General features: G+C 46.6%; 88 protein-coding genes and 3 tRNA genes (2 of these 91 only partly in view). 55 read left to right on the top strand and 36 right to left on the bottom strand.

All coding sequences use genetic code 11. The features are described from left to right. A protein-coding gene (gene ggt, locus JT717_RS12285) for a gamma-glutamyltransferase (RefSeq protein WP_205510765.1) crosses the window boundary here: on the bottom strand, positions 1-197 show its 5' portion. The gene continues 1,516 nt to the left of window position 1, outside the view; 197 of the gene's 1,713 nt are visible here — the first part of the coding sequence; the start codon lies at positions 195-197; its stop codon lies off the left edge, out of view. A gap of 454 nt (positions 198-651) precedes the next feature. Here ggt and JT717_RS12280 point away from each other — a divergent pair, with 454 nt between their 5' ends. From JT717_RS12280 to JT717_RS12265, 5 genes are all read left to right on the top strand, one after another. After that, positions 652-3,198: a M14 metallopeptidase family protein gene (locus tag JT717_RS12280; protein ID WP_205510764.1), complete on the top strand. Its 2,547-nt coding sequence runs from the start codon at positions 652-654 to the stop codon at positions 3,196-3,198. 179 nt (positions 3,199-3,377) lie between these two features. Next, a complete protein-coding gene (locus JT717_RS12275) occupies positions 3,378-5,894 on the top strand; it encodes a PIG-L family deacetylase (protein WP_205510763.1) in 2,517 nt (838 codons plus the stop codon). After that, complete coding sequence (locus tag JT717_RS12270) at positions 5,895-6,050, top strand: hypothetical protein (RefSeq protein ID WP_205510762.1); 156 nt, start codon at positions 5,895-5,897, stop codon at positions 6,048-6,050. A 15-nt stretch (positions 6,051-6,065) separates the two neighbouring features. Continuing rightward, positions 6,066-6,191: a hypothetical protein gene (locus tag JT717_RS28625; protein ID WP_255552952.1), complete on the top strand. Its 126-nt coding sequence runs from the start codon at positions 6,066-6,068 to the stop codon at positions 6,189-6,191. Then, positions 6,188-7,933, top strand: coding sequence for a sodium:solute symporter family protein (locus JT717_RS12265; protein ID WP_205510761.1), 1,746 nt, complete (start codon positions 6,188-6,190; stop codon positions 7,931-7,933). The genes JT717_RS28625 and JT717_RS12265 overlap by 4 nt, the downstream gene beginning before the upstream one ends. Before the next feature lie 95 nt (positions 7,934-8,028). Here JT717_RS12265 and JT717_RS12260 read toward each other — a convergent pair whose 3' ends face one another. The 4 genes from JT717_RS12260 to JT717_RS12245 form a co-directional block, all read right to left on the bottom strand. After that, entirely contained in the window at positions 8,029-8,979 is a 951-nt protein-coding gene (locus JT717_RS12260; protein ID WP_205510760.1) for a bifunctional helix-turn-helix transcriptional regulator/GNAT family N-acetyltransferase, read from the bottom strand. A 180-nt stretch (positions 8,980-9,159) separates the two neighbouring features. After that, positions 9,160-9,999 carry a DUF2911 domain-containing protein gene (locus JT717_RS12255; protein WP_205510759.1) on the bottom strand — a complete coding sequence of 280 codons (840 nt, stop codon included), beginning with the start codon at positions 9,997-9,999 and terminating at the stop codon, positions 9,160-9,162. Positions 10,000-10,068: 69 nt separating this feature from the next. After that, the gene (locus tag JT717_RS12250) at positions 10,069-11,499 is read right to left on the bottom strand and encodes an energy transducer TonB (RefSeq protein WP_205510758.1); all 1,431 of its coding nucleotides are present in this window, start codon (positions 11,497-11,499) and stop codon (positions 10,069-10,071) included. Beyond that, positions 11,486-12,079 carry an RNA polymerase sigma factor gene (locus tag JT717_RS12245; protein ID WP_205510757.1) on the bottom strand — a complete coding sequence of 198 codons (594 nt, stop codon included), beginning with the start codon at positions 12,077-12,079 and terminating at the stop codon, positions 11,486-11,488. The genes JT717_RS12250 and JT717_RS12245 overlap by 14 nt, the downstream gene beginning before the upstream one ends. A 252-nt stretch (positions 12,080-12,331) precedes the next feature. Here JT717_RS12245 and JT717_RS12240 point away from each other — a divergent pair, with 252 nt between their 5' ends. Then, positions 12,332-12,697 carry a T9SS type A sorting domain-containing protein gene (locus tag JT717_RS12240; protein WP_205510756.1) on the top strand — a complete coding sequence of 122 codons (366 nt, stop codon included), beginning with the start codon at positions 12,332-12,334 and terminating at the stop codon, positions 12,695-12,697. Between the two features lie 98 nt (positions 12,698-12,795). Here JT717_RS12240 and xerD read toward each other — a convergent pair whose 3' ends face one another. After that, the gene (gene xerD, locus JT717_RS12235; RefSeq protein ID WP_205510755.1) at positions 12,796-13,698 is read right to left on the bottom strand and encodes a site-specific tyrosine recombinase XerD; all 903 of its coding nucleotides are present in this window, start codon (positions 13,696-13,698) and stop codon (positions 12,796-12,798) included. 121 nt (positions 13,699-13,819) lie between these two features. Here xerD and JT717_RS12230 point away from each other — a divergent pair, with 121 nt between their 5' ends. Continuing rightward, positions 13,820-14,377, top strand: coding sequence for a YkgJ family cysteine cluster protein (locus tag JT717_RS12230; RefSeq protein ID WP_205510754.1), 558 nt, complete (start codon positions 13,820-13,822; stop codon positions 14,375-14,377). Here the strand turns inward: JT717_RS12230 and JT717_RS12225 are convergent. Then, on the bottom strand, positions 14,368-14,727 hold the full coding sequence (locus JT717_RS12225) for a YraN family protein (protein WP_205510753.1): 360 nt from the start codon (positions 14,725-14,727) through the stop codon (positions 14,368-14,370). The genes JT717_RS12230 and JT717_RS12225 overlap by 10 nt on opposite strands. Positions 14,728-14,762: 35 nt before the next feature. Between JT717_RS12225 and manA the strand changes: the two genes are divergently transcribed. Next, the gene (gene manA, locus JT717_RS12220) at positions 14,763-15,983 is read left to right on the top strand and encodes a mannose-6-phosphate isomerase, class I (RefSeq protein ID WP_205510752.1); all 1,221 of its coding nucleotides are present in this window, start codon (positions 14,763-14,765) and stop codon (positions 15,981-15,983) included. Between the two features lie 95 nt (positions 15,984-16,078). Here manA and JT717_RS12215 read toward each other — a convergent pair whose 3' ends face one another. The 5 genes from JT717_RS12215 to JT717_RS12195 are packed head-to-tail and all read right to left on the bottom strand — an operon-like array spanning position 16,079 to position 22,476. Then, entirely contained in the window at positions 16,079-18,979 is a 2,901-nt protein-coding gene (locus tag JT717_RS12215) for a DEAD/DEAH box helicase (RefSeq protein WP_205510751.1), read from the bottom strand. Between the two features lie 12 nt (positions 18,980-18,991). After that, the gene (gene rnhA / locus JT717_RS12210; RefSeq protein WP_205510750.1) at positions 18,992-19,465 is read right to left on the bottom strand and encodes a ribonuclease HI; all 474 of its coding nucleotides are present in this window, start codon (positions 19,463-19,465) and stop codon (positions 18,992-18,994) included. A gap of 36 nt (positions 19,466-19,501) precedes the next feature. Then, positions 19,502-21,130 carry an acyl-CoA carboxylase subunit beta gene (locus JT717_RS12205; protein WP_205510749.1) on the bottom strand — a complete coding sequence of 543 codons (1,629 nt, stop codon included), beginning with the start codon at positions 21,128-21,130 and terminating at the stop codon, positions 19,502-19,504. Positions 21,131-21,182: 52 nt separating this feature from the next. After that, positions 21,183-21,848 (bottom strand): catechol O-methyltransferase, encoded by a 666-nt coding sequence (locus JT717_RS12200; protein ID WP_205510748.1) that lies wholly within the window; start codon positions 21,846-21,848, stop codon positions 21,183-21,185. Then, the gene (locus tag JT717_RS12195; protein WP_205510747.1) at positions 21,841-22,476 is read right to left on the bottom strand and encodes a hypothetical protein; all 636 of its coding nucleotides are present in this window, start codon (positions 22,474-22,476) and stop codon (positions 21,841-21,843) included. The genes JT717_RS12200 and JT717_RS12195 overlap by 8 nt, the downstream gene beginning before the upstream one ends. A gap of 103 nt (positions 22,477-22,579) precedes the next feature. Here JT717_RS12195 and JT717_RS12190 point away from each other — a divergent pair, with 103 nt between their 5' ends. Further along, positions 22,580-23,659, top strand: coding sequence for a DUF3810 domain-containing protein (locus JT717_RS12190; protein ID WP_205510746.1), 1,080 nt, complete (start codon positions 22,580-22,582; stop codon positions 23,657-23,659). A gap of 118 nt (positions 23,660-23,777) precedes the next feature. Here JT717_RS12190 and dcd read toward each other — a convergent pair whose 3' ends face one another. Next, positions 23,778-24,314, bottom strand: coding sequence for a dCTP deaminase (gene dcd, locus JT717_RS12185; RefSeq protein WP_205510745.1), 537 nt, complete (start codon positions 24,312-24,314; stop codon positions 23,778-23,780). A gap of 88 nt (positions 24,315-24,402) precedes the next feature. Between dcd and JT717_RS12180 the strand changes: the two genes are divergently transcribed. Next, positions 24,403-25,047 carry a 4'-phosphopantetheinyl transferase family protein gene (locus JT717_RS12180; protein WP_205510744.1) on the top strand — a complete coding sequence of 215 codons (645 nt, stop codon included), beginning with the start codon at positions 24,403-24,405 and terminating at the stop codon, positions 25,045-25,047. Positions 25,048-25,053: 6 nt separating this feature from the next. On the opposite strand, the gene JT717_RS12175 is transcribed toward JT717_RS12180, so the two are convergent. Then, positions 25,054-26,307, bottom strand: a complete 1,254-nt coding sequence (locus JT717_RS12175; RefSeq protein WP_205510743.1) for a DUF2130 domain-containing protein — start codon at positions 26,305-26,307, stop codon at positions 25,054-25,056. 639 nt (positions 26,308-26,946) lie between these two features. Here JT717_RS12175 and JT717_RS12170 point away from each other — a divergent pair. From JT717_RS12170 to JT717_RS12160, 3 genes are all read left to right on the top strand, one after another. Further along, positions 26,947-28,236 (top strand): FecR family protein, encoded by a 1,290-nt coding sequence (locus JT717_RS12170; protein ID WP_205510742.1) that lies wholly within the window; start codon positions 26,947-26,949, stop codon positions 28,234-28,236. A gap of 237 nt (positions 28,237-28,473) precedes the next feature. Beyond that, complete coding sequence (locus tag JT717_RS12165) at positions 28,474-31,638, top strand: SusC/RagA family TonB-linked outer membrane protein (protein ID WP_205510741.1); 3,165 nt, start codon at positions 28,474-28,476, stop codon at positions 31,636-31,638. A 10-nt stretch (positions 31,639-31,648) separates the two neighbouring features. Continuing rightward, entirely contained in the window at positions 31,649-33,034 is a 1,386-nt protein-coding gene (locus JT717_RS12160; RefSeq protein WP_205510740.1) for a RagB/SusD family nutrient uptake outer membrane protein, read from the top strand. Between the two features lie 80 nt (positions 33,035-33,114). On the opposite strand, the gene JT717_RS12155 is transcribed toward JT717_RS12160, so the two are convergent. Further along, positions 33,115-33,435, bottom strand: a complete 321-nt coding sequence (locus JT717_RS12155) for a hypothetical protein (protein ID WP_205510739.1) — start codon at positions 33,433-33,435, stop codon at positions 33,115-33,117. Between the two features lie 1,067 nt (positions 33,436-34,502). On the opposite strand from JT717_RS12155, the gene JT717_RS12150 reads away from it, so the two are divergent. Then, positions 34,503-35,072, top strand: a complete 570-nt coding sequence (locus JT717_RS12150) for an RNA polymerase sigma factor (RefSeq protein ID WP_205510738.1) — start codon at positions 34,503-34,505, stop codon at positions 35,070-35,072. A gap of 2 nt (positions 35,073-35,074) precedes the next feature. Here the strand turns inward: JT717_RS12150 and JT717_RS12145 are convergent, their stop codons facing one another. From JT717_RS12145 to allB, 6 genes are read right to left on the bottom strand one after another with little or no spacing between them, the layout of a single operon-like run. After that, positions 35,075-36,505, bottom strand: a complete 1,431-nt coding sequence (locus tag JT717_RS12145; protein ID WP_205510737.1) for a DUF6986 family protein — start codon at positions 36,503-36,505, stop codon at positions 35,075-35,077. Between the two features lie 40 nt (positions 36,506-36,545). After that, entirely contained in the window at positions 36,546-36,884 is a 339-nt protein-coding gene (gene uraH / locus JT717_RS12140) for a hydroxyisourate hydrolase (protein WP_205510736.1), read from the bottom strand. A gap of 11 nt (positions 36,885-36,895) precedes the next feature. Continuing rightward, positions 36,896-37,411, bottom strand: a complete 516-nt coding sequence (uraD, locus tag JT717_RS12135; RefSeq protein ID WP_205510735.1) for a 2-oxo-4-hydroxy-4-carboxy-5-ureidoimidazoline decarboxylase — start codon at positions 37,409-37,411, stop codon at positions 36,896-36,898. A gap of 16 nt (positions 37,412-37,427) precedes the next feature. Then, positions 37,428-38,174: a (S)-ureidoglycine aminohydrolase gene (gene allE, locus JT717_RS12130; protein ID WP_205510734.1), complete on the bottom strand. Its 747-nt coding sequence runs from the start codon at positions 38,172-38,174 to the stop codon at positions 37,428-37,430. Between the two features lies 1 nt (position 38,175). Continuing rightward, a complete protein-coding gene (locus tag JT717_RS12125) occupies positions 38,176-39,429 on the bottom strand; it encodes an allantoate amidohydrolase (RefSeq protein ID WP_205510733.1) in 1,254 nt (417 codons plus the stop codon). Further along, positions 39,426-40,763, bottom strand: a complete 1,338-nt coding sequence (gene allB, locus JT717_RS12120; protein WP_205510732.1) for an allantoinase AllB — start codon at positions 40,761-40,763, stop codon at positions 39,426-39,428. Before allB ends, JT717_RS12125 begins: the two co-directional genes overlap by 4 nt. An 80-nt stretch (positions 40,764-40,843) precedes the next feature. Here allB and pucL point away from each other — a divergent pair, with 80 nt between their 5' ends. Then, a complete protein-coding gene (pucL, locus tag JT717_RS12115; RefSeq protein WP_205510731.1) occupies positions 40,844-41,722 on the top strand; it encodes a factor-independent urate hydroxylase in 879 nt (292 codons plus the stop codon). Here pucL and JT717_RS12110 read toward each other — a convergent pair. The 4 genes from JT717_RS12110 to JT717_RS12095 all read right to left on the bottom strand — a co-directional run bounded on the left by JT717_RS12110 (position 41,700) and on the right by JT717_RS12095 (position 46,949). Beyond that, positions 41,700-42,704, bottom strand: coding sequence for an XdhC family protein (locus JT717_RS12110; RefSeq protein WP_205510730.1), 1,005 nt, complete (start codon positions 42,702-42,704; stop codon positions 41,700-41,702). The two genes, pucL and JT717_RS12110, sit on opposite strands and share 23 nt — an antisense overlap. Further along, entirely contained in the window at positions 42,667-44,976 is a 2,310-nt protein-coding gene (locus tag JT717_RS12105; RefSeq protein ID WP_205510729.1) for a xanthine dehydrogenase molybdopterin binding subunit, read from the bottom strand. The genes JT717_RS12110 and JT717_RS12105 overlap by 38 nt, the downstream gene beginning before the upstream one ends. A gap of 32 nt (positions 44,977-45,008) precedes the next feature. Further along, entirely contained in the window at positions 45,009-46,403 is a 1,395-nt protein-coding gene (locus JT717_RS12100) for an FAD binding domain-containing protein (RefSeq protein ID WP_205510728.1), read from the bottom strand. 75 nt (positions 46,404-46,478) lie between these two features. Further along, a complete protein-coding gene (locus tag JT717_RS12095; protein WP_205510727.1) occupies positions 46,479-46,949 on the bottom strand; it encodes an Lrp/AsnC family transcriptional regulator in 471 nt (156 codons plus the stop codon). A 116-nt stretch (positions 46,950-47,065) separates the two neighbouring features. Here JT717_RS12095 and JT717_RS12090 point away from each other — a divergent pair, with 116 nt between their 5' ends. The 10 genes from JT717_RS12090 to JT717_RS12045 all read left to right on the top strand — a co-directional run bounded on the left by JT717_RS12090 (position 47,066) and on the right by JT717_RS12045 (position 61,386). Then, the gene (locus JT717_RS12090; RefSeq protein ID WP_205510726.1) at positions 47,066-48,523 is read left to right on the top strand and encodes a CoA-acylating methylmalonate-semialdehyde dehydrogenase; all 1,458 of its coding nucleotides are present in this window, start codon (positions 47,066-47,068) and stop codon (positions 48,521-48,523) included. A gap of 136 nt (positions 48,524-48,659) precedes the next feature. Beyond that, the gene (locus JT717_RS12085) at positions 48,660-50,012 is read left to right on the top strand and encodes an aminotransferase class III-fold pyridoxal phosphate-dependent enzyme (RefSeq protein ID WP_205510725.1); all 1,353 of its coding nucleotides are present in this window, start codon (positions 48,660-48,662) and stop codon (positions 50,010-50,012) included. Between the two features lie 79 nt (positions 50,013-50,091). Continuing rightward, on the top strand, positions 50,092-51,576 hold the full coding sequence (locus JT717_RS12080; RefSeq protein ID WP_205510724.1) for an NCS1 family nucleobase:cation symporter-1: 1,485 nt from the start codon (positions 50,092-50,094) through the stop codon (positions 51,574-51,576). Then, positions 51,560-52,942 carry a dihydropyrimidinase gene (gene hydA / locus JT717_RS12075; RefSeq protein WP_205510723.1) on the top strand — a complete coding sequence of 461 codons (1,383 nt, stop codon included), beginning with the start codon at positions 51,560-51,562 and terminating at the stop codon, positions 52,940-52,942. Before JT717_RS12080 ends, hydA begins: the two co-directional genes overlap by 17 nt. A gap of 85 nt (positions 52,943-53,027) precedes the next feature. Beyond that, positions 53,028-53,894, top strand: coding sequence for a nitrilase-related carbon-nitrogen hydrolase (locus JT717_RS12070; protein ID WP_205510722.1), 867 nt, complete (start codon positions 53,028-53,030; stop codon positions 53,892-53,894). Between the two features lie 165 nt (positions 53,895-54,059). Next, positions 54,060-55,400, top strand: a complete 1,341-nt coding sequence (locus JT717_RS12065; protein ID WP_205510721.1) for an NAD(P)-dependent oxidoreductase — start codon at positions 54,060-54,062, stop codon at positions 55,398-55,400. A 222-nt stretch (positions 55,401-55,622) separates the two neighbouring features. Continuing rightward, complete coding sequence (gene preA / locus JT717_RS12060) at positions 55,623-56,891, top strand: NAD-dependent dihydropyrimidine dehydrogenase subunit PreA (protein ID WP_205510720.1); 1,269 nt, start codon at positions 55,623-55,625, stop codon at positions 56,889-56,891. A 378-nt stretch (positions 56,892-57,269) separates the two neighbouring features. Then, positions 57,270-58,661, top strand: coding sequence for a T9SS type A sorting domain-containing protein (locus JT717_RS12055; RefSeq protein WP_205510719.1), 1,392 nt, complete (start codon positions 57,270-57,272; stop codon positions 58,659-58,661). A gap of 183 nt (positions 58,662-58,844) precedes the next feature. Beyond that, positions 58,845-60,230 carry a T9SS type A sorting domain-containing protein gene (locus JT717_RS12050; RefSeq protein ID WP_205510718.1) on the top strand — a complete coding sequence of 462 codons (1,386 nt, stop codon included), beginning with the start codon at positions 58,845-58,847 and terminating at the stop codon, positions 60,228-60,230. A gap of 82 nt (positions 60,231-60,312) precedes the next feature. Next, the gene (locus tag JT717_RS12045; protein ID WP_205510717.1) at positions 60,313-61,386 is read left to right on the top strand and encodes a hypothetical protein; all 1,074 of its coding nucleotides are present in this window, start codon (positions 60,313-60,315) and stop codon (positions 61,384-61,386) included. A 77-nt stretch (positions 61,387-61,463) separates the two neighbouring features. Here JT717_RS12045 and JT717_RS12040 read toward each other — a convergent pair whose 3' ends face one another. Next, positions 61,464-62,153: a pyridoxamine 5'-phosphate oxidase family protein gene (locus JT717_RS12040; protein ID WP_205510716.1), complete on the bottom strand. Its 690-nt coding sequence runs from the start codon at positions 62,151-62,153 to the stop codon at positions 61,464-61,466. A gap of 84 nt (positions 62,154-62,237) precedes the next feature. Between JT717_RS12040 and JT717_RS12035 the strand changes: the two genes are divergently transcribed. Continuing rightward, positions 62,238-63,713 (top strand): aminotransferase-like domain-containing protein, encoded by a 1,476-nt coding sequence (locus JT717_RS12035; protein WP_205510715.1) that lies wholly within the window; start codon positions 62,238-62,240, stop codon positions 63,711-63,713. 543 nt (positions 63,714-64,256) lie between these two features. Continuing rightward, a complete protein-coding gene (locus JT717_RS12030; RefSeq protein ID WP_369411701.1) occupies positions 64,257-64,622 on the top strand; it encodes a response regulator in 366 nt (121 codons plus the stop codon). Positions 64,623-64,627: 5 nt separating this feature from the next. Here the strand turns inward: JT717_RS12030 and JT717_RS12025 are convergent, their stop codons facing one another. Then, positions 64,628-65,380 carry a sulfite exporter TauE/SafE family protein gene (locus JT717_RS12025; protein ID WP_205510713.1) on the bottom strand — a complete coding sequence of 251 codons (753 nt, stop codon included), beginning with the start codon at positions 65,378-65,380 and terminating at the stop codon, positions 64,628-64,630. A 121-nt stretch (positions 65,381-65,501) separates the two neighbouring features. On the opposite strand from JT717_RS12025, the gene JT717_RS12020 reads away from it, so the two are divergent. Next, positions 65,502-66,266, top strand: a complete 765-nt coding sequence (locus JT717_RS12020; RefSeq protein WP_205510712.1) for a GH12 family glycosyl hydrolase domain-containing protein — start codon at positions 65,502-65,504, stop codon at positions 66,264-66,266. A gap of 17 nt (positions 66,267-66,283) precedes the next feature. Then, positions 66,284-66,760: a CAP domain-containing protein gene (locus JT717_RS12015; RefSeq protein ID WP_205510711.1), complete on the top strand. Its 477-nt coding sequence runs from the start codon at positions 66,284-66,286 to the stop codon at positions 66,758-66,760. 141 nt (positions 66,761-66,901) lie between these two features. On the opposite strand, the gene JT717_RS12010 is transcribed toward JT717_RS12015, so the two are convergent. Beyond that, a complete protein-coding gene (locus JT717_RS12010) occupies positions 66,902-69,238 on the bottom strand; it encodes a YCF48-related protein (protein ID WP_205510710.1) in 2,337 nt (778 codons plus the stop codon). 823 nt (positions 69,239-70,061) lie between these two features. Here JT717_RS12010 and JT717_RS12005 point away from each other — a divergent pair. Together JT717_RS12005 and JT717_RS12000 are read left to right on the top strand one after the other, a co-directional pair. Then, a complete protein-coding gene (locus JT717_RS12005; RefSeq protein WP_205510709.1) occupies positions 70,062-70,352 on the top strand; it encodes a hypothetical protein in 291 nt (96 codons plus the stop codon). A 349-nt stretch (positions 70,353-70,701) separates the two neighbouring features. After that, positions 70,702-71,415, top strand: coding sequence for a Crp/Fnr family transcriptional regulator (locus JT717_RS12000; RefSeq protein ID WP_205510708.1), 714 nt, complete (start codon positions 70,702-70,704; stop codon positions 71,413-71,415). Between the two features lie 129 nt (positions 71,416-71,544). Here the strand turns inward: JT717_RS12000 and JT717_RS11995 are convergent, their stop codons facing one another. Beyond that, positions 71,545-72,063: a hypothetical protein gene (locus JT717_RS11995; RefSeq protein WP_205510707.1), complete on the bottom strand. Its 519-nt coding sequence runs from the start codon at positions 72,061-72,063 to the stop codon at positions 71,545-71,547. 191 nt (positions 72,064-72,254) lie between these two features. Here JT717_RS11995 and JT717_RS11990 point away from each other — a divergent pair, with 191 nt between their 5' ends. The 3 genes from JT717_RS11990 to JT717_RS11980 all read left to right on the top strand — a co-directional run bounded on the left by JT717_RS11990 (position 72,255) and on the right by JT717_RS11980 (position 75,576). Then, positions 72,255-73,070 carry a helix-turn-helix domain-containing protein gene (locus JT717_RS11990; protein WP_205510706.1) on the top strand — a complete coding sequence of 272 codons (816 nt, stop codon included), beginning with the start codon at positions 72,255-72,257 and terminating at the stop codon, positions 73,068-73,070. A 62-nt stretch (positions 73,071-73,132) separates the two neighbouring features. Continuing rightward, positions 73,133-73,825, top strand: coding sequence for a hypothetical protein (locus JT717_RS11985; RefSeq protein WP_205510705.1), 693 nt, complete (start codon positions 73,133-73,135; stop codon positions 73,823-73,825). A 143-nt stretch (positions 73,826-73,968) separates the two neighbouring features. Next, the gene (locus tag JT717_RS11980) at positions 73,969-75,576 is read left to right on the top strand and encodes a purple acid phosphatase family protein (RefSeq protein WP_369411700.1); all 1,608 of its coding nucleotides are present in this window, start codon (positions 73,969-73,971) and stop codon (positions 75,574-75,576) included. 107 nt (positions 75,577-75,683) lie between these two features. Here the strand turns inward: JT717_RS11980 and JT717_RS11975 are convergent, their stop codons facing one another. Continuing rightward, on the bottom strand, positions 75,684-76,613 hold the full coding sequence (locus tag JT717_RS11975; RefSeq protein WP_205510703.1) for a YihY/virulence factor BrkB family protein: 930 nt from the start codon (positions 76,611-76,613) through the stop codon (positions 75,684-75,686). Between the two features lie 740 nt (positions 76,614-77,353). On the opposite strand from JT717_RS11975, the gene JT717_RS11970 reads away from it, so the two are divergent. Next, positions 77,354-78,733, top strand: a complete 1,380-nt coding sequence (locus JT717_RS11970) for a T9SS type A sorting domain-containing protein (protein WP_205510702.1) — start codon at positions 77,354-77,356, stop codon at positions 78,731-78,733. A 60-nt stretch (positions 78,734-78,793) separates the two neighbouring features. Here the strand turns inward: JT717_RS11970 and JT717_RS11965 are convergent, their stop codons facing one another. The 3 genes from JT717_RS11965 to JT717_RS11955 form a co-directional block, all read right to left on the bottom strand. Next, a complete protein-coding gene (locus tag JT717_RS11965; protein WP_205510701.1) occupies positions 78,794-78,937 on the bottom strand; it encodes a hypothetical protein in 144 nt (47 codons plus the stop codon). Positions 78,938-79,032: 95 nt separating this feature from the next. After that, positions 79,033-79,116: transfer RNA gene (locus JT717_RS11960), tRNA-Leu, on the bottom strand. Between the two features lie 244 nt (positions 79,117-79,360). Beyond that, entirely contained in the window at positions 79,361-80,509 is a 1,149-nt protein-coding gene (locus tag JT717_RS11955; RefSeq protein ID WP_205510700.1) for a sensor histidine kinase, read from the bottom strand. A 64-nt stretch (positions 80,510-80,573) separates the two neighbouring features. Here JT717_RS11955 and JT717_RS11950 point away from each other — a divergent pair, with 64 nt between their 5' ends. The 9 genes from JT717_RS11950 to JT717_RS11910 all read left to right on the top strand — a co-directional run bounded on the left by JT717_RS11950 (position 80,574) and on the right by JT717_RS11910 (position 86,902). Continuing rightward, positions 80,574-81,602 carry a glycosyltransferase family 2 protein gene (locus JT717_RS11950; RefSeq protein WP_205510699.1) on the top strand — a complete coding sequence of 343 codons (1,029 nt, stop codon included), beginning with the start codon at positions 80,574-80,576 and terminating at the stop codon, positions 81,600-81,602. A gap of 45 nt (positions 81,603-81,647) precedes the next feature. Beyond that, complete coding sequence (locus JT717_RS11945; RefSeq protein WP_205510698.1) at positions 81,648-81,851, top strand: hypothetical protein; 204 nt, start codon at positions 81,648-81,650, stop codon at positions 81,849-81,851. A 148-nt stretch (positions 81,852-81,999) separates the two neighbouring features. After that, positions 82,000-82,072: transfer RNA gene (locus tag JT717_RS11940), tRNA-Gly, on the top strand. Between the two features lie 96 nt (positions 82,073-82,168). Beyond that, a tRNA-Leu gene (locus JT717_RS11935) sits at positions 82,169-82,254 on the top strand. A gap of 304 nt (positions 82,255-82,558) precedes the next feature. Continuing rightward, entirely contained in the window at positions 82,559-82,807 is a 249-nt protein-coding gene (locus JT717_RS11930) for a hypothetical protein (protein ID WP_205510697.1), read from the top strand. Positions 82,808-83,021: 214 nt separating this feature from the next. Next, positions 83,022-83,336, top strand: coding sequence for an RNA-binding regulator (gene rbp / locus JT717_RS11925; RefSeq protein ID WP_205510696.1), 315 nt, complete (start codon positions 83,022-83,024; stop codon positions 83,334-83,336). Between the two features lie 210 nt (positions 83,337-83,546). Further along, on the top strand, positions 83,547-84,797 hold the full coding sequence (locus JT717_RS11920; protein ID WP_205510695.1) for an SIR2 family NAD-dependent protein deacylase: 1,251 nt from the start codon (positions 83,547-83,549) through the stop codon (positions 84,795-84,797). Further along, a complete protein-coding gene (locus tag JT717_RS11915; RefSeq protein WP_205510694.1) occupies positions 84,778-86,688 on the top strand; it encodes an ATP-binding protein in 1,911 nt (636 codons plus the stop codon). Before JT717_RS11920 ends, JT717_RS11915 begins: the two co-directional genes overlap by 20 nt. A 1-nt stretch (position 86,689) precedes the next feature. Further along, a complete protein-coding gene (locus tag JT717_RS11910; protein WP_205510693.1) occupies positions 86,690-86,902 on the top strand; it encodes a KTSC domain-containing protein in 213 nt (70 codons plus the stop codon). A gap of 264 nt (positions 86,903-87,166) precedes the next feature. On the opposite strand, the gene JT717_RS11905 is transcribed toward JT717_RS11910, so the two are convergent. Continuing rightward, positions 87,167-87,658 carry a PepSY-like domain-containing protein gene (locus tag JT717_RS11905; protein ID WP_205510692.1) on the bottom strand — a complete coding sequence of 164 codons (492 nt, stop codon included), beginning with the start codon at positions 87,656-87,658 and terminating at the stop codon, positions 87,167-87,169. Positions 87,659-88,350: 692 nt separating this feature from the next. On the opposite strand from JT717_RS11905, the gene JT717_RS11900 reads away from it, so the two are divergent. Beyond that, the gene (locus tag JT717_RS11900) at positions 88,351-94,710 is read left to right on the top strand and encodes an MBG domain-containing protein (RefSeq protein ID WP_205510691.1); all 6,360 of its coding nucleotides are present in this window, start codon (positions 88,351-88,353) and stop codon (positions 94,708-94,710) included. A 45-nt stretch (positions 94,711-94,755) separates the two neighbouring features. Here the strand turns inward: JT717_RS11900 and JT717_RS11895 are convergent, their stop codons facing one another. After that, positions 94,756-95,427, bottom strand: coding sequence for an endonuclease III domain-containing protein (locus JT717_RS11895; protein WP_205510690.1), 672 nt, complete (start codon positions 95,425-95,427; stop codon positions 94,756-94,758). 193 nt (positions 95,428-95,620) lie between these two features. Here JT717_RS11895 and JT717_RS11890 point away from each other — a divergent pair, with 193 nt between their 5' ends. Then, positions 95,621-97,189: a sulfatase family protein gene (locus JT717_RS11890; protein ID WP_205510689.1), complete on the top strand. Its 1,569-nt coding sequence runs from the start codon at positions 95,621-95,623 to the stop codon at positions 97,187-97,189. Between the two features lie 140 nt (positions 97,190-97,329). Here the strand turns inward: JT717_RS11890 and JT717_RS11885 are convergent, their stop codons facing one another. Continuing rightward, positions 97,330-98,061 carry a GntR family transcriptional regulator gene (locus JT717_RS11885; RefSeq protein WP_205510688.1) on the bottom strand — a complete coding sequence of 244 codons (732 nt, stop codon included), beginning with the start codon at positions 98,059-98,061 and terminating at the stop codon, positions 97,330-97,332. Positions 98,062-98,648: 587 nt separating this feature from the next. Between JT717_RS11885 and JT717_RS11880 the strand changes: the two genes are divergently transcribed. The 9 genes from JT717_RS11880 to JT717_RS11840 form a co-directional block, all read left to right on the top strand. After that, a complete protein-coding gene (locus tag JT717_RS11880) occupies positions 98,649-101,705 on the top strand; it encodes a SusC/RagA family TonB-linked outer membrane protein (protein ID WP_205510687.1) in 3,057 nt (1,018 codons plus the stop codon). Positions 101,706-101,713: 8 nt separating this feature from the next. After that, entirely contained in the window at positions 101,714-103,636 is a 1,923-nt protein-coding gene (locus tag JT717_RS11875; RefSeq protein ID WP_205510686.1) for a RagB/SusD family nutrient uptake outer membrane protein, read from the top strand. 11 nt (positions 103,637-103,647) lie between these two features. After that, on the top strand, positions 103,648-104,421 hold the full coding sequence (locus JT717_RS11870; RefSeq protein WP_205510685.1) for a DUF3823 domain-containing protein: 774 nt from the start codon (positions 103,648-103,650) through the stop codon (positions 104,419-104,421). A 134-nt stretch (positions 104,422-104,555) separates the two neighbouring features. After that, entirely contained in the window at positions 104,556-107,387 is a 2,832-nt protein-coding gene (locus JT717_RS11865) for a glycoside hydrolase family 38 N-terminal domain-containing protein (protein ID WP_205510684.1), read from the top strand. Positions 107,388-107,439: 52 nt separating this feature from the next. After that, positions 107,440-109,275, top strand: coding sequence for a class I mannose-6-phosphate isomerase (locus JT717_RS11860; RefSeq protein WP_205510683.1), 1,836 nt, complete (start codon positions 107,440-107,442; stop codon positions 109,273-109,275). A gap of 14 nt (positions 109,276-109,289) precedes the next feature. Further along, positions 109,290-111,623, top strand: a complete 2,334-nt coding sequence (locus JT717_RS11855; RefSeq protein WP_205510682.1) for a GH92 family glycosyl hydrolase — start codon at positions 109,290-109,292, stop codon at positions 111,621-111,623. Between the two features lie 24 nt (positions 111,624-111,647). After that, positions 111,648-113,072 carry a sugar porter family MFS transporter gene (locus JT717_RS11850; protein WP_205510681.1) on the top strand — a complete coding sequence of 475 codons (1,425 nt, stop codon included), beginning with the start codon at positions 111,648-111,650 and terminating at the stop codon, positions 113,070-113,072. Between the two features lie 35 nt (positions 113,073-113,107). Then, on the top strand, positions 113,108-113,998 hold the full coding sequence (locus tag JT717_RS11845) for an ROK family protein (RefSeq protein WP_205510680.1): 891 nt from the start codon (positions 113,108-113,110) through the stop codon (positions 113,996-113,998). Between the two features lie 5 nt (positions 113,999-114,003). After that, positions 114,004-115,343 carry the 5' portion of a GH92 family glycosyl hydrolase gene (locus JT717_RS11840; RefSeq protein WP_205510679.1) on the top strand. Its footprint extends 1,000 nt past the window's final position, so 1,340 of the gene's 2,340 nt are visible here — the first part of the coding sequence; the start codon lies at positions 114,004-114,006; the stop codon falls past the right edge of the window.

Raw genomic sequence — 115,343 nt, 5'->3', positions numbered from 1 at the left:
CCGCCCTGTTTCAAAATGGCAATACCGGTTTCGCTGGCCAGCGGATGCGCGGAGACCACGGCACCATTTGAACCTGTTACCTTTTTTTGAATGGAATAACTATATGGGTTAACCGGTGTATGCGCAGGTGTACGCAGCCCGGAACATGCGGTGAAAAGCAGTACTAACGGGAACGTATATAAAAGGACAGCTTTCATATTAAAGAAAAGGTTGAGTAGCTAAAATTAACAAACCAAAATTAGCTGGCGGTTTTTTTTATAATTACGTTAAATGTTTTAATTTTAGAGCACTAACAAAAACTGTTTACGGGGATCAAACCACATGAGCTTATGAGAAAGAGCCATTGTACACGGCATTTTGCAATCTTCCTTTCATATAAGTTACTGGTTTCTCTGCGGGTTTTTGCTTTCTCTTTATTGTTCATACGGTTAAGATTTCTTGTCAACCCATATATTAACGCAGGCATTGTCATAAACAGCAGTCGGGTCAAATAGCGGCCGCTGCTACGGTTTATATAGATCACTGACGCAAGATCAATTGCGTTCTAATAAAAACTTAGTGGTCACATGAGAAAATAAAAGCATTTCACTTTGGTGAGGTGCTTTTTTCATTTTCAGCGTTTTAATTACTTTCACGGTACATTTTTTAATTATGAAGAAAGTCCCCGCCGGCGTAGTATTGTTATTATTCATTTCCAGTTTCGCACTGGCCCAGGTAAAATCGCCCGATCAGTTCCTGGGATACAAATTAGGCGCCCGGTACACCCCTCATTTTAATATTGTCAATTATTGCAAACAGGTAGCGGAAGCGGCGCCCGATATGGTAAAGCTGGAGCAATATGGCACTACCAATGAAGGCAGACCCTTATTGTTATTGTACGTGAGCTCGCCCGATAACCTGGCCCGCCTGGAAGCCATCCGGCAAAATAACCTGCGACTCGCCGGCATGGCGGCCGATAAAATGGCCCCTGATGAAAAAGCGCCTGCCATAATCTGGCTAAGTTACAATGTGCATGGCAACGAAACTTCTTCTTCCGAAGCTGCCATGCTTACGCTGTTCGAGCTGGTGAATCCGGCCAATACCAAAACAAAAGAATGGTTGAAGCATACCGTGATCATTATCGATCCCTGTATCAACCCCGATGGCCGCGACCGGTATGTGAACTGGTTCAATTCGGTAGTAGGCGTGCAACCCAATCCGCAGCCTTTTACCCGCGAGCATTCGGAACCCTGGCCCGGTGGCAGGCCCAATCACTATTATTTTGACCTTAACCGCGACTGGGCATGGCAAACACAGGTTGAAACCCAGCAGCGCATTGTAAAATATAATCAGTGGCTGCCGCAAATTCATGTAGACTACCACGAACAATACTATAATAATCCCTATTATTTTGCCCCGGCGGCCGAACCATACCACGAAGTGATCACGCCCTGGCAGCGCGATTTTCAAACGATCATTGGCCGCAACAATGCCAAATATTTCGATCAGCAGGGGTGGTTGTTCTTTACCAAAGAACGTTTCGATCTTTTTTATCCCAGCTACGGCGATACCTATCCTTTATATAAAGGGGCCATCGGAATGACTTACGAGCAGGGCGGGCATAGCCGGGGTGGTGCTGCCGTGATCAACCGGGATGGCGATACCCTCACTTTATGGGACCGCCTCTACCATCATTTCACTACCGGCATGAGCACTATTGAAACCACTGCGCAAAATGCGCCAAAGGTGGTGCAGGAATTCAGGAAGTATTATGACAAAGCACGTACCTCACCACCGGGAGAATTTAAATCCTATGTTGTTAAAGCGGATGAAGGCGATAAAATTACCCGGTTAAAGCAGCTGCTCACCCGCAATAATATTGAATGGAATCATACCGGCAACGGCAGCTATAACGGCCTTAATTATTACACCGGTAAAATGGTGTCGTTAAAAACAGACAGCCATGATATTGTGATCAATGCCAACCAGCCTAATGCCAACCTGGTGAAAGTGCTTTTTGAAAGGAATTCCCGCCTCAGCGATACAGTGACCTATGATATCACCGCCTGGTCGATCCCCTTTGTATATGGACTTACCACATATGGATTGAGCAGTTATATAAGCGGTTTGCCAAAGTCGGCAGTAACTGATAAAACGAAAATAAGAACCATCAATGGCCAGCATCCTGTTGCCTGGCTGGTACGCTGGAATGGCCTGAACAGTGTACAATTCCTGAGCACCGTATTGCAGCAGAAAGTAAAAGTGCGGTATGCAGAGCAGCCGTTCAAAGCCGGCAATGAAGATTTTGATAAAGGAACGCTTATAATCACCCGCACCAGCAACCAGTCGCTAGGTACTTCATTAAGCAGTATCATCAATAAAGCAGCCGAAAAAGCAGGCATCGGGTATACGGCCGTTTCTTCCTCTTTTGTTGAAAAAGGATTTGATTTTGGTTCTGAAAAAGTGCACACCATGCAGGCGCCAAAGATCGGGCTGCTGGCTGGAGAAGGTATTTCTTCCCTAAGCATGGGCGAAGTATGGCATTTCTTCGATGTTCAGATCGGCTATCCCGTAAATGTCATCTGGGCTAGCGATCTTACAAAAAATATGTTACGCGACCTGGATGTGCTGATCCTGCCCGACGGTAATTACAAGTTCTTAGCTGACCGCTCGATGAATGAAGCCCTGAAAGACTGGGTTACCACCGGGGGCCGCGTGATTGCATTGGAAAGCGCCGTGGCGCAGCTGGCAGCTGCAGACTGGGGCATCCGCATCAAAAAGGGAGACGATGATAAAGGAGATAAGGACGATATAACCGATAAAAAAGAAGATTACAGTATGTTGCGCCGCTATGAAAACCGGGAGCGCGATTTTATCCCGGGTTATAATCCCGGATCCATTTATAAAGTAGAACTGGATAATTCGCATCCCCTGGCTTTTGGTTACGATGAAACTTATTTTACCCTGAAGCAGGACAATACCATCTATGAATTCTTTAAGGATCTTGGCTGGAATGTGGGCGTCATTAAAAAAGATAACCAGGTAGCCGGTTTCGTAGGTTCAAAGCTGAAAGATAAATTAAAAGACGGCTTGCTCTTTGGCGTACAGGATATGGGGCAGGGCGCTGTAATTTACCTGGCCGATGATCCGCTGTTCAGAAGCTTTTGGGAGAATGGCAAACTGCTGTTCAGTAATGCCGTGTTTATGGTGGGGCAGTAAAGTCAACAGGCAATTGACAATGGGCAACCCCGGATCGATAAATTTCCGTTTGGTTTTGCCTATTGCTTATTGGCATTGCCTATTGATTGACCATCCACCATGTTAAAATTTACCAGCGGATTGGAACACTGCTCTGCATTGTGTTATTTTGCCCCCGGATTAAGATCAAATTTATCAGAATGAATGAATTTTACCCCGGGCGATTACTATTGCTGATTGCTCTGCTGTACGTACTGCCGGTGTCGGCACAAACACCCCCTGCCTATACATCGGCCGATATCTTCCTGCAGCTCAAAAAATTGAAAGTATTAGGTTCCGTATTATATATAGCTGCCCATCCCGATGACGAGAACACCCGTTTACTGGCATGGCTGGCGCGCGAACGATTGTACCGTACCGGTTATTTATCATTGACCCGGGGCGATGGGGGCCAAAACCTTATCGGCGACGAACAGGGCATTGACCTGGGCCTGATCCGCACGCAGGAATTACTGGCAGCCCGCCGCACCGATGGCGCCGAACAGTTCTTTAGCCGCGCATTTGATTTTGGCTTCAGTAAAAGCACTGATGAAGCACTGGAAAAATGGGGTAAGGAAAAAGTGCTCAGCGATGCTGTCTGGATCATCCGCAAATTTCAGCCTGATATTATCATTACCCGTTTTCCGGAAGACAGCCGGGCGGGGCATGGACATCACTCCGCTTCTGCTGTCGTAGCCCACGAAGCATTTAAAGCCGCTGCGGATCCCAATCGCTTTCCTGAGCAATTGGGAGCAGGCGTACAAACCTGGAAAGTAAAACGCATATTCTGGAATACCTTCAACTTCGGAACGACCAATACTACCAGCAGCGATCAACTGAAAATAGATGTAGGCGGTTACAATGCCCTGGTAGGGAAAAGTTACGGAGAAATAGCTGCTGAGAGCCGCAGCCAGCATAAAAGCCAGGGTTTTGGTGTGCCTGGCAGCAGAGGTACGCAATTGGAATATTTTTCCTTCACCGATGGTGAACCTGCACAAAACGACCTCATGGATGGCATTAATACCAGTTGGGCAAAAGTAGAAGGCGGTGCTGCCATAGATGCACAAATTGATGAGATCCTGAAAAATTATTCCATTGCCAACCCCGAAAACACCGTTCCAGCGCTGGTAAATTTATATAAGGGAATACAGGCATTAAAAGACGGCTACTGGAAAAAGCAAAAGCTGGAAGAAGTACAGCGCCTCATAGAGCAATGCAGCGGCTTATTTATGGAAGCCACGACCGGTAATGAACAGGCTGTAGAAGGTGATTCGGTAAAGATAAATCTGGTCATCAATAACCGCTTGGGCGCACCCGTTCAACTGAATAAGATCAATCTCGATGTACTGGACACCACCCTGTCGCTAAACCTGGAAAAGAACCGGAATATCAGCCTTCAGAAAACATTTTATGTATTCACCACCAAGCCGATCTCACAGCCATACTGGCTGGAAAAAAAGATGAGCGATGGTTCTTTTACCGTCGATGATCAGTCGCTGATCGGGAAGCCTCAGAACGAACCAGCATACCAGGTCCGCTTCGACCTGCTTATTGCCGGTCAACCATTCAGCTTTTATAAACCGGTGCAATACAAACATACCGACCCCGTGAAAGGAGAATTATACCAGCCCCTGGTGGTGGTACCTTCTTCAACCGTTACTACCGAACCCAGCATTGTTATTTTCCGTAAAGGAGAAAAGCAGCGTGCTGAAGTAGCCATTACCGTAACCGCTAATAAACGGTTTACCGGTTACAAGGCCCGCATTTCAAAAAGGCTTACCTACGACAACTCTACAAAAACAGATAGCAATTTTACCGTACAGCCAGGCAGTCAACGCCAGTATATTTTTACTATCGACAATGCCATGCTGAAAGACAAGGAGCAGGATTTTGTGCAGGCATTTGTTGAATTGAAAAATGGAACCGAAGAGCAACCAGCCTACCTGAACCTGACTAATATCCGGTACGATCATATACCCCACATTCATTACTTCTACCAGGATGCCATCAAGGTATTGAACATAGATATCAAAACGGTAGGGAAGAAGATCGGTTATATCGAGGGCGCTGGTGATAAAGTGACCATTGCCTTACAACAAATGGGCTATGAGGTAACGGTGCTGAAAGAAAAGGATATTACACCCTTTACCCTGAAACAGTTCGATGCTATTATAACCGGTGTGCGCGCATACAACGTGCATGATTACCTGGAAGGTAAACATGCTGTGCTTATGGATTACGTAAAGGACGGTGGTAACCTGATCGTTCAATACAATACCAGTAATTTTATAAGCTCGGTAACAGACAAAATAGGCCCTTATCCATTTGCGATCTCCCGCAACCGGGTTACCGATGAAAAGGCAACCGTGAATTTTCTGTTACCCAATCATCCCGTATTAAACTATCCTAATAAGATCACCGCAAAAGATTTTGACAACTGGGTGCAGGAAAGAGGTATCTATTTTGCCGACCAGGTAGACAGCGCCTATGAAACTCCCTTGTCGATGGCTGATCCGAATGAAAAAGAACAAAAAGGCAGCCTCATCATTGGCAGTTATGGCAAAGGCAAATTTGTATATACCGGGCTGGTATTCTTTCGGGAGTTACCAGCCGGCGTTCCGGGGGCCTACCGGTTACTGGCCAATATTATTGCATTAAATAAAAAGAAAGGTTTTTAGATGGGCCCATTATCAAAGCGCGAGTGGTTTTTCATAATTGCCATTATTGTCGGACTGATCTTAGGTAAGCTGTTAAAAAAATTGACCATTGGCCTGGTGTTAGGTGTATTGCTGGCATTTATGGCCGTCATGATCTTTTCGAATAAAAAGAAATAACATAAACTCATAGATATGCCACCAGTAGAGAAGGAACGTATACCTGTATTTAAAAAGTGGCGGTACTGGTACTGGCTGGTGATCGGATTTTTGTTATTCCTGATCGTTTTATTTTATCTCTTCACTAAACACTTTGCATGAATTTTTCCCGGTTAGACTGGACGGTATTAGTGTTCACCCTCTTACTCATTATTGTGTATGGGGTGTACCGCAGCCGGACATCCAAAAACCTGGAAGGATACCTGTTAAGCGACCGGCAATTGCCCTGGTGGCTGGTATTGCTGAGCATTATGGGCACGCAGGCCAGCGCCATAACTTTTTTAACGGTGCCGGGGCAGGCGTATAGCGAAGGCATGCGATTTGTGCAATACTATTTCGGTCTGCCATTGGCGATGGTGGTGATCTGTATCATTTTCGTGCCGGTGTTTCACCGGTTAAAAGTGTTCACGGCTTACGAATACCTCGAGCAGCGTTTTGACGTAAAGACCCGACTGCTCACTTCATTCCTGTTCCTGCTTTCGCGAGGTTTATCAACCGGCATAAGCATTATTGCGCCTTCGCTCGTATTGCACAGTATGCTGGGCTGGGATATGACATTTACGACTTTGTTCATGGGTGGATTGCTGATCATTTATACCGTTAGCGGTGGCGCCAAAGCAGTTGCCTACACACAGCAGTTACAGATCATAATTATATATGCAGCCATGTTCATTGCTGCCTGGTGGGCCATAAAGATGTTACCGGCGGGCATCGGCATTACCGAAGCTTTACACGTTGGGGGCAAATCGGGTAAACTGAATGTGATCACTTCGGGTGTTACAGAACATGGATTCGATTGGAAGGACCGGTATAATATCTGGAGTGGCGTCATTGGCGGTTTCTTTTTAGCGCTGAGTTATTTTGGAACCGACCAAAGCCAGGTTGGCCGTTACCTCACCGCCCGTAGCGAACAGGAAAGCAAGCTTGGTTTGTTAATGAACGGATTGGCAAAAGTGCCATTACAGTTTGGCATTCTGCTTATCGGGGTTCTGATCTTTGCATTTTACCAGTTTACAAAAGAGCCGGCTTACTTTAACCTGGCGCAAGAGAGAACGCTGCGGCAGAGTGTCAATGCCGGTGAGTTTGCTGCTGCTGAAAAAAAGTACCTGCAGGTGCAGGATGAAAAAAGAAAGACGGCAATGGCTTTGGGAAATGCATTGAAACAGGATGACGCCACAAAGGTGAATCAGCTGCGCACCCAATTGCAACAGGAGCAGCAGCAGGCTACGCAGGTTCGGGATTCTATAAAAAATATTGTAAAGAAAACGATCCCCGGCAGCGACGGCAACGACACCAATTATATCTTTCTTCGCTTTGTAGGTGATTTTTTACCCAATGGATTGGTAGGATTGATCATTGCCATTATTTTCCTCGCTTCCTGGAGCAGTATAGCGGCTGCTTTACATGCGCTGGCTTCCTGTACCATGATCGATTTTCATAAACGGTTGTCAAAGACCCCAACAACCCCTTTACGCGAGTACCGGTGGTCGCAGGCATATGCCTTGATCTGGGGTATATTTTGCGTGGTGGTAGCACAATTCAGTTATAACCTGGGCAATAGCCTGGTTGAAGCCGTGAACATCCTGGGTTCCTGGTTTTATGGAACGATCCTGGGCGTTTTCCTGGTAGCCATTTTTATGAAAAGGGTAGGCGGCAATGCCGTTTTCTTTGGCGCTATCCTTGCCGAAGCGGTTGTTATCAGCGTGTACTCGCTCGACCTGCTTTCTTTCCTATGGTTGAACCTGGTGGGCGCTGCTGCCGTTCTGTTGTTTTCGGGTTTATTACAAGTGACATTCTTCAGCAAAAGCAGTAAGGTTGAACCAAGGGTTGCTATTAAGAAGTAAGCGTCAATGGTGAATGGTGAATGGTCAATGGTGATAATCGGCTCCATGTGCATCTTTTGGTATTTACTTTGCGAACTTATTTGACCGAATGTTAACTATAGTACCAATTCCATCTGGATATTGCATCGTTCGTACGGCGTAGCATGCCCGACCACCTTCCTGAATCCCAGTTTATGATAGAGATTGATAGCAGGTTGCAGAATGGTATTACTTTCCAGGTATAATTTTTTAGCGCCCAGCGACCTGGCTTTTTCGATGGCCGCTTTTCCCAGGAGCCAGCCGATGCTTTTGCCCTGGGCAGCGGGTGATACGGCCATTTTCGCCAGTTCATATTCATATACCGGATCATCCATTTTGAGCAGTGCACAAACGCCAACCGGTTCATTGTTGTACAGGGCCACAAGAATATGCCCACCTTTGGCAATGATATTCTTCTGCGGATTATCAAGCGCTTTATGGTCGGCGGCTTCCATCTTAAAATATTTCGAGATCCATTCCTCATTCAAGCGCTTGAAAGCTGCGAGGTAGGCTGGTTTGTAATCAACGATCTGCACTTCCCGGCTTTCGCGTAACTTTTTTTGCTCCTGTACACGCCGCAATAATGATTTCTGTTGTAACAGAAACTCCCATTCCTCGATGGCCTTCCACAGATCGTAGCGGGTTTGTGACAAAGCTTCTTCAATGGCATTGGTCACATCGATGTATTGGGGAGCGATGTGCTGTTTGATCTCCTTACCTTTTTTCGAAAGGCCCACTACATTCTTGCGGCCATCCAGTTTATCTTTTTTTTCTGTAACAATGCCCTGTTTTACCATTTCCCTGATAATCGTGCTTACTGATGGATGCGAGTGGCCGATCTCTTCAGCAATGGCTGTAATGGTTTTGTCCTGGCCCTGTGATAAGGCATGAAACACCGGGAACCATTTTGGCTGCAGGCTTACATTGTACATTTTGTACACCTGGCTGGCGTCTTCTGTTATTTGCTCACTTAAGCGGCGGAGGCGGCTGCCCAGCGCCACTTTTCCGGCATTGTTATAAAAGTCCATATCCAATGAATTATGTAATTAGTTACGTAATTTACAACTTTATTCAATCCGGGCATATTTCGGCCATAAAAAGGTAAGAATGGAAATGGTAATAATTCGAGCGGGTCGGCGGAGTACAGATACACAAAAAAGATGGGTCGCGCTCCCTGGCGCGACCCATTCTTACAAATGAATTGTTAGTTATTTCAGCGTAGCCAGCAGCTTTTGATTGAGGGCTACATAGTCATCATTCTTAGCTTCTTTGGCCAGTTCCATCGATTTGTTGGCTGATTCGATGGCTTCCTGCTTTTTGCCCAGTTTGGCCAGGCAATTCGCTTTCTGGTGCATTACCCAGAAAGCTTTGGGATTTGCCTCTGCGGCTTTATTGAACCAATCCAATGCTTTATTCAGGTCTTTGCCAGTCTCCATATAGTACATGGCGGCGCCAAAATAGGGATGGTTCTTGGGATCTTCCTTTTTCATCAGCTCATCGATCTGGGCCATTACTTTGGCATCGATCTCAGTCGTGATAGGAAGCACCACATTCGTTTGATCCCACATCATATGCAATTCAATGCTGGTAGGTTTTACATTGGCAAATTGCATGGTAAAGGTCTCTACTTTGTTCTTAATGCTTTCAGGTTTTGCCTGTATACGCACCACATCATTCTCCTGTTTGTAAGCCGCAGGGGAGGTTACATCCAGTTGTTTAGTGATAATGATGGTCCAGGAACCTTTGTCAGGGATCGTCAGCAAACCATATTTACCGGCCGGTATTTTTTTGCCACCAATAGTTACCTCATCGGCAAAAGTGAGCGTTGTAGCCTGGTTGGCACCGGTACGCCAAACCTTTCCGAAAGGCACCAGGTCGCCAAACACCTTACGGCCTTTAATATTCGGACGGGAATATGCTAATTCAATGGAACCCAATCCAAAATCCTGTTTAATGGTTTGTGTGCTGGAAGGCGCGGGCGTTTTCAGCTGCGCTTCTGTAATAAATGCAAATGCAATCAAGCATCCAATCAAAATGGTCTTTCTCATGACGAACGAATTTGCGCGAAAGTAAGATATAAACGAATTCTATGATAGAAATCCTGGATGAACGGAGCATTAAAATCTGACCATAACTGTTATGCGGGCTTTGCGTCCCCGAAGCAATTTCCAACTGGGGCCATGCATGATCAGCCTTATGGCCTCATCGTCGTAGGGTTTGGCCAGTGATTGTACAATCCGGAAGCCCGATAAGCTGCCTTTTTTATTGACTTCAAAGGAAACCACCACTTTGCCGCTTGCCGGATTAGGGCCGGCAGGTATTTTCTTATTCTTTTCGAGGTATTGTTCAAAGGCTAACCAGCCGAAAGCCGGCTCCGCATCAAACACAACTGTATTCGGTAGTTGGCTGTTATTGTTTGGTATATGTATTTTGTTGCTGGCAGGAGGTGTAACAATTACATCATCTGGCGTTGCATTAGCAGGCTGTAACTGCAACTGGTTTGTAACCGCATTGTTTTGTAAGGTAAAGTTCTGGGTGCCATACCCGCTCACATTCACCTTTACATCCAGTACGGAATCTGTTACCGGGATCTGGAAGAAACCGGATTTATCGGTGATAAAGTTATTGTTGTTCTTGTTTGTCTGCACATAGGCATTGGCAATAGGGTTACTATTAAAGTCGGTCACCTGGCCCTTAATAACACCTGAGAGATTGTTTTTATAAGCCCCGTAAGTCTTTTTGGGATAGTTATCAGATTTTTTGATCGTTATCAGCTCGGTTTCCCGGTCCCTGTCCTGGTTGTAAATATTACTAAGCGGTTTTGAATCTTTAGCTATACCCGCTTCAGCAGCCGGGGGAGGGGCGGCCGCGGATGCCACTTCCTGCCTTGCCCTGCTTTCCTCTTTGATTACGCTTTTAGCGGAGGCTAACTCATCGCGCCGGTATCTTAATGAATCAGTGACTGCTTGCTGACTGGAGAATGCCAGCGGCTCAGTTGCAGTTGCTGTTTTGGCTGCCACATCTTCCGCATCTTTGTTTTCGATGGATGGAGCTGAACGTTTGGTAACGGTCTTTGCCCCCGGTTTTTCGTTTGTGATCACCGGTGTTGCAATCGTGTCAGCCGATTCCTGCGCCGCCGCCGGAGCTTGTTGCTGCGGTTGTATTTCTTCTGTTTTGGCAACGACTGAATTATTGCTGTGTGTTGCTTTGTCTGAAACAAGGCTGTAGATCCATACGCCGGTAATGATGATCACCACAGCGGCTGCTGCTGCCTGCCAGTACCGGAAGGGTTTAAACGCCACCACTTTGCCGGGAGCAGCGGTGCGGGTTTGCAACTGTTGTTGTAACTGTTGCAATTGACCGGTAACAAGGCTTTCGGAATGTGTCGCAAATGCTTCCTGCATGCCTTCAATGGCATCGGCAAGAAATGGATCATCCAGCGCCGCTCTTTCCATCGCGTGCATTTCCCGGGCAGAGAGTTTGCCCTGCACATATCGCTGGATATCTGCTGCGGTATATTGACTGATATGTTCCTTATGATCGCTCATGAATCGGCAGGGGAGACCCCTTTTCCATACATATTTTTAGATTGCGCCGGCCATTCTGAATAAAGCTGCGTACTTTATTCCATTCTATGCCGGTCAGCTCTGCAATTTCTTTATAACATTTGTTTTGCAAATAGAACAGTTCAACGGCTTTCTTTTGCTCCACCGACAAAGTTTCCAAACAACGTTCCAGCTTTTGCAGATTCTCTTCCTTCAGCTGTATGCCATTCAGATGCATTTCTTCTTCCAATTGCATACTGTCTGCATTAAATTCCGTTGTCTTAAGGTTTTTGGGTGTGCGCAACTGCATGAGGCAGTAGTTTTTAGCCAGGGTATAGAGCCAGCTTTTAAAATTTTCCACCTCATGTTTAGGCAATTTAGCCACCAGCTCTTCAAAGATCTGCATCACCGCATCCTTGGCCGTTTCCGGCTGTTTCAGGTATTTCAGGCAAACGCCGTAGAGCAGGTCCATATACCGTTGAAAAAGAATGGCCAGCACCTCCATATTCGCGGACGTGCGATACAGGTCGACCAGATCTTTATCGGGCAACGCATCAGCTGGTATGTTCTTTAAAAATGCCACCGGCGGCTAAAATTAACAAAAGATCTAAAAACGAGCGGATGTATTTACTACAACACGGTTGTACCCCTGGTATATCGTATTTACCTAATAAGACGGATTCCCGGCGGATAGGTTGCAATAGCGGCTTTCTGCATAAATGACGGTTTTGACCGGTTGCATTTTTTTACCGGCTGCTTATGTAATTTTTCGGGTAGCTACATCTTCAAACAAACACAACCCTATGCCAGCATCTATACAATTGAATAGGTAATTGTGAGCAGTGGAGATCTCTCCCGTATATACGTTATGGGAGCTTTCAGCGGTATTCGGGTAACAAGATGGATCAGCAGTAACTCAACACCCACCATCCTGAAAAAGGACTTCACCATTTATCCAAACCCTGTAGTACGCGGCAATAGCATCCAGGTAAAACTAGCTTTGCCACAACCGGGTGATTACAAATTGGAATTAATCAATACTGCGGGGCAGGTAATGCTTATACAACCCCTGTTCATACAAACGAAAGAACAGCAGATAACACTGTATACCCGGCCTGACTGGAGTGCCGGTATCTACTTTGTACGCATTTCGGCCGCTGGCTCAAAAAAGATCTTCCAGCAGAAAGTGCTGTTGAAGTAAGCGGCATAAAAAATCGCTTTATGCGTTCATGCAGGATGCTTAGGTTGTATTATTTTCCATTTCATGGTTCCCATACCGGCCCCAGGGCCGGTATTCCTTTAGCCCTTAAACGCCGGATGGAACTGTTGCAAAGTATCACGGAGGAATTCACGATCGAGATGCGTATAGATCTCCGTGGTAGTGATGCTTTCATGACCCAGCATTTCCTGCACGGCCCGCAGGTCGGCGCCGCCTTCTACCAGGTGGGTGGCAAAAGAATGGCGGAAGGTATGGGGTGATATATTTTTAGTAATACCGGCTTTTTTCACCAGTTCCTTTAACATTAAAAAGATCATCACCCGGGTAAGTTTTGCGCCCCGGCGGTTCAGGAACAAAATGTCTTCATGGCCCTTTTTCACGGGCACGTGCACCCGGATATCCCTTTTATAAATGGTAATGTACTTTGCTGCTGCATCACCGATAGGTACCAGCCTTTCTTTATCGCCTTTGCCGGTTACCCGGATAAAACCTACATCGAGATACAGGGCCGATAATTTCAGGTTCACTACCTCGCTTACCCGCAGTCCGCAGCTATACATGGTTTCCAAAATGGCTTTATTACGGCCGCCTTCTGGTTTGCTCAGGTCTATTTGCGAAATGATGGCTTCAATTTCATCGAAACTGAGCACATCGGGCAGCGCCCGTTTTAGTTTAGGTGCTTCCAGCAGGGTGGTGGGGTCCTTGGTAACTATATCCTCAATAAGGCAATATTTATAAAAAGCACGGATGCCGGAAATAATGCGGGCCTGGGAAGTGGGCGTCATGCCCAGTTCTCCTATCCAGCGGATAAATTGCTGCAGGTCTGGCAGGGTTACATTGGCCGGACTTAACGCATTGTTCTTCTCCTGCAGGAACTGGGTCAGCTTATCGATATCGCGCAGGTAGGCTTCTACCGAATTGTCGGATAGCGATCTCTCCAGTTGCAAGAAAGCCTTAAATCCTTTTTTGTAAGGGTCCCACATAGTGTCAGTGTAAACAAAACCCTGTTCCCGCAACAAAGCTGTTAGCCGGTAACAAAATTTCCTATATTCGTTGCTCAAAAATAAGGCTTCCATAATATTGCCCACTTAAAACACTGTCCACATGCTATTGAGTCTTCGCATGATGAAAAAGAAAATGATGCTGAATCGATCTGCGTTCAAGAGGTTCCTCACCAAACTGGAGAAGGAGCCGCCCCGCGGCCTCGATGCCCTGGCGGTACAAACCGATAAGCTGGTTTGGGCAGAAACCGATTGCCTTTCATGTGCCAACTGCTGCAAGACCATGACGCCCACGTTCACCAATACCGATATCAAACGGATCTCGGCCCATCTGAACATGACGGAAGAGGCCTTTCGCAAGAAATGGCTGAAGAAAGACCGCGCCGGTGATTGGGTGAATACCCGTCAACCCTGCCAGTTCTTAAACCTCAAGGATAATAAATGCTCCATTTATGAAGTGCGGCCTAAAGACTGTTCCGGTTTTCCGCACCATACCCGGCGCCGCATGATCGATTACATGCATGTGTTCAAACAGAACATCGAGTATTGTCCGGCTACATTCAGGCTGGTAGAAAGGATGATGGAACGGTCCAGCGCTGGCAAGGCGGAAGTAGTAGGCATCAAATTAAAGGAGACCGGTAAAAAAGCCGATCACAAATAAACATCTTCTATAAAGAAATAATCAGGTGGCTGGTTGGGCAGCAGGGTGATGGAGAGAATATTATACTGCACCTGCTGCCATTGTGGATACAGGTACATATATGCCCGGGCGCTTTTGAGCATATGATTTATTTTCTTCTTTGAAATGCTTTCCTCGGGATGGCCAAACAGGAGATTGGTCCTGGTTTTTACTTCAATAATATGAAGTACGTTATCCCTGGCTGCAATGACATCTATTTCATACCGGGCATGCCGCCAGTTGCGGTGTAAGATGGTAAAGTTCAGCTGTTGCAAATAATTCACAGCCATGTCTTCCCCTTTTTTACCGGTATCATGATGCTGATAGCTCATTGCATTTTTGTAACATTGCAAATTACTGAAGTTCTATGGCGTACAACACTAAAATATTTAAACTCGAAGGCAAGGTTCAACACTACACCTGGGGTGGAATGGACTTTATTCCTGCCTTATTGCACCTGCCTAATGCTGATAAAAAACCTTTTGCTGAATACTGGATGGGAGCGCATGATAATGTGCCCGCTGAAGTGGTACTTCCTGACGGCAGCCGCCAAGCGCTGAACGCATTCATTAAACAGGATGCAGCCGCTACATTAGGCCTGCCCGTATATCAACGGTTCGGCCGCCTGCCTTACCTGTTTAAAGTGCTCGATGTAAAAGATATGTTGTCGATCCAGGTACATCCTGCTAAAAAAGCCGCAGAATCGGCTTTTGCTGCCGAGAATATGAAAGGCACCCCGCTGAACGCACCTAATCGCAATTATAAGGACGATAATCATAAGCCGGAGCTGATGCTGGCATTAAGCGATTTCTGGCTGCTGCACGGTTTTAAATCGCCGCAGGCCCTCGTGACCATCCTGATGCAAACTCCCGAACTGCAGTTCCTGGTGCCGGTTTTTGAGGGAAAGAATTATCATGCCTTGTATGAGCGGGTAATGACCATGGATCAGCACGAGGTGGATGAACATTTGCAACCACTGCTCGATCGCATCGTTCCCCTGTATGAAAAAGGATTCTTGAACAGAACCCAGGAAGATTTCTGGGCGGCCAGGGCAGCAAAAACTTTTTGTGAGCCTAATAAACTGGACCGCGGGATATTTTCCATTTACCTGTTCAACCTGGTGAACCTGAAGCCCGGTGAAGCTATCTTCCAGGATGCAGGCATTCCGCATGCTTACCTCGAAGGGCAGAACATGGAGCTGATGGCCAATTCCGACAATGTATTGCGGGGTGGGCTGACCAATAAATATATCGATGTTCCTGAGCTCATGCACCATACCCGCTTTGAGGCCGTGATCCCGGATATTTTAAAAGGTACCGCTGGGCCTGTGATCGGTGAAACGGTCTTTCCCACACCTGCCGCAGATTTTGAATTGCGCAAACTTACACTGAAGGCCGGTGTTCCCATTACCCTGACGGCTGCTACTACAGAGATCTTCTTCGTATACGAAGGAGCAGCGAAGGTTTCTGATGGTCAGAGGGAGCTTTCCCTGGGCAAAGGAGAAACGTTACTGGCTATTGCCGGTGCTGAATTTGAATGGCAGGCATCATCTAACGCGGTGGTGTTCAGAGCAACGGTTCCATTGTAAGAAAAGACCGACAAATATACTGTAAGCCATCCCGGTTTAGGGGTGGCTTTTTTGTTGCCGGCTTTCCGGCCAGCTGCTTCATGTGCCTGTTCGAACTATTCGCCAAGCAGGGAAAGCAGTTCTGATCTTGAAATAACGCTCAGTAAGGAATTTTCTGTTTTAATGAGTTTATCGGATAACTCTTTCTTGGTGTTCTGCAGCCTGATTATTTTTTCTTCAACGGTATCCGGCGTAATTAACCGGACTGCCATTACATGTTTTTGTTGCCCGATCCGGTAGCTGCGGTCAATCGCCTGGTTTTCTACAGCGGGGTTCCACCAGGGATCAACGATATACACATAATCAGCTTCCGTTAGGTTTAAGCCGGTTCCACCCGCTTTTAAACTGATGAGAAAAACCCGGATGGAGGCCTCCTGTTGAAAATTGCGCACGGCTGATGCCCTGTCCCGGGTATGGCCTGCGAGGTATTCGAAAGGGATCTGCCTGGCTTCCAGTTCTTTTTGGATAAGGGCAAGCATGCTGACAAACTGCGAAAAGATAAGGATCTTATGCTGCCTGCTTTTGCTTTCAATTTGCTCAAGCAAGATCTCAATTTTGGCAGAACCATCGCCCTGTAACTTTTCATCCTGCAGTAAACGGGGGGAATTACAGATCTGGCGCAAACGGGTAAGTCCACGCAATACATGCATGGCGTTTTTGGGCAGATCTTCATTGGCAAGCCCCGACAGGTAATCGCGCAATTCTTTTTCGCAGGCATCATATACGGCCCTTTGTTCTTCGCCCATGGGACAATAGATGATCATCTCCGTTTTTTCCGGTAATTCTGTGGCTACTTCTTTTTTTGTTCTTCTTAATATAAAGGGGGCTACTTTATGTTGTAATTCCACTGCACGCCTTTTTTCTTTGAAGGTATCGATGGGGGTAGAATAAATACTTTTAAAGTTTTGTTTACTGCCCAATAGGCCGGGGCATGCGAAGGACAGCTGCGCATACAGATCAAAGGTGTTGTTTTCAATGGGAGTGCCGGTGATGGCAATTTTATTTCTCGACTTCAGCAGGCGAGCGGCCTGGTACCGTTGCGATTCGATGTTCTTTATATTCTGTGATTCGTCGAGGAACACATAATTGAACGTAAAATTTTTTAGAAAGCTGATATCGGAGATCAGCGTACCATAGGTGGTTAGAATGATCTCATACTCGTTGAACCCATTTGTGTTTTTTTGTCTGTCGGCGTTGTATAGGGTTAGTATTTTTATCGAGGGGGCAAATTTGCTGACCTCTTCCCGCCAGTTGAAAAGCAGGGATGTGGGCACAACCAGCAAATTGGTGTTCTGCTTTACTTTACTTCTTTGTAAGAGAATAAAGGCAATGATCTGCACCGATTTTCCCAAACCCATATCATCGGCCAGTATTCCGCCGAAATTAAGATCGTCGATAAAATTCAGCCAGTTCAAACCCTGATGCTGGTATTGGCGTAAGGTACCATGGAATGCTTCCGGTATCGCCACTTCTTTTACCGTGGAGATATTGGCCATTTTTGCGGAGTACAGATCCAGTTCTTCCTGCACACCGGCCTCCAGCATATGTTCTTCATACAATTGCTTTACGGCGGAAAAATTTATTTTAGGTGTAATGAGCGTATTGTCGATAATATCGCCGGCAGAAAAATAAGCCGCCAGTTTTTCGATCCATGCCTCAGGCAGAATACCCAGGGTGCCATCGCCCAGTTGTACAAATTTGCTCTTATTGCGCACCGCATGCTGTAGTTGGCTCAGGCTAGCTTGCTGTTTGCCAAAACCAGCTTTTATTTCGGTATTGAACCAGTTGAGCCCACTGGTTACATGAATGGAGATTTTCGCGCGGTGGCTGTTGAGTTTATTCCCTTTTAATTTGTTGAATCCATAGATTGAAATGCCTTCATTTTCCCATGCCTCAAATGCCTGGAAGAACCATTCTTCCCGTAAAAATCGATCTTTATGCAGATAGAAGTAACGGAGGTCATTATCGAGCTGTTCCAGGAAATCGGGATGTTGTTTTATCAGCAAGGCTATGAGCCGCGTTTCGGCTGCTTCATCGCGGTACATGATCTGCACTTTGCCTTCGGCATCGGTATAGTACAACTGTCTTTTTGTGCGAACAGGGATCTCTACATGTCCATATTTTATCACCGGGTCTATTATCACATAGTTTCCCAGCTCGCTCAGGTAAATAAGTTTTTCAAGGGGCGGTTCTTTGCCGGATGGCAGGGTTTGTTCTGTTATCGGGGAAGCTGCATTGGAATAGAAGATGTGGAGGTGATCAGCAAGCGGCTTTAAGATCGTTTGCTGAAAGCTGTTGAATTTGGATTCATGAATGCGGATAAGGCCATTGGTTTGTTTAAAGAACCGGACTACGTTCAGAAAATGAAAATTGCCGAGGGCATACAGCGTATCATTCTTTTGAAAAAAATAATCGTACTTGATTTGCAGGTCGGTCCATTCATGCGGTTTACCATCGATGGCTGCCTGCAATGTTATTTCATAAAATGCTTCCTTGCGCTGAACCCATAACGACAGTTCCTGTACCAGGCTGCCCATCGTGACCGGCTCAATAGAACCGGCGACAATTTTTTCTGAGAACTCCGGGTTGTGGTAGTAGAAGGGAAGCTGTAATGGGTTTTTAATGATGGTTTTTAACGCGTCAACATCGGTGGCAGACTTGCTGGCAGTTGGATTATGCTGAAAGCGGGTAATGGCCGAAAAGAATCTAACCTCATCGATATTTTCCGTTTTCAACATCAACTCTAAGGGATCAACGAGGGTCAGGGGATTTTTTACTTTTCCGGCCTGGGTAGTTTCTGCCTGGTATAACTCGATGTTCAATTGTTTATGGTACTTATAAAGTTTCAGTACAATAAACAGTTGGGTGTTGTTCCTGTCGGCCAGATGCACCGGCAGGAAAACTTCTTCTTTCGGCAATAATTGCTGAAAATCGCTCATGAATGCAGATGTAGCCATAGGAACTCCTCCTTATCCGTTTTCAAACCCAACATCCTCCAACAGGTTGACGCCATCGGCTGCAGCAGTGGCTAATTGATCGCAGCGATTGTTAAATGGATTATCGGCATGGCCCTTCACCCATACAAAGCGGATCTGGTGTTTTTGCATCAGTTTATAAAAGCGGGTCCACAGGTCTTTATTCTTTTTGCCCCCTTTGAAATCCGTAGCGATCCAATTTTTCAGCCACCCTTCCATGACGGCTTTAACCACATACTGACTGTCGGAATAAATGGTGATCGTCAATCCTTCCCGATTCAGGGCTTCCAGTGCGGCGATCACCGCCATCAATTCCATCCGGTTATTGGTAGTGCGGCGGTAACCCGCAGAAAGCTCTTTGCGGCTGCTGCCCCATTGCAAGATCGCGCCATAACCGCCAGGACCTGGATTTCCACGGGATGCACCATCAGTATAAATTACCAGTTCTTTATTTGCAGTAGTTGCCAAATTGAATACAGATTAGTGATTTGAACCGGCAAGATACTATACCTGAATGACACCCGGATTAAAAGCTGGGAGATCCGGATTGTGATTGGCGGCGGCCAGGCTTTCTGAAATGATCTGCCTTGTTTGTGCCGGATCTATTATGGCATCTACCCACAGGCGGGCGGCGGCATAATAGGGGGTAGTTTGTTTTTCGTACCGGCCCTTTATGTCGTTCAATAATTTTTGTTCTTCTTCGGGCGGTACATTACTGCCTTTGGCTTTCATGGCGCTTACCTGTATCTGTAACAGGGTTTTTGCAGCCTGCTCGCCACCCATTACGGCGATCCTGGCGCTGGGCCAGGCATAAATGAAACGCGGGTCATATGCTTTGCCACACATGGCATAATTGCCGGCCCCATAGGAATTGCCGATAATGACCGTGATCTTCGGCACTACCGAATTGGCTACAGCATTCACCATTTTTGCGCCGTCTTTGATAATGCCTGCGTGCTCGCTGCGCGAGCCTACCATAAAACCGGTTACATCCTGCAGGAAGAGCAGCGGTATTTTTTTCTGGTTACAGTTCATGATAAAGCGGGCTGCTTTATCAGCACTGTCGTTGTAAATAACACCTCCCATCTGCATTTCACCTTTGGCGCTTTTGACCATGGTGCGTTGATTGGCTACAATACCCACTGCCCATCCATCGATGCGCGCATAACCGCAAAGGATCGTTTTACCATAATCCTGTTTGAACTGCTCAAAAACCGAGTCATCGGTGAGGTGTTCAATGATCTGCAGCATATCGTAGGGACGGGTAGCATCGGCCGGAATAATACCGTAGATATCAGCTGCATTTTTCTTTGGCGCTTTTGGTTTGCTGCGATCGAAGCCGGCTTTGGGTCTTTGTCCCAGTTTCGACATGATCTTTTTAACCTGGTCGAGGCATTCTTCTTCAGTTGCGAATTTATAATCTGCAATACCGCTGATGGCATTGTGGGTGACGGCGCCGCCCAAAGCTTCGGCGTCGATGTTCTCGCCAATAGCGGCTTTTACGAGGTAGGGGCCGGCGAGAAATATGGAACCGTTTCCTTCCACCATCAGGGTTTCATCGCTCATGATGGGCAGGTAGGCACCACCTGCCACGCAGGCGCCCATGACCGCTGCAATTTGCGTAATGCCCATGGCGCTCATCCGTGCATTGTTCCGGAATATTCTGCCAAAATGTTCTTTGTCGGGGAAGATCTCATCCTGCATGGGCAAGAACACGCCGGCACTATCTACCAGGTAAATGACTGGCAAATGGTTTTCCATGGCGATCTCCTGCAGGCGCAGGTTCTTTTTACCGGTGATGGGAAACCAGGCGCCCGCTTTTACCGTTTGATCATTGGCCAGGATAACACATTGCCGGCCGCTTACATACCCTACACCGGCTACAGTGCCTGCGGCCGGACAACCTCCCTGTTCTTCATACATTTCCCAGCCGGCAAATGCGCCAATTTCTACAAATGGCGTGTCAGCGTCGAGCAGGTACTTAATGCGTTCCCTGGCTGTTAATTTATTTTTCTCTTTTTGTTTGGCGATCGCTTTTTTACCACCGCCCAGGGCTACCTGCGCAAAACGCTGCTGCATTTCGCTGAGCGATCGTTTCATTACATCTTCGTTCCTGTTAAATTCTATATTCATGTAGTTGATCTTGATGTGCTGATGTTAATGTGCTGATTTGCTGATGTGCTAATTATTTTACTATGGCGAGGGCCATTCCATCGTACTCTTTTACCCCAACCATTTGCAGAATAGTGGCTGTGACTGCCGTATTCGCGGCAAGCATGGTATTAAAACGTTGGGCGCCGGCTACGGCTTCATTGGCAGGTTCTGCATCCAGTACTTTGCCTTCGCGAATAACATTGTCGGCAACAATGAGGGTACCGGGCCGCGACAACCGAAGCGCCCATTGAAAGTAATCGGAATAAGGTGGTTTGTCGGCGTCAATAAAGATCATATCAAATGGACCTGCTCCTTCATCAACCAATTCAGGTAATATAGATAATGCCTTACCCGTTCTGATCTGAACCTGCGATGCCAGTCCGGCCCGTTCTATATTTTTTTGAGCCACCGCAGCATGTTTGGGATCTGCTTCCAGCGTGATGAGCCGTCCATCTTTGGGCAGGGCCCGGGCCATCCAGATGGTGCTGTATCCTGCCAGTGTTCCCAGTTCCAGGATGTTCCGGGCATTACACAACAAGGCGAGTATTTGCAGAAATTTACCCTGGTTGGGCGATATACTGATGGCCGGCATGCCGGCTTCTTTTAATGACCGGGTAGCAGCCACCAGGGCTTCATCTTCATGGGCAAGCAAATCACTGATATAATGATCAACGGATTCAAACAATTGATTATTCATTTTTTACTTCCGGTATTTGTTTTATGAATTCTACCAAAGTGAATATATTGTTTTCGAGGTGATACTGTTTTAGTTTTTCCTGGATAGCCGGATAATCGGAAAAGAAAGGTAACAGTTTTTGTTTTGCCTGCTCGTATTTCTTTTCGCGCATTCTTATGTAGATCGGAAACGAAACGTATTCCTGTTTTTCTTCTTTGACCTTTTCAAAAATGAGATTCGGGTAGGTTACGAACCCGCCCTGCAAGGGATCATACCCATAATACAGCACATAATAAATATTGATCTTTCCCGTATAAACTACCTGGGCAAAACTCTGCTTCAGTTTCGACATTTTGTTCAATAACGCATAATGTTCGCCATATACTTCGAGGTTTGTAAGTGTCTTGAAATGTAAACTATCTGTTGAAAATCCCTGGAGGTCGTTTACGCCATATCTTTCTTCATGTTCCTCCGTCATTTTGAACCGGAGCTTTTCGTTAGGTGAGGGAAACCACCTGATCAATCCTTTTTTCTGCGTGGCGTCTTTTAATGTGATCGTACCGGGAACAAATTGCGTGGCAAACGGATAATTCTGCGCGCGTACAGACCAGGTCATGAATATACCAACAATAAAAATTAAACTTTTCATAGTAGTATTGTTATTGTGAATATAAAGAATAATGGCATAATTAGCTAATTTGCTGATGCTAATGAATGCAGGATCTTGGTCGGGATCAGCAAATTGACAATCTATGTGGAGGAAAAAAAGCGCCTGGTTGATATTATTAGGGCTGGCAATAATTATTAAAATCTTTTCATTATTCCCCGATGCAGTGGAAACCTATTATGCAACGGGAATATATCCTGTCATTTCAAAACTGCAACGTTTTTTATTTGGCTGGCTGCCTTTCAGTGCCGGTGATATTTTTTACGGACTGATCATTATCTGGCTCTTGAATAAAGTGTATCTCACTACCCGCAGGATCGTAAAAAAGCAAACTAATAAAAAGTACTGGCTGCATGCGCTGTTGCAAACAGCGTTTGCCGTAGTGGTGATCTATGTGTCGTTTAATGCGTTGTGGGGATTGAACTATAACCGCCGGGGGGTGGCTTACCAGTTAGGCCTGAAAGTAGAGCGGTATTCAAAGGATGACCTGGTGCAATTGATGCAGCAGATCGTCGTTCGCCTCAACGCGCTCGATTCGCCGGCCCGGGTGAACCGGGATGCGCTGCAACGCAAAAGGAATTTGTTCAATGGCGCCACATCGGCCTATGACCAACTGGCCACAAAAGATGCGCATTTTACGTATTCGTTTAAGTCGGTAAAGCCGTCTTTGTACAGTTACCTGGGCAATTACCTGGGTTATACTGGGTATTATAATCCGTTCAGCGGCGAAGCCCAGGTGAATACTACCGTACCATTATTTGTGCAGCCATTTACTACCTGTCATGAAATAGGACATCAGCTGGGCTATGCCAAGGAGAATGAGGCCAATTTTGCCGGTTATCTTTCTGCCAGCTCATCGCAGGATCCTGCGTTCAGGTATTCGGTATATTTTGATCTGTACAGTTATTCCAGGTATTATTTATATGCCCAGGATTCGGTAGCGGCCAAACAGCTCGATGCGCAATTACCGCCGGGTGTTAAGGCTGATTATAAGGCCTTGAGGGAATTTGTAAAGAAGTACCGGAATCCCATCGAGGTGATCATTGACCGCCTGTACGGGCAATACCTGAAAGCCAATGAGCAGCCAGGCGGGAAGTTAAGTTACAATGAAGTGGTAGCCTGGCTGGTGGCGTATTATAAAAAGTTTGGGGCTTCCGCGATCTGAATGTGATAATGTGATAATTCTTGAAATGCCGGGGGCGTTTATAAGAGCGAAACCCCGGGCGAAGCGACCTTATAGCCAGTATTTTATCAGCACATTAGCAAATTATCACATCAGCACATCAGAATTTGTTCTTCCACATCATGCTTTCAACCGGTTTGTCGGGCTGACCGCTGTATTTGGCGTCTTTTTTCTGATTGTATTTGATGGCAATATCACCCTCTACCGGAAAATAGATCAATTGTCCGATCGGCATGCCTTTATACACTTTAACCGGCTGTTTTACCGAGATCTCCAGGGTCCAGTTGCCACAAAAACCCACGTCGCCCTTACCGGCGGTGGCATGGATGTCGATCCCCAGGCGGCCTGTGGAAGATTTTCCTTCCAGGAAGGGTACATGCGCATGGGTTTCAGTATATTCTTCTGTAACGCCCAGGTAAAAAATATGCGGATAAAGCACAAAACCATCGTCCGGGATCTCGAAATACTCGATTTCATTGTGTTTTTTGGCATCGAGGATATGCTCCCGGTAGGTAGCCAGGTATTTCCCCAGGTGCACATCGTAGGAATTACTGCCCAGGCATTCTCTTTTATAGGGTTCAATGCGGATGCTGCCTTTCTCAATTTCTTCCAGTATGCGTTTATCCGACAAGATCATGTGATGTGATTAGTTTATATTTGATTGTTGTTTAACAGACATTTGCTGCCCTTGAAAATTGGTGCAATGTAAAATCTAAAACGCTACTGTGGCATTGTTTTATCAACATAATATTAACGAAAATACAAAATTGGGCATCTGGCGTATAGAAGAGCCGGAAGCGTTTTACCTGGAAAAAGTGCCCCTGAAAAAGGGTGTTTCCCATCCTTACAAACGGTTGCAGCACCTGGCTGGCCGGTTCCTGCTGCCCACCCTGTATGAAGATTTTCCGCTGGAAGAGATCCTGGTGGCCGACACCCGCAAGCCTTTCCTGGAAAGTGAACAATATCACTTTTCCATTTCGCATGGGGGCAATTTTGCTGCCGCCATTGTGAGTAGTAAAAGCAGGGTGGGGGTGGATATTGAGCTGGTTTCGCCGCGCATTATCGCCATTTCGCATAAATTCCTGGATCACGATGAAAAAGTGTTCCTTAACGACTGGATCCATTTGACCAAAATGCACCTGGAGTTGTCTACCGTTCTTTGGAGCGCCAAGGAAGCCATCTATAAATGGTATGGCCATGGCGAACTCGATTTCAGGCGGCATATGCAGCTGAACGGTCCTATAACCTTCAAGGCAGACGAAACCATAGTTCTTCCCTTTATGTTCAGGAAAGAAGCGCCAATTGCGCTTACTGTGGAGGCAAGAATTTTCGATCAGCTGGCGCTGGCCTGGGTAATGACCCAGGGTTAAACCCTTTTAATCGTTCAGCAACAGGGGGTCGGTATCATCAATAAGGTCCAGTTGAATGTTATCGCTGCCGGCGATGCCTTCAATGGATCCTTTGATATGGGAAGCGTTGAGCAGCACTTTTTCCAACTGCTTTTCCCGCATTTTCCACAGTTTCTCCATGGCGTCCCGTTCTTTTTGAATGGATTGTTTCATAGCCTGGAATCCTTCCCGGATGGCTTTCCACTGTTCGCTGAATTCATTACTGGTCAGATAGCCATAGAGCATTTGCATTTTGTCGCCTTTGTTCTCATGGGTTTTGGCCGCTGTAAAGATTTTCAGAATGCCGTCGCGCAGCACATGAACCAGCGCTAATGCATCACTGAAAGAACAGATCCAGATGCCATCGAGCTGGCCAAAGCCCGGTACCTGCTCGGGAAGGGCCTGGGTTACAATGACCCCCACATCGGCAGATGTACTGCGCATATCGGCTTTCAGTTTTTCGATCCAGTTCTTATCGAAATGTTTGGTGCGTTTACTTTCAAAAATGATCTTGCCGCATTCCTGACCCAGGCTGTTGCGGATGGTTAAAATGCAGTCGGCTCCGCGCACGCCTTTACCCACTTCGCAAACCAGGTCGAAAGGAAAAGCTGATTTTAGCATCTCCTCGAGAATAAGTTCCTGTACCTCGCCCTGCAGTTGCATGGAACCCTGTTCTGCCTTGCGCCGCATTTCCTCGGCCAGCTTTTTCTGGTCGTCTAATTGTTTTTCCAGCTCGCGTACCCGCAGTTGGTATTCGGTTTCCTTGGCCGCTATTTTTTGTTCCTCCAGTTTGCGCAATTCCTCGGCTAGTTTTACCCGTTCTTCCTGCAGTTTTCGCTGTACAGAAAGTTCCAGCTCGGCTTCTTTGTTTTTCAGGGCCTGCTCTTTTTGCAGGAATTCCAGTTCTTTTTGCCGGGCCAGTACCAGCTTATTCTCCTGGTCTTTATTGGTTTGCTGCAGTAAATGCAATTTGGTTTCAAAATCGGCTGCGATGGACTTGCGCAGATTCACTTCGATCGACTGTTGAAGCCGGGTAGTTTCTTCCTGCAATTTTTTGGCAAACTCAGCTTCTTTATATTGGGCCTGTTGTATGAGTTCCTTCTCACGTTTGGCAAAATCTTCTTCTTTCTGTTTTAGGAAGTGCTGCATTTTCTCTCTCAGTTCTTTCTTAATATCTTCAGAAACAGCATCTTCAATGGCAAACTTCTGTCCGCAGCCTGGGCATTTGATTTCTGTAGCCATGTACGAATTTTGCGCAATTTAAGGAAAAGGGGGAAAGTGGGCGGTTATAGCTTACTGCATAATATAATGGATGTTACAAATTGGAATTAGTACTGATGTGCACAAGAGAAGATGGCCGTTAATAATAACGTCAGCGGAAACCGGTATTGAGAACGGGCCGTGCAACTGTTTCATATAACCGGTGTTACTGCCATTCACCGCCAGCTACCCGGAAACCTGTACCGTAAAACACGTAACCTTTATCCAATACCTCATATTTTTTTTCAGCATTCAGGAATTTTCCTACTTTCGTAGAAACCTGCACATTTGTTCTTCGTGCAGGGCCCCAGCCAATAGCGACTCAGAGATTGCCCAATATTATTTTCCCTTCGGTCTTACGCAATCGACCTTATCCTGAACGTATTCTAAGTCAGTACAGTACCGTACATATGTTTACTGAAATGTTGGCTTATAATACCACTGGTTTAAACTTCAAGTGATATTTCTGGAAGGTGGCTCTATAACTGATCAGGCAGCTCAAACATGAAGGTTGTTTCCCGATTTTACCAATGGATGTTTACAGAAGACGATTTGTAATTATTCGTGTGGCAATAGCTTATATCTAACGGTTAATCATATTTGTGAATTAAACCCTTCGCCGTGGCTACCCATAAACACATTGCCGGGCTCATTCTCAGGCATCGTAGAAATTTATTAACTGAACAGGAAAAGCAGGAGCTTGAAGCATGGTGTAATTGTTGTGAGGAGAACCGTTTGCTGTTTGACCGGCTAATGAAGCAGGGTGCTGTTGCCGAAAACCTGCTTGAGCTCTATTCTACAGCAGCAGCTGAATCCGGAAAAGTAAAGCCGCTATTTCCTGGCCAGCGAAAAAAGCGACTGACCTGGGGTATTACATATGCAGCTATTCTTGCTGGTCTCTTATTAATGGCTGCCACCGTGTATTCATTAATGGAGAAAAAAACTGGTAAAAAAGCGCTTGCTGTTGTTGACCATGCCCAAAAAAATGAAAGTAGTGGTATGGCCTCTGATGAACACCGCGTGGCGTTAAAGCTGGCAGATGCGAGCATCATATATCTTGATAGCAGTATAAACGGTCATGTTGCATTACAATACAGGTCGGTGATCAATAAAAGGGGCGATAAAGTGCGGTACGAATGGTCGACCGGTAATGCACAACGTGAACTGGGATATAACACCATTACAACACCGAAAGCCAGAAAGTTTGCGGTGGAATTACCTGATGGCAGCAAAGTGTGGCTGAATGCTTCTTCGAGTATCACCTTTCCGACAGCCTTTATTAATAAGGAACGGATCGTACAGGTTACCGGTGAAGCGTATTTTGAAGTAAATCCGGAACCGGTATCGCTGGATTCAGAAACTGCGCAAAAGCCTTTTATAGTGTATGTGGAGTCGCCGCAAAGTAAAGGTACGGGCGCGGCAGTAGAAGTAATGGGAACGCATTTTAATGTGAACGCGTATGGCGATGAACCGGTTATAAAAACAACTTTGCTGGAAGGAAAGGTGAAAGTCAGCAATCAATTTTGCCCGGGGTTCGAAAAAGCGGCAACCATGAAACCGGAACAAATGCTTTCAGCACAACAGCCAACGCAGTCGGCCACTTTAATACCGGGCCAACAAGCGCTGGTCAACGGTGACGGACAAATGGAAATTGTAAAGTATGCAGATATTCAGGAGGTAATGGCCTGGCACAGAGATATTTTTATTTTTAATGACCTGGATATTAAATTGATCATGCAACAGATTGCCCGGCAATATGATTATGAGATTTATTTTAAAGAACCTGTTAATGGTCACTATACATTGACCATAACCCGGCAAACACCGCTTGATCAGATACTAAGAGCGCTTGAATTATCGGGTGGTGTTCATTTCAAATTGGAAGGCAGGAAGATCAGCGTGTCAGAATAGCCAGGGAAAGTGTGATTGTGGAGGTGTTAAAAGATTGGTGCAGCGCTATGGTGAAAGGAACCGGTAGGGGCTGGTTCATTGGCATTTTAATTAGTGTAATATTAGCGAAAAGCTAATCACAAAGTCTTGGAAATGACTAGAATTTTGTTAATGCTTTGTTTGGTGGCGTGTCTTCCGGGGTTTGCACAAACTCAAAAGATCTCTATATCAGAGGAAAATGTCCCGCTCAGAAGGATCATGAAACTGATTCAGGAACAAAAAGTATATACATTCGCTTACAGGAGCGAATACCTGCAAGATATTCCCCGGGTCTCAGTACATGTAAAAAACGGCACTGTTCAACAGGTAATGCAACAGGCGCTCAAAGGGCTGCCATTAAAATACGTAATGGTAGGCGACGGTATCATCACAGTGTGCCCCGATTCTGCTGCCATCATGAGACCAAAGCCGGCGTTATGGGCTATTGACGGACAAATTCTCGATGAAGCGGGCGAATCGCTGGATCAGGTATCTGTCGAGGCAAGCGGTTCTGCTGCCGGTACCAAATCAAATGATGATGGACAATTTAAGATCTCCATAAAGCCCCATACGAAATTAACCTTCAGCAGCGTAGGATATGAAACCGTCGAAAGACTGATCAAGGATGAAACCTATCTGATTGTTCGGTTAAAGAAACACTTACAGGACCTTGATGAAACGGTAATTACCGGCTATGGAAAAACTTCAAAGCGGTATAAGACGAGCTCCATTGATAAAGTTAACCAGCTGGATATTGCCCGCCAGCCGGTATCTGATCCACTGGCAACCCTGCAGGGCCGCATTCCTGGTTTGCTGATCACTCAAAGCAACGGCGTGCCCGGTTCTCCCTATAAGATCCAGTTACGTGGACAAAGCTCCATTGGTATTAAACCGGGCTCCCTGCCCCCGAATGATCCGCTGTTTATTATAAACGGAGTTCCCTATGCGCCCAATAACAATCCCATGCAGGCGGTTACTTCCGGTACCGCGTTGGGTGAGTTTGGAAGAAGTCCGCTTTCATTTATCAATATCGGCGATATAGATCATATTGAGGTGTTGAAAGATGCCGATGCAACGGCCATTTACGGAAGCCGCGGCTCCAATGGCGTTATACTTATCACTACTAAAAAAGGCAAAACAGGCAAACCTTCGTTTACCGTTAATATCAGGAGCGGTTTCAGCAGGATCACCCGTTATCCGGACATGATGAATACCGCACAATATGTGCAAATGCGCCGCGAAGCTTTGGAAAACGATGGCCTGGCCCTTAACAACACCACTGCCCCCGACCTGATGGCCTGGGACACTACCCGTTATACCGATTTCAAGGACATGTTCATTGGCAGTACGGCCGTTATTAATGATGCGCAACTGGCATTATCCGGCGGGTCTAAACGGCTGCAATATTACCTGGGAGCGGGTTATCACCGCGAAACGACCGTTTTTCCCGGCGATCTCAGGAACGAGCGTTTATCGGGGCATGGCAACCTGCATTACCAAAGCAGGGATTCAGGCCTGAATGCTACTTTCACCCTCTTAATTACCGGCGATAAGAACCGGTTATTGACCACCGATCTCACGAGTATCGTAAACCTCGCGCCACATACACCAGTGCTCTATGATTCTACCGGAAAGCTGAACTGGATCGAAGGCGATCTCACCTTCATCAATCCAATGTCATCATTGTTGAAGACCTACGAGTCAAAGACCAGTAATTTGTTAGGGAATCTTGATATCAGTTACCGGATCTTGAAAAACCTGCTATTTAAGACAAGCCTTGGTTATAACCGCCTGAGAATGGAGGACATGAGTTTGTTGCCAGGCAGTAGTTTCAATCCTTACGATTTCCCGAATGCAAAAGGCTATTCTTATTTTGGCAAACTCGTTTATAACAGCTGGATCGTTGAACCGCAGCTCGAGTATAACAAGTATATAAGTATCGGGAAAATTTCCGGCTTGTTGGGCGCCACCATGCAGGTGCAAACGCAGTCCGTAGATAATACCGAAGCTACCAATTTTGCCAGTGATGCACAGTTGCGCAATTTACATGATGCAGGCAGCCTGATCAATAAAGATCTTAAGACCGAATACCGTTATGGCGGTGTTTTTGCCCGCCTGAATAGCATCCTGTATGATAAGTACCTGATCAATCTTACCGGACGTACAGATGGCAGCAGCCGTTTTGGCCCGGGCAAACAGGTAGGTACTTTCTGGTCAACCGGTGCTGGCTGGATATTTTCCAACGAGCCCTTTATGAAGAATAAAAAGAGTGTTGTCAGTTTTGGTAAGCTGCGCTCTAGTTATGGAGTAACCGGTAATGACCAGATCGGGGATTACAAATACCTCGACCAATGGCAGGATATTGTGGGGGCTTACCTGGGTACGAGAGGTATAATTCCTGTGCAGCTGGCAGATAGTAATTACAGCTGGGAAGTAAGTCGTAAGCTGGAAGCAGCCCTTGACCTGGGCCTGTTCAAAGACCGGCTGATGATCTCTGTTGCCTGGTATCGCAACCGCACGGGCAATCAGCTGATCTCATATACATTGCCGGGCCTTACCGGTTTCACCAGTTATGCGGCCAAAAATTCCAGCGCACTGGTACAAAACAGCGGCTGGGAAATTCAGTTGCAAACAAAGAACCAGCTTAGCAAAGACTGGCATTGGAATGGCAATATCTTGTTGACCATACCGCGGAATAAATTAATTGCTTTTCCCAACCTGGCCACATCTTCTTATGCGCACAAATTAACGATCGGTCGATCTCTTTCTACTTTCAATGGCTATTCTTATGCGGGGGTACACCCGGCCACCGGATTATTTAGTTTTAATGACCTGGATGAAGACGGTGATATTAGTTTTCCGGACGATTACCGGGTTATTGGCCATTTAGACCCCAGTTGGTATGGCTCTATACAAAGCAACTGGCAGTATAAGGGCTGGCAATTGGATGTATTCCTGGAGATCAGGAAACAGCAAGCTTACAACTATTTATACTATCTCTATAATGTAAATTTTCCAGGAAAATTGCTGATCAATCAGCCTGCACTGGCATTAGACCGCTGGCAGAGAAGTCCTGACCATGCGGTTTTGCAGCAAAATACCACAGGCGAGCAGGAGGCTGCAAGTAAAGCCATAGAAAAATTTAAAGAATCAAACGGAGGTTTTCAGGATGCTTCTTATTGCCGGGTTAGGAATGTTGAATTGTCCTGGCGTTTGCCGGGCCAATGGTTAAAAAACATTTCCTTAAAGAATTGCCGGATCTATTTGCAGGCGCAAAACCTGTTCACCATTACCCGGTATAAAGGAACAGATCCAGAAACTCAAAACTTATTTACTTTACCGCCCTTACGCACCATTGCAGGGGGCATTGAACTGAATTTTTAAAATTGCACATATGAAACCGAAACCTATTCTTATTTATATATTCGTTTGCGTTGTCATTTTTGCAATTTCATTAACGATGACCAGTTGCAAAAAATTGGTGCAGGTAGATGAACCGGATGATTCCCTGACAGCTTCGATGGTCTTTTCGAACGACTCTTTGGCCCAGGCTGCGGTGGCTGGCCTCTACATCAAAGTAATGAGCAATACAAAGTTCCTGCTCAATGGGGGGATGAGTTTGTTCCCAGGTTTGTCAGCCGATGAGGTTGTGCGCACCAGTGCCATGAATAATGAAGAGCAGTTCACCAATAACGCAATTTTGCCGAGCAATCAATTGATCAATGTTAATCTCTGGAAGGCAGCCTATACCTATATTTATCACAGTAATATTTGTATAGAAGGGTTGCAACGATCTTCCGGGGTAAATGAAACACTCAAGAAGCAGTTAACTGGCGAGGTTTTATTTGTGCGGGCATTGTGTTATTACTACCTGGTAAATTTGTATGGCGATGTACCACTGGTATTAAATACCAACGCCGAAGTGAATGCCCTGCTTCCACGTACGCAGGCTGATAAGGTGTATATACAAATAGAGAGCGATCTGCTGGCAGCGAGGGATGCATTGGCTGGTACTCAATTGAATACCAGGCCTACACAACATGCGGCTATGGCCTTACTGGCAAGGGTCTACCTGCATATGCAGTATTGGGGCCGGGCTGAAGAGATGGCGAATGCCGTCATAAATTCGGGGCTGTTCACGCTCTCAAACGACCTGAACGCGGTTTTCAAAATAAAGAGCCCGGAGATCATTTTTCAATGGGCGCCCGCCAATTTGAATTCGGGTGATGGCTTTATTTTTGTTCCTTCTTCTCCAGCAATTCGACCGACCTATACAATTGACAGTAACCTTTTATCTGCTTTTGAAACTAATGATCTGCGGAAACAAAACTGGATTAAAACGGTGAAGGTTAATAGCACCACATATTCCCATCCATATAAATACAAGATTTACATTTCAACAGGTGTTCCAGATGAATACAACGTTGTATTACGATTAGCAGAACAATATTTGATCCGGGCGGAAGCGCGGGCCCGGCAACTAAGGGTTGAAGAAGCAGTAGACGATATCAATATCATCCGCAGCCGCGCCGGCCTGGCCGAGCTTTCGAAGAATATCAGCAGTGATTTATGCTGGCAGAAACTGGAACAGGAACGGCGGGTAGAATTCTTTGCGGAATGGGGGCATCGCTGGTTCGATCTGAAGCGTACGCAACAAGCCGATGCAGTACTAGGTATCGCAAAAGGCGCTCGCTGGCATCCCAACGATAAATTATATCCTATCCCACTTATTGAACTGGAAAATGCACCCAACCTGGAACAGAATCCAGGATATAATTAAGAGAATAAGAAAAGACGTATCACATCATAAGCCGGGAGTAGGTGTGCTTATTCGTGATACGCCTTGCTGATCTTAGAAGGTTAGGGGTGAGAATAGAGTAACTTGTCGGGTTGCGATGTTATGGGCCGGGGTACGCCCCATTGGTCAATGGAACAATTCGCGGGCGCCCAACCTTTTTCCTGTAAGGTTTTTGGATTGGCGGTGCTTTCATCAAAGCCGGTTATGAAAATTTCATTGGCAACTGTGTTTTGCCGGCCAAGCCAGGCGTTGGTAACATCAAACCAATAATAATTGATCTGTGCGGCTGCAGGTTTGGGTTTGAAATCGGGTTTTACGGCAGCAAGGGCTGTCAGCATAATAACAAATGCAGACAGGAACAAGGTTAGTTTCGCTTGTTTCATAATGTTGGCTGCTTTTATTCTGTAAAAAGCAGTAAAAACATTGAGTGAATGAATGTTGATTAAACCCGTTCGTTTAGGGGCATAAGTTTTCCTGTCCGGTGTTTGCACCGGAAAAAAATGTTGTTAGTAACGCAATTGGTTAGAGTTTGTAGGGACGGAACAATAACTGGTAATAATAGGAATAGCCTGCTGGCATTACGATAGCGTGGTCACTGCAGGTAAGCAAGGACGTAAGGATAGAACTAAGGACGTAAGGATAAAAATAGAAACCTTAGGATAGTTGCAATTCGACAGGATAGAAGTATGTTCTTAAGGATAGATAACGTTCATCAGGATAGAAGTATGGCTGATAACTGAAGAGCAAAAAGAATTAATTCTCTTTTAATGCGCGTAAAGTTAGGGAGAAACAAAATATATTTTGTAAAAATATTTCGTCAATAGGTAGCTGCTGAAGCGTTGTAAAGTATGGCTTGAAAAAACTTATAATGTTTATTTTCTGAATTTTCACCAGCTCGCATAAACTAATTGTCATCGATCATTTATCACCTAAGTGAATACACGAGTACGATAAAGCAAAAAACGCCTGTTGATCCTTCGTTGCGCATTCAATATTTCTACCTACCCAACAACAGGCGCAATTGAAAAACTGCGAACCATTAACCCTTTCTATTAAATCACCGGGCGGTCACTAAATAGTTATCAATGCAACTATTATATTAAAATTATTTTATTGTTATTTAGTAAAAACAGACAGAATTGGTGTTTTTATTTATAGGGTGTGTATCGGAAAACCACTAGTGCTTAGAAGGGTTCCAACGAAAGGGAAGTGGTCTCATAACGGGAATCTCAAAGCAGATCTGTGCAGCAGAGATAATAGCTCAAAATAGTTTATGGTTTATAGAAACCACCGATTTATTACATGGAAGAACACACCGGTTGTTTAGCCATTGGGCCCCAGCCGGTTTTTACAAAAACCTGTATCAGCCTCCATATATCCGTTGTACTAAAGATGCCATGAATCAGAAAGAAACCACCAATGTGTTGCGACATTTCAAAAACTACCTGACATGAGGAATACAGAACATTTAACGAATGAGAAAAGTAAACGTCTTAAGCAGCAAAAGATCCCTGAATTCGAAAAGGTATTTCATTTGTTCAATCCTTCACTTTGTTTTTTCGCCCGCCGGCTGGTAAATGATGCTGCCATCGCCCAGGATATTGTTACCGATGTATTTGTAAAGCTCTGGCAAAAGCAGGCTGACTTCAAGACGGTTTATGCGGCAAAAGCGTTTTTATACATCAGCACCCGTAATGCCTGTCTCAATCATAACCAGCAGGTACAATACCAGGCCCGCATCCGCGAAACCATCCGCCAGCAATCCAACGAAATAGAACCCGGGGCAATGAACGAGGCCATTCATGCCGAGGTTTTACGCCAGGTATATAGCATTGTAAATGATCTGCCCGAGAAATGTAAAGAAGTGATGTTGCTGAGTTATACCAAGGGCCTCGATTGCCATGAAATTGCCCGCCAGATGCGGCTTTCCGTACATACCGTCCGCAATCAGAAGAACAGAGGCGTTCATTTAATTAAGAACAGGTTCCGATTCTCCGAGGAATTTGTGCCTATACTATAGTACTAAGCCTTTCTTCTGCCTTGCAGGATTCGGTAAAACGACCTGCTGCGTATTTCATCAATAGTAAGGCCTGTAGCGGTAGCTTCTTCTTCAGTGATCGCACCACAATTCATAGCTTTTAAAAAGAAGTTCAGCAAACCCTGCCCGGTGGCGGCATCGTCGAATATGTCTTTGGTAAGCGTAGAGATAGCTGCCCGTTCTACAAAGGTCTTCAACCGGAATACCGCATCTTCATAACTGTTCAAAAAGAAATTGTAGGTAGCTGCATATCGCATGGGCAGCTGCGCAGGGTTCAGGTCCCAGCCCTGGTAGAACCCATTGATGAGCGAGTGCATGGTATGATGAAAGCCGGTACGCCATGCCTGGTGTACCGATTCGCGGTTCTCGGTCATTTGCTCATAGCTCAGTTGGTCGCCACGGTGCGGGCCAATAGGCATTACATTGGTGGCGCCATCTGATAAAAAGATGCCTGTACCGGCCAGCGCTACTTTCGTCATATGGTGTGCAAAATCACAAACCGGATGCGCCATGGTCTGGTACTTCGCGGTAATGCCACAGGAGGCTGTATAGTCATAGGTACCAAAATGCGCGGCAATACATCTTCCTTCACTGGCTTTTATAATGCGCAGCAGGGGATTGCGCCCTTCCTCATCCATAATGATCTGTGTGGCTTCCACCATCGTTTCCATTTTCAGGGAACCGGGTGCGAGTTGATGCGCTTTTTCAAACAGTTCGAAAAGGCGTACCAGGGTCACTACCTGTTCTGGTATCGTTACTTTGGGTAACATAACCACGAAATTTTCGGGCAGAATTCCATTGGTATTTTCAAGCAGGGTAGAAAGAAAAATATCCAGTGTGCGCACCCCGCGCTGTTTCAGGTCTTCTGTAAATGGCTTAATACGAATGCCTATAAACGGCGAAATGGTCTGGTTTTTCATTCCTGTGGCCAGCTCGATGGCAGCCTGCACTGCAGTTGCATCTTCTTCCTCATCGGGGCGGTTACCAAAGCCATCTTCAAAATCTATCCGGAAATCTTCTACGGCTTCGGTTTGCAATTTTTGAATGATCTTATTGTATACCGTGTAAGCAAGCCAGGCCGGTTCCTGTTTCCGTAAAGGGGCCGGCATGTCGTTCAGCTTTTTTGTCAATGTTTCAATGGCGCTTTGTTGCCGGGGCAAATATTCGTGACCCGCTAACTGCAAGACATTTGCCAGCACCACAAAATTCGGTGCATAGGTTTGCAGATTCCTGAGGGCAATATCACCCATTTTCACACAGGTGTCGGCTCTGAACAGGTTTGCCCCTCCATACACTGTATGAACCGGCTGGCGCTCAGGCCTGTCGCCGGGATAGGTTTGCTGGAATTTGAGATTGGCCGTTTGCAACTGCGCTAACAAATCCGTTTTCTCTTTTTCCGGTATGGAAAGCTTCATATTTATTCTTTATAGTAATTGGAATTTATTGCTGTGTAAATTAAGAACCCCGGTAGGTAGAGTAGCCAAAGGGATTTAATAAGAGAGGCACATGGTAATGTGAACCGTCGGTAATGGAAAACACCACTTCTACAAAGGGATAAAAGCAAGTCATCAGCAGTTGTTTGTAGTAATCGCCCGTTTCAAATTTCAGTTTATACTGCCCGGTCGGTAAGCGCTCATTTTTTGGCAGCCAGTCCGTGATCCTGCCATCGCTGTTGGTAAATCCCCGTACTATCTCCTTCCAGTCATTATGTTCCAACTGGTATAAAACGATCTGCACACCGGCAGCGGGCTTGCCCTGGGTAGTATCCAGGATATGCGTGGTTAACTGGCTCATGGTGGTAGCTGTTATGGTTCGTTAATGCCAAAGAGTTTTTCAAGTCTTAACCTCGTGATCTTAAGCTGCTCTTCCATGGCAACCTGTATTTCAACCTCCGGGCTGTTATATAATCGCTGGTTAAGGATTTGCAGCATTTCATTGGCAGGTTTGCCGGTTGCGCAAACGATGAAAGTATAACCAAACCGTTGCTCATACTTTTCATTGGCTGCTGCCAGTTCCTGTATGGTTTGTTCAGAAGCCTGCTTCACAGCCGACTGCTCCTTTTCCGCCCATGCGTTAGCCGCGGAGAGATTTTCTTTCAGGGAATTGATATCGCCGATCCTGGGATGTTGGGCAAATGCTTCCCGCCAGTCTGATTCATGGCAGGCATACCATTTTTCCTCGGCTATCTGGAACAGATCAATCAGGTCTTCAGCCGGTAAAGCCTCGAGCACATTGTTTACCCAGGCAGTGCTGCCGCAACAGGTATGCAGCAGTGCTTTCTTTTTCTCTATATCGAGGCCATCGAATTCTGCAATTGTCATAGCCATAGATTTTTCGTTATACTACAGTGGGAAAGCGGTTCACGTTTTTGTAATAGATATATACAGCCGGTTCCTTGCCCATAGCGGTAAACCATTGCTGACAGTAGGGCGCCATCCAGATGGCATCTCCTTTTTTGACGGGGTACCAGTGATGATCGAGCATATATACCCCCTGCCCCTGCAAATACAGCAAACCATGTTCCATGATATGGGTTTCTACAAATGGCAAATGGCCACCCGGATCATAAGTGAAAATATTCACCGCCATATCGAAGGACAGGTTATCGGGCAATAAGACCTGTAAGCGCAGGGCAGGATCATTCAGGTAGCTGGGGGCTGGCACTTTGGAAGCATCGCCAAACAGGGTTGCAGGTACCGGTGCTTCCTGTAATGGCTCATATACTTTATGGAAGCTGAGGATCCTGGTACCGGCTTTTACTTCATCAAAAACATAATCCTTCTGAACTGGTATATATACAAAATGGCCACTAGCTAAATTTTTTGATTCACCACTTACCGTAGCCTTGCACGCGCCTTCAATTATGTAAAAAAAGATCTGCGATTGTTGCGTGCTACCAGTCAGGCTGCCATCCTTTTGCAATGTGATCAGTGTTTGACAAAGCCGGGCGCCCATTTGTTCATTGATGATGACATTCACGGTGCAGTTTGTCCAACCCGGCACATTGCTGTTCACATAGCCATCCTGACTGATCACTGCATGATTGTGTTTTACGACCGATCTTGTTAGCGCTGAAATTTCCATATTAACCGCGGTTATATTTTTGAATGAGCGAATGTATGAATGCAGCCGATACCTCAACGGCAGCGGCCAGGTCATTTAGTTCAACATTTTCCGATGGATTATGACTGATGCCCTTAAAACATCGCACAAATAACATGGCTACCGGTGCTACTGCTGCTACTGCCACTGCATCATGCCCGGCCCCGCTCACCAGTTTCACCAGCTCATACCCTGATCGCTGAATGGCCTCTTCCAGTAACTGATTAAAGGTATCATCACAGCTTACCCCTTCTGTTTCCTGTACCGCTTGCCAGCTCATTTTTATAGTACGCCGTTCGCAAACAGACAGGCCCAGTTGCTGCAATTGTTTATGGCAGCTTGCTAAAATGGCTGCATCTGCATGGCGCAGATCAAGCGTGATCGTCACTTCCCCGGGGATCACATTACTGGCTGCATGCGCGATTTGTACAGTTCCAACGGTGGCCAAAAGCTGATGTGGATGCGTACCCGCAAACCGTTCTACTTCCAGAATAAATGCAGCAGCGGCACATAAGGCATCGTTCCGTTTCGTCATGGGTACGGTACCTGCATGCCCGGCTTCACCTGTAAAGGTGATGGCAATTCTTTTTTGCCCGGCGATAGCTGTTACAAGACCCACCGGAATATTTTTTTCATACAGGACCGGACCTTGCTCGATATGGATCTCAAAATAACCCAACCATTCTTCGGCAGGTATGGCGTCCTGTTGTAACAGGCCCGGATCGCCACCCATCGATCCAATCACTTGCTGCAAGGTATTGCCGGCAGCATCCTGTTTGTTGAGCAGATCCGTATCAAACTGCCCAGCTATTACTTTACTGCCCAGGTAAGTGGTGTGGAAGCGGCAGCCTTCTTCGTCGCAAAAAGCGATCAGTTCCAGGTGAAAGGGAAGCGAAACCTGTTGCTGTATAAGCTGTTCAATCAGGTCAAGTCCGATGAGCACACCCAGCGGGCCATCGAATTTGCCGGCATTCACAACAGTATCTATATGCGAGGCGATCACCAGTGTTTTGGCATTGGCAGAAGAGGATACCAGTCTACCCCGCACGTTGCCGATATTGTCAATCCGGGTTGCTAAACCGGCGGCTTGCATCCATTGCGCAACCAGGTGGCTTCCTTTAACAAAAGCATCAGTACCGAATGTACGGGTAATAACAGCCGGTTCTTCACTGATGGAAGCCAGTTCATTGATCCGTTGCAGGATCCTGGTTGCGCGCTGTTGATATCCGGTTGTCAATTCATAATGAGTTTTCCTTTATTAAGCGCAGGAAATTGTCCCTGCTCAAAGATCAATTCGCCATTTAACCAGCTTTGTTCCACCACACCATACAATTGCTGGTTCAGGTAGGGCGTTATTTTATGTTTGTGATGCAATTGCTCTGCTGTAACGGTAAAAGATCTGTCCGGATCCCAAACAAGCAGGTCGGCATCATAGCCTTTGGCAATTTTACCTTTCGTTTCGTGCAAGCCGGGCAATAATGCCGGTTTTTCACAAAGCCATTTTGCCATACAGGTAACCGGTATATTGCGCTTCCGGGCGCCCGTCCATAGAACCGGTAACGCCAGCTGCAGGGATGCGATACCACCCCAGGCTTTCCTCAGGTTGCCCGATGCAATTTCTTTCATCTCCGGTGGAGCCGGTGAATGATCTGTTGCCACGAAATCGATGATCCCTTCCTGTAAGGCCTGCCATAATCGTTCATTATTCTCTTTTTCACGAATCGGTGGGGCGCATTTAAAAGCCGTTTGTCCGTCAGGAATGGCTTCGGCATTGAAAAACAAATAATGCTGGGCGGTTTCGGCCGTAAGGGGCAAGCCTTTCTGCCGCGCCTGTTTAATTTGTTCAATAGAATCGGCCGATGACAAATGCACGATATGCACCCGGCAATGATACTGTTCACAAAGCCTTATCATAAGGGCGATGGCTTCATCCTCCCAGGCTTTTGGCCGGGAAGAAAGATACTGTTGATAAGAACGATCGTCGTTTCCCGCTTGCACTTGCAACTGGGTAGACATTTCGCAATGTACCAGTAATGGTAAGTTATACCGGGCAATAACAGGCATCACCAGCTGCAGATCGGCTTCTGTTACGTTTGGAAATTCATCGATGCCGCTATGCGTTAGGAATGCTTTAAAGCCCAAGACACCCTTATTGATCAGCTTTTCTATTTCAGCACTATTTCCTGGAACCACGCCGCCCCAAAAACCGCAGTTTACATGTAATTGTCCTTTCGTAGCAGCCAGCTTCTGTTCAAAGGCAATAGCCGTAGTAGTAACCGGTGAAGCATTTAACGGCATATCCACCAGCGTCGTGATACCTCCGGCAGCTGCGGACCTGGTCCCGGTGTCGAAACCTTCCCAATTTGTACGGCCCGGTTCGTTCAGGTGTACATGAGGGTCAATTATACCGGCCATCAGCACCTTTTCGCCAATATCGATTACCGTGCGGCTCGCTTCGCGGGGCAGCGCAGCTACTACATCAGCGATGATACCGTTCCTGATGAGTACCACGCCAGCCCGCATGCCTTCGGGCGTACAAATGAACTTACCGCTGATGGCCAGGTCGAACATACTTGAATATTTAAGTCCGCTACTAAAAATAGACAATTAATTGTTTAAATTGAGTATACATTCCACCAAAATACGCTGCTATGTCAATAAAACTGGGAAAGAACACCTATGGTAAAAATGCCATTAATCTATCCAAGATCATTCGTCATCCCGATTACCATGAGTTCAGGCAGATCTCAGTGAATGTTGTGCTGGAAGGTGATTTTGAAACGGCTCATACAATAGGTGACAATAGCAGGATCCTGCCTACAGATACCCAGAAGAATACCGTGTATGCATTGGCCAAAGAACATTTTGTTTCTTCTATAGAGTCTTTTGGCCTGTACCTGGCGAATTATTTTATAACGAACAATCCCCAGGTGTCCCAGGCCCGCATTGAACTGACCGAGTATAACTGGAAGCGGATGCGTTTTAATGGAAGCGAACATCCGCATGCTTATTGCAGCGGCGGTGCAGAAAAACATACGGCCGCCATTGTGCAAAGCGGGGAAGGTATTACCGTAACCACCGGGATTGCTGACCTGCTGATCTTAAAAACGACAGATTCCGGTTTCGAGCATTATATCAAGGATCAATATACCACCCTTAAGGAAACCAGTGACCGCATCTTTGCCACGCAATGCGAAGTGAACTGGACCTACAATTCCTCCAACGTACTTTTTGTTGAGCTGTTCAACGGTATTCGCACCACGTTGCTGCAAACATTTTCAGATCACCAAAGTCTTTCGGTGCAGCATACGCTGTTTGCTATGGGCGAAGCCGTGTTAAATAAATTTGCCGCTGTTAATGAGATCAGCCTGAAAATGCCCAACAAACATCATATCCTGTTCAACCTGGAACAGTTCGGTGTCGATAACAAGAACGAGATCTTTATTGCTACCGATGAACCCTATGGTTATATTACGGGTACGGTAGTGCGTGATCAGGCAGGTGATGCTAACGATTCTTCACAGCAATGATCTCCGCCGCGATACTAATCGCGATCTCTTCGGGTGTTTGGCTATGGATGTCTATTCCCACCGGTGCATGGATTGGTTTCAATAAAGATTCCGGGATGCCTTCTGAACGGTAATCATTGAACATCTTTTCTATCTTGCTTTTGCTGCCCAGCAGGCCAAAAAACCGGAACTGCTTCTTCCATAAAGCCCTAAGCGCAATATCATCGGTACGGTAACCCACCGTCATTATTACAACATACTGATCGTTACCACCGGCAATCAGCTGCAACAATTCGCTGTAATCCCTGATTATCCGTTTCTCCTGTGCATATACATTTTCCCGGAAAGTTTTCAGGTTCGGGCGGTCGTCGTACAGGTGGATATAGAAATCCATATCGCTTATCATCCGGCTAAGCGCCAGGGCACAATGGCCTGCCCCAACGATGTATAAATGATTTTTGTAGCCGGTCTTTTCCTGGTATAACCATTCTACTTCCGAGCTCATGGAAAAATAATGATCTGTATCGGGTACTGCTCTTGTGAATTGCAAACCGGCCGGAGATAACTGCAGGGTACCGTTCTGGTGTTGCTCCAGGCTGGCTATCAACTCGCTGATCGTATTAGCATCACCGGCAGCGATCCGGTATAACAAAATAGTCTGTTCGCCCGAACAGATCATTCCGCTTTGATTTGAATCGGCCGATTTATTATGGAATTGTTTTTTAATGGTGCTTTTTGAATCGTCGGTATAGGTATTCTGCAAATCGGAAAAGCGAAGTGATACGCCGGCCTTTAACCGGTCTTTGGCCATCTCCACAAACTTGTGTTCCATGATACCACCGCCAATTGAGCCTGCCGCTTCACCCGCTGCATTCACAGCCATGAAGAATCCCTGCCGGCCCGGACTGCTTCCTTCACTTTGCAGCACATACAATAACATTACCGGTACCTCTTGTGCCAGGCTTCTATTTATTAACTGCCAAATGATCAATTGTTTCTTCATGAGCTTGAATAGTCCCTTTCTTTTCGGTTGCGTATAAGGCCATTAATACTCTTTCGGGCGTCATGGGCGCTGCAAATGGGAAATGACCGCTTTTGTTAAAAGCGCGTATGGCGTTGCGTAAGGCAAAATAAGCGCCGATACCATACATGAGCGGTGGTTCACCCACTGCTTTTGACCGGAAGATGGCCAGGTTATCCTGCGGCGTTTGTAAAAAGTCGACCCTGATCTCCTTTGGTACAGCGTATATATCTGGCACTTTATAGGTCGACAGGGCGTTCGAACGCAGTCTGCCCTCTTTGTCGTAGACTACTTCTTCCATCGTCATCCAGCCGATGCCCTGCACAATGCCGCCTTCTATCTGGCCGAGATCAACAGCCTTATTCATGCTGGCGCCAAAATCGTGCACTGCTTTAACGGCGTCGATGGTATAGGTTCCGCGAATGCAATCCACCGTAACTTCAATAAGGGCTGTACCATAAACATGATAGGCAAAAGGATGGCCTTTTTCCCTGGTGGCATCAAAATGTATTTCGGGCGTAGCATAATGCGCATGTTCTGAAAGGCCAATTCGCTTGAGGTGCCCTTCCATGACCAGCGATTTCCAGTCACGATCGGTTTTTTCCCCGTTCACATAGAGGTACCCGTTTTGTAATGATACCAGCTGCTCGTCCACCCCCAGTGTTTCAGCAGCCATTTTTTTCAATCTGCCGGCAATGGCGGTGCAGGCGAGCAGTGTGGCTTTCCCATTCAGGTCGGCAGTGGCGCTGGCAGCAGAAGGTGAGGTATTGGCGATCTTGAATGTATTGGTGGTGTGGATCTTTATTTTCTCGGGTTGAATGGAAAATACCTCGGCCGCCACCTGCAGTATTTTGGTATTTACGCCCTGGCCCATTTCAACAGCGCCGGTGGTAATGCCTACGCTGCCGTCTGTGTACACATGCACCAGGGACCTTGCCTGGTTCATCAGGGTTTTGGTAAAAGAAATGCCAAAGCAAATGGGCATGCAGGCCAATCCTTTTTTATACAGGGTATTGGATGCATTGAATGCATCTACTTCTTTTCGCCCCGCTTGCAGATCATAGATAGTTGTTGCCTTGTGCCAGCATTCAGGGGCTTCACTTTGGGCTTTTTGTCCGTAAGGAAACTCATCACCGGTCTGCAAGAGATTCTTTTCCTGGATAACGGCGGCATCTATACCCAATGCTTCAGCTGCCTTCGCAATAGCGGCTTCGATCATGAACATACCCTGTGGGCCGCCAAAACCGCGGAATGCGGTATTGGGCGGCAAATTGGTTCTGCAGCTATAGGCCGTTGCTTTTACGTTTGGAATATAATAGGAATTGGTGCAATGAAAGAGGGTGCGCTCCAGTACGGCTGGCGACAGATCTGCTGCGGCGCCCGCATTTTGATAGAAAGTAACTTCATAGGCAACAATTTTCAACGCCTCGTTCAAGCCAATTTTAAAGTCGGCAGCATAAGGATGGCGTTTACCCGTCATGGCCATATCTTCCATGCGGTGCAGGGAATATTTAACTGGCCGCTTCAGGTGATGGGCTGCCAGCGCACAGAGCGCTGCCCAGCTGTTCGCCTGATCTTCCTTGCCGCCAAAACCGCCACCCAGCCTGTTCACTTCCACTTCTACCAGGTGCATGGGTAAACCCAGTACACGCGAAACAGCGCGTTGTACCGCTGTTGGGCCTTGCGTAGAAGAATAAATTTTAATGGCATTATGTTCCTGGGGAACAGCATAAGCGCCTTGTGTTTCTATATACAGGTGTTCCTGGCCGTTGGTATCAGCCTGCCCTTCAAAGATATGCGTACACTGTGACCAGCTGCTGTTGGTATCGCCCAGCTGAAAGGTGCGGGGTGGGATGATCAGTTCGCCCTTTGCCTGCGCTTCGCGCGGATCGGTGATCGCGGGCAATGGTTCACTGGTTAGTTTTATTTTTTTGACGGCCGCCCGGGCAGCATCTATCGAGTCTGCTACCACAAAAGCTACCGGCATACCGCAAAAATGAACTTCATGATCGGCCAGCAATGGTTCATCGGCCACAATACCCCCGATCTGGTTTTCGCCGCTGATATCTTTATGGGTGAAAATGCGTATAACGCCGGGTTGGGCAGCGGCTTCACTGGTATCCAGCGCGCTGATAACACCATGGGCTACCGGCGAACCAAAGGCAGCGCCGAATAAAGTGCCATGTATAAGGGGAATATCATCCAGGTAAATGGATTCGCCCCGCAGGTGTGTATATGCATCAATATTTTTCATACGCTTAACGCTGAGCGCAGAACACGAATGACTCAATGCATTGCGTTCTCAAGAATTGTTAAAAAATGTGCTTTCATCAACTGACCTAACAACAATCGTTTATAAGCGGCAGATCCCCGGGCATCGCTGATAGGCGCAATTTCTGTTTGGGCAATGGCAATTGCCTGATCGATCGTTGATGGATCAATGGAGCGGCCTTTCAGGAACGCATTGGTTAGATCCAGTAATTTAGGTACAGGTGCAACACCGCCGGCTGAAATGCGCACATGCGCGATGGTATCATGCAGTATGCTCACACAAATGGCTGAGTTCACACTGGCTATATCGAGGTTCGTGCGTTTGCTTACTTTTTCAAAATTAAATACCGTATCGGCGCCAGGCAGTTCAAAGGAAACGGAGACCAGCTGCTCGCCGGCATCTTTATCAAGCATTTTATATCCTTTATACAATTCCCGCAACGGACACGCTCTTTGTTCCTCTCCATTGCTAAAGAGCAGCGTCGCATCGAGTGCCAGCAGGAAGATCGTGAGGTCACCAATCGGCGAGGCATTGATCAGGTTGCCGCCAATGGTGGCAATATTACGGATAGGGGTAGAAGCGATAAGTTTGATATGATCTGCGAGCCGCGGAAAGTATTGCTGCAGCAGGGGCGATTCGCTCATGGCTGTCACAGTGGTTGATGCACCCATGATACACTTGTTTCCTTCCTGCCTGATGCCTTTTAACTGGTCATCGTCGAACAGGAACCGGATCGATGCTTCCTTCATAACATCATGCTTTTGCACATATACATCGGTGCCGCCCCCAACCCATTCTGTGGCAGTTGGCGATTGCAGTTCGCCGTCGAGCTGCGTTTGCAATGAATACAGTCTTTGTTTGATGCCGGCAAACCAGGACGGCAAAATTCCATGTTCCGCCAGGAATGCTGTGGGGGCTTCTGCCTGCCTGTTATGCATCAGTTGAGCTACTTTGGCAGCGGCGCGTTCGATGGATTTGTAACCGGTGCAGCGGCAGATATTCCCATCGATGGCGGCTATAGCGTTTTCAGTGGTCGCCTGTTTACCGCTGAGACAAAAACCGGCCAGTGAGACTACAAATCCCGGTGTGCAAAATCCGCATTGCGTTGCCGATTCATCATACATGGCCTGCTGAATAGCATTTAAGCCTTCCATGTTCAGTCCTTCAATAGTGACCACATGTTTGCCATGTACATTGCCCAGGGGCGTTAAGCAACTGGTGAGCGAACGGTACTGCAGCTCGTTATTCTTCAATGTTCCCACCAGTAGGGTGCAGGCGCCGCAATCCCCTTCATTACAACCCACCTTGGTGCCGGTCAAATGCTCGTGATAGCGAATAAAATCGAGCAGCACGGTACCCGACGGCATCCTGGTGGCAATGTCTTTATTATTGAGCATGAATTTGATCAATGGCAAAAGGCGGTTTCTCTAAAGTTAACGAAATCCCGGCAAACCAGCATACCTGCCAGCAGGCCCAGGGGTTGCTTACTTCAGTAAGTTCAAATCGGGCTGGGCATACTTATACACTTTGAAATAAAGGGTTGTTTTGGTTTGATAAACCCCTTCAATTTTTGAGATCTCATTAATGAATTGCACCAGGTGGTCATTATCGCGGCACATGACATCTACTTCCAGGTCATAATCACCCGATGTCATCGCCAGAAAACTAACTTCTGGTAATCTGGCTATTTTTTGCGCTACTTTGTCCTTTAAGGTAGCCGGCCGTACATATATAGCTATTTGAGCATAAGCGCCGAATCCTACTTTCGCCGGATTCACGCGGCCAATGATATTAATGGTGCCTTCTTCAATTAATTTATTCACGCGGGTGCGAATGGTGCCAATGGATACATTCAGTTTTTCTGCAATAACGGTAAACGACATACGGCCATCCTTCTGCAGGCAAGAGAGGATCGCAAAATCGAGTTCATCGAGTGGAAAACCATTTTTCTGCATACAGCAAAGATGCGATAAAAATAAAAATACTGTTTGTTTTTTGGTTTAGTACTAAATATTTTTTAATTTACTGATTGCCTTTCTGCAAAATTTATAGTATCTAAAACCGCCTGCTCATGAAGTACGCCCCTGTTCAGAATTACATTAATGGACAGTTTGTGGATGCATCATCGGACCAAACACTGCCCGTTATTTCTCCGCTCGACGGAACGCATTTGTCTACCGTACCAATGTCGGCCCCAAAAGACCTTGATGCAGCAGTACGAGCGGCCAAACTTGCTTTTCATGCCTGGAGCCATACACCTATTAAAGAAAGGGTGCAGGTGTTATTCCGGTACCGTTATTTACTGGAAAAGAATCTGCAGGAGCTGGCCGCGCTGGTGAGTGAAGAGAATGGCAAGACCATGGGCGAAGCCATTGCAGAAATAGAAAAATGCATCGAGCTCACAGAGTTTGCCGTTTCATTGCCTCAATTGGTTACCGGTGAAGTACTGGAAGTAAGCAAAGGGGTAGAATGCCGCACGGAACACGTACCGCTGGGCGTGGTGGCTTCTATTGTGCCCTTTAATTTTCCGAGCATGGTGCCCAACTGGACGATCCCCAATGCCCTTGCCCTGGGCAATTGCATGATCATAAAACCTTCGGAAAAAGTGCCACTGAGTGTGGGGCGCCTGGCCTTATTATTAAAAGAAGCGGGTTTGCCGGATGGTGTCTTCAATGTCGTTAATGGCGACAGTATCATCGTGAATGCCATTTGTGACCATCCCGGTATTTCAGCTGTATCCTTTGTTGGTAGTACCAAGGTGGCCAGGATCGTTTATCAGCGAGCTACTCACCATTATAAAAGATGCCTCGCACTGGGTGGCGCCAAAAATCACTTGCTGGTCTTGCCCGACGCCAAGGCCGACATGACCGCCCAGAACGTTGCCGCATCTATGAGCGGTTGCGCCGGTCAGCGTTGCATGGCTGCTTCCGCCATGGTAGCCGTGGGCAACGTTGATCATATCATCCAGAAGATCTGTGAAGAAGCTAAGAAGATCGTGCCGGGGCAGAACCTGGGTGCAGTCATCAGCAAAGAATCCAAGGAAAGGATTGAACATTATATAACCGAAGCGGAAGCGCAGGGTGCGCGGGTGCTGGTCGATGGCCGGCATGCAACCGTACCCGGCAAGGAAGCGGGTACATACGTGGGGCCTACCGTTATTGATCACGTGAAACCAAATATGGCGGTGGCGAAAGAAGAGATCTTCGGTCCCGTTATAAGTATTATGCGCACGGATACAATAGACGAAGCCATCGCTATTGAAAATGCCAATCCCTATGGTAATGCCGCATCCGTGTTTACGCAGAACGGCGGGCTCGCGCGATATGTGATCGACCGGGCCAGCGCGGGGATGATCGGCGTTAATGTAGGCGTTCCTGTACCCCGCGAACCTTTTTCTTTTGGCGGCTGGAATGAGAGCAAATTCGGGGTAGGCGATATTACCGGAAAAAGTTCCATTGAATTCTGGACGAAACTAAAAAAGTCAACGGTTAAATGGAATCCGGAGGCAGGAGTGAATTGGATGAGCTGAGCTACCATTAGCTGGTATGCTGATCCTGCAGAGCCGGACAGGTTGTGATCATCCCGGCTAGCGCCGGGACAAGTTGTGGTAATGAATTGTTTTACCGTTTTCCATTTTCCGTATCACGAAACGCAAATAAATAATCATGTCAATAGTTAGTACCATCCCTGAAACTGAGGAAATCATTCAGGATAATATGGATTATACGCTCTTTTCGTGGAGCAAGCAAAAGGGCATATCGCCCATTGCCATAAAAAGCGCACGGGGCGTATACCTGTACGATTATGACGGCAAACGGTACCTCGATTTTTCCTCCGGCCTCATGAATGTGAATATAGGTCATGGTAACCAGCGGATAACAAAGGCCGTTATGGAACAAATGCAACAGGTAAGTTATGTAACACCAAGTTGCGTTACCAAAGTACGGGGCGATTTGGGCAAGAAGCTGGCTTCGCTAACACCACCCGGTTTAAACAAAACCCTGTTCACTGTTTGCGGGGCTTCGGCTATTGAAAATGCCATTAAACTTGCCCGCCTGTATACCGGCCGGCACAAGATCATTGCCCGGTACCGCGCATTTCATGGCGCTTCGTACGGCGCCATGACAGCCGGGGGCGATCCGCGTAAACTGGCTTCCGATGCCCAACAGGTGCCGAATATTGTACACATAGAAGATCCGTATTGTTATCGCTGTCCCTGGGGTAAGGAAATTACTTCCTGCAGCCGGGAATGTGTAGGTCACCTGGAACGGGTCATAGAATTTGAAGGACCCGCTAATATTGCAGCCATTCTTATGGAAGGGGAAAGCGGCTCCTCGGGATGTATCAAGTATCCGCCCGATTATTTGCAGAAAGTACGCGCCCTTTGCGATAAGCACAATATCCTGCTGATCGCCGATGAAGTGATGAGTGGGTTTGGCCGCACCGGTCAATGGTTTGGAATGGATCATTATGGCGTAGTACCCGATATGATCGCCACGGCAAAAGGATTAACGTCTGGTTATCTGCCCCTGGGCGCATTGATCGTCAGTGATACCATTGCCGCCCATTTTAATGAGCGGGTATTGTGGCTGGGGCTAACCTATTCCGCTCATCCCGTTAGCTGTGCGGCGGCTCTGGAAACGCTGAAGATCTATGAAGAGGAGCATTTGCTGGGGAATGCCACTAAAATGGGGCAATATCTTGAAGCCCGGGTAGAACAGCTAAAACTGAAACATCCCAGCATCGGCGATTTCAGGAATACCGGTTTACTGGGTTGTATTGAACTGGTGAAGGATCGCGGTACCAAAGAACCGATGGCGCCGTTTAACGCCAAACCAGAAGAAATGGTAATCATAAACAAGGTAGCTGCCAAACTCAAAGAATTGGGCCTCTACACCTTTGTTCGCTGGAATTATATTTTCATTGCGCCTCCGCTGTGTATCACGAAAGAGGAAGTGGATGAGGGACTAATGATGATCAGCGAAGCCATTGCAATTGCCGATGAATTTGTAAATTGAAGAAAGTTCTGGTTTTTTCCCGCCGTACCTCCGCTGACAGGTTTCACCAAACAGGCCATACCGCCGCCTCCGAATACATATGAATAATGAATCACTATACAGTGAAGACCTTGCCCCCGTTCCGGTAGCCAACCGTAAATGGAATACCTGGAACTACGCAGCCTTATGGATCAGCATGAGCCTTTGCATTCCCACTTATATGCTGGCCAGTTCACTGATCGGCGGAGGCATGAACTGGTGGCAGGCCATCCTTACCATATTTTTGGGGAATACCATTGTATTGATACCTATGATCCTTAACGGACATGCAGGTGCGAAATACGGTATTCCTTTCCCCGTCTTCGCCCGCGCAAGTTTTGGCATCCGGGGCGCGAATATTCCCGCTATTCTCAGGGCGATTGTAGCCTGTGGGTGGTTTGGCATTCAAACCTGGATTGGCGGTGCTGCGATCTATCAAATGATCAGGGCATGGGAGCCATCCCTGCCAGCGATCGATCACTCGGCATTATTTCCGCAAGCCCTTCCTTTTATTTGTTTTTTAGCATTCTGGGCGCTTAATATGTTCATCGTTTACCTGGGTGTTGAAAGCATCCGCAAGCTGCTGGTGTTCAAAGCGATCTTTCTTCCTGTGGCAGCCCTGGCATTATTGTTCTGGGCCATCAATGCCTCGCATGGTCTGGGCCCTATTTTGCAGCAGCCTTCAAAGTTTACTACTAATGCTCAATTTTTCGATTTCTTTTTCCCGGCACTAACGGGCATGGTTGGGTTTTGGGCAACACTTTCACTCAATATTCCGGATTTTACCAGGTATGCCAAAAGTCAGAAAGCGCAGATAAAAGGCCAGGCCATTGGATTGCCGCCTTCCATGACCTTGTTTGCCTTCATTGGTGTAGTCGTTACCTCGGCCACCGTTATTATTTATGGCAACACCATTTGGGACCCCGTGGTATTAGCCGCTAAGTTTGAAAGCAAATTACTGGTAAGCGTTGCGATGATCGCTGTAGCCATTTCAACGCTTGCAACCAATATTGCCGCGAATATTGTTAGTCCGGCCAATGACTTCGCCAACCTGGCGCCATCGAGAATATCTTTTCGCAAAGGCGGTTATATTACCGGCGTGCTGGGCATTCTCATTTTTCCCTGGAAGCTGATCGCCGATCCTACGGGGTATATTTTTACCTGGCTCATTGCATATTCCAGCTTGTTGGGGCCGGTAGGAGGCATCATGATCGCCGATTATTATTTCGTTCGTAAACAGCAGTTGTCAACCGCTGATCTGTATAAAACAAATGGATTGTACACATTCAGAAATGGCTATAATTACAGTGCGATAATCGCTTTGCTGCTGGGTGTGGCGCCGAATATTCCGGGCTTTCTTACCACTATAAAAGTCATCTCAACCAACAGTGTGCCGGCGTGGATCTCGCATTTGTACAACTACGCATGGTTTGTTGGTTTCTTTATTTCGGGATTCGCCTATCTGCTGATGATGCGGAATTATAAACCCCTGGTACCTGATTCCATCACCATTAAAGAAGAAACATTACATGTCGCTATTGATTAAAAACGGACGGATCATAACGGCTGACGCGGATTTTACTGCCGATATCCTGGTGGTGGATGAAACCATAGAAAGCATCGGCAGGAATTTGGGGGTAGAAGCCGACCAGGAAATAGATGCTACAGGTAAGCTCGTCTTCCCGGGTGGAATAGACCCGCATGTACATCTCGATATGCCTTTCATGGGAACATTTTCCAGCGACAATTACGAAACCGGCACGCGGGCCGCTTTATTTGGCGGTACAACCATGGTCATCGACTTTATTCTGCAAAAGCAGGGAAACAGTTTGCAGGCAGCGCTGGAAGAATGGAGGTCGCGCTCCGATAATAATTGTGTGGGCGATTATAGTTTTCACATGGCCGTGACCGATTTCAATGATAATACGCGCACGGAAATACAAAAAATGATCGAGCGGGAAGGGATCGTTTCCTTCAAAACGTTTATGGCGTATAAAGGAGCGCTCATGATCGATGACCGGCAAATGATCGGCCTGATGGAAGAAGTGAAGAAATATGGCGGTTTGATCAATGTGCATGCGACCAATGGCGATATGATCGATTACCTGGTGGCCAAACACCGCGCAGAGAAAAAATTATCACCCCGCTATCATTATCTGTCACAACCTGAAATAACCGAAGCGGAGGCTTCTGAACGGTTTGTAGATATGACCTATTATACGGGTTGTCCGGGCTATATTGTTCACCTTACCTGTGAGGGCGCTTTAAATGCCGTTCGTAATGCCACCCGCAGAAATCAGAAAGTATTTGTGGAAACATGCATTCAATATCTGCTGCTGGATGCGTCTTTGTATGAAAAAGATTTTGAAGGCGCCCGCTGGGTAATGAGTCCGCCCCTGCGCGAGCAAAAAGACCAGCAAACCCTGTGGGCAGGAATTAACCAGGGATTAGTGCAGGTAGTGGCAACGGATCATTGTCCGTTTAAATGGGAGCAAAAGCTGATGGGCAAAGATGATTTTTCCAAGATCCCGAATGGCCATCCGGCCATCGAGCATCGCATGGAATTATTGTACAGTGAAGGTGTTCACAAAGGAAAGATCAGTTTGAACAAGTTTGTAGAAGTGGCCTGTACGAACCCTGCAAAGATCTTTGGCATGTTCCCCCGCAAGGGAACCCTGGCTCCGGGCAGTGATGCAGACATGGTGATCTTTGACCCAAATGAACAACATACGCTGTCTGCGGATACTCATCACATGAATGTCGACTACTCCGCATATGAGGGCTGGCCGGTGACGGGAAAAGTAAAAACCGTGATCCTGCGTGGAGAGCTTGCGATTGACAATGGGAAGTGTCTTGTGCAAAAAGGATATGGAAAGTTTATTAAACGGAATAAGGTCAGCCAATACATTTAGAAAGCGGAAGCCAGAAGCCGGAAATCAGAAGCCAGAAGCCGGAAGGCAGAAGGCAGTAGAAACTTAGAACTTAAAACGTATATATATGGCAAGGATCATTAAATCGGGTTTAATACAAATGAGTTTGCCGAAGACGGAAGGGGAGGGCACCATTGAAGACATTAAGGAAGCGATGGTGCAAAAGCATATTCCCTATATTGAAAGGGCCGGAGAGCAGGGCGTACAGATCCTCTGCCTGCAGGAAATATTCAATACCCCGTATTTCTGCCCCGGGCAGGATCGCGCCTGGTATGAATCGGCAGAAACGGTACCGGGACCAACGACTGAACGGATGGCCGCTTATGCCAGGAAATACAATATGGTGATGATAGTCCCCATATATGAGAAGGAACAGGCCGGTGTGCTCTATAATACAGCAGCAGTCATTGATGCAGATGGCAGCTATTTGGGAAAATACCGGAAGAACCATATTCCGCACACATCCGGTTTTTGGGAAAAGTTCTTCTTTAAACCGGGCAACCTGGGTTACCCGGTGTTTCAAACCCGGTATGCAAAAATAGGTGTGTATATCTGTTATGACCGGCATTTTCCCGATGGGGCAAGGGTCCTGGGGTTAAATGGCGCCGAGATCGTGTACAATCCTTCGGCAACGGTTGCCGGCTTATCGCAATACCTATGGAAACTGGAGCAACCGGCACATGCGGCCGCCAATGGTTATTTTATGGGTTGCATCAACCGGGTGGGACAGGAGAAACCCTGGAACCTGGGTAAGTTCTATGGCTCTTCTTATTTCGTTGATCCACGGGGACAAATATTCGCCATTGCATCAGAAGATAAAGATGAATTGCTGGTAGCCGATTTTGATCTGGACATGATTGAAGAAGTACGAAGTATCTGGCAATTTTACAGGGACAGAAGACCGGAGACTTATGGCAAGTTGGTGGAACTGTAATTTTTTATAGTTGCCGGTTTCCAGTTGCCAGTCACCAGGACTTAAGTTTCAGTTTGCCTGCCTTCTATCAGCATTCATTTACTCTGCGCCCCGGTAACCTGTATCCGGTAACTGATAACTCAATTCCTTTAAACCTGTATGGATGCTTAAACTTGACATTAAAACATGCCTATAAAGAGCAACAGATTAACAGCTGAACAATACGAACAGAACTTCAGCGATATTCACCCGCCATTCGACAGCAGGGAGTCGGCGCTGGTGGAAGCCAACCGTTGTTTGTTCTGCTATGACGCACCCTGTATTAAAAGTTGTCCAACAGAGATCAATATTCCCAAATTCATCAAGCAGATCAGCACAGACAATGTAAAAGGGGCGGCCCATACCATTTTTGTTGCCAATATAATGGGAGCTGGTTGCTCACGGGTATGCCCGGTAGAGAAACTTTGCGAAGGCTCCTGTGTATATAATTTACTGGAAGAACCTCCGATACCTATTGCCCGCCTGCAACGTTATGCCACGGAGCAGGCCATGGAAAAAAAATGGCAGTTGTTTAGCCGCAAACCAGCTACCGGCAAGAAAGTAGCTATTGTAGGCGCAGGTCCGGCGGGATTAAGTTGTGCGCATGTTCTCAGCCGGGAAGGAGTGGAGGTAACTATTTATGAAAAAGAGAAAAAAGGCGGTGGGTTAATGACCTATGGCATTGCAGCCTATAAAGTAACGCCTCGCTTCTGTGAAGATGAAGTGAACTATATCATTTCGCTTGGCGGCATTACAATAAAGTACGGCCAGGAGCTGGGCAACAATATTACGCTGGCTGAGCTGAAAGCACAATACGATGCGGTGTTCCTGGGATTTGGGGTTGGTCTCGCCCGGCAGCTGCAAATTCCCGGTGAAGAACTGGAAGGTGTGGTAGATGCCATTCGTTTTATCTATAACATCCGGGCGGGCGTATACGAAGAGGTGCCGGTAGGTGATAAAGTAGCTGTGATCGGCATGGGCATGACGGCGATCGATGCAGCCACACAGGCAAAAAGATTGGGAGCTAAAGAAGTTACACTGGTTTATCGCAGAACGCAGGCTGAAATGCCTTGTACGGAAGCAGAACTGGATCTAGCCAAACTTGATGGTTGCCGCATCATCTGGCTGGCGGCGCCGGCAATGATCAAAGGAGAAGCAGGAAAAGTGACTCAACTGGTTTGTAATTTGATGCAATTGGGCGACCCCGATGCCAGTGGCCGGCGTATGCCTGTTGACACCGGTGAAAAGTTCATACTGGAAGTGGATATGGTTATCAAGGCTGCCGGACAAATTCCATTTGAAGAGATGGTGGCCGCTAACCAGTTACAACAAATGCAGGGAAGGATAATAGCTGAAAAGAATGGCGCCACGAATATTCCGGGGGTATTTGCCGGCGGTGATTGTGTAAACGGTGGCAAGGAAGTGGTGGATGCCGTACAGGCGGGTAAATTAGCTGCTCATGCAATATTTGACTATCTGCATTCATGAATTTTTTCAGTTCCTGAGTTATTCAGTTATTAAGTTATTCAGTTCCTGAGTTATTCAGTTCTTGAGTTATTGAGTTGTTGCGAGTTGTTGATGTCATATTCTTGAGTTAGCTATTAGTCGCGAGGCACAAACCACAAACCACAAACCACAAACCACAAACCACAAACCACAAACCACAAACCAAAAACCAAAAACCAAAAACGATAACCGTAAACGAACGTTATGGCTGACATATCCGCAAACTTCCTCGGGATACAATCGCCCAACCCATTCTGGTTAGCGAGTGCGCCTCCTACCGATAAAAAGATCAATGTGCTGCGCGCTTTTGAAGCCGGTTGGGGCGGCGTGGTTTGGAAAACGCTGGGCAGCCAGGTAAAAAATGTATCGAGCCGCTATTCTGCTGTCAACTACAATGGCACCAAAGTAATGGGCTTTAATAATATTGAACTGATCAGTGACCGTCCGCTGGAGCTCAATCTGCGCGAAATAAAGGAATGTATTAAATTATTTCCCGACCGCGCCATGATCGTATCGCTGATGGCGGATAATACCCGGGAGAAATGGCATGAGCTGATCGCGCAGGTAGAAGACACCGGTGCCCATGGCCTCGAGTTGAATTTTGGTTGTCCGCATGGAATGACGGAACGCGGCATGGGCGCTGTGGTAGGGCAGGACCCCGAGATCGCCCGGCTGGTGGTGGAATGGGTGATGGAAAAAGCAACCATTCCCGTTATAACCAAGCTCACCCCCAATGTGCATTCGGTGGTGCCAACCGGGAAGGCATCGGTTGAAGCAGGTTCGAATGGGCTGTCATTGATAAACACCATTCAGTCGGTTACAGGTATCGACCTCGATACCTTCGTGCCGAATCCTTATGTAGCCGGTAAATCGGTTTTCGGCGGCTATTGTGGTCCGGCCGTAAAACCCATAGCCCTCAAGATGCTGGCTACTATCAGTCAGGACCCTGTAACCGCTAAAGTGCCGGTATCGGGTATCGGCGGCATCAGCACCTGGAAAGATGCCGTTGAATTTATGCTACTAGGTGCCACTACGGTACAGGTATGTACAGCAGCCATGAAACATGGGTTCCGCATTGTTGAAGACATGTGTGAAGGATTGAATAACTGGATGGATGAAAAAGGGTTTAGAACCATCAATGATTTCATTGGCAGATCGGTTCCGCATCTTACCCAATGGGAGGAACTGGATATCAATTATCATATTGTCGCTAATATCGATCAAACCAAATGCATCCATTGTGGTCTTTGTTATATTGCCTGTGAGGATGGTTCCCACCAGGCGATCAACCTGCAATATGGCAGGCCATATAATACCTATACCATTAAAGAAGAAGAATGTGTAGGTTGTAATTTATGCAAGCTTATTTGTCCGGTAGATGATTGCATTACCATGGTAGAACAACGCAAAGGCCCTGATTATGTGAACTGGAAAGAATTCCAGCAACGGGGCCTTCCGCTCAACGATCACTAACGGAAGAAGATATATGCAAAGACACTCATGTGAATAAAAATATTTTCCATCCTGCCAACTTTTCTATTGGCTCATACTTGCTAAACAAGGTAATTTAGAAGAAATGCTAAAGCGGCACGCTAAACGCTAAAGCTTATACGCGGAACGCTAAAGGCTGAATGCCGGACGCTGAATCAGAAGGCGGACAGGCACCGAAGCCTGACCCGCGAAATTCCCTGCAGGTTACATAAAATAAGTTATAGCCATTTTGGTATCCAGGCCTTTTGCCTCTAGCCCCGTGCTATTGGCCAGCATTGTATTGCGCGTGCCCACCAGCCAATGACTTAATAACCCTGTTCATATTGATCATTCACCATTCACCAATCAAACCTCATAACTATGAAACAAATTATTTACACGTTGTTCCTTTGCATTGTAGTGCAAACCATAACAGCTCAAACGCCACCCGCTACCTGGCAGGAGCATTGGTTTGAGCATAACCAGCTGCTGAGCCGGAAGTTCTATGATAATGACGTGGCCGTTTATTACGATAATGATGTCAGTAATTCGGTTACCTGGCCATATACTTATATGGGCGATGTATGGCGCTATGTAAAAAATGTGTATGGCAATTTCGGCAGCGACCCGCACCTCTTTGCCATTTTTCACACCAATAAATACAGTGGCGGCCATCCTTCCACCTATTTCGATGCCAGTCATGATTACCGCAATGTCATAGATGTTGGTCCTTATTCCTGGACGAGCGGCACCGGTGGCGACCTTGACATTACTACCCACGAAGTGGCGCATATTGTAGAAGGCGCCAGTAAAGGAATTCATGGCTCACCGGCCTTTCCTATCTGGGGCGATAGCAAGTGGGCAGAGATCTTTATCTATGACGTTTACCTGAAGCTGGGCAAAACCAGTGAAGCTACCCGCTGGTATAACCAGATGCAGAACCAAACGGATAATTTCCCGGTGGCCGGAACCCATTGGTTCCGCGACTGGTTTTATCCCATTTATAATAATTATGGCGGTACACAGGTGCTGAACCGGTTCTTTGAATTGCTGGCCCAGCATTTTCCTAAAAATGGCAACAGCTATTCGCGGAATATGAATTGGGGTGAGTTCATTCATTTCTGGAGCGGGGCTGCAGGGGTAAGCCTGAAACCGCTGGCTACGGCGGCCTTCGGTTGGACATCCACCTTTGAAACACAGTTCAACCAGGCGCGTAACGATTTTCCCTTTGCCTATGGAACGGGCGTTGCGTATGTGTATAAACATTGTAATTATGGCGGTTATGTAACTGCCCTGCGGGTAGGTAATTATACATTGGCTCAGTTGCAGAACCTGGGCGTTTTGAATGACGATATCTCTTCCCTGAAAGTAAGCAACGGCTACCAGGTGCAATTATACTGGGATGATAATTTTGGTGGTAGCTCAGTAACGCTTACGGCAGATAATGCCTGCCTCGTGGCCAATAATTTCAATGACCTGGCAACATCCCTGCGGGTAACAACTACCAGTCTCGCAGCCAGCGCCGAAACTGCTAACCTGACCGAAAAGCAACTGGTCATTTATCCCAATCCGGTCAGGAATGAGCTGCGGTTCAATCTGCCGCAATCAATTTCCGGTTCGCTGATCAGGATCCTCGATGTAACGGGCAGGGAAGTATACCGGACAAGATTTACTGCCAACAGTATTGATGTATCTAAATTGACTGCTGGCGTGTATACGTTAATGATAAATAGTAACGATAAGAGTTTCACCAAGAAGTTTGTAAAGAAGTGACAATAAGACCTGTAAGCTGTACTGGTTGAAGTTGCGCATGTAGCAAGTTTTGTACAGCTGACAGGTTTGAGTAAAATGACCTGCAGGTTCGCTCAAGCGCCTGCTTATTCAAGAGCCACCGGCGAACCTTACAGGTCTTTATGATCTACGAACTCTATAACTAACAAGCCAAATAACTAACTAATGAAATATATTATAAACGTTTGCCTGCTTATAAGCCTGTCACAAACACTTTTGGCAAACGCTGGTTTGTATGCCGGCGGCCCGGTTTATAAGAACCGCAATTATTCCATCAGCGAATTAAAAGGTTCCGGTTATACCTGTCTGGTGGTATGGACCATTCACATCGATGCCAGCGGTAACCTGAATTTCAATGCCGAATTTCCCCTGGTGCAAAATGGCGTGTATATCGGCGCTTCCTCCTATCCGAACTTTGTAAGTGATATTGCATCGTTGAAAACAGCGCCCACCACCATTAACCGCCTGGAATTTTGTTTAAGCGCCTGGGGCTCTTCTACCTTCGCCAATATCAGGAACCTGATCAATGCGCAGGGAACCGGGCCTTCAAGCATCCTGTACCGGAATTTCCAGGTGTTGAAAAATACCTTTCCCACTGTAGATGCGATAGGGTTTGATGATGAAAGCACCTACGATGTGAATTCGGCCACCGCTTTTGCGGTTATGCTAGGTGGTTTGGGTTTCAAGATTTCGCTGGTGCCTTATACGGCTGCTTCCTTCTGGACGGGTGTGGCTACCAATACCAATAACCAGCGGCCGGGTACGGTTGACCGCATCGACCTGCAATGTTATGCGGGCGGTGCAGGTAATAATCCCTGTAACTGGAATTTTGGCAATATACCCGTGTACGCTGGTTTATGGGACCAGGAGAAAACAACCAGCCAGGTACAAAGCCAGCTGACCACCTGGAAGAACAATTGCGGCATCGACGGCGGCTTTATGTGGTTATATGATGATTTTGATAATACAACGGGTACAGAAGCCTATGCAGCTGCCATTAACAATGCATTTGCCGGCGGCGGCGGAACAACGGTGGCCACCTTTTATAAAGATTGCAACTACAGCGGTAATTCGGTGGCGCTGACCCCCGGAAATTATACCTTGAGCAGCCTGCAGGCGCGTGGTATTGTGAATGATGACATTTCTTCCCTCACCGTACAGAGCGGTTACCGGTTAACGCTGTATTGGGACGATAATTTTGGCGGCGCCAGCCTGGTTAAAACGGCCAGCGATGCCTGTTTGGTAGACGATGGCTGGAATGATAAGGTTTCTTCTTTAGTGATAAGCACCCTTGCCACGGCTGCTGCGGCGCGTGTGCAGGCAAAAGAAGGAATTACGATTTCCAGTTCACCCGGCCAGCAGGAGTTAAAGCTTTTCGACGCTCCGCCCCAGGGTAATATTCCAATACGGATCTACGATATCATGGGGCGGACTGTAATGACGGTTAGGCCCGTCTCGAACCGGATCAATATTGCGCGTTTGGCGCCTGGTGTTTATGTGTTGACGTATTCCCTGGATGGACGACAGGTAAGCAGGAGATTTGTCAGGTAGGTAGCAGGTATTTTATCCCCACCGCAACAACATTTTTCTGTCTTTCCTAGAGAAAACGCGGGAGATAAAGTACATTAGGACCATGGCCCTTATATCAAAAGGAAAGTTCAACAACCGGCAATGGCTATTGATCCTGATCCTGTTTGCCATGATGTCGGTTATTTCGTTCTATATTTTTCAACACGCATTTGCGTATAGGTATGTACAGGTTGATGTGCTGGTGGCCGCCACCAGCCTCAGCCTGTTTTTCTTTTTTATATTGCTGGTCACCATGCAGGGTTTTAAAGCGGTTGACATTTTCGAAGATCAGCTGAAAGTAAAATGGCGTTTTACTTCCCGTTTTATCAATAGGTCGGAAATTGCCGCTTTTGGCGTTACCACCCGGAAACAGATCAATTACATCATTCTTAAAACAAGCGGTGAAGATGTGGTGTTGCCCGAACCGCTGATCAACAATCACGAGGAACTGATCTTACAGTTGCAGAAATGGAAGATCAGGCGGAAATTCGATCTGCCCATCACCCGCCATTCCCGCTTCGAGAACCGGGGAACGGGTGTGGTGCTGATGATCGCCGGCGCATTCCTGTTGGGCTTTACGATCAAGTCGGTTATTTCACCGGAATTCTCCGTAGACGGCAGCAAACTGATCACATTGACCGGCCACCTCAGTATGCCACCGGAGATCAAGACGCCTTCTAACAGGAATCCCTATGGCTCTATGCAGTTGTATTTACTGGAATACCCCGGTATCAATTTTCATATCGATGGGGTAGGGTATAATGCGCTTCCCCTGAAACAACTGCAGGGCGCAGGCCGCGGCACGCCGGTTGAATTGTCTATTCTTAAACATGAGTACGGCGTTAAGATCACGAAGACCGAAGTGCCCGGTTATTTTGAAAAGCATTTTCAATGGGCTACTATTTATACCTATAGTCTTACCCTGAACGGTGAACAATTATTGACGGTAGATACCTACAATGAAAGCAAACATTCGCTGGATAACAGCAATAAAAAATGGAGTGTGCTCATTGCCATCGTAGCCATTGCCATGTTTGTTTATGGCAACCTGCTGTACCGGCAAAGAAAGGATATACCCCTATCTACTGCCACACCAGTGGAGAAGCCTGCAAGACCGATCACCGATAAAGTGAAATAACCCTCAATACTGACAGCCATTTACCGGTAACACGGAAACAACCACTGCAGGTAAGCTGCTGATTTGCACAAACTCGATTAGCTATTGCTGTTGAACCAGGCATCTATGAACCCATCGATCTTCTGGTTGCGCTCAGCAGAAGGCATTAAATGGGCGGGCAGCGGTATGTCACGGCTAAGCTCATCGGGCATTGGATCGCGGCGGCAGGTCTCGATGGGAATAATGCCTGACCAAATTGGCAGCGCTTTGTCTTCTTCTTCATCGTTCGGCATGCCGGTACGTATTTTAGCAGAAGCCTCATCAATATTGAACGCCAAAACCGTTGTTTTACGCACTTCATTTTCTTTCATTGGCCGCAGGTAATTCCAGCTGTCCGGCACTATTTTATTGGTTAACCATTCCAGTGCACTCCATTTTAAACCCGGCTCCTCGATTTTTTCGCCTTGTGCAAATAAGACCACCGACCGGTAATTCACTGAATGGGAGAATGCCGATTTGGCCACCACGAGTGCATCAAGCAGGGTAACTGAAATACAAACCGGAATGCCTTTTTCCAGTTCCCAAATAAAATGACTACCCACTGACCCATGGATATACAATTTATCTTCATGACGTACAAAAGCGGTAGGAATGGAAAATGGTTTGTTTTCAAATACGTAGCTGATTGTACAGAAAAGCGCCTCGTCTAAAATGGAATAGATCGTTTCTTTATCGTAGTGCGCTTTTTTAGCTGAGCGGCTCGGAATTAGATGTGATTTTGGTGCCATGCTGCTTGGTTTTTTACAAAATTGTATCTTTATTGGATGGGTGTAATCATCCGGTTTGTATAAAGTAAGTAGTCCAGTTTTACCATGCAGGCACTTTCGACCCTTATTTCGATAGATAAAAACAGCACGCAACCTGTATACCTGCAGATTGCCAATCAATTGATGTTGTTCATTAAGGAAGGTAATTTGCAGGCGGGGCATCGCCTTCCCAGCACCCGGCAGATGGCCGACTGGTTACAGGTGCACCGCAAAACAGTTATCCAGGCATATGATGAACTGCTGGCCCAGGGCTGGCTAGAAAGCCGTACCGGTAGTGGCACCTATGTGGCCAAACATTTGCCGGAAATCCATCCGCGCAGTTTGCTCAACGGAACCGTTAAATCTTTTAACCCGGCACATACCGCAGGTTTTGAATTTGAAGCCGCACCGCACCTCGATAAGCCGACCATGCTGTCGAAGCATAAGTATCACCTCGATGATGGATTTCCCGATTCGCGGCTGGCGCCCCTGGAAGAGCTGGCGCGCGCGTACAGAAGTCAGCTCATTACCGGCAATCCGTATGTGCGTTTAGGCTATGGCGATACATTGGGGTCTTTATGGCTCCGGCAGGTGCTTGCTTCTTATCTGAATGATACAAGGGGTTTAAAGGTCACCGCTGAGAATATTTTGATAACCCGCGGCACCGTAATGGGATTGTATCTTTCCTGTACCGCTTTTTTGCAACCGGGCGATATTGCTGTAGTAGGTGAGCTGAATTATAACGGCGCCAATATGAATTTTTTACAGGCAGGTACCCGGCTTCTAAAGATCCCGGTGGATGAACATGGTATTGTGGTTGAAGCGCTGGCAGCCATTTGCCGTAAACAAAAGGTGCGCATCGTATATGTTACCTCGCATCATTTTTATCCTACGACTACCGCCTTGCGGGCCGACCGGCGTATTGAATTGTTGAGACTGGCTGAACAATACGGCTTTATCATTTTTGAAGATGATTATGATTACGATTTCCATTACCTGAGTAAACCGCTGCTGCCGCTGGCCAGCGCCGATAAGGCGGGCATGGTGCTGTATTGCGGTTCTTTCACCAAATCAATTTCCCCGGCTTTTCGAGTAGGCTACCTGGTGGCTTCCGAAAATGTGATCCGCCACCTCGGACAATTGCGCCGTATCATCGACCGCCAGGGCGATAATATGCTTGAGAACGCTATTGCTGAACTGTTGCAGCATGGGATCATTCAGCGCTACCTGCGCAAAGCCATGCGCACCTACCGGCAACGGCGCGATTATTTTTGCGAATTAATGAGCAGCCACCTGAGCGACTACGTGCAGTTTCAGGTGCCGGTGGGCGGTATGGCCGTTTGGACGCATTTTGATCCGGCCATCGATCTGGCTGCGCTTTCACAGAAAGCCCTTCAGCATGAGTTGTTTTTTTCTCCGGGATTCAGAAATGATGAAGTATCACCTGTTCTGAATGCCACCAGGCTTGGGTTTGCATCCAGCACACCGGAAGAGTTGGCCACTTGTGTGGAGATCATGCATTCACTATTAAAGAAAATCTAGCGAAACAATGGGCAATAGGGCAACTCTAATACCTATACCCACTGTATTCTGTCTATTGCCAATTGCGTATTACCCATTGTCTATTGCCTATTGTCATTATCACATTATCTCATTATCACATTATCACATTATCAGCAATAACTATTGATTTTAAACAACCACAAAATAGGGCCACTAAATAAAAGTATTTATCAATTAAAAAAACTGGCAGAATTTGACCTTTTCACACGTCCATATTTGTTAGTCTCATCATTATTAAATTATTTTGTCATGCAACCTGCAGCGAATACCGCATAATACCCAATTGCCTTAGGTGTTGGCTGTTCTGCTGTTCGCTTTCACCCTTCGAATACTGAACTGATCAAGGTTTGCTGTAGTGGTAGCAGTACACACCCACAAGCCGGTCTTTTAATCCCTCCTGCAGGTTAATTCATTTAATGTTATTAGTTTCTGTTATTGGCCATTGATAAATATCAAATGGTAAGGCGCGAGATTTGTTACATAAATTATTATTGAATAATTGCTATGGAAAATGAACAGCCAGTGTCAATTGCTGTAGTAGACGATCATGCGATGTTGCGACAGGCTATTACTTTACGGTTAAATTTACTCGGATTTAAAGTAGTACTGGAGGCAGAAAATGGAAAGGATTTTCTTGATAAATTATCTCAGTTGCAGGCGCCGCCGGCTGTTTGCCTGCTTGACATCAATATGCCGGTGATGGACGGTTTTGAGGCCGCCATAGCCCTGAAAAAACAATGGCCCGATATAAAGATCCTGTTCTTCTCAATGCATAACAGCAAAGCGTATATAAGCAAGGCGCAGCAGCTGGGAGCAGATGGATTTTTATCAAAAGACGCTTCTTTCGATGAATTGAACGAGGCTTTAAAAGGTTTAACGAACAAATAAACTGCCTATCTTTTCAAAAAGATAAAAATGGCGCCAATGAGGGTTAATACGATCACTACCTGGCGATAGAGATCGTCTTTGATCCCGGCCACCAGTTTTATGCCACACCAGAAGCCCAGGATCAGGAAGGGCACCAGGGCCAGGTCGGTCAGCAGGGAGCTGAGTGTTATATTCTTCCAGTAAAAGACCTGGAAGGGTAGTTTAAACAAATTAATAATAAGGAAGATCCAGGCGCCGGTTCCAATAAAATCATTTTTGGGCAAACGCATGGCCAGGAAATAAATATTAGAAAAAGCACCCGCCAGGTTGCCCAGCATGGTGGTAAATCCCGAGACCAGTCCCATCCCGGATACAAATAACTTGTTATCGGGGATGACGAGGCTTTTGCGAAATTCGATCACCAGCATGATCAGCACCGTACACACAATGATGGTGGCCATTATTTTTCTGAATAAAGCTTCATTCAGGTCTTTTCCCACAACAACACCCACCAGGATGCCGATGATCATCCAGGGCATTAATTTAATTACATGCGGCCATTGCGCATGCCGGTGATAATACTTTACCGCCATAATATCAGCTGCACATAATAAGGGCAGCACGATGCCCGTAGATGCTTTTCCGCCAAATACGATGGTCATTATAGTAACATTCAGCATGTCAATGCCTTTCAGGCCGGCTTTGGAAAGCCCGATAATAAAGGCCGACAAGGCTATGAGGATCAGGCTGGTGGTAGAGTACGTTGCAAACAAACCCATGTGCGATCAATATGATTATATAAAAAGCCAAATATAACATTCGCCCCCCTTTTTGTAAACATTCGACTACCCTCATTATGGTCTGTGCTAAGTACATTCACAGACCTTAAATTTTATCATCATGAAACAGAAACTAACGATTGCCCTCGCCTTCATTGCCATTTTCTTAACCTGTTGTAAAAAGAACAGCAGCACGCCCGAACAGGCGGTAGAGGCTGTTTGGTCGTCCAGCGCCCAATGGGGTACCTGGTCGAACGGCGGTTACACCCTCTACAATAATATTTGGGGAAGTGGCGCCGGTTCACAAACCATTTGGGCCAATAGCTACAGCAATTGGGGCATTTGGGCGAACCATCCCAACACCGGAGGTATAAAATCCTATCCCAACAGTACCCGCCATGTGAACCGGGTGCTTAGTTCACTCAACGCACTAACCAGCAGCATCGGTATCAGCACCCCATCGGGCGGCGCCTGGACGGCCTGCTACGATGTATGGGACAACAACCACCAGCATGAAATTATGCTATGGATGAATTATACCAGCAACAGCAATGGCTCAGGAAACATTAAACCCATTTCTTACAACTGGAATGCCTCGGGCAACCCGGTGCCGGTGTTCACCAATGTATCGGTAGGCGGCGCCACCTGGAATGTTTTCCGCGGGCACAATGGCGGTAATAATGTGTATTCTTTCCTGCGCACCAGCAAAACCAACAACACGACTGTCGATATCAGGGCCATTGCCAATTGGATCAGGAACCAGGGCTGGTTTGGTAATATCACTGTTGGTGATGTACAGTTCGGCTATGAGATCACTTCAAGTTTTGGCAATAATGGTTCGGGCCTTCAATGGACAACCAACAGTTATTCTGTAAGCTTCAATTGATAACTGCCCGTCCATTTATGAACAATTTCTTTACAAACTGCACCAGGTGCTGCCTGATCATTATGATGGCCGCCTGCCGCAAGGAGGCGCCCGTTATCGCGAATACAACACCCGGCCTGCTTATTGCGGTGAATACGCTCAGAAGCATCGGTTGTGTTTGCGGCGATACCTGGATGCCGCCGGTGAAAGCATTGGAATGGAATGATACCCTCGCTGCTGCTGCCCTGTTGCATGCCCGCGATATGGAAGCAAATAGTTACTTCAGCCATATTTCACCGGGCGGTTCATCACCTATCCAACGCGCGATCATAACAGGTTATACCGGCCATTTTGTGACGGAAAATATTGCCAAAGGCTTTACGTCACCCGAAATGGTAATGGAGGCCTGGCAACAAAGCGAAAGCCATTGTAAAGCCATGATGGATGGTTCGCATACCGACATGGGCGCTGCCAGGGCGAATAGCCATTGGGTGCAGGAGTTTGGCAGTCACTAATCAGTTCACAGTTCATAGTTCACAGTTCATAGTCGCTGCCTCCGAAAAAAGGTGGCCCTCCGCCGAGGCGAGGGGCCACCTTTACTATATTGATCGTTCCGCTTCGGCGTTCCGCTTCCGCATTCCGCTTCCGCATTCTGCCTACTGTTTTACAAAACGCACCGACTGTTTATCGGCCGTGATCACAAAATAAGTACCGGCAGGCAAACCTGTCAGTGGCAGTTGTTCTTTCATGTTTTTGATGGTGAACTGCCGCAGTACGTGGCCCTGCCCGTTAACCAGGCGGGCTGATGTTCCTATCAGCGATGTACTGTTTACCTGTACGGTTACCGTAGCCCGCGTTGGGTTCGGGTATACCTGCAGTTCATTACCGGTTACTGCGCAAGACTGGTTTACCGTGACAGTTTTTGAATAAGCACTGCGGCCATCATTATCTACCTGCTGGAGTCTGAAATAATTGGTCCCGCGGGTCAATCCGGCATAGTTGAATGAATAAGATCGCGTACCGCTTGCATTACCATGGCTTTTAACGGTTCCAACAGATTGCCAGTCATTGCCATTGGTTGACCAGAGCACAGTGAAATGGCTATTGTTGTGCTCACTGCTGGTTTCCCATTGTAAACGGGCAGTCTTGCAGCCAGTGCTGTTCGCGTCAAAGTAAGAAAAGCTGGCCGGCAATGGGGTTGCAATATAGGTTTGTACTTCGCCATTATTGCCTACCGACCATCCGTAAAGACCGCTGACAAAGTGCACGCTTCTGATTTCACTGCTGGTGGAACCGGCCTGCCCCCGCCAGGTAGCGCCCCCATCTGATGTATACAGGATGGTACCGCCTTCGCCCACGGCCCAGCCATCGGAGGCTGAGGTGAAGAAAACTTCATTCAGGCGGTCATTGGTGCCGCTGTTTTGGTTTGACCAATGGGCGCCGCCATCAATGGTTTTGCGAATGATTCCATTATCGCCAACGGCCCAGCCGGTATTGGCATCGAGGAAATAGGCTCCATATAATTCCTGTTGCGTATTTGCATCAAGTTCGGTCCAACTGGTGCCGCCATTGTTGGTCTTATAGATCTCACCCTGGTCGCCGACAATGAATCCCGTGTTGGCATTAATAAATTGAACATCGTATAATGCCCGGTTGGTGGGACTGTTCAACTCATTCCATGTTAAACCGCCATTGGTAGTTTTAAGAATGATGCCGCTGTTCCCGACTGCCCAACCGGTAGTAGCGCTGACGAAATGTACGCTCATCAATGTGTTTGAAACATCGCTGTCCTGATCCTGCCAGTTGATACCACCGTCTGTTGTTTTAAGTATGGTGCCATCGCTTCCAACGGCATACCCCGTATTGTTATTTATAAAAAATACGCTCCGCAGATCATCTGTGGTACCGCTGTTTTGGCCTGTCCAGGTCACACCACCATTGGTTGATTTACGAATGGTGCCATCGTCACCAACCATCCAGCCGGTAGTAGTGGTTACAAAGAAGATATCACGTAAGGTCCTGTTGGTATTACTGGTTTGTTCGGTCCAGGTATGGCCGCCGGCATTAGCCGTTTTAATAATAGTACCATCGGCGCCAACCGCCCATCCGATGGAGTTGTTTACGAAAAACAGTCCGTATAATGTTGCTGAACTGCCGCTGGTTTGTATTCCCCAGGTGGCTCCGCCATTGGCGGTTACCAGCACTGTACCGTTCTGGCCTACAGCCGTGCCATCGGTGGCATTGGTAAAACAAATGCCGTACAGATCATCGTAGGCAGGGCTGTTCTGTTCCGTCCACGTGTTGCCGCCATTGGTGGTTTTTAAAATGGTGCCATTGTCGCCGGCCACCCAGCCGGTATTCGCATCCACGAAAAACACCGTTCTTAACCTTTCCCAGGTATCACTGTCTTGTTCAAACCAGGTATTGCCGCCATTGTTGGTCTTTAGTATGATGCCGTTGGATCCAACGGCCCAGCCGGTGTTGGGAGAAATAAAATATACATCAAAAAGGTCTTCGTTGGTGCCGCTGTTCTGGTCTGTCCAGCTAGAGCCATTAGTGGTCTTTTGAATGTCTCCATTTTCAGTAACAGCCCATCCGGTGGTGGTATTAATAAAGAAAATGCTGTTAATGTCCTCAACGGTATTGCTGGTTAAAGCGCTCCAACTGGTGCCGCCATTGGTTGTAGTGCGAATAGTGCCATTATCTCCGGCTATCCAGCCCAGGGTTGTACTAACAAAGAAAACACTATTCAATCGTTGATTTGGATTGCTGGTTTGGGTGGTCCAGGTAGTGCCGCCATTGACAGTTTTTCTGATGGTACCGTTGGCGCCTACGGTCCAGCCGGTATTGGCGTCTTCAAAATGAATGTCGTACAGCGTTTGGTCGCTATTACTGTTTTGTGCCACCCATTGGGCGGAAGCGCCCGTGGCCATACATAAAATAACAAACAGGACCAGGAAGGCCCGGTTTTTCTTACAAAAAACGGTTTTCATAACGGGTAGGTACTAGGGATTACGGTTTTTATAATAGGATCCAGCCGGTAAAAATAGATGTTTTCATCAAGATCCCTAAGACAATACCCTTGTTATTTTTGTAAGTGTTTAATTTACAGGTTTATAGCTTAGTATGAATTTTTGAAAAATTCCATTTTTGAGATTTTTCCCATTAATGAGTGGCGGGGCAGTTCCGGTTTACCGGGGTTGGACATTGTCGTCAGGGCATGAGTTGCCAGCCGCCGGTTAGCGGGCAGGGGTAAACCTGTTTCGCTGGCGGTTAGTGATGTTATTTGAGACAGTAGGGAGTCGTAAAAAAATAGATCCGGACAGGAACTGCCGGATCTATTGCCAACACAAAAACTACAGAGGATAAGAACGTTTTTGTGCTCGATGATGCTTTTAAACTAATCCGGCCTGATAGCAGGACCGGAGATTAACAATATAAATGAAATACCAAATAGCATCGGGCTTTTACATGACAACCACGCCCGACCGAACTGATACTAATATACGAAGAACATATACAAGGCGTACCAGCGCAGATGCTTTGTAAAATTATTTTGATTAATGTCAATTCGTGAATTAACAGGAGGTCCGGTTATATTTCATTGATATTATTGATGTAAGAACCTTTAGTATTTAACCTGAACTTGAGCAGGGATAATAAAAGAGGAAGTTACTAAAAGCACATACAAACTATGACCACCGTCATAGTTTTTCATGTATAAAAAACATAAATTGTTGTATTGTATTTACTTCCTGCCAGATATCCTGCGAATTTTACCATTGGAGATAACCTGCAAAATTACCCGGTATGACAATGCAAACTAAAAATGGATATCCAGAGGTTGTTCTGGCTGCTCAGTGCGAATCTTCTTATTTCTATACTACCGCAGACTGGCTAAGGCATGAGATCGGCATTTCTTTTTGCAATAAGGAGAAGCAGGATAATGTCATTTACTGGCAGTTTTATTTTGGTGCAGGTATTGCTGTGTTGAAGTATGACCCATCAACCGGCATTTCTCTTTGTCCGGCCCGCTTTGGCAACGCGACGATTGAAGAAAAAGCGGCATTCAAAATGTTGACAGACACACTGAGGATAATTAATTAACCGATCGGGTAAGGGTATTCTTTAGGTCAATAGTACATAAAACATTAAGAAGCATATTTTATCAATTTTCCGGTTATTTAGAATATTTAAAATAATTATTATATTTGTCGTGCAGTTGATCGAAAGAGGCCGAACTAACGTTAACGCATGATGCTTATCTTCTTCTTTGGTTGCGCATACTCTGATTTTCCTGAAAAACGCTCATTAATCAATTCCCTGGCCAATGTGCAGCATCAGTTGCTGCTGTCTGAAATTGCTTTGAAAACAATTGCTCGATTGTAATACTATTAAATGTTATTATAGTTTGTCACTGGTATACACCGCCATGACCATTTAAACTTATTACACAATGAAAAGACTGCTTGTTATTGAAAACAATACCGAGAACCATAACATGATGGAAAGTACATCATTGTTCGAAAATGGTTCTAACGCTTATGCACGCGTTAAACATACCGACCGGTTAACAATGTTATTCCAGCAGAATACGAATATCAACAAGTATAAGAAGAAACAGGTTATTTACGAGGAAGGCAATCACCCCGTGCAGCTCTTCTATATCAAGAAAGGAATTGTGAAAACATATAAGAGTAACCCGGAAGGGAAGGAGTTGATAACCGGTATTTATAGTGAGGGCGAATACCTTGGCTATGTTGCTTTGCTCGAAGAAACGGTATATAAAGATATAGCGGTAGCGGTAGAATATGCCGAGCTGGCCGTTATCTCGAAAGATGAGTTTGAATTACTTATGGAAACCGATTGGCAGGTAGCGAAAAAGTTCATTACCCTGCTTGCAAAGGACATTACCGATAAAGAGCAGTTGCTGTTAGGGCTGGCTTACAATTCCCTCCGCAAAAAAGTGGCGGAAGCCCTGATCCTGTTAAGCCGAAAATACAAAGATGCTATCAAGATCAGCCGCGATAACCTGGCAGCCATTGCCGGAACAGCTACCGAATCGTTGATCAGGACTTTGGGCGAATTCAGGCAGGAAAAACTGATCGAGATAAGCGAGGGATATATTACGATCCTTAACGAAACGAAATTGAGAACAATGTTAAATTAATAGTGCTACCGGCGCTCAGTTAAAAAAGGTAGATTAAAACGGGATACACGCAGAAGCGGGACCATCTGCTTCTGGCAATTGCAGTCCTCCCGAAGTATCGGGAGGGCTTTTTATATGGCGGAATCTTTGCTAGCTAAGTCCCAATGCTTTCGATCTTACCGAGCTGATCTCATACTTCACGCTGGTGCCGCGTTTGGTATCGGGTATTTTATGTGTAGCTTTTGAATTGGGTTTTACAGACAGGAAATCCTCGTATTTCGTTTCATACACGCTGCCATTGGCTTTCACATACATTATTTTTACGCGTACTTTATCGAGGGTATAATCGGTTGGATTGGTTACACTGATCTCTAAATTGGAAATTCCCCCAAGGCCTTTTTTATCGTAATCATTGCTTTCTGCCTTAACATACAACCTGATATTATTCCGGATCATTTTTTTTATGCTTGCATCGCCGGCGGTAATGGCGCCATGCGGACCATGTTTTATGGCCTCAAGCTTATCCGTAGCAGGAGCGGCTTCTCCCTGTCGTACAACAGCAGCCAATACACCCAGTACAATAACGAATGGAATGAGTATGATCCAGCGTATGGAACGTTTAGGCTCAACATCTTGCTCTCTTGCTGATGGGATAACAGGTTTTTTCATAATGTCGGATTTTTCAGGAAAACGATGCTAACAAAGCGCTAAAATAAATTTTTTTTCTTATTCCGGGAAACGGAAAAACACGCGTAGAAATGCTGGTTCTCAAGCGGCCAATAACCGGATCATACCACTTGAATAAGAACAGGCCCCGGCATTGCCGGGCTTTGTTTACCTTTGCGTTAGGCCATAACGTTATGATCGCACTTCAGACATATATTCCGCCAGGCTTGTCAGGTTTTGTAAAATCTTTCTGGCAGATCAGCGTGCATGGGTTAAGTGGACCAACTTATAAAGAAGACATTTTACCAGATGGGCACCATGAGATCATTTTTCATGTCACCCGTCAAAAGGCCCGGAGGACTACAGAAGGCGCTTCCTGGATCATAGAACCGGATGCATTTTTTGCGGGGCAAACCTTACATAGTTATTCGCTGGAGCTCGAAAACAATTCGCTGCTATATGGCATCCGGTTTCATCCACATACATTGCATATTTTATTTGGCTTTCCTGCCGACCTGTTAACGAATAACATCTTACCGCTGCATGATATTCCGGCGGCGTATGTTTTAAAAAATTGTATCACTGAAAATTTTGAAACAACCTGCAGGAACCTCGAAACGGCATTACTGCAACGCTGTAAAAGGGCCGATGTCTCGGCCAATAAGTTTCATTACATTGATTATTCCGTACAGGAAATAATAAAGAAGAGAGGCGATATTTCGATCTGTCATTTATTGAACAGAACAGGTATTTCACAAAGATACTTTGATACGTTGTTCAGGCAGTCCGTAGGCATCACGCCCAAATCTTTTTGCAATATTGTCAAGCTCAATGGCCTTATCAGTTATAAAAATAAACACCCGCATAAAAAGCTTACGGAATGCTGCTATGAATCAAACTTCTTCGACCAGTCGCATTTTATAAAGTTGTTCAAATCAGTTACCGGCAAGTTGCCAAAGGAATATTTTAAGAATTATCATCATATAAATGATCATTTCGCTGATTTGTGATCAGTTCATTTTTTTACATTTTTTTCTTGCATGCGCATGATAGCTTCGTTGGAAAATAACGTATGAAAGCCTTTATTGCTCTTCTGCTGATCGTGACTGGTCATGTAATGGCTCAGGAAAAAGAGGTGGCGCATTTTTCGTATTGGAAACCAAAAGCCGGGCAGGAAAAGAATTTTGAGCATGGTTATAAAGAACATCTGAAGTGGCACAAAGAGAATGGAGATACCTGGGCGTGGTATGGCTGGTATATTATCTCGGGTGAAAGGAGCGGGCAGTTTGTAGATGCTACCTTCGATCATGCGTGGAGCGATTTTGATGAACCGGTAAAACCCGCCGAAGACCAGGCCGACAATCGCCTGCACACCTACCCTTTTGGCGATTTTATGGGAGGAAGTAAATTGCTATACCTGCCGGCATTGAGTATTGCAGACAGCAACAGCCTGCAATCGAAATTCCTCCGCCTGGTTTCAATGAATGTGTCAGATGGGGTAGCCGCTAAGAAGGTGATCGGGCAGTTGAAAAACAAGTATCAGTCAGCCGGTATCAGATCCTTTATGACTTTCCGCCTGGTGGATGGCGGCAACCTTAACCAGTATTGTCTGTTGATCGGATTGAACAATTTTGCAGCATTCAGCCGGGTTGAGCATCTGCCGGAAGATGTGTCGTCGATAGAGCAGGCCATGAAGATAAGAACGATCCATTCAATGACTTCGGAAACGCTGGTTTACCGGGCCGACATGAGTTTGTTTCCCTGACATCCCATAAACATAATGTTTACATAGCGGCCGGGAGACCAGGCCAGCGTTACCGGATTTTTTTATCCCGAACCGGCCTGTTAACAGAAACATCATACTGTATCCGTTTCTTTGGATATTTTTAACCAAAGAACACGATGCAGGTGAAGAAACATTTGTTAGTAGCAAAGGCGGCTTTATTACTGCTCGCCGCCACAGCAGGGAATGCTCAGGATACCCTAGGTCAAAAATCCACCACGCCGGTGCGGCAGGAGCGTACCCCCGATGTACTGGCCAGGCTTATCCGGGGACCCTATTTACAGGTAGCCACCAGCAACAGCATTATCATCCGGTGGCGTACCGATGCCATGACCAGGAGTGTCGTGAACTATGGTGAGCAGGAAGGTCAATTGCCAATGAAGGCTGAAGACGGCACACTTACCCTTGAACATAAGGTTCAGCTGACAGGGCTTAAACCACAAACCAAATATTATTATTCCATTGGTGGTGGGGCAGGAGATACCCTTCAGCAGGGAAGCGATAATTATTTTATGACCCTGCCCACACCGGGCCAGGAAGGTGTATACCGCATTGGCGTATTTGGCGATTGCGGTAACAACTCTGCCAACCAGCGCCAGGTGCGCGATCAGGTGATCAAATATCTTGGTGACAATTATATGAACTGCTGGATACTGCTTGGTGACAATGCGTATTCTTCAGGTACCGATCCCGAGTTCCAGGAAAAGTTCTTTAATATCTATCAAGACAATCTGCTGAAGAAGTATCCGCTATATCCTTCGCCCGGCAATCATGATTATAATGATTTCTACCAGTACAAGGCCACGGCGCAGAATACGCACGATATTGCTTACTACCAAAACTTCTCTATGCCTACCAAAGGCGAAGCCGGTGGAGTTGCTTCCGGTACCCAGGCATTTTATTCATTCGATATCGGGAATGTCCATTTTTTGTCCCTGGATTCTTATGGAAAGGAAGACAGCCTGACCCGGATCTATGACACGACCGGTGCCCAGGTGCAATGGGTCAAAAAAGATTTGGATGCTTTCCATAATACCAAACGAGGATTTGTGATTGCCTTCTGGCACCATCCGCCTTATACCATGGGATCGCACAATTCTGACAAAGAAGAGGAACTTGTGAAGATCCGCGAGAACTTCATCCGCATACTGGAACGTTATGGCGTTGACCTGATCCTTTGTGGACATAGCCACCTGTATGAGCGGTCACGGCTCATGAATGGTCATTATGGGATGGAAGCCAGCTTTAATGCCGCCATGCATACCCTGAGCACTTCATCTGCGCTTTATGATGGCAGTAAGCATTCATGCCCGTTCATTAAAGATTCTGTTAACAAGGGAACGGTATACGTAGTAACCGGCTCAGCCGGTGCATCAGGCGGAAGCCAGCCCACCTATCCACACGATGCCATGTATTATTCGCATTTTGAACATGGCGGCGCATCGATGCTGGAGATCACGGAGAATAAACTGGAGCTGAAGTGGATCTGCGCGGATGGCGAGGTCAGGGATCATTTCGTAATGATGAAGGATGTAAACAAGAACCGAATTATACGCGCCAAAAAGGGCGAGCAGATCAGGCTGACCGCATCGTTTGTAGGAAACTATAGCTGGTCAAAACGAAAAGAAAAGACCCGTAGTATCACTGTTACCGCTACCGGTAAGAAAACGGTGTATGAAGTAACGGATCCGTATACCTGCCTCAAAGACCGGTTCGAGATCCTGGGTAATTGATCCGCAAAAGATTTAATCGAAGAACGTTGGTGAGCCTGCCTGAAGCAGTAGCGAAGGTGGGCTTTGCTGTTTGTAATGATTTCGGTTCCCAATCGAGCGCCAGTGATCTAGTATTCCCTGGATTGCACATTCTTTTTGTTGGCAGCGGTTTGTTCTTCGGCGACAAAGGCGAATGGCTTGGGACGAATACCGGCGCCGAAGCGCCCCACATAGGCCCTGGTAAATTCAGCGCCAAAATAGAGTATCAGTGAAGAATAGTAAACCCATACCAGCAAGACCACCAGCGAGCCTGCGGCACCATAAGTACTACCGAGGTCACTTTTACTGATATAAAATGAGATCAGGAATCTGCCGATTATAAACAGCAAGGCTGTAGCGAGGGCCCCAGGCCACACCTCGCGCCAGCTGATATAAGCAGCAGGCAAAACTTTAAATATGATCGCAAACAGGAAAACAGCCAGGAAAAGCGTAAAAGCATAACTAACCAGAACCATCAACCATACCCCGATCCCGGGGATCAGCTCACTTATTTTTTTACCAAGCCCCTCCATAAGCGCTGAAGCAGCTAAAGAAACCAGCAGCAAGAAGCCGATGCCCGCAATAAGACCAAAAGACAACAAGCGGCTTTTCAGCAAGGTCTTCCAACTGTTATTTGGTTTCATCCTCAGGTGCCAGATGGTATTGATAGAGTCCTGGATCTCGGTAAACACCGAAGTGGCTCCGATCAACAGGGTCACTATACCAATAATGGCAACGATACCACCTCCACTGGCAGCAGCACTTTTGATCAGTTGCTGCACCTGTTCGGCAGCAGTTGGGCCTACCATCTGGTTAATTTGCTCGTATAATGATCCTTCCACCGCTTTCTGTCCCAGGAAGAGGCCAGCCAGAAAGATAATTACCAACAACATGGGGCCAAGTGAGAAGATCGTAAAATAAGCCAGCGAGCCACCCAGTTTAGGTATTTTATCTTCGGAAAAGCTTTTAAAGGAATCTTTAAGCAGTGTACCAATGCCTCTGGCTGAAAATGCTTTCATGTCTTTTTAGGAATGACATCAATTACTATGCACAACTCAACAGGTTCAGGCGACATGATGCCTATTCAGGCTGCAGTAAATTTATGCTCATGATCTTATAGAATTTTAACTGCCATGGTTTGCAGCCTGAACATGGGTTGTACGCCAAAAATTTCCTCATCCATTTCCCCATTCATTGGGTCCGCGCGATCAGGCCGCGGCCTTTGTGCCCAGGCCTTTGTGCCCGTACCTGAATTGTACCGAACGGGTAGCTTTGATGGTGTGCAATAGTATTGGGATAGCTCTAAGATAGCTCAGAGATAGCTCTAAAATAGCCTTGGGGACCTGGTGCGCAAGACCAGTCCCTGACCACTCCCTGGCCAGTCTCAGCGTAATCTCCGAGCACGCTACACCAATTTCCCTAACACTCTGTGCGTACCCTGTCTCCCCCGTATCGTACAGTTGCCTGGCAGAAATGGCTAGTAAATACACGAACTACTATGGGAAAAATCGCGGTATTTAAGCCTATATACTGTCCATTAGAATTCCATATTTAGGATAATAAGTCCAATTTTTGGAATTATTGGCCTTTAAATGAGTTGTTCTTCCAAACCTCATCAAATATGTAGGTTGTACATAGAACTGAGTATAGTTTTAAAAATCAACAGATAAGAGTCATTGAATAAGTTATGCATCAGCTAGGTCAAACTCGTATGGCACAGCACTTGTTTCATTCTACCAGTTACCTTAAAGTTTACCTTATGAAGAACTTTTACACCTTTTTCTGTAAGATCTATGTACTTATTTGTTTAACTAAGTCATCGAAACTGCTGTTAAGCTTTCGCAATCAGCAAAACTTTCGTCCGAAAAAAGTACTATTACCAGCTTTTCAGTTTCTGTTTTTGTGTTTCGTGAATATTCAGGCTAATTCTCAGACGCTCGATTGGAGCTCTTCTTTTTCTCCTGCATGGACAGACGGTAGTGTTTCGGGGACAGCTACTAATGTGAGTGGATTCGGTACCAATGTTTCTGTTAGTGTCAATAATTCGCAGGCAGGTACCTATCAGCAAGTAACAACCGGTGTAAATGCGCCGGCAGTTAATACAAACAATGGCCGCTCAAATTTTTTTATTCTCGCTGGCACTACCGATGCACTGGAAATTGATGTGAACTGGACAAGTAATACGGCTTATGTAGATGTGATCTACAATTTTTCCCAGCCGGTTTACAACTTGTCTTTTAGGGTAGGTGACATAGATAAAGCCGGGCCTTCCAGTACCACTTATTTCGACAGGGTAACTATTACAGGTCAAAATGGTGCGACTGCTGTCTTACCTCAAACAATAACACCAGTTAATGCTAGCGGAAACTATATTGTTATTTCTGGCAATGTGGTGCACGCTAATACAACCGCTGGTGTTGGTGGCAATGCAAATACCAACAGCACAGCTACTTCATCGCAACAGGGAACGGCAGAAATAAGTTTCGCATCACAGGCTGTAACGCAGGTGACTGTTCGTTACGATAATCATCCATCATCGCAGGCCAACCCGGCTTTGCAGGCAATAGCTATTGGCAACATGAGTTGGCTCTCCGCGCCGCTGCCAGTTGATCTGATCAGTTTTGTTGGAAAAGCGGTTGATGACAACGCCTGGCTTAAGTGGAAAGTAGAAAATCAGGTAAATTTTGAGCAGTACGAGATCGAATATTCACCGCTCGACTCCAATCATTATACAGTCGTTGGAAAAGTGTATTCAAACAATCAATCTGCCGGTACTTATGAATTCACACATCTTAATGCCAATTCCTATGGGAATGTAGGATACTACCGGTTAAAAATGATAGATCGTGATGGAAGTTATAAATACAGCCGTATCGTTTCAGTAAGGTTTAAAGATGGGACCAATGTGAACGTTCGACCGACTATAATGTCCAAAGGCGAAGTAATACACATTACTGTAACAAGTCCATTGAGTAACTACGGAGTAAAAATTGTTAATACAAACGGGCAGTTAGTCGAATCAAAAACGATGAATGGAACTGGTTTACAAATTGAAACAAGTAAATATAAAGCAGGTACCTACTTCATCCAAATAGAGGGTTTAGCAGTACGGAGAATATATAAAGTACTAATACAATAAGCCTGGTGGGAGAAACTTGAAATATTTGACGTTTTAAACTAAGCGTAGTTGTGATCAATTCTAACGCCGGTTGGGAAAGCCTTCCATATCCGGTTTTTCTCCTCCGCTCACCAAAGTGACAGGTATCACATTTTTAATGGATGATGCAGACCAGTGGATATTGCAAAGCCATTTGTTGGTCTTACTCAAAGCCCTGGCACGCATTCGCGTGCCAGGGCGTTTTTGTTTGTACGCATTCGCAAGCAAGCCTGCCTGTTTCCCAATAAAAAAGCCCTCCCGACTAGGTCGAAAGGGCTTTGTGCCCAGGACAAGATTCGAACTTGCACGCCGTTTCCAGCACCACCACCTCAAAGTGGCTTGTCTACCAGTTTCAACACCTGGGCACTTGAATTGGGTCGCAAATTTAATTGATTTACTGATATGTTGGAAAGAAATTTAAGAAACCAGAGATCCGGAACAAAAGGTGGTGGAAATAAGGCAGGAAGTGACTGATTAGGTACCCGGCAACCGGCAACCGGCACCCGGCAACTGGCAACTGATAACGGGTAACTGGTAACCGGTACCCGGCAACCGGTACCCGGCAACTGGTAACCGGCAACCGGCAACTGGCAACCGGTACCCGGCATTCTACTTAAGCACGATCCTGAACGTCGTTCCCTTGCCCGGTTCAGAGCTCTTTACAAACAGCTGCCCCTTATGGTACTGCTCAATAATTCGCTTCGACAGGCTGAGTCCAAGCCCCCAACCCCGCTTTTTGGTTGTAAAGCCGGGTTTAAAAACCTTGCTCACATTATGTTTAGCAATTCCTTTACCCGTATCGGTTACATCAATAAAGGTCTGCCCGTCCTGTTGCCAGATAGTAAGCGTGATCTTGCCCTTACCCTCCATGGCATCGAGGGCATTTTTGAGCAGGTTCTCAATTACCCAGTCGAACAGGGGCGGGGAGATCATGGTATAGATCTCATTAAAATTGCCGGTGTTCAGTTCAAACTGCACTTTGCCGGTGGCGCGTTTCCGAATGTACTCCACCATACTCGACACCTGGGTAACAATATTGTGCTTTTCGAGGTGCGGCGTGCTGCCGATCTTTCCAAAACGATCAGATACCAGCTTTAACCGGTTCACATCTTTTTCCATCTCATGCACGATCTTTTCATCGGAATAGGTTTCTTTCAGCATTTCCACCCAACCCTGCAGCGAGGTCAATGGCGTTCCCAATTGGTGCGCCGTTTCTTTGGCCATGCCTGCCCAAACCTGGTTTTGCGATGAACGGAAACTGGTGGTCAATGCCAGGATCGTTATTATAATGAACATACTTACAATGAACAACTGCACCAGCGGGTAATACCTCACCTGGTTGAGCAAAGAAGTATGGCCGTAATTGTACAGGTTTTTTTCTGCGGGATTCAAAGGGTTCACCCATTCTATAGTTGGGTTCTGTGATCTGAATTCCTTTAATTGCTTCCGCACATAATTGCTGTCATTGGCTACGCTGGCCGAGTCGAGATTTACATGATCGAGAATATGTCCCTTTTCGTCAGTAACAATGATGGGTACCGTATTATTTTCCGCAATGATGATACTTACCAGTTTATCGCTCAGGCCGGTGGTATCGTGCAGTAATAATTTGGTAGCTTCAACCCATTCTTCTACTTTTTGTCGTTCTTCGCGGGCTATCTTCCGCGCCAGATACTGAGAGTAAAAGATAGTACCGCTTACAATTGCTATAGCAATGAGGGCTAAGCCGGTTCTCCAGTTAAAAAGCGGTTGAATCATGTAACTAATATATAAAAACCGTTCCTTTGCATCCTTTACCAGGTTGAATTATTTTTACACCAGCATGGCAACACCTCTCGTATCCATAGTGATCCTGAACTGGAACGGACGGAATTTTCTGCAGCAGTTTCTGCCGTCAGTGCTGGCGACTACCTATACTAATAAGGAAGTGGTGGTGGTGGACAATGCATCTTCCGATGACTCCGTTTCCTACCTGCAAAAAAACTGGCCCACGGTGCGTATTGTACAAAACAAAGCCAATTATGGATTTGCGCAGGGCTATAATGAAGGGTTGAAGAAGGTGCAGGCAGACTATTATGTGCTGCTGAATTCCGATGTGGAAGTAACCCCGAACTGGCTGGATGCTATGGTGAAGCTGCTTGAAAATGACAGAACCATCGGCGCCTGTCAGCCCAAGCTGCTGCAATACGATAATAAACACCTGTTTGAATATGCCGGCGCCGCAGGCGGCTGGCTCGATTGCCTGGGTTATCCATTTGCCCGCGGCCGCATCTTTGATGTTTGCGAAAAAGATGAGGGACAATACGATACGCCGGAACCCATTTTCTGGGCCAGCGGCGCAGCCATGTTTGTGCGGGCTAATTTGTATCATGCCCTGGGCGGACTGGATGAATACTTCTTCGCCCACCAGGAAGAGATCGACTTCTGCTGGCGGCTGCAATTGGCTGGTTACCGGGTATTTGCCTGTCCACAGTCAGTAGTGTACCATGTAGGTGGAGGAACCCTGCCCAAAGGCAATGCCCGCAAGGTATTCTTGAATTTCCGGAACAACCTGGTGATGATGGCCAAGAATCTCAGCCGCTGGGAGGCAATATGGAAGATCAGTTATCGTTTTTGGCTGGATTATATCTCAGCTTTTAAATCGTTACTTTCAGGGCAGAAGACCTATTACCGGTCGGTGATGAGAGCGCATGGCGCATTTTTGAAGTGGTTATTTTTAAAACGAAAGAAGGGATTATTTCCGCCGAAGAAAAAAGGCGAGCTCTGTGGATACCTGCACAAAAGCGTTGTTTGGAGTTATTTTATTCGGGGCAAAAAGACTTTTACAGAAATTGTTGATAATAAAAGGTGAATTTTTAGATTGAACTATTATTTTTGCACTGCAATCAAATGAGTTATGGCACAACTGGAAAAAGATCCACGCGATAAAGACTTTAAAAGAAGTTGGGTAAATTCATCCGTATTCCTGTTTTACCTGCAAGTATTTTGTATTCTGGCTTTTGTACTGGGCGGCTGCTACAGCTTGTACGCTCATCGTTACAAAGGAAAACCCAAGGTGGAAGTGCCGGGCAATACCCAATACACTCCCCAGTATAAATAAATGATTTTTAGGGAGAAAAATTTGGTGAGTATTAAATAATTCCTATTTTTGCACTCCCAATAACGAAAGCAACGAATCACCAAGCGATAAGTTGCAGCAAATAGAAAAAAGTTCTTTTCAAAATATTGTCGCCGCTAAGGCGATAAATGCGGAAGTAGCTCAGTTGGTAGAGCGCAACCTTGCCAAGGTTGAGGTCGCGGGTTCGAGCCTCGTCTTCCGCTCTAAATTCCATCCACAAGGTGGAATTTTTTGTTTCACTAAGATCCTAAGGTATTGTGCCGGGATCAGGTATTTGGTGTAGATTTAAGATAAGGTTTACCCGGGTGGTGGAACTGGTAGACACGCAGGACTTAAAATCCTGTGGCCAGCAATGGCTGTACGGGTTCAACTCCCGTCCCGGGTACTTCGGGGAACAATCCCCAACTCTTTGACAGGGCTACTATTTCAGGTAGCCCTTTTTCTTTTCCCCTTGAAATATTTGATTGAAAATTATTATATTCGCAATGTCTTCTGTTCCTGCGTCATGTAGCCTCTTTTCTTTGACGCATTTCAAGTTTTCGTAGTTACATAAGTGCCATTTTTTGTTTCGTTTCTTTTGTGCTCGTTTAATAGTATCAGGTTATTGTATCAGGTTTTTTGTTTTTGTTTTTCAGTTTCATTTAAAGTTTTAGTAAGCCTTTATTAGTTAACTTTTTAAAATTAACGTTATGAAGCTTTCTGAATTTATCCTATTAAATGAGGTGGATAAAAAGGGTGCAGTGATGAATAAGGCAGTTGCGTTGGCTCAAAGAACCTATCCCGATGTCATTGTTTTTCTTTTTCAGCTGGAAGATTACTATGTAGAAGCTTATTGCAATAAAGCTGACAAATCTATTGAAGAATACCGGGTTTTACCGGATACAAATGCAATAGGCCATTACCTGGAAGCGATTCCCATTGATGATTTATTAAACTGATTACTTTTTTCAATGAAATGTCCTGTTGCGGTTTAAAACCGCGACAGGCTTTTCTATTATTTCTATGGAAATGTAAAAAATAAGTATTACCTTCGTTCCGTCAATTTGAGCCTCGCATTAGTATTCATTAATTACATTGCCTAGTAATCTGCATTATAGTTAGTTTCTTACTTCTTGCCTTCCTCGAAATTTTGTCATTAATTAATTTTTACAAATGAACATTTATGTTTCAAACTTAAGCTTCAACGTACAGGATGAAGACTTAAAAGATTTCTTTGCTCCTTATGGAGAAGTTACTTCTGCTAAAGTTATCACAGACAGGGAAACCGGCAGGTCAAGAGGTTTCGGCTTTGTTGAAATGGCCGATGAAGCTGCTTCAAAAAAGGCAATCGCAGAACTTGATGGTGCCACTGTAGAAAACAGGACAATCAGCGTATCTGTTGCAAAACCAAAAGAAGACAGACCTTCCCGCGGAAGCAGCAGGGGCGGTTTCAATAATGGAAATAGTTATAACAAAAATAGATACTAAATTCATTTTCAATCACTCATGAAAAGCCCCCAATGGGGGCTTTTTTATTCTCCCCAACTCTCCCACGCAACATTAAATTTCATTGCCAGCTTCATCCGCGCTTTCATCTGCAGACGTCCTGTTCCAAAATACATAATAAAAAAACTTACTGGATTATTAGTTCATTCGGCCGTCTTGTTTGTTATAATCTTATAGCAATCCTGCTACTCCATGTCCAGAACCCACGATATATACAAACAGGTTGGCTTCATCCAACAGGTACTTGCCCAGAACAAAAAAGCCATCGGGATCTTTATTGCAGCCGGCTGCCCGCTTTCGATAAGAGTACATGAAAGGGAGGAAAAAGGGAGGAAGATCACAGATCCCTTAATTCCTGATGTGGCGGGTTTAACCGACATTATTATTCATCAGCTGGCCGGCAACGAAAAAGAACCAAGCCATTGCGACAAGCTGGTAAAACAAATGATCGAAGATGGCCTCATCAACCCCAATGTGGAAGAAATGCTTAGCCGGATCCGTTCCTTAAAACTGGTGGCCGGAAAAGGAATGGTGCGTGGTTTTGTTGCCCAGGAACTGGCAGAACTGGATAACGCTATTTGTCAAATCATTTCTGAAAAAGTGGACAAGGAATTACCTGAGGCAGATACCCCATATCACGATGTTGCCATCTGGGCCAGATCCATAGAAAGAGAAAAACCGGTTCATATTTTCACAACGAATTACGATCTGCTTATTGAACAGGCTTTTGAAGAAGAAGGTTGTCCATATTTCGATGGTTTCATAGGCGCCAGAAAAGCTTTTTTCGACCTAGGCGCCGTTGAGAATGAACGATTGCTTGATCCAAGATGGACCAGGTTATGGAAAATTCATGGCTCCATTAACTGGAAATTAGATAAGAAGAACAATGTAATACGAAGCGATAAAAAAGATGACAAGAAAGGCTACCTCATTTATCCATCTCACCTGAAATATGATCAAAGCAGAAAAATGCCCTATCTGGCCATGTTAGACCGGCTAAAAGAATTTTTACTGACGCCTTCCTCCGCTTTATTCGTAACTGGTTTCTCCTTTAATGATTACCATATCAATGATGTAATGCTGCAGAGCCTGAAAGCAAATCCAACTGCGATGGTCTTTGCTTTTTTATTTGGCGAACTGGATGATCCGAAATATGAAAAAGCCAGGAACTGTGCGAAGTCTGTACCTAATATCAGCCTGATGGCTTTTGATAAAGCGATCATTGCACGCAATGAAGGTGTCTGGAATATGAAGAACGAAGAACTGATCAAAGACATTCCCGGAAACGCCGCTGTGCTGTCTAAAAAGACGATCGATAATAACGGAAGAGAAGAGGAAGTGAAGGAATTTCAATTGCGATTAGGGGATTTTGCCCGGTTTGGAACCTTTCTGCGCGAATTAAGTGTCATTAATAAAGACGAAGATGAAAAGCCTGTTATATAAACCCACCTTATTAGGAATGGTGCAGGACGTAAACGGCACCTCGGTCAGCGTTACACTGAACAATAACCAGTTAACCGGGCTTACTTTTGTGGAGGGGGAAGGGTACCGGGTAGGGCAGGTCGGAAGTTTTGTTAAGATCCCTATCGGCTATCTTGATCTGTTTGGAATCGTCAGCCAGGTGGGCGCCAGTGCCGTGCCCGAGAATATAGCCGATAAAGAACCTTATGGTTACCGGTGGATGAAAATTCAACTGATCGGTGAAAGTTATAAAAAAGGTATTTTTCAGCGGGGTATTTCCCAGTATCCAACCATTGATGATGAAGTGCATTTGGTTTCCGAAGACGATCTGGCTGGCATTTATGGTGAGCATGAAAAGCAGCATCATTTGATCAGGATCGGCCATATTGCCGGCGCAGAATCGATCGATGCACTTGTGGATATAAATAAGTTGGTCACAAGACATTCAGCGATCGTAGGATCTACAGGTTCCGGAAAATCAACCACGGTAGCTGGTTTATTGTCGTCATTGTCCGACGAAACCAGGTTCCCCGCTTCGAGGATGTTGATCCTGGACGTACACGGGGAATATGGACATGCACTGCAGGACAAAGCCAATATTTTCAAAGTCAACCCCGACCCCCGTAATAAAAGCGAAAAGCCGCTGCATATTCCATTCTGGGCCATGAGTTTTGATGAGCTCTTATCAATGACTTTTGGTGAGGTGGATGAAACGAATAAAGGATTTATCCTTGAAAAAATAACTGAGTTGAAGCGAAAATCATTTCGCAATAATCATTACAGCGGCATTTCAGAACAGAATTTAACGGTAGACACACCCATTCCCTTCAGCATTCGCCGGTTATGGCTGTACCTGCACCGCCTTATTTACTCTACGCACCCGGTGCCAGGTACCGGACAAAGATTTTGCAATATAACAGACAATTTTGACACCGCTAATACAACGGAAGCATTTGTAATAGATGAAACTACCAACCGGCCGGTACAAACAGGGGATGCAGAAAATATTATTCCCCCGCATTACCAGGTTCAAAAAGATAAACAGATTTACCTCAGCGCCATCAATTTAAATCTACGGAGGCCATTGGAAGGACTGGCGTCGAAATTGAAAGATCCGCGTTACGATTTTCTTTTTAAGCCCGGTAGCTTAACGCCCGATCTGGATGGAAATACCAGGGAGGACCTCTCGACGCTGATGCAATCATGGATAGGCTCGGAGAAGCGCATAACCATTCTCGATCTGTCAGGCATACCCTTGCCCATTATGAATGATATTATCGGCATCTTGTTACGTATACTTTATGATGCGCTGTTTTGGGCCAGGAAATTATCACAGGGTGGTAAGGAGCGGCCTTTGTTGGTAGTGATGGAAGAAGCGCACACCTATTTGAATAATACTGCGGATGGATTGGCCGCTTCCATTGTACAGCGGATCGTTAAGGAAGGCCGTAAATATGGCATCGGAGCCATGATCGTTAGCCAGCGGCCTTCGGAAATAAATCCCACCATTCTTTCGCAATGCGGAACATTTATCGCTTTGCGGTTATCGAATCATACGGACCGCTCGCACATTACCGGTACGGTATCAGATAACCTGGAAAGTTTGACCAGCATGTTACCGCTACTCAGAACAGGGGAAGCGCTTGTTTTGGGTGAAGCCGTAAAGCTGCCAATGAGAACGATCATTGAACCACCCCCGAAAAATAAACGCCCCGATAGCCAGGATCCGGTTGTTTGTGACGAAGTAAGCGGTGAATTATCAATGCATCCCGGTGGATGGAATATTCGTATGGAGCCCAATCCCAATTACGACGAACTGGTGCTGGTATGGCGGCAACAGAATCCCACCTTACCCAACATCCAAAGGAAATAACATGGAATACTTTAGAAATTTCTCTTCAGCAACCGTTGCTAAAATTGGTTATGAGCATTCAAATGCTGCGCTTGAAGTTGAGTTTCACAATGGCACCGTGTATCAATATTTCGATGTCCCCGAGCAGGTATGGGAAGCTTTTAAGGCTTCGGCATCGAAAGGTGAATTTTTAAACAACACCTTGAAGGGCCAGTTCAGGTATTCGCGGGTATAGATCCAGGCGCTTTCCAAACGCTCCCCACATCATTCGCAGGCCTGCTAAAAAATATTTTGCGCTGGATTCCTGCACGTCCATTGTCCAATTCTACGGCTATTGTGGTGATATTACGTTATCATCAGGGAAAGTGGATATTTCATAAAGAAGGCCGCCTTCTATTTAGAGGCAGCCTCTTCGCCTTTTGTGGATCTCGTAATTCTTTCGTTAAACTGGTCAATTTTATTCGGCGACTAAAACCCGTCATACTTCATTAACTGCATTTTACTGATCCTTCTTCTCTTTCACCAACTGTCCGTCTGCAGTATATTTCACTTTTGTTTCAGGGTCACCACTCAGTTTTACCAGGTAGTAAGCACTACCGTCCTTGTCTACCCTGTAAACTTCATCAATAGTCCTGTCGGCATAGGCGCCTTTGACAGCATTTGATACTGCTGATGGAAGTTCAGAAGTTCTGATCTTCATGCCCTTTGACATCAATTTACCATCAGATCCAAACGAAGCCATATGGTCAGTACCATTTACTTCAAACTCAACTTTGTACTTGCCCTCCTTCATTTTCCATTCTACATCTTTCGCATTCGGAAATGCAGATTTGAAGCTTGTTTTAACGGTAGCAGGCACATCACTTTCTTTCAGCTCCTGTGCGTCCTGTGTCTGCGTCTGTGTCTGTGTTTGGGTTTGTGTCTCGGTTTGTGCAGACGCAGCCAGTCCCAAACCTGTCGCAAACAGGGTTGCAAAAATTATCTTTTTCATACTTCACGTTTTTTTTAGAGGTAGACACAAATAGCAAGCCAAGAGCTTTGCCAGAAGTGTTGATAATTTTGGACACTTCGTTTAACGGCTTGTCCCTAAACAATATATGTATATCGCTAGGGCCCGTATTTGGAACTTGCCGTAAGTTTTGCGGGTCGCCATTCCCGCGGCGGTTTGCCGGGTTTTTGTAAGGGCGTTCCCTTTTGTATGCCGAGCCTATCTATGCAGCACCACCTCACTGATTCTGCTTGCTGGATTCTTGCAATCGGCCTCTTTATGAGAATTTCCTATTGACTTGTGCCCGGCAGTTCTTTAGCGCGGCATTTATTAAGCCCAGCAATACAGATCTGCTTTTGGGACGGGTACTTTAAAAGCAAAGAAGATTTTCAATCGTTTTGCCGAACGAAGCGAACCTGCCCGGAGGGGATAGCTCTTTTGCTTGACTGCCATCAACTTCCTTTTAAAAGGCCTAAGTATTACCAGATAATTATTGAGAAGATTGGTTTAGATTAGAATTATATTAAATTTATATTAGAAATTTACATACCTATGTAAAATCGCTTATTGCCGCCCGTAGCCTTTCAAACGATCAGAAGACCTGTTCCTCATCGTAGCATCTTACCGAAAAACCGTATTTCTCCATTTCCTCTGTTAAATAAAGTCTGTATTTAAACCCTAAACAACTGCTTATTATGCATACCAAAATGGGAATGCTGGTAATACTTATTGCCATGCTATTTAGTGTTCGTACTGTAGGACAAACTACTAACGCTACTGTATATACTGATAAAGCGGACTATCAACCCGGCGAAGTAGTGATCATTGAAGGTGATGGCTGGTTGCCCGGTGAACCGGTGAAGCTGGATATCGATCATTCTACAGTAACGCACGGTAATACTGTATTATATGCAACGGCTGACGCTAATGGGCATATCAGGAATGAGCAGTATATTATTCAGCCTTTTCATCTGGGAGAATCTTTTGTATTAACAGCAACCGGCATGGTTTCGGCGCAAACCGCAAAGACCACCTTCACGGATGCGGAGCTTTTTTCCGCGACGATCTCGCCAACAACTGGTAATTCAGGAGCAAGTATTTCTTACACAATAAGGGTTACAAACTTATCGTCAGGAGGTGGTGCGGAAATTTTGGAATCGATACAGATTAGTATTCCCACAGGTTTTTCGAATATCACTACTACTGCAATTTCAACATCAAACAATGCAAGCTATCCTTTTGAGTTTGAAACATCAGCTGGTTATACAAACGGTTACAGCAGTACTGCAAATCATATCCGCTGCAAAGCATCAGGTAGCGGGCTACCTATACATGTTCCACCAGCAGCGGCAGCTTACGTAGATATTACTTTTACTGCTACTAATCCAAGTATTGCAACCCAAACAAATTATACTTTTACGACCCTGGCTTCCGAAAACAATAACTATACGTTTACTGGCTCAAATGGTATTCCCATAGTCAAAGTTACTGGAAACGAACAGCACCCTGTAGTAACGGTATTAGCCTGCACAGCACCTACAGTGTCATCGCAACCTGTTTCGCAAACGGTCACTTATGGTAATAATGCTTCCTTTAGCTTTGGCACCAGCAGTCCGGCAACTTACCAATGGCAGGTATCTGTGAGTGGTGGCGGCTGGGCCAATATTTCGAATGGTGGCGTTTATGCGGGTGCTACAACAAGTACGCTTAGCTTAACCAAGCCACCTGCTTCATATAATGGAAATCAATATCGATGTATTGCCTCAAACTGCACACCGGCTAAAACCACTACGAGTAACGCGGTTAATTTGACGGTTAATAAAGCCAGTCTGACTGTCACAGCCGACAATAAAGAAAGGCTGTATGGAGAAGTAAACCCTGCTTTTACCCTCAGTTATTCCGGCTTTGTTGGCAGCGAGAGTGCCTCTGCGCTTACGACGGAACCAACAGCATCCACGGCTGCGACTGCGACAAGTGGGGTAGGTACTTATGCCTTAGTGCCCGCCAATGGGGTTGCTGCAAACTATAATTTTATTTATGTCAATGGAACGCTGACCGTTAACCAACGCGCTATTACTGTCACGGTCGATACGAAGAGTAAGACCTACGGGGAAGCTGATCCGGTTTTGACTTACCAGATAACATCAGGAAGCCTGGCCTTCACCGATGATTTCACCGGAGCACTGACAAGAGCCACTGGTGAGAATGTCGGTCTGTATGCCATTCAACAAGGCACCCTGGCATTGAACGGCAATTATGATTTGACTTACATAGGCGCCAACCTGAGCATCAACCAACGCGCCATAACCGTCACTGCTGATGCGAAGAGTAAGACCTATGGCGAAGCTGATCCGGTTTTGACTTACCAGATAACATCAGGAAGCCTGGCCTTTACCGATGATTTTACCGGAGCACTGGCAAGAGCCACTGGTGAGAATGTGGGTCTGTATGCCATTCAACAAGGCACATTAGCATTGAACGGCAATTATGATTTGACTTACATAGGCGCCAACCTGAGCATTAACCAACGCGCCATCACCGTCACTGCTGATGCAAAGAGTAAGACCTATGGCGAATCTGATCCGGTTTTGACTTACCAAATCACTTCAGGCAGCCTGGCCTTTACCGATGATTTTACCGGTGCATTAACAAGAGCCGCCGGTGAGAACGTGGGTTTATACGCCATTCAACAAGGTACACTGGCATTGAACGGCAATTATGATTTGACTTACATAGGCGCCAACCTGAGCATTGGTCAACGCGCCATCACCGTCACTGCCGATGCAAAGAGTAAGACCTATGGGGAAAGCGATCCTGCATTAACCTATCAAATCTCTTCAGGCAGTCTGGCCTTTAGCGATGATTTCACCGGTGCACTGACAAGAGCCGCCGGTGAGAACGTTGGTCTGTATGCCATTCAGCAAGGCACCCTGGCCTTAAACGGCAATTATGATTTGACTTACATAGGCGCCAACCTGAGCATCAACCAACGCGCCATTACCGTCACGGCCGATGCGAAGAGTAAAACATACGGCGAATCTGATCCCGCATTGACTTACCAAATTACTTCAGGAAGCCTGGCCTTTACCGATGATTTCACCGGAGCACTGACAAGAGCCACTGGTGAGAATGTGGGTATCTATGCCATTCAACAAGGCACCCTGGCCTTAAACGGCAATTATGATTTGACCTACATAGGCGCCAACCTGAGCATTAACCAACGCGCCATAACCGTCACTGCTGATGCGAAGAGCAAGACCTATGGCGAAAGCGATCCGGTTCTGACTTATCAAATAACCTTAGGCCGTCTAGCCTTTACCGATGATTTTACTGGTTCTTTAACCAGAGCTGCCGGTGAGAATGTGGGTATCTATGCCATTCAACAAGGCACATTAGCATTGAACGGCAATTATAATTTAAGTTATGTCGGCGCCAACCTGGCCATCAGCCAACGCGCCATCACCGTCACTGCTGATGCAAAGAGTAAGACCTACGGGGAATCTGATCCGGCATTGACCTATCAGATCACTTCAGGCAGTCTGGCCTTTAGCGATGATTTTTCCGGTGCATTAACAAGAGCCGCTGGTGAGAATGTGGGTATCTATGCCATTCAACAAGGTACATTGGCATTGAACGGCAATTATAATTTAAGTTATGTCGGCGCCAACTTAAGCATCAACCAACGCGCCATTACCGTCACTGCTGATGCGAAGAGTAAGACCTATGGCGAATCAGATCCGGCTTTGACTTACCAGATAACCACAGGTACTCTGGCCTTCACCGATGATTTCACCGGTGCATTGACAAGAGCCGCTGGGGAGAACGTTGGTTTATATGCCATTCAACAAGGTACATTGACATTGAACGGTAATTATAATTTAAGTTATGTCGGCGCCAACCTGAGCATTAACCAACGCGCCATAACCGTCACCGCTGATGCAAAAAGTAAGACCTACGGCGAATCTGATCCGGTTTTGACTTACCAGATAACATCAGGAAGCCTGGCCTTTAGCGATGAATTCACCGGTGCACTGACAAGAGCCGCTGGCGAGAACGTTGGTCTGTATGCCATCCAACAAGGTACATTGGCATTGAACAGCAACTATGATCTTTCTTATATCGGCGCCAACCTGGCCATCAGCCAACGCGCCATTACCGTCACTGCCGATGCAAAGAGTAAGATCTATGGGGAAAGCGATCCGGTTCTGACTTATCAAATAACCTCAGGCAGTCTGGCCTTCACCGATGATTTTACTGGCTCCCTGACAAGAGCCGCCGGTGAGAACGTGGGTCTTTATGCCATTCAACAAGGTACACTGGCATTGAACAGCAATTATGATTTGACTTACATAGGCGCCAACCTGAGCATCAGCCAACGCGCCATCACCGTCACTGCTGATGCAAAGAGTAAGATCTACGGGGAATCTGATCCGGCATTGACCTATCAGATCACTTCAGGCAGCCTGGCCTTCACCGATGATTTTACTGGTGCATTAACAAGAGCCGCCGGTGAGAACGTGGGTTTATATGCCATTCAACAAGGTACATTGACATTGAACGGTAATTATAATTTAAGTTATGTCGGCGCCAACTTAAGCATCAACCAACGCGCCATTACCGTCACCGCTGATGCGAAGAGTAAGACCTATGGCGAAGCTGATCCCGCATTGACCTATCAGATAACCTCAGGTACTCTGGCCTTCACCGATGATTTCACCGGTGCATTAACAAGAGCCGCCGGTGAGAACGTGGGTTTATACGCCATTCAACAAGGTACATTGGCATTGAACGGCAATTATGATTTGACTTACATAGGCGCCAACCTGAGCATTAACCAGCGCGCCATTACCGTCACCGCCGATGCAAAGAGTAAAACCTACGGCGAATCTGATCCGGTTTTGACTTACCAAATCACTTCAGGCAGCCTGGCCTTCACCGATGATTTCACCGGTGCACTGGCAAGAGCCACTGGTGAGAATGTGGGTCTGTATGCCATTCAACAAGGCACCCTGGCCTTAAACGGCAATTATGATTTGACTTACATAAGCGCCAACCTGACGATCAGTCAACGCGCCATTACCGTCACTGCTGATGCGAAGAGTAAGACCTATGGCGAGGCTGATCCCACCTTCACTTATCAAATCACTTCAGGCAGCCTGGCCTTCACCGATGATTTCACCGGAGCACTGACAAGAGCCGCTGGTGAGAATATAGGTGCTTATGCTATCCAACAAGGTACCCTGGCGTTAAATGGTAACTATAATCTTTCCTATATCGGTAATGATCTCACTATTACCAAACGCGCCCTTACCATTACAGTTAACAACAAAACAAAAGTTTACGGCGCTGCGCTTCCTGTGCTCGATGGTATTGAAACCGGTATTGTTGCCAGCGATAATCTTACAGTTAGTTATAGCACAACAGCGACAGCCGCATCAGCCATCGGCAATTACCCCATCACTGCAACGCTGAATGATCCGGATAACCGCTTATTCAACTACACCGTATCAAATACACCGGCTACACTAAACATAACTGCTATTGCGGTAATTACCTATGCCAGTACGAATGTAACAACGCAACAATATAGCGATACCGTAACCTTTATGGCCACTATTAATAATGGTGCACCAGTCGTAACCGGCGCTCATGGAGCAGCAACCACCGTAACCTTTAAAGTAGGGAACCAGGTAATGGGCACTGTACCGTTAACTGTTTCAGGAACCAACCTGGTGGGCATACTCGCCGACATCCAACTGGTAGAAGGCCTGTCCGGTCAAATGGCGCCCGGCGGAAAAACCGTCACAGCCATTTTCAATGCGCCGAATGCCAATTATGGTTTGAATAGCAGTAATAATACCTCCACCTGCTTACTGACCATCACCAGGGAAAATGCTGATATTACTTATACGGGAGCAGACTATGTTTCCCTGCCAAGCACCACAGCTACGTCGGTAACCTTAAGTCTAAGTGCCACCATCCGCGATCTGTTCCCAGGTGCAGATGGCAACCGGGGCAATATTAAAAACGCAAAAGTCACCTTTAGAAGAGATAACCCCGTATCAGGCCCCATCTTAGGTACCGCTAATATAACGCCCGCCCTGATGACGGATTCAACCGTTGGTACGGTGGTAACATCTTTTAACTATACATTGACCAGTACAGAGCAACAGGCTGGTGGTGCTAACTTACAGGTATATGCTGTTGCCGATAACTATTATACCGGCGGCACTTCCGATGTGGCCACAACTATCACCATTGCGCGCCCAGGTGCTGATTTTGTAACCGGTGGCGGTTATTTACGGAATACTTCCTGCAATGGGGTAATAGCCGGTACAACAGGATTGAAGACCAATTTCGGTTTTAACATGCAGTATAATAAATCGGGGTCCAACCTGAAAGGCCAGTGTAATATTATCATCCGTTGCAATGGCCGGATCTACCAGGTGAAAAGTAATGCTGTAAATACACTGGTGGTTTCCGCTAAGACGTCAAGTGGTACGCCCGCTTATTTTAATACCAAGGCAAATTACAGGGATATCACCGATCCTTTGAATCCCATCTCATTAGGTGGTAACATAGACCTCACCGTTAGAATGAATGATGTGTCATCGGGTGGGCAGAATGACCAGGTGAGTATATTGTTAATGGATCCTGCTACTTCGCAGGTGATCTTCTCCAGTAACTGGAATGGTGTTCAAACCGCATTGCAGAACCTGGGCGGCGGCAATGTTTCTGTTCGCAGTACGCCTTCAACTACCCAGACAGCTTCTATTGCGCGGGTGGCTGCACCGGTAGAGATACCTGCTCCTGTAACGCCATTTACGGTGAAGGTGTTTGGTAATCCTGCTTATGACTACTTCAACATCAATATCCAGGGCGCTGCGGGTAAAATAACGCTTCGCGTAGTGGATGTGCAGGGCAGGATGGTTGAACAGCGGGATAATGTACCGGAAGGGTCACTGCGGTTAGGACAGGCATATCAAAAGGGCTTCTATTATCTCGAAGTAAGACAGGGCAATAATATCAAACAGATAAAACTGGTAAAATTATAGTGTGATCCAATATGCAAAGGGGCGGTTCACTTGAACTGCCCTTTTTTATGTAGCGGATCTTTTAGTCGCCGGTTTTTTGACCGTCTTCTTTACAACCGTGTTATAATAGGCGCACACTTTCTTCATCAAACAAATAGGGCATTGCGGTTCAGGCCTGCAGATCTCACGGCCCAGGAAAGACATCGCCATGCCGGCATCCCACTCATTTCTTGGCAATATTTCCATCAATTGCTTCTCGATCTTTTCAGCATTGGTTGAATCTACAATGCCCAGCCTGTTGGCGACCCTGATCGTATGCAGGTCAACAATAATCCCTTCCGGTTTTGCATTTGCTCCACGCCGGATCACATTGGCTGACTTCCGGCCGATCCCTGGCAGTTCGACCAGCGCTTCTATTTCAAGCGGGATATGTTTGTTATCTTTTATTTTTTTAGCTGTTTCAACCAACCACTGCGCTTTGTGTGCAAAGTTTCTCACTTTGGTAAGATAGGGGAATAAGGATTTAGGATCCGCTTTAGAAAGCGCCCGCATGTCCGGGAACTTTGTAAAAAAGTCAGGCGCTATCTGATTGATCAGATCATCACTCGACTGCGCGGATAGTACCACCATTACAATCCATTGATAGGCATTTTCTGCCTGCAGCGGATGTTTGCTGTTCTTATATTTTTTCAGCAGTGGTTTTATGGCAGCCGGCCAGTCAATCGCTAAAGCTTTCATATAAAAAATATTAAACGATTAAAGCTACTGTAAGAACAGCATAAAATGATCAGTTGTTCAACTATCCAGTTTGATGTGAGCGACTCCCTCAAAATGTTGGGAAGCCTGGTCTTTTGCCTGAAAACAGGAATTATTTTGTTTGTATGTATGTACAAAGTACTTACATTTGAGCACCCAACCTAAAACAAGCCATATGGATCGCCTGTTGCCTGTATTACTGTTGCATGCATTGACCGCATTATGCAGTTGTTTCACCTCAACTGTTTTTGCCCAACAGGCAGGAACCGCGCGCCCCAACATTATATTCATTATGGCCGACGATCACGCTTACCAGGCGGTCAGCGCCTACGGTTCCCGGCTTATACAAACGCCGAATATCGATCGCATAGGGCGGGAGGGCGCTATAATGAAGAATGGCTTCGTCACGAATTCCGTTTGCAGTCCAAGCCGGGCGGTGATCCTGACGGGCAAATATTCTCATGTAAATGGCCTAAGGGACAATGGCACTTACTTTAACGGGGCGCAACAGACGCTGCCCAAGATCCTGCGGGCAAACGGTTACCATACTGCCATCGTAGGTAAGTGGCATTTGTGGAGTGAACCTACAGGTTTCGATCACTGGAATATTCTGCCGGCCCAGGGACATTATTACAATCCACCCTTTATAAAAATGGGAAAGGATACTGCGTATAAAGGATATGTAACGGATGTTATTACCGACCTGGCTTTGCAGTGGATCGATCAGCATAAGAAAGGTCCCTTCTTTCTGATGCTGCATCACAAGGCGCCGCATCGCAATTTCATGCCGCCGCTGAAATACCTGCACAAATACGACAATACCGCATTCCCTTTACCGCACAATTTTTATGATGATTACAGGAACCGTCCGGCCCTGCAGCGGCAACAAATAACGGTAGCTCATGACCTCGATATCCGGTACGATAGCAAAATTCCCTGTGATACCTGTGCGGTCACGAAGATCAATGATTGGGCGCCGGCTGAATACCAGCGGGAAATAGAGCGGTTGACAGCGGCTGAGCGCAGGCAGTGGGATTCAGTGTATCAACTGGAATATGAGCAATTCAAAAAGATCCACGATTCAGCTTCCCTGGTGAAGTTCCAGTTCCGCCGGTATATGGAAGATTACCTGCGTTGTATTTTGTCGGTAGATGATAATGTAGGAAGGGTATTGGATTACCTGGACAAGCACGGGCTGGCTGAAAACACCATTGTGATCTATACTTCCGACCAGGGCTTTTATCTGGGCGAACATGGCCTGTACGACAAAAGGTTCATGTATGATGAATCCTTTAGAACGCCCATGGTTATCCGTTATCCGGCGAAGATAAGACCCAAACAGCAGGTAAATGCCTTTACCTTGAATCTGGATATCGCCCCTACATTACTTGATTATGCAGGCATTTCCATTCCGGCCGACATGCAGGGAGCATCTATGCAGCCGCTGCTGCAAAAAGGAAAAGCGCCCGGCTGGCGAAAGGAAATTTACTACCATTATTATGAGCTGTCATTCGGCCTTACCCGCCATTACGGCATTTATACAGGGCGGTATAAGTTAATGCACTTTTATAATCCGATCAATGCTTGGGAATTATATGACCTGAAAAAGGATAAACAGGAAATGAATAACCTATATGACAATCCGAAATATGCAAAAATAGTACAGCAGCTCAAGACCCGGTTACGCCGCCTGCAGCAGCATTATAAGGATGATATCGGAACTGAGGGGTATGGGCGCCGGTAGGTAATTAAAGATAGCCCCGGCACAGGCGGTCAAGGTCATTCATGGTAAACCAACCGCGATTGCATCACGGCAAAGCAATAAAAAAGCAACGGTGATAGCTATTTTACATGAAAGAACAACACATGGTTACCCCGTAGGGGTCACTCTCTGCGGCTTTCAATTGTATATACAAAGCTGTCCGCCTTGTAATAACCCAGGTTGTACTCGATCGGCCGCTCTCCCTGGTCGTAAACAAATCGTTTTCTGAAGAGGATAGGGCTGCCCGGCTCTATTTCCAGTTTGCCCGCAATGAATTTACCAGCTGCTTTTGCACTGATCTCCTCTTTCGATAAATTGGCTACCACCCGGTAATCCTTCTCCAGGATCTCATACAAAGGGCGCTTGAAGTCTTCTTCTCCGGTAAGCCCCACCCGGGGATGAAAGAACGAAACAAAATACACGAAAGGCCCTTCCGGACGGCCTCGCAGCCTTTCCAGCTTCAGTACTTTTTTCTGGGTGGTGATGTCGAAGAAATTAGCCACTGCTTCATCGGGATATACCCAGGTAACGTGTAATTCAAAATTTTTAATAGGAATACCACGCGCCTGCATCTCCTGCGAAAAACTCAGCCAGTTCTTCGATTTGGAACTTACCGATGCTTCTGCCACTTTGGTGCCGATCCCTTTCTTACGTATCAACAAACCTTCATACACCAGCTTGTTCAGCGCCTGCCGCAGGGTCGTACGCGAAATGGCCAGTTCCTTGGCCAGGTCTACTTCATTGGGTAAAAATTTTCCATCGGCAAACTGCGGATCCCGGATCAGGTTCCGTAACAGTTCTTCCGCCTGTAAATGAAGCGGGACGTGGCTTTTATGGTCTATGCGAAGCTTCATGCTGGTGCTGTTTTTCGTGCAGTTCAGACAAAAATAGAAAAAAGCGGCTGAAATGTTTGTATGTTTATATGTATGTACATATATTTGATGAGAAATTGCTTCCAAACTAAACTGCTTGTATATGAAAAAAACGATCCGCCGGCGTATTGCCACTCCTGAAGAATGGTACCTGGTATACCGGCCGCCAGGGTTTTACACCCACTAAAAACATTTTGCTGTACCAGGCGAATGTCAACAAGAAATCGCTTCTGTTTTTCGGCTTCCCTGATCATCTCTCCAACATTAAGAGGCGCTACCAGATAAATCTTCATCCTTCTGTCCGAACGCTATTAAAGCAGTCCGCTCTCCTTATTCTATGTAACGTCATTATTTAATTATTCAACCTGCGTTAGCATATGAATTCCCCCAGATTATTTACTACCCCAAAAAGAAAACTTTCTTTTGATTGTAGTAGCAAATGGCGGCCATCAACCCGGCCATCGGTTGATCGCGCCAACAAACAGCAGCCTGCTCCGCTTATGCAAGCTGCCGCACCATGGCCGAAAAGCTTTTTGCCTATTACCATACAAATTATAGGGCTGCTGTTGATGAGCAGCCTGCAAACCCTCTCCGCCCAAATCAATAATCCTGTTAAGGGATTTGTGATGAGCGAAACCGGAAACCCGCTGGCGAAAGTATCGGTCATCGTGAAAGAAACAAAAAAAGGCACTTCCACCGATTCCCTGGGACTGTTTACCATCGATGCACAAAAAGGGCAAACCCTGGTTTTTACCATGACAGGTTACGCCTCGCAGGAATGGTTGATACGGGATCTGAGTGCGATCAATATCAGCTTGTCGCCCAGCGCTACTTCACTTGACGATGTGGTGGTCATCGGTTATGGCGCCCGCAGGAAAGCTACATTGACTGGCGCAGTGGCATCGGTTACCGGCAAAGAAGTGGTGACCACGAAGAACGAGAACGTTCAAAATATGTTAACCGGTAAAGTGGCCGGTTTACGCGTAATACAAAACAGCAGCGAGCCCGGTAGTTTCGACAACGCATTCGACATAAGAGGGCTGGGTAATCCGCTCGTTGTGATCGATGGGGTTCCCCGGAACAATATCACCCGCCTGAACCCGGCTGATATCGAAAGTATCTCGGTGTTAAAGGATGCATCTGCTGCGATCTATGGTGTAAGGGCTGCCAACGGTGTGGTCTTGATTACCACTAAAAAAGGCAAAAAAGGAAAACTGAATCTGACCTATAATGGAACGTATGGACTTCAATTCGCTTCGCGTTTGCCCAAGCCCGTTGGCATTTTTGACTATATGACCCTGGTGAACGAGCAACGCATGCACAATGTGAACGGAGGTACGCCACTGTATACAGAAGCCGATTTTGAAGCTTACAGGAATGGAACCAAAGTCGCTTCCAACTGGCAGGATGCCATTATCCGTAATTCGGCGCCCTTCAGCCAGCACGATATCAGCGCATCGGGCGGAACGGATAATACCACATATTTCGTGAGCCTTGGCTATATGGCGCAGGATGCTATTTTCAAAAGTGATGATGTAAAATATAAGCGCTATAATATTCGCTCCAACCTGAGCACCAGGATCTCCAAACGCCTGACCTTCGACGTGAACATGTCGGGCATTCTCGACCAAAAGAACCAGCCTTATATTTCTCCCTGGTATGTCTTCCGCAGCCTCTGGTATCAGCCGCCCGTTCAAAACATTTATGCGAACAATAATCCCACCTACTTTAACAATGTGCCCAGCAACCTCAATGGTGTGGCGCATTCCCGCTCCGATGTGAACGGTTACATCATTCAAAGATATAAGTGGTTTCAGTCTTCAGTAAGTTTAACGTATGAAGTGCCGGGCATAAAAGGCTTAACCTTGAAAGGGCTGTACAGCTATGACTTCAACGACAGCAGCAACAAAGCCTACATGAAAGCGTACAATCTGTACAATTACGACGCCAGCACCGACACCTATAAACCGGTACCACAGCAAACACCTGCTACCATCAGAAGAGGATATGCGGAGTTGCCGGCCAGCTTGTTACAGGCATCCATGAACTACAACCGGCAGTTCGGCGGCCACAACCTTTCCGCCCTGTTTTTATATGAAAGGAATACCCGCAGTGCAGATAATCTGTATGCCCAGCGGGAACTGGCCATTGCAGTTGACCAGCTGCTGGCAGGTAATAGCACCAACCAGCAGGGAAATTTATTATCACATAATTTGTATAAGATCATCAATGCCTCCTACGTGGGGCGGCTGGCCTATGACTATGAAGGAAGGTATTTTGCCGAGTTCACTTTCCGGCAAGACGGTTCCTCCAAATTCGCTGTAGATAAACAATGGGGGTTCTTTCCGGCCGGCTTTGTGGCCTGGCGGATCTCAGAAGAGAATTTCTTTAAAAAGAGTTCAAAGCTCTCCTTTATTAATAACCTGAAGTTGCGTGCTTCGTACGGGCTTACCGGTGATGAGAACGCATCCAATTATCAATTCATTACCGGTTATAATTATCCCGCCGGCGGAAGCGCTACCGGTACACCCGGCGGAGCCGTCTTTGACGGAACCTTTATCAGCGCCGTTCAAAGTAAAGGACTGCCCAATCCTGATATTTCCTGGTACACCGGCAAAATGCTGAATATAGGAGTTGATGTGCAGGCCTGGCGTGGCTTATTAGGTGTTAGTGCCGACTATTTCCGCCGTGACCGAACCGGTTTGTTAGCTACGCAGGTCTTAACCTTACCCGATGTTGTTGGCGTTGGATTACCGCAGCAAAACCTGAACGGTGACCGCACAGAAGGTTTCGACCTGGAGCTAAGCCATGAGAACCGTATTGGCGCATTGAATTATATGGTGAAAGGTGTGTTTGGTTATGCAAGGACCATGAATACCACCCGCGTGGCTGCAAGAGCTGGGAATTCTTATCTCAACTGGAATAACAGCACCTACACCGCCAATCGATGGAACAATATCTATTGGGGATATGGCAATAATGGTCAGTTCCAGTCCTATGAAGATATTGTGAACAGTCCTTTTTATATTCCACGGAATACGGTGGTGGGCGATTATATGTATGAAGACTGGAATGGCGACGGGCAGATCAGCACACAGGATAACCGCCCCATCGCTACCGCCGGGTTGCCGAGCATAACCTATGGTTTTACGGTGAATGCAGCTTACAAAGGCTTTGATCTGAGCATGACCTGGAATGGAGCCGGTAAAGTGTACGTATCTTATTTTGAGCAATTGAATACACCGCTTTGGGCAGGCGGCGGGGCGCTGGAGCAATTTATGGACAGGTGGCATCCGCTTGATCCCACCGCAGATCCCTATGATCCCAAAACAGAATGGGTGCCCGGCCATTTTGCCTATACCGGTACGGTGCCATACACGAACACGTTAGCCAATGCATCGAGTGCGGCTTACCTGCGCCTGAAAACGGTTGAACTGGGATATACCCTCCCGCATAAATGGCTTGCAGCAACAGGTTTAAAAAGCCTGCGCGTGTATGCCAACGGTTACAACCCGGTAACGTTTACCAAACTCCGTTATCTTGATCCGGAACATCCATCTTCACAGTTTGGTTACCTGTACCCACTCGATATTAAACTCACCTTCGGCGTAAACATTCAATTATAATCATTGCCATGAAAAAGTGTATATATATCATACTAGCGGTTTTTTTTATTGGGCTGGCGGCCTGTGAAAAGCTGGATGTACCACCGTTGAACGTAGTGCAGGACAAAGACATCTTTACCAATGAAGCGGGTATCACCTCCTATATGGCACGCATGTACAGCCGCCTGCCGATCGAGGATTTTAAATATTCACCCACCATCAGCTTCAATGCATTTGTGATCGGCTCTGCCAGCGGTCTTACCGGTGAAGCATTGAGCCGGGATATGCCTAATACCATCGAAACCTTCAACTATTGGGGAGATGCGTACAGCCTGATCCGGGAAGCCAATTACTTTATGGAAACGCTGCCTGCCTATGCCGTTCATTTCAATACAGGCCAGGTGAATAACTGGCAGGGTGAAGCGCGGTTTATCAGGGCCGTCACTTATTTTGCTCTCGTAAAACGATATGGTGGCGTGCCGATCGTTGATAAGGTATTGACAAAACCAGATCAGACCATCGACGAATTATCGGCAGGTATTGAAGAATTGAAAATTCCACGCTCAGCAGAAGAGAAAGTATATGACATGATCGCTGCAGACCTGGATTTTGCATGGGATAATTTACCGGAAACGAATAAAGCTGGCAGACCCAATAAATATGCAGCAGCGGCTTTTAAATCCAGGGTCATGCTGTTTGCCGGAAGCATTGCCAAGTATAATACCATCCATTTAACAGTTGGTTCAGAGCGTTTGTGCGGCATCCCGGCGGAGAAAGCAAATACCTATTTTAAAGCCAGCTTTGATGCAGCAGCCTTGCTGAACGGGAAGTATTCATTGTATACCAGGAATTTTGTTGCCGGTGACAAAGCTGCGATCTACCAGAATTTTGTAAACCTCTTTCTGGATGCGGCCAGTCTCGAAAACATTTTTATCCGTCAGTATAAATATCCCGATGCCGTGCATGCTTACGATGCATTGAGCGTACCCAAACAGTTGGAAGGCCCGGGCGGTAATTATTCATCAGAAACAAATCCCACACTTGATTTTGTAGAAATGTTTGAAGGCCTGCCTAGGAATGCTGACGGTACTATTCAAACACTGGATGGCAGCGGTAAGTATATTCTGTATAACAATACAATGGAGCTGTTTGCCAATGCCGAACCCAGGCTGAGAGCCACCGTCATTCTACCCGGGGATATGTTCAAAGGGCAAAGCATTGAGTTCCGGCGTGGGATATACACCGGTAGTACCGCCGGCGGTATCAGCCGCTTGCTGCCCGCTGGTTCTACACAGAATTATCCCACCACAAATATTGTACAATCAGCGGCCGTATTGCAAACGCCGTACACTTTACCCAATGGAACGAAGATGAATCCGGCCGGCGCCAGTGGCATCTTTACCAATCTGGCTGCCAATGGTCCCGGTGGCAGCATTACCGGATTTTCTGTTCGCAAATACCTGGTGCCCGATAAACCAACGGCGGAAGTGATGACCAACCGGTCTGAACAAAGCTGGATCGAGATCAGGTATGCAGAAGTGCTGTTAAATGCGGCTGAAGCCGGTTTTGAATTGAGCGAAGCGGGGCAGGGCGCCAATTACCTGGCAACAGCTTTGAATAATATCAATCTGATCAGGAACCGCGCAGGCGCCACACCGGCAGTTACACTTACGATCGATACGATCAGAAAAGAAAGGAGAAAAGAGCTGGCCTTCGAAAATAAGATCTATTGGGACCTGAGAAGATGGCGCATTTTGGATAAGGAACAGAACAGCACCTTGTACAGAGTATTGATGCCATTTTACGCAGCAGAGACCGGCAAGTATTTCTTTGATGCCCGCACCGATGAAAGAAATGTCCGGTTCACCTTTGATACGCGGTGGTACTACCAGCAGATCCCCACAGGCGCTATTACCAAGAGTCCAAACTTAGTTCAAAACCCTGGCTTTTAATTTCTTTCTATATGAAAAAGACATTCTATTATATCATGGTTAGTATGGCGCTTATGACAGCGGGCGCCTGCTCAAAAGTAGACAACTATGCGGCTCCTGATCAAACATTAAGGGGCAGGATCATTGACGCCGGTACCGGTAAAAATGTGCCCGGCGAAGTATCGGGTGAAAACGGCACCGGCACCCGCATTGAATTGCGGGAACTGAGCTGGAGTGATAACCCAACGCCGCTTTACCTGGCAACCATGCAGGATGGCACCTATAACAATACCAAGATCTTTGCCGGTCATTACAGAATATCAGCCGACGGCGCTTTTGTACCGTTGGTACAAACAGGGGCTAATCCCGTTGATAAAAGTAAAGAAGTCGACATCCAGGGTGGCGTTACAGAAGTTGATTTTACGGTGGAACCTTTCCTGCGCATAGAATGGGTGGGCGAACCGGTTCTGAATGCCAATGGAACCATAAGTGTTACATTTATCGTTACCCGCGGTACCAATGATCCCAATTACCAATTGAATGTTACGGATATCAATTTATACATAAATCGTTTACCCTATGTAGGCAGTAATGCGAATAGTTTTGATCCGCGTTATTCCACCCGGGTATCGTACACCGGCACCAATGGCAATAATCTGCTGGGGCAAACGCTGACCTTTACCAGCTCCGGCGGTGCTTTACCCGATCAACGTGATTGGTATATGCGGGTAGCGGCGAGAACTACTTATCCCAACCTGGGTCGTCCCTACAATTATAATGAAGTAAAAAAGGTGTCGATCCCTTAAGGGAAAGATAACTGTGGCGCAAAACCACAGTGTATTAGTGGTCATAAACAATATGTATGCGTAGTATGCGGTCTCTTGTATGTTGGTTGGTATGTCTAATGCTGGTTTTTTCATTAAACAGAACAACAGGCAATGTGCAACATAGTAACGAAGTGCTGTCATTTACCTGTGAAGTAAAGCCCTGGTACAAATACCGGAATGATGGAAAAGCCGGCAGAGAACTTGTGTTGTATATTAAAAGCGGTACCCTCACCGGCCTGTCAACGGTTACAATTCAATGTAACGGTATGCAGGAAACGACGGAGTGGCCGGCAACCGGTCCTGGGGATTCCATGGCTGTATTATTACCGGCAGGTGTTGGCATACAGGAAACAACCGCAACAGTCACCATCCATACAAATAACAACAGCAGTACGAACACGGTACTGGTTCCAGCTAAAAAGCAATGGACGGTATATATCTATCCGCATGCACATCTGGATATTGGTTATACGGCCTTACAGGAAACTGTTGAAAAGTTGCAGGTGCGCAATATAGATGTGGGCATCGATCTGGCGAAGAAAACACAAGATTACCCCGAGGGTGCAAGATTTGTTTGGAACCCGGAAGCTACCTGGGTGGTGAACAGCTACCTGAAAAGCGCTTCAGCAGAAAAAAGAAAAGAACTGGTGGAAGCGGTTAAAAAGGGCTGGGTGCAAATAGACGGCGCCCATTCCAACATGAATACCAGCACCTGTTCGGAAGAGGAGCTGATGCGGATGTTTCGCAACCAGCAATATATTCAAAGCGTGACCGGCGTGCCGGTGAACACGATGGTGCAATTCGATAACCCGGGGGGCAGCTGGGGACTGGTGCAGGCGGCTGCACAAAACGGGATAACCGGTTTTATCAGCTTTCCCAATTACTACGATAAACGCAGGACCCTTGGCCATAAACCGTTTTACTGGATGGCGCCCGATGGAAAAAACAAAGTCCTGTTCTTACAGGCAACACCCTATGGCATTGGGTACACTATTAAAGGAAGTAAATACGGGTTACAAAAAATACAATCCTTTACCGATACCTGCGACCGCCTGCATACGGAAACACCCATGTTGCACTTCATCGATCCATTTATTTTTGAAGAAACCGGGCGCCTGGAAAGGGATAACTCTCCTTATGACATCATTGCCATTACCTGGTCAATGGCTGATAATTGTTTGATCGACGCCGATCTGCCTGAAGCAGTGAAGCAGTGGAATACCATGTACGCTTACCCTAAGCTGAAAATTGCAGGCGCAAAAGAAATTTTACACGCTTATGAATCCCGGTATGCTAACATAATTCCCACCTACAGCGGCGATTTTACCGAATACTGGACGGATGGTTTAGGTTCGGATGCAAAGCGCGTGGCATTGAGCCGCCAGGCTAAAGAAGACCTGGTGCAGGCAGAAACATTATGGGCATTATTGCATCCGAAAAAAACGCCGCCGCTGCAAGCCTTTTTTGATGCCTGGGAAAATCTATTCCTGGCAGCGGAACATACCTGGGGTGCGCAGAACCCTGGCACACCCCTGGCTGAAAAGATAGAAGCCAACAAAGGCGCTTACTTTGAGCAGGCTGCACAGCTGAGCAAAGATCTTATTGGTAAAGCCCTGGAAAGGGTTTCGGTATCGAACAGCGATACCATTGCTGTCATCAATACGCTCTCCTGGCCACGCGCCGGCCTGGTGGTATTGCCGGCAGAACAATCCAGGGCCGGCGACAGGGTGGTCAATGAAAACAACAATGATGTATTGGCGCAGCGACTATCGAATGGGGATCTCATTTTTCAATCGGGCATTATACCTGCATTCGGCGCTGCATTATACCGGGTGGTCCCGGGTAAAAACAGTGCTGCGCAAACTCAGTCAGCAAGCACTGCTTCTTTGCAAAATGAGCGTTTGCTATTGAAAATAGATGAAGGAACAGGCGCTGTCAAAAGCCTCATCGATCTGAATTTTAACCGGGAATTGGTAGATCCTTCCTCGTCCTTTCAGCTGAACAGCTTTAATTATGTGCCCGGCGTCTGGAATGGGAAAGACAGCAGCGGTGAGATCATTCCGCCTGCAGCAATGAACATTCAATTAAAAGAACAGGGGCCATTGGTCAACTCTTTACTGATCACGTCTAAAGCGCCAGGTTGCAAATGGCTAAGCCGTGAAGTGCGCCTGGTTAAAGACCAGCCGGTCGTACATTTTATCAATACCATTGATAAATTACCCATACGAAAAAAAGAAGCTATTCATTATGGATTTGCTTTTAATGTACCCGGTGGAAAGATCCAGATGGATATTCCCTGGGGTGTTATGAGGCCGGAGCAGGATCAGTTGCCCGGCGCCAACAGGAACTGGCTGGCATTCCAACGATGGATAGATGTGTCGAATACCGATTATGGCGTAACCTGGACAGCCATTGAGACGCCCCTGGTTGAATTGGGCAGTATTACCGGCACCATCCTCGATGGCGCCCGCCAGGTTGACCGCTGGATAAAAAAAATACCGGCCACCCAAACCATCATTTCCTGGCCGGTGAACAATCATTGGGATACGAATTTTTCTCCGGAACAGGAGGGGATCATTAGAGCTAGCTATAGCATGCTGGTGCATGGCAAATACGATGTGGTTAGTTCAAACCGCTTTGGAATGGAGCAGCACCGGCCATTGATAGCGGTCCCTGCCAATAGCAATCCCATTAAGAAACCATTGATCGCGGTGGATAATGCCAAGGCGATCATTACAGCATTGAAAGTAAGTGATGATCAGCAGGCATTGGTCGTTCGCTTCCGTTCCCTTTCCGCTAAAACAGAAAAGTGTAACTTATTATATCCATCGGGGGTACCGAAATCGGTTTACACCTGTACGGCCGGCGAAAAACGCTTACAACGCAGCACAGGATCTATTGTATTACCGAAATATGGAACAGTGAGCCTGCGCATGGTATTTTAAACGCATCGCCACATTAAGAACGTTAATTACGCAGCATTAAAAATAGTAAAGTATGTACGAAACATCGGAGAACATTGTAGGTAAAAGCAAAGGTGCAGGAAGTAAAAGACGGGTCAGTTCACAATCATTATTGCCTCAGCAAATGCATACGGATGCGATAACCAATGGCGGCTATAACATGTACCCTGCGCATGGCCTGGGAGCCAACAAGATCTTCAGTGGATATGGATCATTGGCAAAATGGATCGCTGAACACCGGCAAATTATAATCGATGGATATGGTGGGATCTTCTGGAAAGAAGTAAAACAATGCCTGCAAACCGAATTGCAGGCATTAGGAAAAAAGGTGCAGTGGATCGATGTAAGTACCTGTATGAAAAAGGAAGAACAGATCGAAACCATGGTAACGCCTTTTTTGGGTGCACCCGATGCTGTTTGGGGAACAAAATACAATGGCACGCTAAACGACTTTTTCAATGAGCAGGCACTCTTGTCCCTGCACCCGGCTACCGATGTGGATTGTACCATTGTCTTTGGCATTGGTGCTGCTCTCGTAAACTGGAATGTGCCCATTGTTTATCTGGATCTGCCCAAGAATGAAATACAATACCGCATGCGCGCCGGCAGTATCACTAATCTGGGTGCTAAAAAGGCAAGCCGTTCTGCAGAGATGTATAAGCGTTTCTATTTTGTTGACTGGGTGGTTTTGAATGAGCACAAGAAAAACATTTTACCAACAATAGCGGTGATCGCCGATGGGCAATGGAAGGAATCCCTCAACTGGATGCCGGGCGATTCATTGCGGGCGGGTTTATCAAGTCTCAGTCAAACGATCTTCCGGGTGCGGCCCTGGTTTGAAGCGGGCGCCTGGGGTGGACAATGGATGAAAGAGAAGATCCGCGGCCTGAATAAAGAGGAAGTGAATTATGCCTGGTCCTTTGAACTGATCGTGCCGGAAAATGGCCTGGTCTTCGAAAGCAATGGAAACCTGCTGGAAGTATCTTTCGATTGTTTAATGTTCCGGGAAAATAACAATGTACTTGGCAAACATGCTGCATTGTTCGGTTATGAGTTCCCGATCCGTTTTGATTTCCTCGACACCTGGGAAGGCGGCAATCTATCTATTCAATGCCATCCCCGTTTGCCATATATCCGCGAACATTTTGGCGAGACCATTACCCAGGATGAGACCTATTATATTCTCGACTGCAAAGACAATGCACAGGTATACCTGGGCTTCCAGGAAGGGATCGATCCAACTGCCTTCCGCCAGGTGCTGGAGAACAGCAAAGCCAATAAACAGGTGGTGGCCATTGATGAATATGTGCAATCGCATCCTGCCTCAAAACACGATCTGTTCTTAATTCCCAATGGCACGGTGCATAGCGCCGGTATCAACAACCTCGTGCTGGAGATCAGTGCAACGCCTTATATTTTTACCTTCAAAATGTATGACTGGTTAAGGCTCGATCTGAACGGGGAGCCGCGGGCCATCAATATCGATCATGCATTCAATAACCTGAACTTTGACCGGAAAGGCGCGGCCGTCGCCAATGAACTTATTTCGAAACAGGTAGTGATCGATCAGGGCGCCGACTGGCAACTGGTGCATTGTCCCACCCATGCGGTTCATTTTTACGATATCCACCGGCTTGAATTTATGTCGCGTGTTTCCGTAGAAACAAATAATACCTGCCATATCCTGATGCTGGTTGAAGGCAGTGCCATTTCTGTAGAGACAGCCGATGGGGCTATTGCTACTTTTCATTATGCGGAAACCTTTGTGATCCCGGCTGCTGCCAAAAGGTATACGCTCATCAATAAGGGTGCGGGCATGGCCAAAGTTGTAAAGGCTTTTTGTAAAGAAAATATAACCGAACTTAAATAAATATCACGTCGAATATGAAAAGATTGTTCTTGCTTTTGCTCATGGGTAATTGGACCTTATTCACCATTGCTCAAACCAAAGACCCGGTTGACTATGCGGATCCTTTACTGGGAACTTCTGAATCGCGGTGGATGCTGAACCCGGGCGCCACCATGCCTTTTGGCATGGTACAACTCAGTCCGGATAACCAGGGCGGCGTCTGGAAATCGGGGTATGAATATACATTGAATAATATCGGCGGGTTCAGCCATATTCATTCCTGGACCATGGCCGGCTTATCGGTTATGCCTACAGTTGGGGCACTGAATACCCGCCGTGGTCCTGCCGATGGTCCTACCACCGGCTGGACGACCGGTTACCGCTCAAGAATTTATAAAGAAACCGAAAAGGCCAGTCCGGGTTACTATGCAGTTACACTCATGAATGGCAATATTCATACAGAGCTTACGAGTACTACCCGCGCCGGGTTCTTCCGCTTCACTACGCCGGAGGAAGAAGAACTGCATGTATTGCTCGACCTGGATATTCCTTTTGAGAACACGGCCGAGATCCTCGATGCCAGGATCACCAAAGTGACCGACAAAGAAATTGAAGGCTATTCGAAACAAAAGTGGAGCTGGAACGAATACACCGTTCATTTTGTCGTTCGCTTTAACAAAGCGATGGAAGGTTTCGGCGGATGGACTGGCAATAAGAACAGCAACAATGTGAAGGAAGTGACCGGCAAGGGACGTATGGGCGCTTTTGCCGATTTTCACACAAAGAAAGGCGAGGTGTTATTGATGCAGACTGCTATTTCCCTGGTGAGCATCGAACAGGCCAGGTTGAACCTGGAAACGGAAATGAATCCTTTCAACTGGGATTTCGATGCAGTCAGGAACAATGCGCGGAAAGTATGGAATGGTATGTTGAGCAAGATCCAGGTGCAGGGCGGAACGGAGGAAGAAAGAAAAAAGTTCTATACCAATATGTACCGCTCATATGTAGCCCGTACTACCTGGAGCGATGTGAATGGAAAGTATGTAGATGTAAATGAAAAAGTACAACAGGTGCGTCCTGATTCACCGGTGTACGGTTGCGATGCATTATGGAATACCTTCTGGAACCTGAATCAATTGTGGGCGCTGGTAAACCCCGACATCACCAGCAAATGGGTGAAATCATTTTTAGAGATCTACAGAACCGGTGGCTGGTTACCCAAAGGTCCCGCCGGTATCGAGTACTCAGGCATTATGGAAGCCTCGCACGAGATAGCGCTTATCGTGGGCGCTTATCAGAAAGGGATCCGGGATTTTGATGCCGAGACTGCTTTTAAGGCCATGGTGCATCAGCAAACAACACCGGGCATAGTAACGCCGGAAAATGGGTATGCAGGCAATAAGTTCTTTGAGTCATATATGAAGCTGGGCTATGTGCCAACAGAGGAAGGCCAGGTGTCCAACACGCTTGAGTATGCGTACGACGATTGGTGCGTTTCACAAATGGCCAAAGCACTGGGCAGGAAAAAAGAGTATGAACAATTTATCAGGCGCGCCGGAAATTACAGGAATGTATTTGATACTTCTACCAAATATATCCGGATGAAACACCGCGACGGATCCTGGGTGAAAGAATGGAATCCCTATTGCTGTACCTCTTTCAGCGGCACCGGTTACCTGGAAGGAAATGCCTGGCAATACAGTTTCTTCAATCCGCACGATGTGCAGGGGATCCTGAACCTGATGGGAAAAGATGAATTCAATACCCGGCTGGAAGAAGGATTCAAAAAATCAACCCGCTATAATTTCAATGCAGAAGGCGATCTCTATGATCGTATTCCCATCAATCACGGCAATCAGCCCAATATGCAGGCGGCCTGGTTATTCAATTATTCCGGCAAACCCTGGCTAACCCAGCATTATACCCGGGAGATCATGAACCGGTATTATGGCGCTACGCCATTACACGGCTGGCTGGGTGATGAAGATGAGGGCCAGATGGGCGCCTGGTATGTGATGGCTGCCATGGGATTATTCCAAACAGATGGCGGTGCTTCCGTTAAACCATTTTACGAGATCGGCAGTCCTTTGTTTGAGAAAGCAACGATCCAGCTGGATCCAACTTATTATCCCGGCAAGACCTTTACCATTGAAGCACGTAATGTATCTGACAAGAACCGGTACATTCAATCGGCCACCCTGGATGGAAAGCCATTGACCAAACCCTGGTTCTATCATGCAGACCTGGTAGACGGTGGTTCACTGGTGTTGGAAATGGGGCCCGAACCTAATATGGAATGGGGCAGCCAGCCTGGTGATGCACCACCTTCCATGTCGGCCGCTCCCAAAACCAAAGCATCGAAAAAATAATTCACCGGTTTAAAGGTATCAACCATGGATACACGTAACAAGAGCGCTTACCTTTTTATGATAACCCTGGTGGCTTCGCTGGGTGGATTTTTATTCGGTTTCGATATGGCGGTCGTTTCAGGCATCCTGCCCTTACTGCAAAAGCAGTTCTCCCTCTCGGCTTTCCAGGAAGGCTGGTTTGTGTCTTCTGCTTTGGTGGGTTGTATTGTCGGCGTGGCTATCTCGGGTGAGTTGAGTGACCGCCTCGGCCGGAAGAAACCGCTGCTGCTGGCCGCTTTCCTGTTCCTGCTGTCGGCGCTCGGTTGTTCGCTGCTGCCTTCATTAACGGGCATCATTACCGCGCGCATAGTAGGGGGTATTGGGATTGGACTGGCTTCCAATGTGGTTCCTTTATATATCTCTGAAATAGCGCCTGCCCGTATCCGCGGACGGCTGGTCACTTATTATCAACTGGCAGTAACCCTGGGTATCCTGGCAGCGTATTTAACGAATTCCGCCTTGTTGAATTACGCCCTGGAACATACAAACGATACGGGCGGGTTGATGCATACCTTTTTAGTGCGTGAAGTATGGCGCGGCATGTTCGGCATTGGTGTAATACCGGCGCTCTTTTTCGTTTTGGGACTGTTCGTAGTTCCAGAAAGTCCGCGCTGGTTGATCCGGCGCCATCGCGAGCAGGAAGCAACAGCGATCCTCAACCGCATTAATAATCCCATCGAGGCACATGCCAGCCTGCAGTTGGGAAGGCAGTCCCAAAAGCAGGCGCCCATCTCATATCGCAGCCTGTTGGAGCCGCAATGGCGAAAAGCATTGGTCATTGGCATTTTGTTGCCCCTGTTCTCACAGTTCAGCGGCATCAATGCCATTATTTACTATGGTCCCAGTATCCTGAGCAATGCAGGTATTTCATTGAGCAATTCCTTACTAAGCCAGATCATCTTCGGCGGGGCCAATATGTTATTTACCCTGATCGCCATTTGGAAAGTTGACAGCCTCGGCCGGCGGCCCTTGTATTTGGCCGGAACCGCAGGCGCTACCATCAGTTTGCTGGCCACCGGCATTTGTTTTTATGCCGGCGCTACCACCGGTTGGCCTTTACTGCTCTGTGTGCTGGCCTTCCTGGCGTCCTTTGCATTTTCTATAGGGCCTTTAAAATTTGTAGTGGCGTCAGAGATCTTTCCCGGTATTATCCGCGGCCGCGCCATGGCCATTAGCATTATGGTCATGTGGATCGCCGATACGATTGTTGGCCAGCTTACACCCATATTCTTAAAAAGCATCGGTACTGCTTTTACTTTCTGGTTTTTTGCAGCCTGTTGTTTGATCGCGTTTATCACAGTATATAAATTATTGCCGGAAACCAAAGGCAAATCGCTGGAGCAGATCGAAAATGACTGGAAAGACCGGGCGAAAGAGCAGGACCTGTATGTGACACCGGTTGGTCACTAATTAAAACATTCATCAAGAACCGATTTCATAAGAAGATGAGCGAATCATTCGTAATAGGAGCTGATATCGGCGGATCGCATATTACTGCGGCGCAGGTTGATGTGCACAGGAAGCAGGTGCTTTTGCCTTCCTTAGTACGTTTGCCTATCGATTCAATGGCGGCAGCAGCCGAGGTGATCGAAGCATGGGCTGCATGCATCAGGCAGGCGATGCAGGATAAGAGGCTTACAAAGATCTGCCTCGCTATGCCCGGCCCTTTTGATTATGAGCAGGGCATTTGCCTTATCAGTGATCAGGACAAGTACCCACTGTTATATGGACTGAATGTAAAAAAAATGTTGGCACAGGTATTAGGTATACAGCCATCAGCTATTTATTTGAACAATGATGCCGCCTGTTTTTTACAGGGCGAAGTATTTGGTGGTTCTGTGAGCGGCTACCAGCAGGTGATCAGTGTAACGTTGGGCACGGGGCTGGGAACAGCTGTTTTTGCAAATGGCCAAGCCACAAGCGCCGATCTCTGGAATATGCCATTTAAAGAGGGGATAGCGGAAGATTACCTGTCCGCCCGCTGGTTCGCAAACCAATATACCGCTATTGCGGGCAGCCTCATCAGTGGTGTAAAAGAACTGGCCGGCCTGGCCATGCGCGATGAATCGGTGAAAACATTGTTTACCGAATTTGGCAGGAACCTGGGCGCTTTCCTGATCCGCTTCATTGAACAAACCGGTGCAGCGGCAGTCGTGATCGGTGGCAATATCGCTCAGTCATACCCTTTATTTAAAGAGGCTTTGCACGCACACATACAAAGACGTTTTCCCGAGGTCCCGATTGTACGATCGGAGTTGGGCGAACTGGCCGCCCTCCTGGGTGCGGCTGGCTTTTATTTTAATCATCTTCATACCATCCCTGATCAAAAAAAATAAGTGTTTTGAAAAAAGAATTGTTTGCCTTTGTTGCCCTGTTCATGGTGGTTAGCACTGCCTGTATGGCACAATCATCAACGAACTATACCTCATTTGTAGATCCTGCTATTGGCACGGCACATTGCCGCTGGTTCCATTATACGCCAGGCGCTGTTCCTTTTGGCATGGCCAAACCTGCGCCATCAACCAATGGCTCTTACGGTAATGTACATGGCTGGGACGCGACCGGTTACGATACCCGGCATGAATCCATAGAGGGTTTTCCCAACTTTCATGAATTCCAGGTGGGTGGAATTGTATTTGCGCCAATTACAGGCAAGCTGCAAACCACACCAGGCAAGCTGGAGCATCCGGAGGAAGGTTACCGTTCGCGCTTTGATAAGAAAGATGAAATAGCTACCGCAGGTTATTATTCGGTAGTATTGAAGGATTACAAGATCCAGGCAGAATTGACGGCTACCAAACGGGTGGCTTTTCACCGTTATACATTTCCGCAAAGCGGGGAAGCGCATATCCTGTTCGATATTGGCAATAAGCAGGGGGAAAGCGGTCCGGTAAAAGACGCCAAAGTGTACCTGCTGCCCGATGGCCGCGTTGAAGGATATGTGACCACATTGCCGGTGTATGTTCAGAAATACCAGCCGGGTGGGGAAGTGACCATGTATTTTTCTGCCCTGATTGATAAAAAACCTACTGCTTTCGGGGTATTCAGTGGTAACAATATAACAGCTGGTAAGAATGAAATAAGCGGTAAAGGCGCTGGCCTCTACCTTAGCTTTTCTACCCGGGACAAAGAAGCGGTTACCATCAAGGCGGGATTGTCGTATACCTCTATTGAGAACGCGCGTTTAAACCTGCAAGCAGAAGCCGCTGGTCTATCGTTCAACGATGCCAAAGAAAAGGCGCTCAGCACCTGGAATGAATACCTGGGAAGGATCCAGGTAGATACGGCGAACCACGATAATACGGTTAAGTTTTATACAGGCCTGTATCATGCATTATTGGGGCGCGGACTGGCCAGCGACGTGAACGGCGCTTATCCAAAGAACGATGGTACAAATAAACAGATCCCATTGGATAAAAATGGCAAACCAGCTTTCAATCATTATAATACCGATGCCGTATGGGGCGCTTACTGGAACCTGACGCAATTATGGGCCCTGGCTTACCCCGAATATTATTCCGACTTTATCAAGAGCCAGCTTCTGATCTATAAAGATGCAGGCTGGCTGGCCGATGGCATTGCCAATAGCCGCTTTGTATCCGGGGTGGGCACCAATATGGTGAGCATCGTTTTTGCCGGCGCCTGGATGGCAGGCATCCGCGACTTTAATGTACAGGAAGC

The organism is Longitalea arenae (assembly GCF_016924755.1).
Taxonomy (GTDB): Bacteria; Bacteroidota; Bacteroidia; order Chitinophagales; family Chitinophagaceae; genus Niastella; species Niastella arenae.
This window is presented reverse-complemented; position numbering and strand designations above follow the sequence as displayed.

Excerpts from the sequence above, each read along its gene's own strand:
- JT717_RS11990 (WP_205510706.1), top strand. The coding sequence starts at position 72,255 with ATGATCGCACTTCAGACATATATTCCGCCAGGCTTGTCAGGTTTTGTA.
- JT717_RS12250 (WP_205510758.1), bottom strand. The coding sequence starts at position 11,499 with ATGAGCGATCATAAGGAACATATCAGTCAATATACCGCAGCAGATATC.
- allE (WP_205510734.1), bottom strand. The coding sequence starts at position 38,174 with ATGGAAATTTCAGCGCTAACAAGATCGGTCGTAAAACACAATCATGCA.
- JT717_RS11965 (WP_205510701.1), bottom strand. The coding sequence starts at position 78,937 with ATGCGTGCCAGGGCTTTGAGTAAGACCAACAAATGGCTTTGCAATATC.
- xerD (WP_205510755.1), bottom strand. The coding sequence starts at position 13,698 with ATGTGGGACCCTTACAAAAAAGGATTTAAGGCTTTCTTGCAACTGGAG.
- JT717_RS12010 (WP_205510710.1), bottom strand. The coding sequence starts at position 69,238 with ATGAAAACCGTTTTTTGTAAGAAAAACCGGGCCTTCCTGGTCCTGTTT.
- JT717_RS12085 (WP_205510725.1), top strand. The coding sequence starts at position 48,660 with ATGTCAATAGTTAGTACCATCCCTGAAACTGAGGAAATCATTCAGGAT.
- JT717_RS11975 (WP_205510703.1), bottom strand. The coding sequence starts at position 76,613 with ATGAAAGCATTTTCAGCCAGAGGCATTGGTACACTGCTTAAAGATTCC.
- JT717_RS12195 (WP_205510747.1), bottom strand. The coding sequence starts at position 22,476 with ATGAAAAGTTTAATTTTTATTGTTGGTATATTCATGACCTGGTCTGTA.
- JT717_RS12045 (WP_205510717.1), top strand. The coding sequence starts at position 60,313 with ATGGCCCTTATATCAAAAGGAAAGTTCAACAACCGGCAATGGCTATTG.
- JT717_RS12160 (WP_205510740.1), top strand. The coding sequence starts at position 31,649 with ATGAAACCGAAACCTATTCTTATTTATATATTCGTTTGCGTTGTCATT.
- JT717_RS11915 (WP_205510694.1), top strand. The coding sequence starts at position 84,778 with ATGAAAAGCCTGTTATATAAACCCACCTTATTAGGAATGGTGCAGGAC.
- JT717_RS11855 (WP_205510682.1), top strand. The coding sequence starts at position 109,290 with ATGAAAAGATTGTTCTTGCTTTTGCTCATGGGTAATTGGACCTTATTC.
- JT717_RS11860 (WP_205510683.1), top strand. The coding sequence starts at position 107,440 with ATGTACGAAACATCGGAGAACATTGTAGGTAAAAGCAAAGGTGCAGGA.
- JT717_RS11950 (WP_205510699.1), top strand. The coding sequence starts at position 80,574 with ATGGCAACACCTCTCGTATCCATAGTGATCCTGAACTGGAACGGACGG.
- JT717_RS12005 (WP_205510709.1), top strand. The coding sequence starts at position 70,062 with ATGCAAACTAAAAATGGATATCCAGAGGTTGTTCTGGCTGCTCAGTGC.
- JT717_RS12040 (WP_205510716.1), bottom strand. The coding sequence starts at position 62,153 with ATGGCACCAAAATCACATCTAATTCCGAGCCGCTCAGCTAAAAAAGCG.
- JT717_RS11845 (WP_205510680.1), top strand. The coding sequence starts at position 113,108 with ATGAGCGAATCATTCGTAATAGGAGCTGATATCGGCGGATCGCATATT.
- JT717_RS11885 (WP_205510688.1), bottom strand. The coding sequence starts at position 98,061 with ATGAAGCTTCGCATAGACCATAAAAGCCACGTCCCGCTTCATTTACAG.
- JT717_RS11880 (WP_205510687.1), top strand. The coding sequence starts at position 98,649 with ATGAGCAGCCTGCAAACCCTCTCCGCCCAAATCAATAATCCTGTTAAG.
- JT717_RS12275 (WP_205510763.1), top strand. The coding sequence starts at position 3,378 with ATGAATGAATTTTACCCCGGGCGATTACTATTGCTGATTGCTCTGCTG.
- rbp (WP_205510696.1), top strand. The coding sequence starts at position 83,022 with ATGAACATTTATGTTTCAAACTTAAGCTTCAACGTACAGGATGAAGAC.
- JT717_RS12225 (WP_205510753.1), bottom strand. The coding sequence starts at position 14,727 with ATGAGCTATCAGCATCATGATACCGGTAAAAAAGGGGAAGACATGGCT.
- allB (WP_205510732.1), bottom strand. The coding sequence starts at position 40,763 with ATGTTCGACCTGGCCATCAGCGGTAAGTTCATTTGTACGCCCGAAGGC.
- JT717_RS12175 (WP_205510743.1), bottom strand. The coding sequence starts at position 26,307 with ATGGCTACAGAAATCAAATGCCCAGGCTGCGGACAGAAGTTTGCCATT.
- dcd (WP_205510745.1), bottom strand. The coding sequence starts at position 24,314 with ATGATCTTGTCGGATAAACGCATACTGGAAGAAATTGAGAAAGGCAGC.
- JT717_RS11875 (WP_205510686.1), top strand. The coding sequence starts at position 101,714 with ATGAAAAAGTGTATATATATCATACTAGCGGTTTTTTTTATTGGGCTG.
- JT717_RS12070 (WP_205510722.1), top strand. The coding sequence starts at position 53,028 with ATGGCAAGGATCATTAAATCGGGTTTAATACAAATGAGTTTGCCGAAG.
- manA (WP_205510752.1), top strand. The coding sequence starts at position 14,763 with ATGGCGTACAACACTAAAATATTTAAACTCGAAGGCAAGGTTCAACAC.
- JT717_RS12200 (WP_205510748.1), bottom strand. The coding sequence starts at position 21,848 with ATGAATAATCAATTGTTTGAATCCGTTGATCATTATATCAGTGATTTG.
- pucL (WP_205510731.1), top strand. The coding sequence starts at position 40,844 with ATGTCAATAAAACTGGGAAAGAACACCTATGGTAAAAATGCCATTAAT.
- uraH (WP_205510736.1), bottom strand. The coding sequence starts at position 36,884 with ATGAGCCAGTTAACCACGCATATCCTGGATACTACCCAGGGCAAGCCC.
- JT717_RS11895 (WP_205510690.1), bottom strand. The coding sequence starts at position 95,427 with ATGAAAGCTTTAGCGATTGACTGGCCGGCTGCCATAAAACCACTGCTG.
- JT717_RS11930 (WP_205510697.1), top strand. The coding sequence starts at position 82,559 with ATGAAGCTTTCTGAATTTATCCTATTAAATGAGGTGGATAAAAAGGGT.
- preA (WP_205510720.1), top strand. The coding sequence starts at position 55,623 with ATGGCTGACATATCCGCAAACTTCCTCGGGATACAATCGCCCAACCCA.
- JT717_RS12095 (WP_205510727.1), bottom strand. The coding sequence starts at position 46,949 with ATGCAGAAAAATGGTTTTCCACTCGATGAACTCGATTTTGCGATCCTC.
- JT717_RS11905 (WP_205510692.1), bottom strand. The coding sequence starts at position 87,658 with ATGAAAAAGATAATTTTTGCAACCCTGTTTGCGACAGGTTTGGGACTG.
- JT717_RS12105 (WP_205510729.1), bottom strand. The coding sequence starts at position 44,976 with ATGAAAAATATTGATGCATATACACACCTGCGGGGCGAATCCATTTAC.
- JT717_RS12155 (WP_205510739.1), bottom strand. The coding sequence starts at position 33,435 with ATGAAACAAGCGAAACTAACCTTGTTCCTGTCTGCATTTGTTATTATG.
- JT717_RS12265 (WP_205510761.1), top strand. The coding sequence starts at position 6,188 with ATGAATTTTTCCCGGTTAGACTGGACGGTATTAGTGTTCACCCTCTTA.
- JT717_RS12020 (WP_205510712.1), top strand. The coding sequence starts at position 65,502 with ATGAAACAGAAACTAACGATTGCCCTCGCCTTCATTGCCATTTTCTTA.
- JT717_RS11910 (WP_205510693.1), top strand. The coding sequence starts at position 86,690 with ATGGAATACTTTAGAAATTTCTCTTCAGCAACCGTTGCTAAAATTGGT.
- JT717_RS12080 (WP_205510724.1), top strand. The coding sequence starts at position 50,092 with ATGAATAATGAATCACTATACAGTGAAGACCTTGCCCCCGTTCCGGTA.
- JT717_RS12145 (WP_205510737.1), bottom strand. The coding sequence starts at position 36,505 with ATGAAGCTTTCCATACCGGAAAAAGAGAAAACGGATTTGTTAGCGCAG.
- JT717_RS12000 (WP_205510708.1), top strand. The coding sequence starts at position 70,702 with ATGAAAAGACTGCTTGTTATTGAAAACAATACCGAGAACCATAACATG.
- JT717_RS11870 (WP_205510685.1), top strand. The coding sequence starts at position 103,648 with ATGAAAAAGACATTCTATTATATCATGGTTAGTATGGCGCTTATGACA.
- JT717_RS12255 (WP_205510759.1), bottom strand. The coding sequence starts at position 9,999 with ATGAGAAAGACCATTTTGATTGGATGCTTGATTGCATTTGCATTTATT.
- JT717_RS12025 (WP_205510713.1), bottom strand. The coding sequence starts at position 65,380 with ATGGGTTTGTTTGCAACGTACTCTACCACCAGCCTGATCCTCATAGCC.
- JT717_RS12230 (WP_205510754.1), top strand. The coding sequence starts at position 13,820 with ATGCTATTGAGTCTTCGCATGATGAAAAAGAAAATGATGCTGAATCGA.
- JT717_RS12270 (WP_205510762.1), top strand. The coding sequence starts at position 5,895 with ATGGGCCCATTATCAAAGCGCGAGTGGTTTTTCATAATTGCCATTATT.
- JT717_RS11945 (WP_205510698.1), top strand. The coding sequence starts at position 81,648 with ATGGCACAACTGGAAAAAGATCCACGCGATAAAGACTTTAAAAGAAGT.
- JT717_RS12050 (WP_205510718.1), top strand. The coding sequence starts at position 58,845 with ATGAAATATATTATAAACGTTTGCCTGCTTATAAGCCTGTCACAAACA.
- JT717_RS12090 (WP_205510726.1), top strand. The coding sequence starts at position 47,066 with ATGAAGTACGCCCCTGTTCAGAATTACATTAATGGACAGTTTGTGGAT.
- uraD (WP_205510735.1), bottom strand. The coding sequence starts at position 37,411 with ATGACAATTGCAGAATTCGATGGCCTCGATATAGAGAAAAAGAAAGCA.
- JT717_RS12055 (WP_205510719.1), top strand. The coding sequence starts at position 57,270 with ATGAAACAAATTATTTACACGTTGTTCCTTTGCATTGTAGTGCAAACC.
- JT717_RS12015 (WP_205510711.1), top strand. The coding sequence starts at position 66,284 with ATGAACAATTTCTTTACAAACTGCACCAGGTGCTGCCTGATCATTATG.
- JT717_RS12035 (WP_205510715.1), top strand. The coding sequence starts at position 62,238 with ATGCAGGCACTTTCGACCCTTATTTCGATAGATAAAAACAGCACGCAA.
- JT717_RS28625 (WP_255552952.1), top strand. The coding sequence starts at position 6,066 with ATGCCACCAGTAGAGAAGGAACGTATACCTGTATTTAAAAAGTGGCGG.
- JT717_RS12190 (WP_205510746.1), top strand. The coding sequence starts at position 22,580 with ATGTGGAGGAAAAAAAGCGCCTGGTTGATATTATTAGGGCTGGCAATA.
- JT717_RS12215 (WP_205510751.1), bottom strand. The coding sequence starts at position 18,979 with ATGGCTACATCTGCATTCATGAGCGATTTTCAGCAATTATTGCCGAAA.
- JT717_RS11920 (WP_205510695.1), top strand. The coding sequence starts at position 83,547 with ATGTCCAGAACCCACGATATATACAAACAGGTTGGCTTCATCCAACAG.
- JT717_RS11850 (WP_205510681.1), top strand. The coding sequence starts at position 111,648 with ATGGATACACGTAACAAGAGCGCTTACCTTTTTATGATAACCCTGGTG.
- JT717_RS12165 (WP_205510741.1), top strand. The coding sequence starts at position 28,474 with ATGAAACTGATTCAGGAACAAAAAGTATATACATTCGCTTACAGGAGC.
- hydA (WP_205510723.1), top strand. The coding sequence starts at position 51,560 with ATGTCGCTATTGATTAAAAACGGACGGATCATAACGGCTGACGCGGAT.
- JT717_RS12260 (WP_205510760.1), bottom strand. The coding sequence starts at position 8,979 with ATGGACTTTTATAACAATGCCGGAAAAGTGGCGCTGGGCAGCCGCCTC.
- JT717_RS11890 (WP_205510689.1), top strand. The coding sequence starts at position 95,621 with ATGGATCGCCTGTTGCCTGTATTACTGTTGCATGCATTGACCGCATTA.
- JT717_RS11900 (WP_205510691.1), top strand. The coding sequence starts at position 88,351 with ATGCATACCAAAATGGGAATGCTGGTAATACTTATTGCCATGCTATTT.
- JT717_RS12150 (WP_205510738.1), top strand. The coding sequence starts at position 34,503 with ATGAGGAATACAGAACATTTAACGAATGAGAAAAGTAAACGTCTTAAG.
- JT717_RS12065 (WP_205510721.1), top strand. The coding sequence starts at position 54,060 with ATGCCTATAAAGAGCAACAGATTAACAGCTGAACAATACGAACAGAAC.
- JT717_RS11985 (WP_205510705.1), top strand. The coding sequence starts at position 73,133 with ATGAAAGCCTTTATTGCTCTTCTGCTGATCGTGACTGGTCATGTAATG.
- JT717_RS12280 (WP_205510764.1), top strand. The coding sequence starts at position 652 with ATGAAGAAAGTCCCCGCCGGCGTAGTATTGTTATTATTCATTTCCAGT.
- JT717_RS11995 (WP_205510707.1), bottom strand. The coding sequence starts at position 72,063 with ATGAAAAAACCTGTTATCCCATCAGCAAGAGAGCAAGATGTTGAGCCT.
- JT717_RS11955 (WP_205510700.1), bottom strand. The coding sequence starts at position 80,509 with ATGATTCAACCGCTTTTTAACTGGAGAACCGGCTTAGCCCTCATTGCT.
- JT717_RS12110 (WP_205510730.1), bottom strand. The coding sequence starts at position 42,704 with ATGAAGAAACAATTGATCATTTGGCAGTTAATAAATAGAAGCCTGGCA.
- JT717_RS11970 (WP_205510702.1), top strand. The coding sequence starts at position 77,354 with ATGAAGAACTTTTACACCTTTTTCTGTAAGATCTATGTACTTATTTGT.
- JT717_RS12205 (WP_205510749.1), bottom strand. The coding sequence starts at position 21,130 with ATGAATATAGAATTTAACAGGAACGAAGATGTAATGAAACGATCGCTC.